The sequence below is a fragment of the Pseudoxanthomonas sp. X-1 genome (assembly GCF_020042665.1).
Classification (GTDB): domain Bacteria; phylum Pseudomonadota; class Gammaproteobacteria; order Xanthomonadales; family Xanthomonadaceae; genus Pseudoxanthomonas_A; species Pseudoxanthomonas_A spadix_A.
Genome location: NZ_CP083376.1, coordinates 2,451,820 through 2,563,556 on the forward strand (window position 1 = coordinate 2,451,820; position 111,737 = coordinate 2,563,556).

A 111,737-nucleotide genomic window follows, 5' to 3' on the forward strand; every position below is an offset into this window, starting at 1 on the left:
AGCACCTCGGTCATGCCCGACAGGCCGTTGAGCGGGGTGCGGAACTCGTGGCTCATGTTGGCCAGGAAGCGGCTCTTGGCCTCGCTGGCGCGGCGCGCATCGGCGCTGGCGCGGGTCAGCTTGCGCAGCAGGTTGGAGAAGTACAGCGGCACCGCGGCCAGGCCGCCGACCAGGCCGATCGCCAGCTTCAGATTCGCCAGCCAGTAGTCGGTCATCAGCACGGTCGTGGTGAAGCTGACCATCGCCATGGCCACGGCCAGGTACAGGTAGTTGTTGCCGTAGCGCATGCCGTTGCCGACGGTGACCCACATCACCACCACGTATACCCAGCTCAGCGGCTCGCCCATCTGGATCATGCCGGCGGCCATCAGCCCGTAGTCTGCCAGCATGCCGATGATCCGGCGCGTGTCCGAGCGCTCCGGGCGCAGCCACATCCACACCAGCAGCACGCAGCCCAGGCTCAGGCCGCTGAGCACGATGGCCAGCACGCCCTGGTACTGATGGACGGGCAGCTGTGCCCGCACCGGCGGCAGCAGCACGTACATCAGGATCAGGCTGATCAGCGCGATCCGGACCACCGCCTGGCCGTGCTCGTTGTCGCGGCGCACCGGCAGGCGCAGTTTGAACTGTTGCAGCAGGGCGGCCATGGGACTACTCCAATCCTGGGCGTGCTTGCAGCGTCGAATAGCGGTCGCAGATCTGGTCCAGCCGCTCGCGGCCGCGGAACAGCGCGTCCACGCAGGCCGGGTCGAACAGGCGCCCACGCTGCGCGTAGAGGTAGGCCAGCGCCGCATCGCGCGTCCAAGCCGGCTTGTAGGGACGCGCGGAGATCAGCGCGTCGAACACGTCGGCCACCGCCACGATGCGCGCCTCGATCGGGATCTGCTCACCACGCAGCCCGTCGGGATAGCCGCTGCCGTCGAAACGCTCGTGGTGGCGCAGGGCGATGATCGCGCCGGTCTGGATCAGCCGGTTCTGGCTGCCGCTGAGCAGTTCGTGGCCGATCTTCGGGTGCCGGCGCATGATCGCCAGCTCATCGGCATCCAGCGGGCCGGGCTTCATCAGCACCGCGTCGGGGATGGCGATCTTGCCCATGTCGTGCAGCGGCGCGGCCAGCTCGATGGCGCGCACGTCCTCCTCGCCCATGCCCAGCTGCTCGGCCACCAGGGCGGCGATGCGCGCCATGCGCTCCAGGAAGGCGCTGGTGCCGCTGTCGCGGTACTCGATGGCGCGGGCCAGGCGCGAGAGCGTCTCGCGCTCGCGCTCCTCGACCTCGTGCATGCTCGACAGCAGGCGCTGCTCCAGCGACAGGGCACGCTGTTTGACGTTCTCCGACTGCTGGCGCAGCTGCAGCAGGTTGCGGCAGCGGGCGCGCAGTTCGCGCGGGCGCACCGGCTTGACCAGAAAATCGATGACCCCGGCCTCCAGCGCGGCCTGGCGGATCGGTTCGTCGCCGACCACGGTGATCAGGATCACCGGGATGTCGCGGTGCATCGGCAGGCGGCGGAAGCGTCGGGCGAACTCCAGCCCGTCCATGCCCGGCATGCGGTAGTCCAGCAGCAGCAGGTCGGTGCGGTGCTGGCTGCACCACTCCAGCGCCACCTGCGGGTCGCCGAAGTCGTGCACCGCCAGTTCGGTGGCGATGTCCTCGATCACGTGGCGCAGCATGGTGCGCGCGGACGCCTGGTCGTCGATGATGACGATGTTCAATTCGCTACCTGCGCCATTGGGCCAGCGCTGCTGGTCCGTCGGGGAGGACACCGCTGTGAAGACGCGGCTCGGGGTCAGCATGAAACACCACCTCTCGGGGGATACGAGGCTGCCAGGATGTGAAGGGAACCCGCCGCATCGGGTTCCCCCGCCCCTGACGCCGACGTGTTTCCACGGGTCGAAGGCTCTACCAAGCATGAAGCATGCCACCGAACCCGCCGTGAGCGTATCAGTGCGGCATGCCCCGTATCCCTTGGCGGAAACGTCCGACCCGTCCGCGAGCGGCCAGACGCGCCATTTCCGGCGTCAGCCGCCCGCGAGGCATTTTGTTTCTTTTGCAACCATCAAGGCGTCCAGGCGGCCGGCGTGCCCGGATGCGTCACTTTTCAACCCTGGGCCTCGGGCCGCATGTAGGGGAACAGCAGCACGTCGCGGATCGAGGAGGTGCCGGTCAGCAGCATGACCAGGCGGTCGATGCCGATGCCCAGGCCGCCGGTCGGGGCCAGGCCGTACTCCAGCGCGCGGATGTAGTCGGCGTCGAAATGCATGGCCTCGTCGTCGCCGCTGTCCTTGGCCTCGACCTGGGCACGGAAGCGCGCGGCCTGGTCTTCCGGGTCGTTGAGCTCGGAGAAGCCGTTGGCGATCTCCTTGCCGTTGATGAACAGCTCGAAGCGGTCGGTGTACCCCGGCTCGGTATCGCTGGAACGCGCCAGCGGCGAGACCTCGACCGGGTGATCGGTGATGAAGGTCGGCTGCACCAGGGTGTGCTCGACGGTGGCCTCGAAGATCTCCAGCAGCAGCTTGCCCCAGCCCCAGGACGGCTTGACCCGGATCCCCAGCCGCTCGGCGTGGCGCCGCAGCGCATCGCGGTCGGTGCAGTCGGCCGCGCTGATCTCCGGGTTGTGGTGGCGCACGGCCTCGTCCATGCGCCAGCGGCGGAACGCCGGGCCCAGGTCGATCCGCGCACCGTCCCACTCGACCTCGGTGGTGCCGAGCACGGTCTGCGCGGCATGGCGGATCACGCCCTCGGTCAGGTCCATCACCTCGTGGTACGTGGCGTAGGCCTCGTACAGTTCGAGCATGGTGAACTCGGGGTTGTGGCGCGTGGAGACGCCTTCGTTGCGGAAGTTGCGGTTGATCTCGTACACGCGCTCCAGGCCGCCGACGACCAGGCGCTTGAGATACAGCTCCGGCGCCACGCGCAGGTACAGCTGCAGGTCCAGCGCGTTGTGATGCGTGGTGAACGGCTTGGCCGTGGCGCCGCCGGGGATGTAATGCATCATCGGCGTCTCCACTTCCAGGAAGCGGCGCGCGTCGAGCCAGGCGCGGATGGCGCGGATGATCTTGCTGCGCTTGATGAACACCTCGCGCGACTCGGGCGTCACGATGAGATCGACGTAGCGCTGGCGATAGCGCTGCTCGACATCGCTCAGGCCGTGCCATTTGTCCGGCAGCGGGCGCAGCGACTTGGTCAGCAGGCGCAGCGCGGTGGCCTTGACCGACAGTTCGCCGGTCTTGGTCCGGGTCAGCGTGCCTTCCACCGCGATGATGTCGCCCACGTCCCAGCCCTTGAACGCGGCATAGGCCTCGCCCAGCGTATTGCCCTGCAGGAACAGTTGTATGCGACCGGACTCGTCCTGCACCTGCGCGAAGCTGGCCTTGCCCATCACCCGCTTGGCCATGAGCCGCCCGGCGAGCTTGACGTGGCGGTCCAGGCCCTCGAGCACCTCGGCGCTGAAGGTGTCCGCATCGGCGAACTCGGCCTGCAGGTCGCCGGCGTAGCTCTCACGCTTGAAGTCGTTGGGATAGGCGATGCCCTGCCCGCGCAGCGCGGTGAGCTTGCCGCGGCGCTCGGCGATGAGGCTGTTCTCGTCGGTGGGCGTGGTGGTGGGCTGGTCGGTCATGGGGGGAGGAGTGAGTGGAGAGGAGTGAGGAGTGGGCAAGAGCGGGAGGCGGCCAGCGTGGCGGCAGGAACGGCACGCCTCGACACGCTGCGCATTCCGCTGCGCTCACTCCCGTGCTTCAGGCATCGATGCGCTTGGCGCCCGCATCCAGGCCGGACTTCAGGCTCGCCTCGAGGAACTCGTCCAGGTCGCCGTCGAGCACCTTCTGCGTGTCCGAGCGCTCCACGCCGGTGCGCAGGTCCTTGATGCGGCTCTGGTCGAGCACGTAGTTGCGGATCTGGCTGCCCCAGCCGATGTCGGACTTGGTGGCCTCCAGCGCGTTCTTCTCGGCGTTGCGCTTCTGGATCTCGATCTCGTAGAGCTTGGCCTTGAGCATCTTCATGGCGCGGTCGCGGTTGGCGTGCTGGCTGCGCTCGGTCTGGCAGGCCACCACCACGCCGGACGGCACGTGGGTGATGCGCACGGCCGACTCGGTCTTGTTGACGTGCTGGCCGCCGGCGCCGGAGGAACGGTATACGTCGGTCTTCAGGTCGGCCGGGTTGATCTCGATGTCGATGTTGTCGTCGACTTCGGGCGAGACGAACACGCTGGTGAAGCTGGTATGGCGGCGGTTGTCCGAATCGAACGGCGACTTGCGCACCAGCCGGTGCACGCCGATCTCGGTCTTGAGCCAGCCGTAGGCATAGTCGCCCTCCACGCGGAAGGTCGCCGACTTGATGCCGGCCACTTCGCCGGCCGAGGCCTCCATCAGCTCGACCTTCCAGCCGCGGCCTTCGGCCCAGCGCAGGTACATGCGCAGCAGGATCTCGGCCCAGTCCTGGGCCTCGGTGCCGCCGGCGCCGGCCTGGATGTCGACGAAGGCGTTGGTGGCGTCCATCTCGCCGGAGAACATGCGCTGGAATTCCAGCTTGTCCACGTCGCGGGCGTAGCGCTCGACGTCGGCGACCACGGCGTTGGCGGTGTCCTCGTCGGACTCCATTTCGGCCAGCTCCAGCAGTTCGCTGGCGCCGTTGAGCCCCTCGGTCAGGTCGCGGATGCCGTTGACCGTGCGGTCCAGCTGCGCGCGCTCGCGGCCCAGGCCCTGGGCGCGCTCGGGATCGTTCCAGATATCGGGGTTTTCGAGCTCGCGCTCGACTTCTTCCAGACGCTCGCGCTTGGCGTCGTAGTCAAAGATACCCCCTGAGCGAACCCAGCCGCTCGGTCAGGTCGGCGATGCGCTGGCGGATGGGATTGAGTTCGATCATGGCAGCGATGCGATGCGTGGCAATGGATAGCCCGCCATTCTAGCAAGACTGCCCTGTGGGCCTCTTTTTCGACGTCCTGGGCGCTCATTGTCACGATCTCTGGCGCCTCGCCGTCGCATCGGCCCTTCCTTCCGATCTTGGCCGCGCGGAGCGAATGCGCTTCGGCTTCGGGGGGGCAGCGGTTCGGCGGGCCGTGGCCGCTTGTCCCTCGGTCAGGGCATCCTGCCCTGACTCGGGCGCTCGGCGTCCTGCCTCGCTCGTCGCGGCCAGGGCCCGCCGGCCCGCTGCCTCGCGCGTCACGTCAGAAGTCTTCGATTCAAAAGAAAGCGCTGCACCGAAGGATTCCCGATCCATCGGCCGCGGCGCCTCGACCCAGCCGGGTATGGCGGAGAGCGGGCCAGGGATGGCCCGCGGCGGCGAGTCCGCCATGGATGGCGGGCCGAGCCGAGGAGCCAGGCCCGGCCGGGTCGAGGCGGGTCGGCGAAGTACGCTCGTCGGCCTCGCCCGAGTTCCGGCCAACCGCTGCCGGAATCGCGCGCCGGCAGTGCTCGCTCAGACCGCCGCGCGCAGCGCCGGTTGGCCGGCGTCCGAGTCGGCCGGATGCGCCAGCAGCCGCGTGGCCAGGGTGCGTGCGGCGGCGCGCAGCTCGGGCACGGCGGTGATCTCCCACAGCTGGCCGCGCAGCAGCGGGCCCAGGCAGTACAGGCCGGGCACCGGGGCGCCCGAGCGGTCGCTCACCCGCAAGCGGTCGTCCACGGCCACACCCAGGCCCAGCGGGTCCGCGCCCAGCAGCCCCGCGTCGCGCAGCGTGGCCACCAGCGGGTGGCTGGTGCGCTCGATGTCCGTATCCAGTCCGGTGGCCCGGATCAGGACATCGAAGTGACCGACCCAGGCGCTGGTGGCGCCGCGCGGCCGCACCAGCGCCTCGACCTCTCGCGCGCCAAGCCGCGCGCGCAGCAGGCGCCCGGCCAGCACGCGCAGCTGGCCACCGTTCTGCAGGGCCTGCAGCTGCTCGGCGACCCGCGGCGCCACGCGATGCCGCATCGCCTCCCAGTGCGAGCGCAGATGGCGCAGGAAACGGGCGCGGTCGGCGGTGTCCAGTCCGCGCCAGAACGGTTGCAGATGCGGTCGCAGCGCATCGACGATGCGCCGCCAGTCGTCCACGACGGCGGAAAGCTGGCGCAGCGTGCGCACCAGCCCGCGCAGGTCGTGGTCGCGCAGGCTCTGCTGCACGCTGGGCGGCAGTTCCAGCGGCGCTCCGGGCGTGTCCAGGTGGGCCAGCGGCATCAGGCCGTGGCGCGAAAGCACGGTGATCGGCCCGCGGTGGTCGCGCTGGCGCAGGGTCACCACCACGTCGGCCATGGTCAGGCCGGTGCCGACGATCAGCAGCCGCGCGTGCGGCGGGAGGGCGTCGATCGCCCCGTCCTGCCACGGCCAGCCGATGTAACGCCGGTCCACCGCCAGGCGCGGGCCGACGCCGGCCAGGCGCTGCGGCGGCAGCGCGCCCACGCACAGCACCACGCGTTCGCTGAGGAAGTCCTCGCCATTGCCCAGCAGCACGCGGAAGCCGCCGGGCACGCGGTCCACCGCGATCACTTCCTCCTCGATCCGGGCGAAATTGCGCGCCTGCGCGGTGGCCTGGTGCAGCTGGTCCTGCAGATAGTCGCCGTACGCCAAGCGCGGCAGGAACCCCAGCCGCCCGCCCTCGCCCAGGGCCAGCGCGTCGGCGAACCCGGTCGGCGCGTCGGCGACCAGACCCAGGTCCTTGGCGCGCGCGTTGAGCAGGTGTTCGGGCCGCGCGGCGCCATAGGCCACGCCGCGGCCGAAGGTCTCCGGCTGGCCGACCAGCGCGATCCGGGTCTGCGGCCCGCCCTGGCGCAACAGTTCCGCTGCAAGTGCGCTCCCACAGAAGCCGGCCCCGATCAGGGTGATGTGCATGGCGATCCTTCCTGTCTCCCAGCGGAACGCCCATCTGACCGCAGCCCGATGCGCCCGGTGTAAAGGAGGAGTTAGAACGGTGGAAACGCTTTCTGCCGGCTCGCCATGAGCTCATGCCACCTCGTTATCACGCACATGCGTCTCGCGGTGCGGCGTCAGGCCGGCGGATCGGCTTCGCTGGCGGTGTCCAGACGCCGGCCCTCGCGACGCGGCGCGGTGAACGGCGTCGGCGTGGCGGGCGCGGTGTTGCCGATCAGCAGCGGAATGCCGGCGCGGACGTCGCCGGCGGCGACCTCCAGATCGAACCGCTCGGCGTCCAGGCGGCGCACCTCATCGGCGGTACGGGCGGCCTCGTCCTCGTCCACGCCCATGGCTTCCAGTGCGGCCTGGCCGAACCGCACCGCCGATTCGAACGTCTCGCGGATCTGGAAGTCCACCCCGGCCGCGACCAGCTTGAGCGAATGTTCGCGGTCGAAGGAGCGGGCCAGCACCTTGGCCTGGGTGAACTCCTCCTGCGCCAGTTCGACGATCAGGCTGGTGGTCTCCGGCCTGTCGGTACAGATGGCGATCAGGCGCGCGGTCGAGGCGCCCGAGGCATGCAGCACGTCCAAGCGCGTGCCGTCGCCGAAGAACACCTTGAAGCCGAACTCCTCGGCGCTGCGGATCATGTCGATGTCGCTGTCGATGATGGTCACATCGATGTCGCGCGCCAGCAGCGACTGGCTCATGACCTGGCCGAAGCGGCCGAAGCCGATGATCAGCACACTGCCGCTCTGGTCGTGCACCGCCTCGATGCCTTCCATCGAGGCAGCGGCCTTGGGCATGAAGCGGCGCGCCACCAGGACCACCAGCGGCGTGAGCACCATCGACAGCACCACCACCGCGGTCATCGTCGCGCTGACGGTCGGATCGATCAGGCCGGCGGCCAGGGCCGCGGCATAGAGCACGAAGGCGAACTCGCCGCCCTGCGCCATCAGCACCGCGCGGTCCAGCGCTTCGCCGTGGCTGCTGTGGGTCAGGCGCGCGACCACGTAGATGCACAGCGCCTTGGTCACCATCATCGCCACCACCAGCCCGGCGACCACCAGCGCGTTGCTGGCCACCACCGACAGATCCAGCGACATGCCGACCGAGAGGAAGAACAGGCCCAGCAGCAAGCCGCGGAAGGGTTCGATGTCCGCCTCGATCTGGTGGCGGAAGGTGGATTCGGACAGCAGCACGCCGGCCAGGAACGCGCCCATCGCCATCGACAGCCCGCCCAGCTGCATCAGCAGCGCCGCGCCCAGCACCACCAGCAGCGCCGCGGCGGTCATCACCTCGCGCGCCTTGGCGCGCGCCAGCAGCCGGAACAGCGGATTGAGCAGCCACAGGCCGGCGGCGATCAGTCCCGCCAGGCAGGCCACGCTGATGCCGATGGACATCCAGCGCGAGTGCGCCCCGGCCTCGGCCGGCAGCGGCGACAGAAAGGCCACCAGCGCCAGCAGCGGCACGATCAGCAGGTCCTCGAACAGCAGCACCGAGACGATCTTCTGCCCATGCGGCAACGCGATGTCCCCGCGTTCGCCCAGCAGTTGCATGACGATGGCGGTGGAGGTGAGCACGAAGCCGGCCGCGCCGACGAAGGCCACCGCGCCATGCAGCCCGAACAGCATGCCCACACCGGTCAGCGCCGCGGTGCACAGCGCGATCTGCAGCGACCCCAGGCCGAAGATCTGCCTGCGCAGGCCCCACAGATGCGAGGGGCGCATCTCCAGTCCGATCACGAACAGGAACAGCACCACGCCCAGTTCGGCCACGTGCAGGATGGCCTGCGGATCGTTGAACCAGCCCAGCCCGAACGGGCCGATGACCAGGCCCGCGGCCAGATAGCCCAGCACCGAGCCCAGGCCCAGTCGACGGAACAGCGGGACAGCGACCACCGCCGCGCCCAGCAGGGCGACCACGTTGACCAGTTGGCTGGATTCGGATTCGACGCTCATGCGCCGAGTCTAACGGCGCATGTCGGCGCTGCAATGTGCGCCGTCGCGAATCAGTGTGTACTGACCCGCTTGTCAGGCGCGCCGCCGCGCGCTGCGGTTTCCAGCGACGCCGTGACGATCAGCACCACCGTGGTCAGCGCGTTCAACCACAGCAGTCCCAACACCTGCGCCAGGCACGCCAGCGGCAGCAGCAACGCAAGGCCGATCAGATGCGAGAGCGGGAAGCGTCCATAGACCGCGCGCTTGTACAGCCCATTGCCCGCCAGGAACAGGCCAGGCCCCGCCAGCATCACCAGCACGAAGGCCAGCGTCATGTGGCCGTGCGGATGGGCGATCATCAGGTCGTTGCCGACCGCGGTGACGATGACGCTGCCGACGATGGCCACGTGCAGATAGTGGAACAGCGCGCCATAGCGGCCAGGATCGTCGGACTGGACGATGACCTCGGTCGCATCGCGCACGGCGATGTTGAAGTACAGCCACCACATCGCCAGGCTGCCGACGAACGCGGTGGCGAAGGCGATCATCTCCGCCGCGTCCCAGGCCGGCGCGTGGGCCAGCGTGGCACCGGTGATCAGGATCGATTCGCCCAGGGCCACGATCACGAACAGCGCGCAGCGCTCGACCAGGTGACCGCCCTCGATGGTCCATTCGCGCGCGCTGTCCGACCGCCCCAGGCCGGGAACGGGAAAGCCGAACATCGGCGAGATGTATTCGCACGCCACCGCCAGGCCCCACAGCAGCAGGCGCCAGCCCGGCTCGGCCAGCCCGCCGGCGATCCAGAAGACCGCACACAGGATGGCCCAGGCCAGGATGCGGCTGAAGTTCGGCCCCAGGGGGTGCGCGCCCAGCTGCAGGCGCAGGAACAGCGCCCGTCCCACCTGCATGACCGCATAGCAGCCGGCGAACAGGAGGCCGCGCTCGCCGAAGGCCTCCGGCAGCGCGGCGGCGAACAGCAGCCCCACGCCCATCAGCGCGAACAGCATGACCCGGATCGGCCGCGTCTCCGGGTCGAACCAGTTGGTCATCCAGCAGGTGTACTGCCAGCCCAGCCACACCGCGAACCACAGCAGCAGCGCCTGGGCCGCCCCCAGCACGGTCAGGTGCCCAAGCAGGAAGTGCGACACCTGGGTGACGGCGAACACATAGACCAGATCGAAGAACAGTTCGGCGTAGCTGACCTTGGCCTCGCTGCCATCGCGCACGCGCAGCAGCGGATGCGGCGTGGTCGCGGCCGGGACGTCGCGCACGGGTGCGTGCCCGTGGTTCATGGCGAGACGCCGCGACGCGGCAGCTTGAGCGCCAGCACCCAGGCCAGCACGACCGGCACCAGGAAGATCAACGCCTGGATCGGCGCCTCCTCTTCCAGCGTGTAGCCGTGCGCCAGACCGGTGCGCAGATTCCACAGCACCGCCAGCAGCCACAGCACGGTGAAGCCGATGGCGCCCTGGCGGCGCAGGCGCACCGGCATGCGCAGCACGATGCCGAGTGCGATCAGCAGCCCGGCCACGATCAGGATCAGGGTACGCATGGGGTGCGGCGCGTCTCTGGCAGGAGGATGGCCGGCACGTTAGCGCAAGGCAGGTGCACGTCGCACCTCTCCGCTGGCGACTTCAGGGTGCCGCGCCGCACACGGGGCAGTCGGGGTCCGGCGGCAGGGCCAGCTCGTGGAAGCGCATGCCCAGCGCGTCGAAGCCCAGCAGCCGCCCGGCCAGCGATTCGCCCAGGCCCAGCAGCAGCTTGATCGCCTCGGTCGCCTGCAGCAGGCCGATCACGCCGGGCAGCACGCCGAGCACGCCGGCCTGCGCGCAGTTGGGCGCCAGCGCGGGCGGCGGGGGCGTCGGAAAGAGGCAGCGGTAGCACGGCACCTGGCCACGCCGGCGTCCGGCGTCGAACACGCTCACCTGCCCTTCGAAGCGCTGCACCGCGCCATACACCAGTGGCTTGCCCAAACGCACGCAGGCGTCGTTGAGCAGGTAGCGCGTGGCGAAGTTGTCGGCGCCATCGATCACCACATCCACGCCATCGAGCAGCGCGTCGACATTGTCGGCCGCCACGCGCGCGGCCACCGCATCGATGGCGATGTCCGGGTTGAGGGCCTCGAGCGTCCGCGTCGCCGAGACCACCTTGGGCTGCCCGATGCGGTCCTCGCCATGCAGGATCTGGCGCTGCAGGTTGCTGCGCTCGACCACATCGTCATCGGCGATGCGCAGGGTGCCCACGCCGGCCGCCGCCAGATAGTAGGCGGCCGGCGATCCCAGCCCGCCTGCGCCGACGATCAGCACGCGCGCATCGCGCAGGCGCTCCTGCCCGGCTGCGCCGACTTCCGGCAGCAGCAGATGGCGCGAGTAGCGCTCGGCGAAGCGGGCCTGCCCGGCGTCGAACACCGGCACGACCACGGGCAGTCCCTCGGCGATCCAGCGTGCGGTGCCCCCTTCGACCGAAGCCACGCGCCCATAGCCACCGGCCGCCAGCGCCTGCGCGGCGGCGAGCGAACGCGCACCGCTCTGGCAGATCAGCAGGATGTCGCGCGAGCGATCGGGCAGATGCGCCTGCGGCGCAGCCTCCAGCGCGGCGCGTTCGATGCCGAGCGCGCCTTCGGCCTGGCCCTGCGCACGCTCGTGCACCTCGCGCACGTCGACGAGCACGGCGCCGGCGGCCTGGCGTGCGCGCGCCTGCGCGGGCGTGAGCAGTTCGATGTCCATCCTTGGGATTATCGTCCACGCCGCGTCATGCCGGCATCGCTGCGTCCCGCGCGTCGATCCGGCGCCCACTCAGCGCTCGCTGGGAGTCGCCATGGCGGCGATAAGGCCTGCCCGACACGGCTTCGGGTCGCAGGGGAAACCCGATCGTCGATCCTGCGGCGTGCTGGAACGCCGCGGCGCCTGCGCCAAAGCCAGCAGTCCCTAGGTTCCCGCTTTCGCGGGAACGACGGTTCGTGCGCCTTCTTGCCGCTGCAGACGCGGCGCCACCTGCCGCCCACGCCCCGCAGTCAGTAGGGCAACACCGTCACCGGCGTCCCCGCCGCGTAGTGCCGCTCGCCCGCCTCCAGCACGATCAGCGCATCGCTGTCCGCCGCGCCACGCAGCTGGTGCGAGGCGTCGGCCGGGTTCGGCTCGACCAGCAGCACGCCGGTCTCGCTGCTGCGCAACCGGCCGCGCAGGAACTCCAGCCGATCGTGCGTCTTGCGCCAGTCGCTGGACAGGCAGGCGGTGAAACGCGGGCGCGGCTCCGCCCTGCCCTGCACCGCATCGATCAGCGGCCGCCCCAGCGCCAGGAAGGTCGCCAGCACCGACACCGGATTGCCCGGCAGGCCGAGCATCAAGGCCCGCTCCAGCGCGCCGAACAGCACCGGCATGCCAGGCTTGATCCGCACCTTCCAGAAATGCACCTGCCCGTGCGCCTGCAGCAGCCCGGGCAGCAGATCGCGCTCGCCGGCCGAGACGCCGCCGGCGGTGATCACCAGGTCGAAGGCGCTGGCCGCATCGCGCAGCGCAGTCTCCACGCGCTGCGGATCGTCGGGCAGGCGCGGCCAGGCCACCGGCTCCAGGCCGAGCTGGCGCAGCAGGCCCATGAGCAGGTCGCGGTTGCTGTCGTAGATCTGTCCCGGCGCCAGCGGCATGCCCGGCTCGACCAGTTCATCGCCGGTGGAGAACACGGCCACGGTCGGCTTCGGGAACACCGCCAGGTCGGCATGGCCAAGCGCGGCGGCCAGCGACACGCGCGCCGGGGTCAGCACCTGACCTGCATCCAGCACCTGCGCGCCGGCCTGCACGTCCTCGCCCGCGCGACGGATGTCGTGGCCCGCCTGGAGGCCCGCGGGCACCGTGACGCGCGCGCCATCGACCTGGGCCCGCTCCTTCATGACCACCGCATCGGCGCCGCCGGGCAGCGGCGCGCCGGTGGTGATGCGCGCGCACTGGCCGGGCTGCAGCACCAGGCCGGCGTCCGGCCCGGCGAACTGCTCACCAGCCAGCGTCAGCGTCGTCGGCGCCTCGGGCGAAAGGTCGGCGCTGCGCACCGCGAAGCCGTCCATGCGGCTGTTGTCGAACGGCGGCAACGGCAACTCCGCGCTCACCGCCTGCGCCAGCACGCGGCCATCGACGCGCTGGATCGCCAGCCGCTGCGGCGGCGCGCGATGCCGCACCCCGATCCGCGCGACGATCTCCAGCGCCTCCAGGTAGTCGATGCGCGTGGGGAAGTCCATCGCTTACTTGCCACGCTTGACGTGGCGGATCAGGCGCTTCTTCTTGGCGATCTGGCGCTCGGTCAGCACGTTCTTCTTGCCTTCGTACGGATTGGCGCCCTCGCGGAACAGGAACCGCACCGGCGTCCCCACCAGCTTGAAGCGCTTGCGGAAGAAGTTCTCCAGGTAGCGCTTGTAGGACTCCGGCAGCACCTTCAGGCGCGTGCCGTGGACGATGAACGTCGGCGGATTCTCGCCACCTGGATGCACGTAGCGCAGCTTGGAGACATGGCCGCGGATGCTCGGCGGCGGGTTGGATTCGTAGGCGATCTCCAGCGCGGTGTTGACCTCGCTGGTGCTGAAGGTCTTGGTCGCCGAGGCATGCGCGCGGTGGATGGCGCGGAACAGTTCGCGCAGGCCAGAGCCGTGCTTGGCCGAGATGCGCACCGCCTCGGCCCATTCGACGAAGCCCAGCTTGCGCGAGAGCAGCTGCTCGGCCTGCTGGCGCTGGTAGTCGGTCAGGCCGTCCCATTTGTTGACCGCCACCACCAGCGCGCGGCCGGCATCGAGGATCGCGCCCAGCACGCTGGCGTCCTGGTCGGTCACGCCTTCGCTGGCGTCCAGCAGCAGCACCGCGACCTGGCACTGTTCGATGGCCTGCAGCGTCTTGACGATGGAGAACTTCTCCACCACCTCGTCCACGCGGCCCTTGCGGCGCAGGCCGGCGGTGTCGACAAGCCGGTACAGGCGGCCTTCGCGCTCCAGGTCCACCGCGATGGAGTCGCGCGTGGTGCCAGGCACCTCCGAGGCGATCATCCGCTCCTCGCCCAGCAGGCGGTTGACCAGCGTGGACTTGCCGACGTTGGGCCGGCCGACGAAGGCGATGCGCATGCGCCGGGGGTCTTCGTCCAGCAGTTCGCCCGCGCCCTCGGCCGGGACGCGTTCGAGCACTTCCTCGACCAGTTCGTCCACGCCCTGGCGATGCGCGGCCGACAGGGTCAGCACATCGGCGAAGCCGTAGCGGGCGAAGTCGGCGCGGGCCGCCTCTTCGTCCACGCCGTCGATCTTGTTGAGCACCAGCAGGGTCGGCCGCGCGGTCTTGCGCAGCCAGGCCAGGATCTCGTCATCCAGCGCCGATGCGCCCTCGCGCGCATCGACGATGAACAGCACCAGGTCGGCCTCGGCCGCGGCGGCGCGCGACTGCCGCGCGGTGGCGCCGGCCAGGCCCTCCTCGTCGCCGGCGATGCCGCCGGTGTCGACCAGCACGAACGGGGTCTCCGGCTGCAGCCGGCACACACCGTAGTTGCGGTCGCGGGTCACGCCGGGCTGGTCGTGCACCAGCGCGTCGCGGGTGCGCGTGAGCGCATTGAACAGCGTGGACTTGCCCACGTTGGGGCGGCCCACCAGGGCGACGAGAGGCAGCATTGGAAACCAGACCTGGAAGGCGAAGAACGAGCGGGGCCGGTGCCGGCGGCCCGCCGCGCGGACCCGGCGGCGCGGCCATGGACACGCGGCGAAGGCGGCACAGGATACGAAAACGGGGAGCCGGACGCATGTTCCGGCTCCCCGTGGGTCTTGCGTGGAAGGCTTACTTGATGCGGAACGCGGTCAGCTTGCCGTCGACGTTCTGGACCAGCAGCACGCCATCGGCGACCACCGGGGTGGCGCGGATCGGGTCGCCGCCGGCGCGTTCGCGCGCGGCCAGCTCGCCGTTGTCCAGGCGCAGCCAGTGCACGTAGCCGTCGTAGTCGCCGACCACCGCGTAGTCGCCCTGCACCGCCGGCGCGGTCAGCGCGCGGCGCAGCAGCTTCTGGTTGGACCACAGCGAACCGCCGCTGGTCTTGTCCAGCGCCCAGACCACGCCGCCCTTGTCCGAAAGCACGACGCTGGACGGGGCCAGGCCCAGGCCGGCGACGCCGCCCTTGTCGCGGCTCCACATCGGGCGCCCGCTCGGGCCGTCGATGGCCAGGGTCGCGTTCTTGTAGCTGGAGGCGAACAGCGTGGTGCCGTCGATCACCGGCGGCCCGTCCACGTCGGCCATACGGTCCAGCTCGGTGCGGCCCTCGGGCTGGCCCACGGTCTGATCCCACAGCGCATGGCCGTCATTGAGCGCCAGCGCGGTCATGGTGCCGTCGTCGTTGCCCACGAACACCAGGCCCGGGCCCAGCGTGACCGGGCCATTGCCGCGCACGGTCAGCGGGGGCTGCTCGCGGTTCCAGAACCAGCGGCGCACGCCGTCGGTCACCTGGAAGCACAGCACCTGGCCGTCGTTGGCGTGCACCAGCACGTTGCCCTGGCCGATGGTCGGCGGGGCGATGATCTCGTTGCTGGCCTTGGCGGTCCACTTCTCTTCGCCCGTGGCCGGGTCCAGCGCGAAGAGCTTGCCCGACAGCGTGCCGATCACGACGAGCCCATCGCCGGCGCCGACGGCCGAGACGCGCTCGTCCTTCATCTTGTGGTGCCACAGTTCCTTGCCGGTCTGAAGGTCCAGCGCCTTGACCCCACCCTCGATCGCCGCGGCGTAAACGTGGCCGTCGGCCACGGCCGGGCCCTGACGGACGCCGAGCAGCTTCTCGCCCTTGCCCACGCTGGCGGACCAGAGCTTGTCGACCTTGATGCTGGGCTCGAACTTCTCCAGCTTGACCGGCTCGGTGGCGGCCTTCTCGGCGGCCTTCTTGTCGTCGGTGAACCACCCCTTGACCGTGCTGCACCCGGCCAGGACCGACGCCAGCGCGACCACGACGGCCACGCGCTTCATGTTCACAACCACTTTCATCAGATCGACTCCGCGGACCCGGGCAGCGTGCCGCCGGCGTTGGTGAGCTTGATTTCAACCATCTGGCGCTGCGGCGAGGCCACATCCAGGCTGGTCAGCGCCTTGAGATAGGTGTCCCGGGCCTGGTCGCGCTTGCCCGCCAGGACCAGCGCATCCCCGCGCGCTTCCAGCGCCGAGGCGCTGTCGTAGGGGGCCAGCAGCTTGATCGCCTCGTCCTGCTTGCCGGTGGCATTGAGCAGGCGCGCGGCATGCAGGTCGGCGTAGGGCTTGACCGGCGAATCGGCCTTGACCGCCTTCAGCGTGGCCAGGGCGGCGTCGTTCTGCTTGGCCTTGACCTGGGCCTGGGCCAGCTGCAGCAGCGCCAGCTGCGTGTAGATCGCATCGCCGTCGCGCTTCTGCAGCGCGGCCACCTTGTCCTGCGCGGCCTTCAGATCGGCGCCGCCGATCGCCTTGACCGCGTCGGTGTAGCTGGCATACCCGGCCTGCGACTGCTGGGCGCGGTGCTGGCCATACCACTTCCATCCAAAGATCAGCGCCAGTCCCAGCGCGATGCCGCCAATAATCCCGGCGCCGTTGTTCTTCAGCCAGTTGCGGACGCGCTCACTCTGCTCGTGCTCGTCCAGCAGGTCATCGATTGCCATGCGTACTCTCGCCCCGCCATTGCGCGGGGTCATCTAATTGCGACAGGTGGACCCTCGCGGGTCAGTCCTGAACCGGCGCGAGTGATCCGTCGGAGGATACCGCAAAGCGTGCCACGTTGGCCCGCTGGAACGGCGCGAGGTCCACCGTACTCCCGCCTTGCTGAACCTGAACCGCGTTCGCATTGCCCAGTTTGATCCGGGCCACTTGCCCGGCCTGGAAGCTGCGCGTCTGGCCGGCCTTGAGCAGGCCGCGCTCCAGGCTCTGGCCATCGGGACCCTGCACGTCCACCCAGCTGTCGCCGCTGAAGGTCAGGGTCAGCGCGGCGCCGGCCGGTGGGGTCTCGCGGGTCAGGCGCGGGGCCATCGACGCGGTGATCGGCGCGCTGTCCGGTTCGGCCTGCGGCGCGGGCGCCGGGGTCGAGGCGGGCGCGGCGAGCGGAGCCTCGGAGGCGGCGATCGGCGCGGCGGCCTTGGGCATCTCGTCCAGCGAAGCGGTCTTCAGCGCGGGCTTGCCGGCATTGTTGGAGACCACCAGCCAGACCGGCACGGCGAAGAAGCACACCGTGATCACCACGTACACCGCGCGGCGCGCGGTGGATTCCAGCACGCGCTGGTAGCGCGGGGTATGGGTGCGGCTGACCAGTTCCACCGGGCGCACGGCCTGCAGCAGGGACTGGTCCAGATAGGCGCCGATGTCCACGCCCAGCGCGCGGGCGTAGCTGCGCACGTGGCCACGGACGAAGACCGGCGCGCCCAGCTGCTCCCATTGGCCGGATTCGAGGATTTCGACCACCCGGGCCGGCACCTTGAGCCGGGTGCCCGCCTGGGCGACGGTCATGCCCTGCTGCTCGCGCGCCTGGCGCAGCAGCGCGGCGATCTGCGCCTGCTGCCCCTCACCGGATGCGGATTGGGTCGTGTTGCGATCCATCATGGTCCTGCACTATCCCCGGGGACTTGCCGCAGCGGCTTGTGGGAACTCCGCCCGCAGACGCTGTCGATATCTCTCGGCGGCAGCCTTGTCGCCAAGCCTGTTCTCAATGTCGGCCGCAAGTTGTAACACGCTTGCGTCGACCGGTGCAGCCGCGATGCGCCGCTCGATGAAGGCGCGCGCCTCCATGTCGTGGCCGATCCGGTGCGCGTTGCGCGCCATCGACAGCAGCGCATAGGCATTGTTCGGGTCCAGCGCCAGGGCCTTGCGCAGGTCGCGCTCGACCCGCTCGTACTGGCCGGTCTGCAGCGCGCAGCCGCCGGCGTTGGCCAGCGCGGCGGCCGGGGTCGGGTAGCCCGGCGTGGCGATGGCGCGGTCGAACCACACCAGCGCCTCGGCCGGATAGCCGTTGGCGCACAGCCAAGCGCCGTAGTTGTTCATCATGCCGCCGTCCTGCGGCGCCAGCTCGGCCGCCTGGCGGTAGTGTTCGCCGGCGCCCTTGGTGTCGCCACGCGCGCCGTCGACGATGGCCAGCAGGGTGTGGGCGGCGGCCGACTTCGGATTGGCGCGCAGGACCTTGCTGGCCTCGCGCTCGGCGGTCTCCAGGTCGCCCACGCGCAGGCGCTGCTCGGCCATGCCCAGCGACTCGCTCTCCTCGATCCGCTTGCGCGTGGCCTTGTCGTCGCTGACGCGGTACTCGCTGGCGGGCGTTTCGACGGGCTTGACCCCGCCCTTGGGCCGTACGAAGGTCAGCCGTGAGCAGCCGGTCGCCGCCACCGCCAAGATCAGCCCGGCGAGCAGGACCTTATGCGGCCGCATCGCCCAGCCCCTGCTCGCGCAGCTGGCGGTTGAACTCGGCCTGGCGCCGGGTGCGGTCCATGACCTGGCCCTTGAGCTGGCCGCAGGCCGCGTCGATGTCGTCGCCACGGGTGCGGCGCACCATCGTCAGCACCTGCGCATCGAGCAGGATCTTCTGGAAGGCGCGGATCTGCGCGTCCTCCGAGCGCTCGTAGCGGGTACCCGGGAAGGGATTGAACGGGATCAGGTTGACCTTGCCGGCCTCGCGCGACTGCATCTGGTTGCCGAACTGGCGCATCAGCCGCGCCAGCGAGCGGGCGTGCTCGGGCTGGTCGTTGACGCCCTTCATCAGCGTGTACTCGAACGTGATCGAGTCGCGCTTGGGACTGGCCTTGAGATAGCGCGCGCAGGCGGCCATCAGCTGCTCGACCGGGTACTTCTTGTTGAGCGGCACCAGCTGGCTGCGCAGCTCGTCCTGCGCCGCATGCAGGGAGACCGCCAGCGACACGTCGCTCTCGGTGGAGAGGCGGTCGATCATCGGCACCATGCCGGCGGTGGACAGCGTCACGCGCTTGCTGGCCAGGCCGTAGCCCAGGTCGTCGCGCATGATGCTCATGGCGCGCACGACGTTGTCGAAATTGGCCAGCGGCTCGCCCATGCCCATCATCACCACGTTGGTGAGGCGACGGATCTGCGCCGGCACGTTGCCCAGGTGACGCGCGGCCACCCAGACTTGGCCGATGATCTCGGCCGTGGACAGGTTGCGGTTGAAGCCCTGGGTGGCGGTCGAGCAGAACTGGCAGTTCAGCGCGCAGCCGACCTGCGAGGACACGCACAGCGTGCCGCGGGTCTTGTCCGGGATGTAGACGGTCTCGATGGCGTTCTTGCCATCGGCGCCCATCGACAGCAGCCACTTGTGCGTGCCGTCGGCGGAGGGCTTGTCGAACACCACGTTCGGCACGACCACTTCGGCGTGCTGCTGCAGCTTGGCGCGCAGCGACTTGCCCAGGTCGGTCATGCCGTCGAAGTCGGTGACGTAGCGATGGTGGATCCACTTCATCACCTGGTGGGCGCGGTAGCGCTTCTCGCCGAGGGTCTCCTCGAAGAAGCGCTCCAGCCCCGCCCGGTCCAGGTCGAGCAGATTCTGCTTGCGCGACGGCGCACCGGCGAGCGGCTCGCCGGTGGTGGTCACGCTGGGAATCGGCGCGATCTGGCTCATCGAAGGCTCAGCGCGAGACCACTTCGGTGGCGGCGAACCAGTACGCCACTTCGATCGCCGCGTTCTCCAGCGAGTCCGAGCCGTGGGCGGCGTTGGCGTCGATCGAATCGGCGAAGTCGGCGCGGATGGTGCCCGGCGCGGCGTCCTTCGGATTGGTGGCGCCCAGCAGCTCGCGGTGCGCGGCCACGGCGTTCTCGCCTTCCAGCGCCTGGATCATCACCGGGCCGGAGATCATGAACTCGACCAGCGCGTTGAAGAACGGGCGGTCCTTGTGCACGGCGTAGAAGCCCTCGGCCTCGCGGCGCGACAGCTGCTTGTACTTGGCGGCCACGATCTTCAGGCCGGCCTTCTCGAAACGGGCGTAGATCTCGCCGATGACGTTCTTGGCGACGGCATCGGGCTTGATGATGGACAGGGTGCGCTCCAGCGCCATGGGAAGTTCTCCGAAGTTCGGGCCGGTTGAGGACCCAAGGGTTGCTAAGAAAAAACCCGCGTGGAAACGCGGGCTTGAATTTGATTTCTCCAGGGATTCTAACGGATTGCAGCGCCGCGTGCATCTGCCGGCCGCGCTTTTGGTGCGTTGCAACATGACAGGAGGAAGGGCTCGGCGCAGACTCAAACAAGCGTTTGATTCAAAGGCGTTCCGTACGCATGGCCACCGGCACCCAGTTCTCGACCAAGGACCGCATCCTCGGCGCCGCCGAGGAACTGTTCGCCCTGCACGGCTTCGCCGGCACGTCCCTGCGCCAGGTCACCACCCGGGCCGACGTCAACATCGCCGCGGTCAATTACCACTTCGGCTCCAAGGAAAACCTGGTCAACGAGGTGTTCCGCCGGCGGATGGACGTGATGACCGCCGCGCGCCTGGGCCAGCTGGAAGAGGCCCTCAAGCGCCCCGGCGAGCTCGAGCCGATCCTGGCCGCCTTCGTCGAACCGGCCCTGGCCATGGCCCAGGACGGCCAGGGCGGTGGCGCCTTCGTGCGTGTGATCGCCCGGGCCTACGCCGAGAAGAACGACAACCTGCGCAAGTTCCTGTCCGATCACTACGGGCACGTGCTGCGCGAGTTCGCCAAGGCCATCGCCGCCTGCCTGCCCGGCCTGAGCAAGCAGGAGCTGTACTGGCGACTGGATTTCCTCGCCGGCGCCCTGACCTACGCCATGGCCGACTTCGGCCTGATCAAGCGTCCCGCCGGTGTCACCGAAGCCACCCATCGTGAGTTGGCCGCCCGGGAACTCATCCGCTTTGCCGAAGCCGGCTTTCGCGCCGGCAGCGTCGAATCGTAATTTCAACCAAAACAAAGGTTTGTTGAATATGTCTGAGAAACTGCTTGTACGTCGCGCCGCCGTGCTCGGTGCCGGCGTGATGGGGGCGCAGATCGCCGCCCACCTGACCAATGCGGGCGTGGACACGATCCTGTTCGACCTGCCCGCCAAGGAAGGCCCAGCCAGCGGCATCGTGCTCAAGGCCATCGCCAACCTGGGCAAGCTCTCTCCGGCGCCGCTGGCCGCCAAGGGGCTAGCCGAGGCCATCACCCCGGCCAACTACGGCAGCGACCTGGAGCTGCTGCGCGGCTGCGACCTGATCATCGAGGCCATCGCCGAGCGCATGGACTGGAAGCAGGATCTCTACGCCAAGATCGCCCCGTACGTGAACGAACAGGCGGTGCTGGCCTCCAACACCTCGGGCCTGGGCATCAACAAGCTCGCCGAGGTGCTGCCCGAGCAGCTGCGCCACCGCTTCTGCGGCGTGCATTTCTTCAACCCGCCGCGCTACATGCACCTGGCCGAGCTGATTCCCGCCAAGGGCACCGACAAGGCGGTGCTCGAGGGCCTGGAGAGCTTCCTGGTCACCACGCTGGGCAAGGGCGTGGTCTACGCCAAGGACACGCCGAACTTCATCGGCAACCGCATCGGCGTGTTCTCGATCCTGTCCACCATCCACCACACCCAGGAGTTCGGCCTGGGCTTCGACGAGGTCGACGGCCTGACCGGCCCGCTGGTCGGCCGACCGAAGTCGGCCACCTACCGCACCTCCGACGTCGTCGGCCTGGACACCATGGCCCATGTCATCAAGACAATGGCCGACACCCTGCCCGACGACCCCTGGCACGCGTTCTTCAAGTCGCCGGCCTGGCTGGAGGCGCTGATCGCCAAGGGCGCCCTGGGCCAGAAGACCGGCGCGGGCATCTTCCGCAAGGTCGGCAAGGACATCGTGGTGCTGGACCTGGAGAAGCAGGACTACCGCACCGCCGACCGCGCCGCTGCGCCTGAAGTGGTCGAGATCCTGAAGATCAAGAATCCGGCCGAGAAGTTCGCCAAGCTGCGCGAGAGCCAGCACCCGCAGGCGCAGTTCCTGTGGGCGACCTTCCGCGACCTGTTCCACTACAGCGCCTACCACCTGGCCGACATCGCCGAGACCGCGCGCGACGTGGACCTGGCCATCCGCTGGGGCTACGGCTGGTCGCTGGGGCCGTTCGAGACCTGGCAGGCCGCCGGCTGGAAGCAGGTGGCGCAGTGGATCGCCGAGGACATCGCCGCCGGCAAGAGCATGAGCAGCGCGCCGCTGCCCAACTGGGTGTTCGACGGCCGCGACGGCGTGCACGGGGCCGAGGGCTCGTACAGCCCGGCCAAGGACGCCAAGCTGCCGCGCTCGGCGCTGCCGGTCTACAGGCGCCAGCGCTTCCCCGACCCGGTGCTGGGCGAGCAGTACCCGCAGGGCGAGACGGTCTACGAGAACGACGGCGTGCGCATGTGGCATGACGGCGACGAGGTCGCCGTGGTCAGCTTCAAGACCAAGATGCACACCGTCTCGGACCAGGTGCTGGACGGGCTGCAGGAAGCCGTCGGCCGCGCCGAGCGCGACTTCAAGGGCCTGGTGATCTGGCAGCCCAAGGAGCCCTTCTCCGCCGGCGCCGACCTGGCCGGTGCGCTGGGTCTGCTGCAGGCGGGCAAGGTTGCCGAGTTCGAGGCGATGGTCGCCAACTTCCAGGCCACCAGCCAGCGCATCAAGTATTCGCTGGTGCCGGTCGTGGCCGCCGTCCGCGGCCTGGCCCTGGGCGGTGGCTGCGAGTTCCAGATGCACAGCGCCAAGACCGTGGCCGGGCTGGAGAGCTACATCGGCCTGGTCGAGGCCGGCGTGGGCCTGCTGCCCGCCGGCGGCGGCCTGAAGGAACTGGCCGCGCGCGCCTCGGCAGCCGCCGGTCCCGGCGGCGACGTGTTCGCCGAGCTGAAGAAGACCTTCGAGACCATCGCCATGGCCAAGGTCTCCAACTCGGCGGTCAACGCCCAGGAGCTGGGCCTGCTGCGGCCGACCGACAAGATCGTGTTCAACGCCTACGAGTCGCTGTACATCGCCAAGCACGAGGCCGCGGCGCTGGCCGAGTCGGGCTATCGCCCGCCCCTGCCCGCGCGCCGCATCCAGGTCGCCGGCGATGTCGGCATCGCCACCTTCAAGATGATGCTGGTCAACATGCTGGAGGGCCGCTTCATCAGCGAATACGACTACGAGATCGCCACCCGCATCGCCACCGTGCTGTGCGGCGGCGAGGTCGATCGCGGCGCGGTGGTGGACGAGGAATGGCTGCTCAAGCTGGAACGACGCCATTTCGTCGAACTGGCCCAGCAGGAAAAGACCCAGGCGCGGATTGGGCACATGCTCAAGACCGGCAAGCCGCTCAGGAACTGAGAATCGGGAATGGGGAATCGGGAGTGGAAAGCGCTCCCGACTCCTCCTTCCCTCCTAATTTCTGCCGGAAATAGGACTGCTGCAGATCGCGCGAATCCGCCTCCCCGATTCCCGACTCCCCATTCCCCATTCCCGGCTTTCGGAGAAAGCCAAATGACCAAGCAAATCCAGGACGCCTACATCGTCGCCGCCACCCGCACGCCGGTCGGCAAGGCGCCCAAGGGCATGTTCCGCAACACCCGTCCCGACGACATGCTCGCTCACGTCCTCAAGGCCGTGGTCGCGCAGGCGCCGGGCATCGACCTGGGCCGCATCGACGATGCCATCATCGGCTGCGCCATGCCCGAGGGCGAGCAGGGCATGAACGTGGCGCGCATCGGCGTGCTGCTGGCCGGCCTGCCCAACACCGTGGCCGGCCAGACCATCAACCGCTTCTGCTCCTCCGGCCTGCAGGCCGTGGCGCTGGCGGCCGACCAGATCCGCCTGGGCAATGCCGACCTGATGCTGGCCGGCGGCACCGAGTCGATGTCGATGGTGCCGATGATGGGCAACAAGATCGCCCTGTCGCCGTCGGTGTTCAAGGACGACCACGTCGCCATCGCCTACGGCATGGGCATCACCGCCGAGAAGGTGGCCGAGGAATGGAAGGTCTCGCGCGAGGACCAGGACGCCTTCGCCCTAGCCTCGCACCAGAAGGCCATCGCCGCGATCCAGGCCGGCGAGTTCGCCGCGGAGATCACCCCGTACGAGATCCACTCCTATCAGCCCAGTCTGGCCGACGGCAACACCATCGCCCTGCGCAAGCTGCGGGTGGAGCACGACGAGGGCCCGCGCCCGGACAGCTCGCTGGAGGGCCTGGCCAAGCTGCGCCCGGTGTTCCGCAACGGCCAGTTCGGCGGCAGCGTCACGGCCGGCAACTCCTCGCAGATGAGCGACGGCGCCGGCGCGGTGCTGCTGGCCTCCGAGCAGGCGATCAAGGACTACGGGCTGACCCCGCTGGCGCGCTTCGTCAGTTTTTCCGTGGCCGGCGTGCGTCCGGAAGTGATGGGCATCGGCCCGATCGAGGCCATCCCGAAGGCGCTCAGGCAGGCCGGCCTGACCAAGGACCAGCTGGACTGGATCGAGCTCAACGAGGCCTTCGCCGCGCAGTCGCTGGCGGTGATCCGCGACAGCGAACTCGATCCGTCCAAGGTCAATCCGCTGGGCGGCGCCATTGCCCTGGGCCACCCGCTGGGCGCGACCGGTGCGATCCGCACCGCGACCATCGTCCACGGCCTGCGCCGTCGCCAGCAGAAGTACGGCATGGTGACCATGTGCATCGGCACCGGCATGGGCGCGGCGGGCATCTTCGAGGCGCTCTGAGACCCGGCGGGGGACCTCGCATCCGAGGTCTCCCCTGGGCGCTGGTGGCGAGGCTGCTCGGAAGATCGCAGCATCGGCGGGCCGGCGGCGATTGAACTTCCGAGTGGTCCTGGGAGCCGCCATGGTGGAGATGAGGCTTTCCCGGTAAAGCCCGATCGCCGCCATGGCGGCTCCCACCGCGTCAGTTCGCAGCGAGATCGCCGGTTCGAGCCTCGCTGGAGTCTTCCGGCTCCTGGAACGAAAAAGGCGGCCATAGGCCGCCTTTCTCGTGGTCGGAGCCAGCCCGCGGGGCCTGCTTAGTCCTCGCGCACGCCCAGCTCCTTGAGCGCCTCGCGCATGGCCTTAGCGGCCGCTTCGCCGATCTTCTCGCTGTGCAGCGCGTAGCTGATGGTCGCCTCGACCAGGCCGATGTGGGCGCCGCAGTCGAAGCGGGTGCCCTTGAAGCGATAGGCGTGCACGGGCTTGCGCTGCAGCAGCGTGGCGATCGCGTCGGTCAGCTGGATCTCTCCGCCCGCACCCGGCTTGGTGCGCTCCAGCAGCTGGAAGATGCTGCCGTCGAGCACGTAACGCCCCACCACGCCCAGATTGCTGGGCGCATCGGCCGGCTTGGGCTTTTCCACCATCGCGGTGATCTTGCCGCTGCGGTCGTTGAACGACTCGGTGGCGACGATGCCATAGCTGTCGGTCTTGTCCGGCGCGACGTCCTGCACCGCGATCTGGCTGGCACCGGTCGCCTCGTGGGCATCGGCCATCTGCTTGAGCGCGCCGTCGCCGTTGCGGTTGACGATCAGATCGTCGGGCAGCATCACCGCGAACGGCTCGTCGCCCACGATCGGCTTGGCGCACAGCACCGCGTGGCCCAGGCCCAGCGCCTCGGGCTGGGTGACGAAGATCGCGCGCACGCCGTCGGGCAGCGGCTTGCGCACCTTCTCGAGCAGTTCGTGCTTGCCCGACTGCTCCAGGCGGTGCTCGAGCTCGTAGGCCTTGTCGAAGTAATCGCCGATGGCGTGCTTGTAGCGGTTGGTGACGAAGATCAACGTGTCGCAGCCGGCCTCGACGGCCTCATCGACGGCGTACTGGATCAACGGCCGGTCGATGATCGGCAGCATCTCCTTCGGCACGGTCTTGGTGGCCGGCAGGAAGCGCGTGCCAAGTCCGGCGACGGGGAAGACTGCCTTGCGAATACGTTGGGTCATCGGTGGTTCCTGGCCTCTCGAGTGGGGAATTGGACGACGGTATTCATGGCCTCGTGCTCCGGCGCCGGGATGAACTCCGGAATCGCCGCATGCAGCACGCGGCGCATGGTCTCATCGTCGTAATCGGCGACAGCTTGACGCAGCTGCTGCAATGCCCGCGTGACAGCCTCGGGCGAGACGTCGCGGGCGCGGGCCTCGAGGATCTTCGAATGCGCGGTCGGCCGATACAGTTCCTCGGCATGGAACAGCGTCTCGTGCAGCTTCTCGCCGGGACGCAGGCCGGTATAGGTGATGGCGATGTCGCGGCCGGGCTGCTTGCCCGCCAGGCGGATCATCTGCTCGGCCAGGATGCGGATCGGGATCGGCTCGCCCATGTCCAGGGTGTAGATCGAGGCATGCGCGGCACTGGCGGCGGCCTGGACGATCAGCTGGCAGGCCTCGGGGATCGTCATGAAGTAGCGGGTCACGTCCGGATGGGTCACCGTGACCGGGCCGCCGGTGCGGATCTGCTCGCGGAACAGCGGGACCACCGAACCGGCCGAATCCAGCACGTTGCCGAAGCGCACCGTGGTGAAGCGCGTGCCGCCGCCCCGCTCGTCCAGGCTCTGGCAGGTCATCTCCGCCAGGCGCTTGCTGGCGCCCAGCACGTTGGCCGGGTCCACCGCCTTGTCGGTCGAGATGAAGACGAAGGTACCGACCTTGGCCTCGCGGCAGGCCCGCGCCATGGTCTCGGTCACCAGCACGTTGTTGCGGATCGCCTCGCGCAGCTGGCCTTCGAGCAGCGGCACGTGCTTGTAGGCGGCCGCGTGGAAGACCGCGTCGGGCTGGACGATGGCCAGCGCGCGGCGGATGGCCGCCGGATCGCCGCAGTTGCCCAGGAACGGGATCACTTCCAGGTCGGGGAAGGCCTTTGCCAGCGCCTGGTGCGAGCGGATCAGCGCCCACTCGCTGATTTCCATCAGCGCGATGCGCGCGGCGCCATGGCGCGCGCACTGGCGGCACAGCTCCGAACCGATCGAACCGCCGGCGCCGGTCACCAGCACCGTGCGCCCGCCCAGCCAGCCGCGAATCAGCTTCCAGTCCGGGGTCACCGGCTTGCGGCCGAGCAGGTCGTCGATCGCGACCTCCTTCAGCTCGCCCGGCATGGAGCGGCCTTCCAGGATGTCGACCAGGCGCGGGACCGTGCGGAACGGCAACCCGGCGTTCTCGCAGATGCCGACCACGCGCTGCATCTGCGAGGCATCTAGTGAGGGCATCGCGATGACCACCAGGCGCGCGGCGGTTTCGCGGGCGATGTTGGCGGCATCGTCCAGCTTGCCCAGCACCGGCACGCCGCGCAGCTTGGTGCCCTGCAGCTTCTCGTCGTCGTCCAGCAGGCCGACGGGCTCCCAGGCGCCACTACGGCGCAGGTCGCGCAGCAGCGCCTCGGCCGCGCGGCCCGCGCCCAGGATCAGCACGCGCTTGGCGCGCACATCGACCGCGTCGGCGACCTGGTGGTCCTTCCAGGCGCGATAGAGCAGCCGCGGCAGGCCGAGCAGGCCGACCAGGCCGAACGGATACAGCAGCAGCGCCGCGCGCGAGACCGCGTCGATGCGGTTGTAGATCACCAGGCAGATGGAGATGGCGAGCAGGCCGATCAGGCCCGCCTTGAAGATGTTGGCCAGGTCCGGGACGCTGGCGAAGCGCCACAGGCCGCGATACAGCCCCACCCGCCAGAACACGATGCCCTGCGCGATCAGGACGATGGCGCTTTCCGTGGACCACCACGGCAGCGAGGGCGCGCCCGGGACCATGGCATAGCGCAACCAGTGCAGCCCGTGCCAGCACAGCCAGACCATCAGCAGGTCGTGCCCCACGATCGCCGCGCGCGGCAGGGTCACCGAAAGGCGCGAACGCCAAGTCATCATGCAATCCTCATCCCTGGAGTCGGGTTCTGGCCTGCAGCCGCACCCAAGTCCATGAGGCGAAGGCGAAGCAAGTCGCTGCGATCACCAGCGGGAACCATCCCCGAAGGTGCCATGACAGAACCATCGCGATCGTAGCGGTGAGCGTGAAGATGGCACAAGCGGCGGTCACTCTGGTATGCCCCAGGCGACGGGCGGCGCGCTGGTAGGCGTGCGTGGTATGCGGCTGCCACCACGGCTCGCCAGACAGTACACGACGCGAAAGGGTGAAACCCGCGTCAACGCTAAACAGCGTCAGTGGCATGAGCGGCAAGATCGGCACGGTCGTGCGCGTGGCGGCGACCACTGTAAGCGCTGCCAGCACGTATCCCAGCGCACCGCTGCCGACATCTCCGAGGAAAATCCGCGCGCGTGGAAAGTTGAACGGCAGGAAACCGAGGCAGCCTCCGCAGAGTGCGATGGCGAGCAACGACCAGCCAGCGGGGAGCACCAGCGCTAGCCCGGCCGCGGCGATCGCGGCCTGGCTTGCCGCCAGGCCATTGATGCCGTCCATGAAGTTCCAGATGTTGATCAGGCTCGCGGCCAGGCAGAAGCCGGCCACTACAAGCCAAACGGCGTAACCCAGGCGCCACAGCGCGACAGCCAGCAGGCCGGCCGCGATCAGATGGATGGAAAACCGCAGCCGGGCCGAAAGCGGGCGATGGTCGTCCAGCCAGCCGATGCCGGCGACCAGGGCAAGGCCCACCGCGAACAGGACGACAGGCATGCCCTGCCCCGGCTCCGCGTTCCAGGCCTGCCAGACGCAGCCCAGCAGCACCGTTACCACGATCGCGATGCCGCCACCGCGCGGGGTGGCCACGCTGTGGCTGCGCCGCTCGCCGGGGGCATCCATCAGTCCACGCCGCAGCGCGTAGACGCGCGTCAGCCAGGTCAAGACCGCCGCGAGCGCGGCCAGCCCCACGCCATAGGCCAGTGCCGGCATCAGACGACGGCGTAGTTCAGCAGCGGCTTGACCGTGCCCCACTCCTTGCAGCTGGGGCATTGCCAGTGGTGCGTGCGCGCGCCGAAACCGCAGCGCGTGCAGCGGTAGCTGGGGTTGCGCACCAGCAGCTGGTCGGTGATGTGCTTGAGGTCGTGCAGCGTGGCGTCGGCGTCGGTGCCCTCGGACAGGGTCAGGTCGATCAGCGCCGCCTCGCCGCGCACCGAGGGCCGGTCCTTGAGCTGGCGCGCCAGATAGACGCGCGCCTGGTGCAGGCCATCGTGGCGCTCGACCAGCCGGGTCAGCGCCAACACCGGGGCGATGCCGCGGTAGTGCTCGCACATCTCCGACAGGAAGGCGCGCGCGCCCGGCACGTCGCCCACCTGCTCATAGCTGGCCAGCAGCCCGGGCAGGATCTCGGGCAGGTAGTCCGGATCGTGGCGCGCGGCGCGCTCGAAGGCGCGGATCGCGGCCTCGGGATGGCCGGCCTCGACCTCCAGGCGCCCCTCCAGGATGCCGGCGCGCACGCTCTTGGCATCGGCCTGGTAGGCGCGCGCCACGGCGGCGCGGGCGGCCTCGGCGTCGTTGGCGGTGCGGTAGCGCTCGGCCAGCTCGCACTGGAACATCGCCACCAGCTTGCCCATCGGCTCGCCGGTGACTTCCTCATAGCGGGTGGCGTTGTCGATCGCCTTCTCCCAGTCGCGTTCGGCCTGGTAGATGCTGATCAGGTGCCGCAGCGCCTGCGGCGCGCGTTGGTCGATGCGCGCCAGGTCGGTGAACACCGTCTCGGCGCGGTCGAGCAGGCCCGAGCGCATGTAGTCCTCGCCCAGGGCCAGCAGGGCCTGCACGCGCTGCGCGTCGGTCAGGTCGTTGCGCTGCACCAGCCCCTGGTGCAGACGGATGGCGCGATCGACCTCACCGCGGCGGCGGAACAGATGGCCCAGGGCGACCTGGGTTTCGAAGGTCTCCTTGTCCAGCTCGGCCACATGCAGGAACAGCTCGATGGCCTTGTCGTTCTGCTCGTTGAGCAGATAGTTCAGGCCGCGGAAGTAGGTGCTGGACAGGTGGCTGACCTGGGTGACGTTGTGGCGCTGTCCGCCACGACGGCCGATTACCCAGCCCACCAGTGCCGCCAGCGGCACGAACAGGATGAACCAGAACCACTGGTCGAGAAATTCCATCGGGCGTCAGACTCCCGGACCCGGCGGCACGGCGTCGGTGCGCGCGCCGGTGGTGGGTGCGGTCACGCGCCCGGCCTTGCGCAGGCGCGCGTACAGCGGCCAGGCCACGGTGGCCAGCACGATCAGCGCGCCGATGCACACGCCGGCCAGCAGCGAGACGATGATGGCCGCGCCCGAGCCGGTGGAGATCTGCGTGACCAGCAGGTTGAGCGTGATCGGCTGGGTATTGAGGATGCCGATGACGAGCCCGATGGCCAGACAGACCAGGGCAATGATCAGGCGAACGATATTCATGGGATCCCTCCGGGAGGCGAATGGCGCCTAGCTTAGCCGAGGCCGCCAGCTGGGGAAGGCAGGGCTGATGGCCCTGGTTGCGGAGCGGAGCGAGCGCGCGCGGCGCTAGTCGCTGCCGATTTCCTCGATCGGGGCCACGGTGCTGACGCGTTCGCGCAGCTCCTTGCCCGGCTTGAAATGGGGGACGTGCTTGGCCGGCAGGGCCACGGCATCGCCGGTCTTGGGGTTACGCCCCATGCGCGGCGGACGATAGTGCAGGGAAAAACTGCCGAAGCCACGGATCTCGATGCGCTCGCCGCGGGTCAGCGCACTTCCCATCATCTCCAGCAGCGACTTGACCGCCAGGTCGACGTCGTCCGGCTTCAGGTGCGGCTGTCGGCGGGTCAGAATCTCGATCAGTTCGGATTTCGTCATCGGCTGCGGGGTGCGCGTTGGGCATGACCATGGCCGGCCCGGACGAACCGGGCCGGCATGGCTTTCAAGCGTGTTGCGGGATTACTCGGACTTGCCGCCGTCCAGCTGCGCGCGCAGCAGCGCACCCAGGCTGGTGGTACCGGTGGCGGCCTCGGCAGCGGTCTTGTTGTACTCGGCCAGCGCCTCGGCGGTTTCCGCCTCGTCCTTGGCCTTGATCGACAGCTGCATCGTGCGGCCCTTGCGGTCCATGCCGATGAACTTGGCTTCGACCTTGTCGCCGACCTTCAGGTGCTGGCTGGCATCGTCCACGCGGTCGTGGCTGATGTCGCGGGCCGAGACATAGCCCTCGATGCCGTCGGCCAGCTCGATCGTGGCGCCCTTGGAATCAACTTCCTTGACGGTGCCTTCGACCTTGGAGCCCTTCGGATGCGAGGCCATGTACTGGCCGAACGGATCCTGCTCCAGCTGCTTGACGCCAAGGCTGATGCGCTCGCGCTCCGGATCGACGGCCAGCACCACGGCGTCCAGCGTGTCGCCCTTCTTGAAGTTGCGGGCGATGTCCTCGCCGGTCGAGTTCCAGCTGATGTCCGACAGGTGGATCAGGCCGTCGATGCCGCCGTCCAGGCCGATGAAGATGCCGAAGTCGGTGATCGACTTGATCTGACCGGACACCTTGTCGCCCTTCTTGTGGATGGCCGCGAAGGTCTCCCACGGATTGGCGGCGACCTGCTTCATGCCCAGCGAGATGCGGCGACGCTCTTCGTCCACGTCCAGGACCATGACTTCGACCTCGTCACCGACCTGCACGACCTTGGACGGGTTGACGTTCTTGTTGGTCCAGTCCATCTCGGACACGTGCACCAGGCCTTCCACGCCCGGCTCGATCTCGACGAACGCGCCGTAATCGGTGACGTTGGAGACCTTGCCGAACACGCGGCTGTTGGACGGATAGCGGCGGGCGATGTTGTCCCACGGATCCTCGCCCAGCTGCTTCAGGCCCAGGCTGACGCGGTTGCGCTCGCGGTCGTACTTGAGCACGCGCACTTCCAGCTCCTGGCCGACTTCCACCACCTCGGACGGATGGCGCACGCGCTTCCAGGCCATGTCGGTGATGTGCAGCAGGCCATCGATGCCGCCCAGGTCGACGAACGCGCCGTAGTCGGTGAGGTTCTTGACCACACCCTTCAGCACCACGCCTTCCTGCAGCTTGTCCATCAGGGCCTCGCGCTCCTCGGAGTGCTCGGACTCGACGACGGCGCGGCGGGAAACGACCACGTTGTTGCGCTTGCGGTCCAGCTTGATGAGCTTGAACTCCAGCTCCTTGCCTTCCAGGTAGCCGGGATCGCGCACCGGGCGCACATCGACCAGCGAGCCGGGCAGGAACGCGCGCACGTCCTTGATGTCGACGGTGAAGCCGCCCTTGACCTTGCCGCTGATGCGGCCGGTGATGGTCTCGTTCTTCTCCAGGGCTTCTTCCAGCTCGTCCCACACCATGGCGCGCTTGGCCTTCTCGCGCGACAGGACGGTTTCGCCGAAGCCGTTCTCGAGCGAGTCGAGCGCGACCTTCACCTGGTCGCCCACGCCCACGTCGATCTCGCCGGCGTCGTTACGGAACTGTTCGATCGGCACGATGCCTTCGGACTTCAGGCCGGCGTTGATCACCACCACGTCGTTGCGCACCTCGACCACGGTGCCGACGACGATGGCGCCCGGCTTCAGCTTGGCCAGATGGGTCTGGCTCTGCTCGAACAGTTCTGCAAATGATTCGGTCATTGTTGATTACTCAGTTGGACACACGGACAGGTGCTCACCGCCTGCGGCGGCCTTGGCCCCTGTCCACCCGTTGCGGCACCAATGGCGGCTGCCGTGTGTTGGTTGGTTGGATGACCACCCCGGCCGACATGGACGAGGTGGGGTTGATGTCTGCCGCGATCGACTCAGGCGGCGGGCGCCGGCACCAGGGCCAGCACCCGCGTGACGACGGCATCGATGTCCAGGCCCGTGGTGTCGATGAGGACGGCGTCTTGCGCCGGCCGCAGCGGCGCCACCGTGCGCTGGGCGTCGCGGGCGTCGCGCGCGAGGATCTCGCGCAGCAGACCGTCGATTGTGACCGAAACCCCCTTGTCTTTCAACTGCTTATAGCGGCGCTCGGCGCGCTCCTCGGCGCTGGCGGTCAGGAACACCTTGTAGGGAGCGTCCGGGAAGATGACCGTCCCCATGTCCCGGCCGTCGGCGACCAGGCCGGGCGCGGTGCGGAAGGCCCGCTGGCGCTCCTTCAGCGCCGAGCGCACCTCGGGGATCGCGGCGATCGCCGAGGCCACGGTGCCCGTGGTTTCCAGCCGCAGCTCGTCGGTGGCGTCCACGCCGTTGACCAGCACCCGCATCTCGGCGCCTTCCTGGTCGCGGAAGCTGACGTGGGTATCGAAGGTGCAACGCACCAGGGCGGCGGCGTCGGACAGGTCCAGGTCGGCCCAGCTGGCCGCCACCCCGACCGCCCGGTACAGCGCGCCCGAGTCCAGGTAGTGCCAGCCCAGCCGGGTCGCGGCCAGGCGGCTGACCGTGCCCTTGCCCGCCCCGGACGGACCATCGATGGTGAGGACGGGAACGGAGGCTGTCATGATGGCGGGCTCGGCATGGGGAAACGCCGCATTATCGCCGACCCGCGCGGCCCCTTGCCCCAGGCGTGATCCGGTAGCGAAGAAATTTCCGGCCAACTGCTTGAATCGACTCGGAAAGCCAGGCTAGAATGGCGGGCTTAGTAGGTTCCATCCCATTCCACGCCGAGGTTTTACGTCATGAAGGTCCTGTCCTCCCTGAAGTCGGCGAAGGCCCGTCACCGCGACTGCAAGGTGGTCCGCCGTCGTGGCAAGGTCTTCGTGATCTGCAAGTCCAATCCGCGCTTCAAGGCTCGCCAGCGCTGAGTTCCAGCGCCGTGCGATGCACCGGAAACCGCCCTTCGCCGGGCGGTTTTTTGTTGTGGCCGCTCTGCTATAAAGACCGCCTCACCTGGGGGAACCTCGTCATGAAGCCTCGCCTGCGCCTGCTGTCCCTGATCGCCCTGGCCGCGCTGACCGGCCCGTCCGGTGCCGAGACCCTGCTGGTCGACCGCGCACGCGATCCTGCCTCCAACCTGCCGGTGCGCGGGCTGACCACGCGTGAGGTGGAAGCCAGGTTCGGCGCGCCGCAGCAGCGCCTGGACCCGCGCGGCGGGCAGAAGCGCCAGTGGCCGACGATCAACCGCTGGGTCTACCCCAACTTCACCGTGTACTTCGAGAAGAACAAGGTGATCGACGTGGTGACCAACAAGGCCAGCCCCAACGAGATCGGCCCCAAGCCGCCGATCCGCTAAGGCGAGTTCACCTGCGGTCTGCGGCGCGCAGGCCGCCTCGCGGTCATCGCCCCGACGCGAGGACCGCATAATCAAGCAGGACCTGCCGGTGTGCGATCCCGGCGCAGCTGATGGAAAACCCGATGACCAATGTCCGTTTCCCCGCGGAGTGGGAACCCCAATCCGCGATCCTCATCGCGTGGCCGCATGCCGGCACCGACTGGGCCGCGCGCCTGGAATCGGTCGAAGAGACCTATATCGCCCTGGTGGCGGGCATCACCCGCTTCCAGCCGGTGGTGATCTGCGTGGCCGACGCGGACCTGCAGGTATACGCCGAGGCGCGCCTGCGCTCGGCGCGCGTGGACATGGAGCGCGTGCGCTTCGTCGAGGCGCCGTACGACGACACCTGGCTGCGCGATTCGGGCCCGATCAGCCTACGCGGCGCCGAAGGCTTCAAGCTGATGGACTTCCGCTTCACCGGCTGGGGCGGCAAGTACGAGGCCTCGCTGGACGACCTGCTGGTCGGCGCGCTGGCCGGCGCGGGCGTGTTCCGCGACGCCTATGTGCAGCGCGTGGACTTCGCGCTGGAAGGCGGCGGCATCGAGACCGATGGCGCCGGCACCCTGCTGACCACCTGGCGCTGCCTGCACGAGCGCCATCCGGATGCCTCGCGCGCGCAGATCACCGATACGCTGAAGACCTCGCTGCAGCAGCAGCGCGTGCTGTGGCTGGACCATGGCTATCTGGAAGGCGACGACACCGACGCCCACATCGATACCCTGGCCCGCTTCGCGCCGGGCGATGCCATCGTCTACCAGGCCTGCGACGACACCGGCGATGCGCACCACGCCGAGCTGACCGCGATGGGTGAGGAACTCGCTGCGCTGCGCACACCCGGTGGCGCGCCGTACACGCTGTATCCGCTGCCGTGGGCGCAGCCGATCCTGGACGACGGCCGTCGCCTGGCCGCCAGCTATGCCAATTACCTGATCCTCAACGGCGCGGTGCTGATGCCCGCCTACGGCGATCCGGCCGATGGCCCGGCCGCCGAAGTGCTGGCCAAGGCCTATCCGGGCCGGGAGATCGTGCAGATCCCCTGCCGTCCGCTGATCTGGCAGAACGGCAGCCTGCACTGCGTGACCATGCAGCTGCCCGAGGGCCTGCTGGCCGCGTGAACCCGCGCCGTGTGGCATCGCGCCCGGCCGCGTGAGCGGCCTTGCACGGACGCAGGGCGTCCCACACATCCGCGTTACCATTCCTTCTCCCCCTGCTGTCGCACCGCCGCCATGACCCGTCGCACCCTGCCCGTTGCCCTGATCCAGGAAAAGAACCACGGCGACGCCGATGCCAATCTGACGGTGATCGAGCAGCGCGTGGCCGAGGCCGCCAAGCGCGGCGCCAAACTGGTGCTGCTGCAGGAACTGCATAACGGCGCCTATTTCTGCCAGCACGAGTCGGTGCACGAGTTCGATCTGGCCGAGCCGATCCCGGGCCCGAGCACCGCGCGCCTGGCCGAACTGGCCAGGCAGCACAAGGTAGTGCTGGTGAGCTCGCTGTTCGAGCGCCGCGCCGCCGGGCTGTACCACAACACCGCGGTGGTGTTCGACGCCGACGGCAGCACGGCCGGCAAGTACCGCAAGATGCATATCCCGGACGACCCGGGCTTCTACGAGAAGTTCTACTTCACCCCGGGCGACCTGGGTTTCAAGCCGATCGACACCTCGGTCGGCCGCCTGGGCGTGCTGGTGTGCTGGGACCAGTGGTATCCGGAGGGCGCGCGCCTGATGGCGCTGGCCGGTGCCGACCTGCTGCTCTACCCCACCGCCATCGGCTGGGATCCGGACGATGCGCAGGACGAGAAGACCCGGCAGCGCGATGCCTGGGTGCTGAGCCATCGCGGCCACGCCGTGGCCAACGGCCTGCCGGTGCTCAGCTGCAACCGTGTCGGCCACGAGGCCTCGCCGCTGGGCGCCTCGGGGATCGACTTCTGGGGCAACAGCCATGTGCTGGGGCCGCAGGGCGAGTTCCTGGCCGAAGCCGGCGGCGAAGCGGAAATCCTCAGCGTCGAGGTCGACCTGCAGCGCAGCGAGCACGTGCGCCGCATCTGGCCATTCCTGCGCGACCGTCGCATCGATGCCTACGGCGACCTGACCCGCCGTTACATCGATTGATGGCCCCGCGCGCGCCGTCCGCATGAGCGCCGCGCTGCCGCGCATCCGGCCCGTGCGCGTCGAGGACATGCCGGCGATCACGGCGATCTACGCCGCGCAGGTCACCGGTGGCGTGGCCACCTACGAAGAAGACCCGCCGGACGTGAACGAAATGCGGCGTCGGATGCAGGCGCTGCTGGATCAGGGCTACCCGTATCTGGTCGCCGAGTGCGAGGGCCGCGTCGCCGGCTACGCCTACGCCGGCAGCTACCGCGCCCGCCGCGCCTACCGCTTCACCGTGGAGAACACGGTCTACGTGGACACGGCCTTCCACGGCCGCCGTATCGGCAGCGCGCTGCTGCAGGCGCTGATCGAGACCTGCATCGCGCGCGGCTTCCGCCAGATGATCGCGGTGATCGGCGATTCGGCCAACGCCGTATCGGTACGCTTGCACGAGCGCGCCGGCTTCCGCACCGTGGGCGTCTTCCAGGGCATCGGCCGCAAGCACGGCCGCTGGCTCGACCTGCTTCAGATGCAGCGCGCGCTGGGTGAAGGCGCTGCCGGCGCTCCTTTCGACGAGTAATCCATGACCGACACCGATTCCACCGCCCTGCCCGCCATGCTTCAGCGGGAGGAAGGCGCAGAACAGCCGCAGCGCGTGGTGCAGCGCGATGGCGTGCGCTACACGCTGCTGGGCACCGCACACGTGTCCAAGGCCAGCGTCGAGGCCGTGCAGCAGGCCATCGACAGCGGCGCCTACGACGCGGTGGCCGTCGAACTCGATGCCCAGCGCCTGCAGGCGCTGAGCGATCCGGATGCGCTGGCCAAGCTGGACCTGGTGCAGGTGATCCGCAAGGGCCGCGTGGCGCTGTTCGCGGCCAATCTGGCGCTGGCGGCCTACCAGCGTCGCCTGGCCGAACAGCTGGGCATCGAGCCCGGCGCCGAGCTCAAGCGCGCGGTGGACGTGGCGCGTGAGCGCGGGCTGGCCGTGCACCTGATCGACCGCGAGGTCGGCCTGACCTTCAAGCGCGCCTCGGCCAAGCTGGGCCTGTTCGGCAAGCTCAAGCTGGGCGCCGGCCTGCTTGGCGGCCTGTTCGCCTCCGACGAGGTGGGCGAGGCGGAAATCGAACAGCTCAAGCAGGGCGACATGCTGGAAGCCAGCTTCGGCGAGTTCGCCAAGGAGAGTCCGGCCCTGTACGAGGCGGTGATCGCCGAGCGCGACCGCTACATGGCCGCCAGCCTGCGCGAACAGGCCGGCAGCGCACGCGAGGTGCTGGCCGTGGTCGGCGCCGGCCATCTGCAGGGCCTGGCCCAGCACCTGGCCGAGGACCAGGCCGACCCGGCCGTGGTGCGCAGCGAACTGGAATTCGTCCAGCCCAAGCGCAAGCTGCCCTGGCTCATGATGCTGCTGAGCGTGCTGGTGCTGGGCGGCATCGTCTGGGGCTTCTACAGCGGCGGGCTGAAGGTCGGCAGCACGCTGCTGGTGCAGTGGCTGGTGCTGACCGGCGGCCTGGCCGGGCTGGGCTGCCTGGCCGCAGCCGGTCATCCGCTCAGCATCCTGGCGGCGATCGTCGCCGCGCCGCTCAAGCCGTTCCGCCCGGGCCTGCCGGCCGGCGCCTTCAGCGCGCTGGTCGAGGTGCACCTGCGCAAGCCGGCCTACGGCGACTTCCTGGCGCTGCGCGACGATGCGCAGACGCTCAAGGGCTGGTACCGCAATCGCGTCTGCCGCGTGGTGCTGACCTTCATGCTGACCAACCTGGGCAGCATGGCCGGCTTCTGGATCACCGGCGTGCTGGTGGCGCGCAAGCTGCTGGGCTGACGCCGGCCGGCACGGCGCTCAGGCCGTGCCGACCGCGACCTCCGGTGGCACGCCGCGGGCGCGGCGCACCAGCCGGCGCATGCCCGCGCTGAGGTCGTCCAGGATCGCGTAGATGGTCGGCAGGAACAGCAGGCTGACCACGGTCGAGAACGCCAGGCCGCCGGCGATGGCGCGGGCCATCGGGAAGTACGGCGGGCCGTCGCCGCCCATCTGCGTGCCGCCCATGGCAATGGGCACCATCGCCAGGATCGCCGTGCCCATGGTCATCATGATCGGGCGCAGGCGCTCGCGGCTGCCCTCCACCAGCGCGTCGGTGCGGCCCAGGCCGCCGCGGCGCAGCGTGTTGATGTGCTCGATCATCACGATGCCGTTGTTCACCACCACGCCCATCAGCACCAGGATGCCGATGAAGGACATCACGCCGAAGGCGGTGCCGGTGAGCCAGAACAGCCAGAACACGCCGAAAATCGAGAACACCACGCCGGACATGATCGCCGCCGGGAACAGCAGCGACTCGAACACCGCCGCCATCACCAGGTAGATCATCAGCAGCGCGATGACCATGTTGAACAGCATCTGCTGCATGGCCTCGCCGTCGTCCTGGTAGTCGCCGCCGTCGAAGGTGTAGTGGTAGCCGGCCGGGAAGGCCATCGCCTTGAGCACCGCCTCCATCGCCTCGCGGCCCTTGGCCGCGGTGACCTGCTCGGCCAGGTTGGCGGTGATGGCCAGCGTGGTCTGGCGGTTGCTGCGCGAGATCTGCGAGGCCGATGGCGCCATGTCGATGCTGACCATCGACAGCAGCGGCACGCTGCGCCCGTCCTTGGCGCGCACCATGAAGCCCTCCAGGTCGGCGATGGTCGACTGCTCGGCGCCGGCGAAGCGTACGGTGACCGGCACCTCGGTGTCGCCGCGGCGCAGCTCGCGCAGCTGGCCGCCGCGCAGGGCGATGTTGACGAAGCTCGCCACGTCCTGCGCCGAGAAGCCAAACGCCGCGACGCGCTCGCGGTCCACCCGCACCTTCAGCTCGCTGCTCTGGTCGCCGGCGTCGATGCGCACGTCGCGCAGTTCCGGGCGGCTGGCCAGCGCCGGCAGCACGTCGCGGGCGATTTCCTGCAACACCGCAGTCGAGTCGCCGGTCAGCTGCACCTGCACGCCGTTCTTGTTGCCGCCGCCGTTGCCATTGCCGCTGCCCATCACGATCTCGGCACGCGCCGACTTGGGCAGGCCCTTGCGCAGCAGCTCGACCCGGCGCTTGGTCTCGTCCGGATCGGTGGTGTCGAACTTCACCGAACTCGACGCGCCCTCGCTCTCGCTGAACCACGAATAGATCTGGGTGATGCCCAGCGCCTTGCGCTGGCTTTCCAGGTACTGCTCGGCGCGCGCGACCTCGGCCGACATCTGGTCGCGGGTGTAGGAGCCGCGGAACTGGTACAGCACCGAGGTCTCCCCCGCCTGCCCGCCGCCGAACATGTCCATCTCGGTCAGCTTCATCGGAACCAGGCTGGCGGCCACGATCAGCACGATGCCCAACACGCTCCAGCCGCGGTGCTCCAGCGTCCAACGCAGGAGGCGCGCATAGCGGCGCTGCAGCCACGGGATCAGGCCGCGCTCGGAACGCAGCAGCGGCGGCGTCTTCATCCGCGCCGACAGCATCGGGATCAGGCTGATGGCCACCAGCCAGGAAGCCAGCAGCGAGACCGAGATGGTCACCGCGATCTGCGCCATGAAGATGCTGATCTGGTTGGTCTCGCCGAACAGGTTGGGCACGAACACGATGCAATGGCAGAGCGTGCCGGCCGACAGGGCGATGGCGACATGCCTGGTCCCGAGCAAGGCGGCCTTGACCGGCTCGCCCGGCATCTTCTCGCGCTCCTGGAAGATGCTTTCCACCACGACCACGGCGTTGTCGACCAGCATGCCGACCGCCAGCAGCAGGCCCATCATCGTCAGGATGTTGAGCGTGACCCCGGCGAAGTACATGAAGCCCAGGGTCATCACGAAGCAGATCGGGATGGCCAGGGTCACCATCAGCGTGGATGGCCAGTGGCGCAGGAAGAAGAACAGCACGGCGATGGACAGCAGCAGGCCGATCGCGCCGGCCTCGGCCAGCTCGAGCAGCGAGGACGTGACGTTCTCGCCCTGGTTCTCCATCACCTTGACCTGCACATCGGCCAGTTCGGGCTGGGCGCGGATGGCCTCCACCTCGGCCATGGTGTCGCGCGAGACCTGCACCAGGTTGGCGCTGCGCTCCTTGTAGATGTCCATGCCCACGGCCGGCTTGCCGTCCAGGCGGCGGCCGTAGTCCATGCGCGAGGGCTTGAGCTGCACGCTGGCGATGTCGCCCAGGCGCAGGCCGCTGTCGGCGATCACCAGCTCGCGCAGCTGCTGCAGGTCGGCGACCTCGCCCATCGGCTGCACGCGCAGGCGCTGGCCGTGGTCGTCGATCTGGCCGGCGGAGATCGAGAAGTTCGCCGCCTGCAGGCGCGTGGTCAGGTCGTTGAGGTTGAGGCCGTGCGCGGTCAGGCGATCCGGCGCGATCGCCACCTCCACCTCGTTGGGCGCCGCGCCGGAGATCTCCACGCGCGCCACGCCGGGGATGCGCTCCAGCCGGCGTTTGAATTCACGCTCGATCATGTCGTACGAGGCAGTCATGTCGCGGTCGCCGGCCAGGCGCACGCGCAGGATCGGCTGGTCGCTGCTGGACCACTTGAACACCGAATAGCGCTTGAGATCGTCGGGCAGGTCACCGCGGATCGCATCGAGGCGTTCGCGCGCGTCGGACGCGGCGATGGCGATGTCGCGGTCCCAGTCGCTGAACTCGATGAAGATGCTGGCCGCATCGGCGGTCGCGGTGCCGCGCAGACGCTTGATGCCCGGCATGATCGCCAGCGCCTCCTCGGCCGGGCGCAGGATGTTGCGCTCGACCTCCTCCGGCGTGGAGCCCGGATACGGCAGCTGCACGAACAGGAACGGCGCGGAGATGTCCGGGAAGGCCTCCAGCGGCAGCCGCACCGCCGCGATCGCGCCGATCACCAGCAGCGAGACGAAGCACATCACCGTGGTGACGGGCCGGCGGATGCTGAGCGCGGCGATGCTCATCGCTTACCTCGCGCAGGCGCATGGTGCTCCCGCGTCGGGCGCATGGGCCCGGGCGGGAGGAGGAACTCGCGGCCGCCTGGCGTCATGGCTTGCATACCGCCACGCTCCGCGAGCGCTGGTCGATCATCAGCACGCTGTCCTTCAGTGCCAGTGCGCCGACCAGCAGCTCGGGGAAGCGTTCGGACACGCGCGCATCGACATCGCGCAGGACCAGCGCGCCGATCTGGACCGGCCCGTGGACGATGGCCTTGTCCAGCGCGATCGAGGTATGGCTCAGCTGACCCGCGCCGGCCTCGGCCAGCGGGCCGGCCTCGATCTGGTCGTAAAGCGTCCTGGGGAGCACCAGCGCCACGTTGGCGCCGGTATCCAGATTGCCCTCCAGTTCGCGCCCGCCGATCCGCACCGGCACGCGGAAGGCACGCGTGTAGGCCAGCACGCCGGGCTGGTCATGCGATAGCGACAACGCGCGGCTGAAGGACAGCGTTTTCGCCGGATAGTCGATGACCAGCAGGCCATCGGCGAAGAAGTCGCGCGCGAGGATGCCGTCGAAGGCCGCCTCGTCGCTCAGCTTGGCGCGGTAGTCGCGGGTGATCGCCTCGACGCCCTCGCGGCGCAGGCCATCGAGCTCGAGCGCGTCGATGCGAACGGTCTGCGCCACCTGGGTCTGCACGCCATCCGAATTTCCGGAGTGCCCCGCGAGCGGCAGGTTCAGCGCGCTGGTCAGACGCGCATCCGCCCGCGCCATCCCGCTGGCGCCGGTATCGACGGCGAACCGATGCTCGCCTCCTCCGTTGACCCTGGCGCGGACGTAGATGCGTCCCTCCACAGTCTCGAACGGGACATGGATCAAAAGCTCGCTGCGAGGGGCCGTAGCGAGCGACAGGCAGGGATCGCCTGTCCCCGCGGCCGCGCTCGCCCAGCCCGCGCCAGCGAGCATCATCACGCCGGCCAGCAGCGGAAGCCATCTGAAGCGGAGCCGATGGCGCGGCGATCGGGACACTTTGGACATGGGGTTGCTCCAAGCAATGAGGGGGCGGGATCAGGCGTGGTGAAGACCCGCCGGGAGGAAGAGATCAGGACGCCACCGTGGCGGCGTCCGCTGGCGCGCCCTCCGCCGCGCGCACGGCACCGCGACGATCCAGCAGGTCGTAGACCACCGGGATCACCAGCAGGGTCAGCAGCGTGGACACCAGCAGGCCGCCGATCACGGTGATGGCCATCGGCGCGCGCACCTCGGCGCCTTCGCCGGAGGCCAGCGCCAGCGGCAGGAAGCCCAGCAGCGTGCACAGCGTGGTCATCACGATAGGCCGCAGGCGCGAGCGCGCGCCTTCCACCAGCGCGCGCCGCTTGGCCATGCCGGCCGCGCGCAGCTGGTTGACCGAGTCGATCAGGATGATCGCGTTCTTGGTCACCAGGCCGACCAGCAGGATCAGGCCGATGAACACCACCACCGACACCGGCGAGCCGCTCAGCTTCAGCGCCAGCACCGCGCCCACCAGCGCCAGCGGGATGGTGAACAGGATCACGAAGGGATGCAGCAGCGACTCGAACTGCGAGGCCATCACCAGATACACCAGGAACACCGCCAACCCGAAGGCGAACAGCAGCGAGCGCACCGAATCGCCCAGTTCCTCGCCCTGGCCACCGATATGCATCGACACGCCGGCGCCCAGCGGGTGCTCGGCGGCCAGCGCCCGCACCTCGCGCACCGCGCCGCCCAGGTCGATGTCCTTCAGGCCGGCCGAGACGATCGCCACGCGGCCCTGGTCGGCGCGATGGATCTCGCTGGGGCCGGTGGTGGCGATCACGTCGGCCACCGAGTCGAGCGTGACCGGCCGGCTGCTGGAGGGGTTGACGATCAGCCGGCGCACGTCCTCGACCGAGGCGCGGTCCGAGGCCTGGGCGCGCACCAGCACGTCGATCTTGCGATCGCGGAAGCTGTAGCGCGTGGCCACCTCGCCGCGCACCTTCTGCACCACCGCGTCCGCCACCTGGCGCGTGGTCAGACCCAGCGCGCCGGCACGCTCCTGGTCGAAGCGGATCTGGATCTCGGGGAAGCCCTGCTCCACCGTCGAGCGCACATCGGTGTAGTGCGCATTGCCGCGCAGCAGCTGGGCCAGGCGTTGGCCGGCGACCTCCAGCGTGGCCAGGTCCTGGCCGCGCAGCTCCACTTCCAGCGGCGTGGACAGGCTGAACAACGCCGGCCGCGCGAAATCGACCTGCGCGCCGGGCCAGGCCTGCATCGAGGCACGCAGCGCCTGGGTCTCGCGCGCCTCGATCTGCGGATTGCCGCCATCGGCCATGACCACGGTCAGCTTGCCGATGTTCTCGCCGCTCTCGGTCGGGTTGGCGTCCAGCCGCGTGCCGCTGCCGCTGACGCCGAAGATGGCGGCCACGCCGGCATCCTTGACGTGCCGTTCCTGCAGCGTGCGCAGCACCGCATCGGTGTCGCGCAGCGGCGTGCCCGGCGGCAGCTTGACCGTCATCTCGAAACGGTCCTGCGCCAGCTGCGGAATCAGGTCGGTGCCCAGGGTCGGCACCAGCGCCGCGGTGCCGGCCAGCGCCAGCGCGGCCAGGCCCAGCACGCGCCACGGGCGGGCCAGTGCGGCCGGCAGCACGCGCAGGTAGCCGCGCTCCAGCCAACCGTAGGGCTTCATCGCCAGCGTGCTCAGCCTGCGCATCAGCGGGGCGATCAGGAACACCGCGCCCCGCCACAGCCTGACCACCAGCCAGGCCAGCCCGAACACCGCGCCGCGCACCGCCGCGCCGACGCCGCGCCCGCCCAGGGCGAATGGCTTCTGCCAGCGCGCGTCCGGCTGCCAGCGCGGATGCGGCGCTTCGGCGGCGAAGCCCAGCGGGGCGCGTCCGCGCAGCGAGCTCAGCATCGGGATCAGCGTCATCGCCACCACCAGCGAGATCGCGATGGCGATCGCCACGGTCAGCGCCTGGTCGCGGAACAACTGACCTGCGATGCCGTCGACGAACACCAGCGGCAGGAACACCGCGATCGTGGTCAGCGTCGAGGCGACCACCGCCATGCTCACCTCGCGCGTGCCAGCGATCGCCGCCTGCACGATCCCTAAGCCCCGCTCGCGCGCCTTGGCGATGCTCTCCAGCACCACGATCGAGTCGTCCACCACCAGGCCGGTGGCCAGCGCCAGGCCGCCCAGCGACATCACGTTGAGGCTCAGCCCCAGCCGGTCCATGAAGAAGAACGTGGCCACGATCGACACCGGCAGCGACAGGCCGATCACGAAGGTGCTCCAGCCGTCACGCAGGAACAGGAAGATCACCAGGATCGCCAGCACGCCGCCGATCACCGCGTCGCGCTTGACCTCGCCGATGGCGTGCTCGATGAAGCGCGACTGGTCGTCCAGCGTGTCCAGCGAGACGTCGGCCGGCAGCTGCGCGCGCAGGCGCTCCAGCCGCTGCGACAGCGCCTTGGCGGTGGCCACGGTGTTGGCGTCGCCCTCCTTGTAGATCGCCAGCTCCACCGCCTCACGCCCGGCCAGGCGGATCACCGCCTCGCGCTCCTTGTAGCCCTGGCGCACGACGGCCACGTCGCGCAGGCGCACCGGCATGCCGCCGGCGACGGTCGTGCCGCTGGACGAGGACGCGCTCTGCACCGAGGCGGCGGCCGCCAGCACCTCGGCCGAGCCGCTGGAGGCGGCGATCGCCGCCATCTGCGCCGCGGCGTTGGCTGCGGCATTGTCGCCGCCGCTGCGCGGGGTCAGCAGCAGGTTGCCGATGTCGTCCACGTCGCCGAACTGATTGACCGTGCGCACCAGGTAGCGCTGCGTGCCCTGCTCCAGGCGGCCGCCGGACAGGTTGACGTTCTCGGCCTTCAGCCGGTCGATCACCGTGGACAGCGGCATGTGCAGCTGGGCGAGCTTCTGCTGGTCGATGTCGACCTGCACCTCGTCCTCCAGGCCGCCGCCGACCTTGACCGCGGCCACGCCGCTGACCGGCTCCAGCTTCTTCTTCAAATCCTCGTCGGCGAAGCGGCGCAGCGCGACCAGCTGCCGCTGCGCGGCCAGCGCATCGTCGGCCGGCACCTTGGCCGACAGCGCCAGGCGCATGATCGGTTCGGTGGAGGGGTCGAAGCGCAGCAGCACCGGCGCCTTGGCTTCCAGCGGCAGCTGCAGCGCCTCCAGCTTGTCGCGGACTTCCAGCCCGGCCTGGTCCATGTTGGTACCCCAGGCGAACTGCAGCACCACATCGCTCTGGCCGGTGCGCGAGACCGAGGTCAGCCGGCGCAGGTTCTTGACCACGCCCACCGCTTCCTCGACCGGCTCGGACAGCAGCGTCTCGATCTCGGCCGGCGCCGCACCGGTGTATTCGGTGCGCACGGTCAGCGTCGGATAGCTCAGGTCCGGCAGCAGGTTGACCTTCAGGCTGTGCAGGGCGATGACGCCGAACAGCAGCAGCGTCACCGTCACCATCGCCACCGTCACCCGACGCCGGACCGCCAGGGCGACCAGGCCGCCGCCAGCGCCGGCGTCATCCTGCGCGTGCTCCCCATTCCCCGTGTGCATCGTGCTGGCCTCAGCGCTTGCCGGCCAGGGCGACCTGGGTCGCCGGCGCCGGCGGTGCCTCGATCACCGTCACCGCGCTGCCGTCGCGCAGGGCGACCTTGCCGGCGGTCACCACCGCATCGCCCACCTTGAGCCCCTTGCGGATCTCGACCCAGGCGCCATCGACATAGCCCGGTTCGACTGCGGTGCGCATCGCCTTGCCGGCCCGCACCAGGTAGACCGCCGGATCGCCATCGTCCAGCAGCGCCGCGCGCGGAATCACCAGCGCGTCGGCGCGGTGGTCGTACTCAATCCGCAGGCGGCCGAACATGCCGGCCTGCAGCTGGGTGCCCCCCTCGAACGCGCACACCACGCGGAAGGTGCCGCTACCGGCGTCCACCACCGGGGCGACGCGATCGACCCTGCCGGTGAACGCCTTGCCGGGCAGCGCATCGGCCTGCAGGGTCACCGGCTGGCCGGCGCGCAGCGTGGCCAGTTCGCGCTCGGGCACGTTGAGCGTGGCCTCCAGCCGCGAGCGATCGACCAGGCGGATGATCGGCGTGTTGATCTGCACGAAGTTGCCCGGCTTGATCGAGCGCGAGGCGACCACGCCGGAGATCGGCGCCACCACCGTGGTGTAGGACAGCTCCAGCCGCGCCAGGCGGTTCTGCGCGCGCATGTTCTCCAGGTCGTAGCGCAGCTGGTCGACGTCGTTGGCGCTGATCATCTGCTGGTCGACCAGCTTGAGGGCGCGCTGATAGTTGTTCTCCAGCTTGCGCATCTGCGCCTCGGTCTGGGCCACGCTCAGCTGCGCGCGGTCGGCGTCCAGGCGCACCAGCGGCTGGCCGGCCCGCACCTCCTGGCCCTCCTCGACCAGCACCGCCAGGGCCACGCCGGAGGTCTTGGCGATGACCTGCGACTCGGCGCGCGGCTCCAGCGTGGTGGTGCCGGCGTAGCTGGCGGCCACGGCGCGATGGGTCGCCTTGACCGCCTCCACCGGCACCGCGTCGGCGGCTTTTTCCTTGTCCTTGTCCTTGCCCTTGTCGGCCTTGGCGTCGGCGGCCTTGGGATCGGCGCCCTGCGCGCTGCCGCAGCCGGGCAAGGCGGTGATCAGCGCCAGCGCGAGGGCGGCGGCGCCCAGGACGGTGGCGGGACGGGCGTGGGCGGACTTAGACATGGCGATGCGTCGCTGTTGGTGTTGTAGGCAACTACACCACCAAAACAACAGCTCGCCATGCGCCGAAGGTCATGGTGACCTGTGTCTCCCACCGCCTACGCCACCGCGCCGCCGCCGGCTGGCCGACGCTTGGCCGATCGCGCGTAAGTTGTTGCGCTGCGGCATTTTTTCCGCCGTCGCGCGCTTGCCGGAGACGCTGAACGGCAGGCTATACTCGCCGCAAGCCAAGCGCCGCGGATGGGACGGGGCGCGCGCGAATCCCGGAACACGACATGACGCGATCGTTGTTGCTCGCCGCCTGTTTTGCCCTGCTGTACGCCGGCGTGGCCGGCACGGGCCAGGCCCGCCAGGACGCCCCGGCCCCGGCCGCTGCCCCGACTCCCGCACCCGCCGCCGTCGCCGCCCCGCGCGGCAACGCCGCCGCCGGCAAGCAGCTGTCCTACACCTGCCAGGGCTGCCATGGCGTCATCGGCTACAAGAACGCCTACCCCAACTATCACGTGCCGCGCATCGGCGGGCAGTCGGCCGAGTACCTGGCCCAGGCCCTGACCGAATACAAGGCGGGCAAGCGCAAGCATCCGACGATGCAGGCGCAGGCCCAGAGCTTCTCCGACCAGGACATCGCCGACCTGGCCGCCTACCTGTCCAGCCTGAAGTAAGCCGACCATGCGCACCGCCTTCGCTACGCGTCTGACCTTCGCCCTGGCCGCCGCCCTGGCGCTGGGCGCCTGTTCCAAGATCGAGTCCACCGACACCGCCGCATCCGATCCCGGCCACGCCAGCGGCGAGCACGGCAGCGCCTCCTCGGCCGGCCTGCCGCCGGGCAACATCGCCGCCGGCGAGAAGAAGGCGCAGGAGAAGGGCAAGGCCACCGGCCAGAGCTGCATCGACTGCCATGGCGCCGAAGGCGACAAGCCGATCGCGGCCACCTATCCGCACCTGGCCGGCCAGTACGCCGATTACCTGGCCCACGCCCTGCAGGCTTACCGCGCCGGCGATCGCCAGCACGCGCTGATGACCCCGCAGGCCAAGGACCTGAGCGACCAGGACATCGCCAACCTGGCCGCCTACTTCTCCTCGCGCAAGGGTGAGCTGCGGGATTTGCACGGGTTGGATTGAGAGCTCCGAGGGCGGCCCAGCCGGTTAAGCCGCTTCTCACTGAACGGTTGCCGTCAGCCCCGTCACGACGCGGCGTAAGCCGCTTTCGAATCGCTTGGCCTCTGGTCTAAACGCCGACCAACCTTCTACCGTCGTTCCCGCGAAGGCGGGAATCCAGTGGCTTTCGCGCCAAAGCACCGACCCCCTGTGACTCGCCTCGCGGGACACAGGCTTTGGGCCGGTCCGCTTCATCGGAAGCGAAAAGCAAGAAGCAACAGCATTCCTTCCCGGCCCTCCCTTTCGCCTGCGGCGAAAGGGAGGGGGCAGAAGCGCTTGGCTATTGAGTTCCACAGGCGAAGCCCTCGAGCCCGGAACTCCGCTCCGTGACAAACGGTGCGATCAACGCTCAGCCATCAGCCGCCATCGCTGCCCCCGAGAACATGGGAGCCAGCAGCTTCGAGCGACGAGATCTTTCGCGAGAGCGAGCGCCTTCAGGCTCCCGTCCCTCAACTCCCCACCGGAATCGGATTGCGCTTGACCGGGATGTCCGGCGGCGGCCGCGCCGTGGCCGGGTGGTCGTTGAGGTTGGGGTCGTAGACGCCGCAGGCGCCCCCGGCCTGCAGGATCGACACCACGCACTTGATGCGCTTGGACGTGCCCGGGATCGGGATCTCCAGGTCCTGGATGCCGGCGCGGACCCAGTCCTGCAGCAGGGTGCCGCCGGGCATCCAGTACTTGTCGAACATGGTCGGCTCGTAGCCGAACGCCGGACGGTCCAGCCAGGTGCCGGCGTTGTTCGCATCGATCTTGGCCTGCTGCCGCGAGCCCGGCGCGCCGGGGCGGTCAGAGCGCCCGCTGCCTGACGCATCCGGCACCTTGACGCTGCCGTCGGCGTTGAACAGCCCCTGCAACCCCTGCCCCGCGCTGCCCTGATTGCCGGCCTGCGCGCTGCGCGAGGCGCCCCAGTCGTCGGCGCGCTTCGGACCCGGCGTGCCCCACTCGTCCGCGGCGCGTGCGCCCGCGCCTGGGCTGCTGGCCTGGCTGCCGGCGGTCTGGCCGCCCTGCACCGGCGACGGCGGCGCGCCGCTGTTGGCCGCCGTGGTGGACGCTTGCTGGCCGGTTTCGGCCGCCGCCTGGCTGGCGCGCTCGGCCTGGCCCTGCTGGGCCTGCGGGCTGCCGGCATCGGTCGCGCTGGATGCGGCCTCCGCGACAGACTGGGCAGGCGCGGCCGGTGCGGGGGCCGCCGGCATCGGGATCTCGCGCACGCGGGCCTGGGCCGGAGCCGAGGCCGGCAACTGCACCGGCGCGGCCTCGGGGCTGCGCAGGGCCTGCAGCGCGGGCGCCTGCACCTGCGGCACCGGCTCGGGATTGGGGATCTCGCGCTGGCGCACCCGCGTGGGCGGCGCGGCCGGCGCCGGCAGGTCGACCGCGCGTGGGGCGACGTGCTGCACGGCCACCGGCTGCTGGGTCTGTACCGTTTCCACCTCGCGCACGCGCGCGGCCGGCGGCTGCCACTGCACCTGGGGCGCGGGCAACTGCACCTGCGGCGGCGTGGGCGGCGGCAGGACGAAGGTCTGGGTCGGCTGCGCCGTCTCGGTCACCTGCAACGGCTGTTCGACCGGCGGCGTCGGCGGCGCCGGCGTTTCGGGTTGCGGCGGGGTGGCCGGCTGCTCGGCCACCTGCGGCGGCGTGGGCGTGGGGGGAGACGGGGCCGCCTGCGCCGGCGCGGGCTGCGCGGGCGCCGGCGCAGCGGCCTCGGGCGTCGCCGCCGCACGCGCGGGCCGGCTCGCGCCACGCGGCGCGGCCGCGGCGGCTGCTGCTGCGCGCGGGTGTGGGCGGCTGCGGCCCGGAGCCACCGCCCTCGCCCGGCGTGCCGCGCCCGATGAAGGTCAGCTGCACGCGGCTGCCGTCTTCCTCGGTCGGCGGCGGCGGCAGCGCCATCAGGCTGACGAAGATCAGCAGCGCCAGGAACGCCAGGTGCAGCAGCAGGCTCCCCAGCCGCCCGACCCAGCGGATCCAGCGCTCCTCGCGCGGTGGCGCCTCGCCATGCTGCCAGTGCAGCGACCACGCGGCCTGCCAGCGGTTCATTGGCCGCACCCCTGGCGCCATGCGCGGGCGTGCGGCCGCCGCGGCCACCAGCGCCTCGACCGGCGCCCGACTCAGCTGTCCGGCCTGCGCCGGCCGGTTGCGCAGCCAGATGCCCCAGCCGTGCGGCAGGCCGGTGCGCTTTTCCAGAATGGGGGCCGGCCTGCGCTGCAGGAGGGCGGCGATGATCTCGGTGGCAGTCGTCACCGGATGCGGACGGATCAGGCCGCGTCGCGCGGCATGTACGGCGCCTGGCCGCTGTCGTGGTCGGTGGCGTCACGCACCGCGGTCACGCCCGGCACCCGCGTCAGCAGGGTTTTCTCGATGCCCTGCTTCAGGGTGACATCGGCCATGCCGCAGCCGTGGCAGCCGCCGCCGAAGCGCAGGAACACCACGCCCTCGCCCGTCACTTCCTCCACCGCCACGCGGCCGCCGTGCGAGGCCAGCTGCGGGTTGACCTCGTGCTCGACCACCCAGCGCACGCGCTCGACCAGCGAGGCGCCCTCGGCCGGCGCCTTGCCCTTGATGTGCGGGGCCTTGATCGTCAGCTGGCTGCCGGCGCCCTGGGTGACGAAGTCGATCTCGGCATCGTCCAGCCACGGCACGCTGGCCGCGTCCACGTACAGGGTGAAGCCTTCGCAGTCCACGGCCCATTCGTCGCCGGCCAGTTCGCGCGGTTCGGCGAACTCCAGCCGCGCATCGGCGCGCGGGGTGCCCGGATCGACCGCGCTGAGGCGCACGCCCAGGCCTGGCGAGGCCTCGCGCTCGATCAGCTTGCGGAAATGGTGCTGGGCGGTCTCGGAGATCTGGATCATGCGGCGTATTCTAGCGGCCTGCCCGCGCGCCGGTCAGGACGGAATGGTCACGCGCGGGAATGCTACGTTCCCCGCGCCACCTGCAGGAGCCCTTGATGTCCGACCTCGTCCCCCTGGCCGCCGCGCACTGCCTGCCGCGCAGCGGCAGCGAGCACCGCCTCAGCCAGGCGCGCATCGCCGAGCTGCTGCCGCAGCTGCCCGGCTGGGAACTGGCCGAACAGGGCAAGGCGCTAGTGCGCACCTTCCGCTTTCCCGACTATTACCGCACGCTGGCCTTCGTCAACGCGCTGGCCTACGTCGCCCACGCCGAGGATCACCATCCGGACCTGGGCGTGCACTACGACCGCGTGGTGGTGCGTTTCTCCACCCACGATGTGGGCGGCCTGAGCGAGAACGACTTCATCTGCGCCGCCAAGGCGCAGGCACTGGAACTCGACGCATGAACACCCACACCGTTTCCCGCCCGCTGCGCCTGCTGGCGCTGTCCTGTTTCGCGGTGCTGGCCGCTGCCTGCGGCGAACAGTCCGCCCCCGAGGCCGCCGCGCCGGCCGCCACCGAGCTGACCGCGCTGCAGACCCCCCCGCCGCAGTACCCGCTGGAGGCCGCGTGCAGTGGCCATGGCGGCGTTTCGACGCTGAAGGTCACCGTGGGCACGGCCGGCACGCCGACCGAGGTCGTGGTGGCCAAGGGCAGCGGCAATGCGGCGCTGGACGATGCGGCGGTGGCGGCGGTCAAGCAGTGGACCTTCAAGCCGGCCACGCGCGGCGGGCAGCCGGTGGCGCAGACGCTCAACGTGCCGGTGAACTTCCCCGCCCCGCAGGTGCGCCCGGACGCCTGTTTCTCGCTGGACGAGAAGAACAAGACTCCCGCGCAGTGAGTGGCGAGCGCCCGGCATCGCGTTCCGGGTGAATCGGGGTTGGCGCAACGTCGGCGCGAAATGCGCCGGGACGCGCGAGCGGGTTCGGCGCATTCGTGACGCGGCCGGCGCGGAGCCATCGACGAGGCCCGTCATTCCCGTACTCGCGGGCACGACGACTGAAGCTTGTCGGCGGCGATCAGCCGCCGCGGCCGCGCAGCGGCTCGACGCCGGTCATGTTGGCCCCGGCCAGGCGCATCAGTTCGATGAAGCGCTGCAGCTTGGCCGGCTGGTGCCGCGCCGGCGGATAGACCAGATGCACCGGCAACGGCGTGGCGCGCCAGTCCGGGGCCAGGTGCAGCAGGCGGCCGGCGGCGACGTCGTCGGCCACCAGCCAGGCCGAGGCGATGCAGGCACCCAGCCCCTCCAGCGCCGCCGCCCGCAGCGCGTGCAGGCTGTCGGTACTCAGCCGCGGGCGGATCGGGAAATGGCACTGCCGCCCGTCATGGCGATGGGTCAGGCTGATGTCGTCGCGGTAGAACAGGTTGATCGCCAGCCAGGGCAGCGCGCGCAGGGTCTCGATCGCGTCGGGTGCCTCCCGCCCTTCCAGCAACGCCGGCGCGCCGACGACGATGCGCGGCACCTCGGCGATCTGCACCGCCACCACCGAGGGGTCCATCACGGTGCCGACGTGGATGGCGCAGTCGATGTTGTCGGCGACGAAGTCCGGATCGCGCTCGTGCAGCAGCCAGTCGACCGAGACCTGGGGATAGCGGCGGAGATAGTCGGCCATCGGTGCCATCAGCTGGCCTTGGCCGAAGGCATGCGGTACCACCACGCGCAGCAGGCCCTGCGGGGCCTGGCCGGCGCCGCGCAGGTCGTCTTCCAGCGCCTGCCAGTCCTGCAGCAGGTCGCGGGCCTTGGCGTAGCAGCGCGCGCCGTCCTCGGTCAGGGTCATGGCATGGGTCGAGCGGCGCAGCAGCTTGAGTCCGAGCAGGCGCTCGAGCGCCTGCAGCCGTCGGCTGACGGTGGGCTGGCTGGCGCCGAGCTGCGCGGCGGCGGCCGACAGGCTGCCGGCCTCGACGATGCGGACGAAGGTCTGCATCAGTTCGAGGCGGTCGGTTCCGGTGGACAGCGGCTCTTGCATACGCCAGGCGCATAGGCATTGTGTCGGCGCGCAGGCTACCACGCGCGCGCAGCGGCCCGGAGAATACGCGCACCCCACCTTGCCAGGCGCGTGACGCCATGACTCCCATTCAGTATCCGCATGAAGCCCCCGGCCACACCGGCCTGCCGCGCCGGCTGGTCCTGCTGCTGGCCATCGGCGCCGGCATGAGCGTGGCCTCGCTCTACTACAGCCAGCCCATGCTCGGCGTGCTGGCCGGCGATCTGCACGCCAGCGCGCAGGCCGCCGGGCTGGTCCCCACGCTCAACCAGCTCGGCTATGCCCTGGGCATCCTGCTGTGCGCGCCGCTGGGCGATCGTTACGACCGCCGCCGGGTGATCCTGGCCAAGTGCGGGCTGCTGGCGCTGGCGCTGGCCGTCGGCGGCCTGGCGCCGGGCATGGTCACCCTGCTCTGCGCGAGCCTGGCGATCGGCCTGACGGCCACGGTGGCGCAGGATTTCGTGCCCGCCGCCGCGACGCTGGCGCGGATCGAACACCGCGGCCGCATCGTCGGCACGGTCATGACCGGCCTGCTGCTGGGCATCCTGCTTTCGCGCGTGGGCAGCGGCCTGATCGCCGGAGTCTGGGGCTGGCGCGCGGTCTACCTCATCGCCGCCCTGGGCATGGTCCTGGTCGGGCTGGCCTCGGCGCGCTGGGTGCCGCGCTTCGAGCCGACCACCACGGTGGGCTATGGCGCGCTGCTGGCCAGCCTGGCGGCGCTGTGGCGCTCACACCCGGCGCTGCGCCGCGCCACCTGGGCGCAGGCGATGCTGGCGGTCGGCTTCAGCGCGTTCTGGTCGACGCTGGTGGTGATGCTGCAGGGTGCGCCCTTCCACCTGGGCAGCGCGGCGGCCGGCGCGTTCGGCCTGGCCGGCGCGGCCGGCGCGCTGATGGCGCCCATCGCCGGCCGCATCGCCGACCGCCGCGGCCCGGGCCTGGTGACCCGCCTCGGCGCCGGGCTGGCGGCGGCCTCCTTCGCGCTGATGCTGGCCGCGCCGCTGCTGCCGATGCACGGCCAACTGGCCATGCTGGTGGTCGGCACGATCGGCTTCGACCTGGGCGTGCAGGCGACGCTGGTCTCCCACCAGACCATCGTCTACGGCATCGATCCCGGGGCGCGCAGCCGGCTCAACGCGGTGCTCTTCACCGGCATGTTCATCGGCATGGCCAGCGGCGCGGCGCTGGGCAGCGTGCTGCTGCAGCACCTGGGCTGGCCCGGCGTGCTCGGCCTGGCGGTACTGACCTCGCTGCTGGCACTGGCGATCCGGCTCGGCGCGCACCGCGACGTGCGTTGCGCGCGTGTCAACGCCACGCCGGAACTTCACCACGAGGCCTGAGCAGCACGCGCGGCAGTCTGGGGGCTCACCCTTCCGGAGACCGCCATGTCCACCTCACCGCAAGAACTCGAAGCCGCCTTCTGGAAAGCCCTCAAGTCCGACCGCACCGTGATGCTGGGCCTGGAAGGCATCGAGGACGGCCACACCCGGCCGATGACCGCGATGATCGAGGGCGACGAAGGCGGCCCGGTCTGGTTCTTCACCTCCACCGACAATGCGATGGTGCAGCAGGTGGGCGCGGGCCATCGCGCGATCGCCGCCTTCGCCGCCAAGGATCACGACCTGTTCGCCAGCGTGCGCGGCACGCTGGCGCTGGACACCGACCGGGCCGTGGTCGAACGCCTGTGGAATCCCTTCATCGCCGCCTGGTACGAAGGCGGCAAGGACGATCCCAAGCTGGCGCTGCTGCGGCTGGATCCGGACCAGGCCGAGATCTGGAAGAACGGCTCCAGCCTGCTGGCCGGGCTGAAGCTGCTGCTGGGGCGCGACCCCAAGCGCGATTACGCCGACAAGGTCGCCAAGGTCAATCTGGCCTGACGACACGGACGCGCCGGATGGTGCGTCGCGTCGTGACCGCTCCGCGGGCCGGGCGGATAGTCGGGCGAAGCAGGACCACGACGGTCCTGCTTCGCCAGCCGCCCGCCCCGGAGATCCGCATGAAAGCCGTGATCGCTCTGCTCGCCGCCGTCGTCCTGCTCGCCATTGGCATCCCGCTCTCGCGCGCCATCAGCAATGGCGAGGAGCACACCATCACCCGCACCCTGGACCCGGACGCGCCACGCGCCGCGCCCAAGGCCGCCAAGGCCCCGCCGGCCCAGGTCGCACGCGCCGCCAGCGCCCCGCAGCCGGCGGCCGCGCCGCGCTAGCCACGCCCGCCCTGTCGCAACGCGCAGCCAGGGGCGCCAGCCGCCGCGCATGCGCGTATCGCGCGCGACTGGGTAAACTGTGGCAATGCAACATCGCCGCCCGCCTCAGGGCGGCGTCTTTTTTTGCTTACAAATCAAATGTCTAGGATACGTTTCGCAAGGATCGGTCGAGGTCTGACCTGCGCGGATTGGAGCCCTTCCCCATGATTTTCGAAACCCTCGACACCTCCGGCCACGAACAGGTCGTGTTCTGCCACAACCCCGATGTCGGGCTGAAGGCGATCATCGCGATCCACAGCACGGTGCTGGGTCCGGCGCTGGGTGGCGTGCGCATGCGCCCCTACCCCGACACCGAGACCGCGCTCACCGACGCGCTGCGCCTGAGCCGGACGATGACCTACAAGAACGCCCTGGCCGGCCTGAACGTCGGCGGCGGCAAGGCGGTGATCATCGGCGACCCGAGCCAGGACAAGACCGAGGCGCTGTTCCGGATGTTCGGCCGCTATGTCGATTCGCTGGGCGGCCGCTACATCACCGCCGAGGACGTGGGCACCGACGTCAACGACATGGAGCATGTCTACCGCGAGACCGAGTACGTGGTGGGCGTGCACCAGGTGCACCGCGGTTCGGGCGACCCGGCGCCGTTCACCGCGTACGGCGCGCTGCAGGGGTTGATGGCCGCGCTCAACCGCCGCTTCGGCAACGAGGAGATCGGCAAGTACAGCTATGCCGTGCAAGGCCTGGGGCATATCGGCATGGAGTTCGTGAAGCTGCTCAAGGAGCGCGGCGCCAAGCTGTTCGTCACCGACCTCAACCCGGCGCTGGTCGAGCGTGCGGTGGAGGAATACGGCGCCGAGGCCGTGGCGCCCAACGAGATCTACGACATTCCCGCCGACGTGTTCTCGCCGTGCGCGCTGGAGGGGTCGATCAACCAGGAGACCCTGCCGCGCCTGCGCGCGAAGATCATCTGCGGCACGGCCAACAACCAGATGTCGCACGTGGTCGGCGAGGAGGCCATGCGCCGCGGGATCCTGTACGCCCCCGACTATGCGGTCAACGCCGGCGGGGTGATGAACGTTTCGCTGGAGATCGATGGCTACAACCGCGAGCGCGCCATGCGCCTGATGCGCAACATCTACCACAACGTCGGGCGCGTCTTCGACCTGGCCGAGAAGGAACGGATCGCGCCGCAGTACGCCGCCGACCGCATCGCCGAGGCGCGCATCGCCTCGATCGGCAAGCTCAAGCTGCCGCTGGGCCGCACCGCGCCACGCTACATGGGCCAGCTGCGCGGCGATCACTGAGCCGCGCACTTGGGCGGAATGAGAACGGGCGCCTGAAGGCGCCCGTTTCGTTTTTGCGCGACGCTTGAATGGACCAATGGCCCGTCGTTCCCGCTGCATGTCTGACCATCCAGCGCCTTTGGGCTTCCTCCAGGAAAACCGCCGGGTTCCCGCGTTCGCGGGAACGACAGTAGCGACCAGTCATCGGCTACGGGAGAGACTGATCGGCGAGGCCTAGAAACCGACGCTGTAGCGCATCGAACCCACCGCCTCGCTCCCGCGCGCGCCGAAGCGCTGGTCCAGGCCGAAGGACAGGCGCTGGTTGGCGCGCAGCGCGGCCTCCAGCGAGAAGCCGGCCCACCCGCCCGAAGCCGCCGCATCCCCGCCCGGGATCGCGCCCCATGCATCGATGCCGACGAAGCGCGCCTGGCGCGAGAAGCCGCTGGCCGAGAGCACCGACTGCCATTCCAGGTGGCCCGAGAACGACAGGTCCATCCCCGCCAGCGGCAGCGCCCGGTCGAAGCGCAGGCCGGCGATGGCCTGGGTGCGGCTGGCGTGGCTGGCCGCCGCGGCCAGGCCGAAGCCGGCCGCGCCCTGCTCGCTGAAGGCATCGCGCGACAGGCTGGCGTAGTCCGCGCCCAGGTACGGCGTCCACGTCCCCAGGCCGGTGCGCAGCGGCACGCCGGCCTCCACGCCGGCGAAGCGCATCGCACCGTCGTAGCGCGCGTCCACGCCGTAGGCCGCGTCGCCCAGATAGACCGCGCGGCGCAGGTCGCGGCGGAACTGGCCCACGCCGAACTGCGCCAGCGCGTAGCCGGCCTGTCCGCGATGGGACAGGTAGGCCTGCAGATGGGTCTGGCGGTCCTGGCCGGCATCGCCGAGCGCGTCGCGCACGCTGCTGGTGTCCATCTGGCCCACGGCCAGGCCCGAGGTCCAGCCCGGCGCCAGGGTCACGTCCTGGCCGGCGATCCAGCCCGACAGATTCAATCCGGCGGTCGCGCCCAGGCCGGAGGCCTGGCGACCGTCGAACGCCTGGTACCAGCCGTCCGCCGCCGCGCCGCCTTCGGCCACGTGCGCGGCCAGCGCGCGCCGCCGCAGGTCGAGCAGATCCAGCGTGACGCCGTCGGCCGCCGCATGCGCCCGCCCGGACAGGCTCTCGAGCGAACGCGCGGCCGCCGCACCCGATGAGATGCGCAGGAAATCCCCGGCCAGCGACGCCATCGCCCCGCCCTGGGCCTGCGGCTGCGCGTCGAGCTGGGTCAGCGCCGCATCCACCCGCTGGGCCGAGCCGACCGACGCGGCGCTCATGCCCATCGCGCTGGCGGTGGCGGTGATGTCCAGCCGGGTGATGTCCAGCCACGCCTGGGTGTCGCTGAAGCCCAGCGACGCCGTCAGGAACACGTTCGAGACCGAGGTCAGCCCGGAGAAGGTCCCGTTGATCGCGCGCGCATCGACCACCGTCTCGCGCGCGCTGCGCACGTAGCCGCTGGCCATGCCCGTCACCTTGACCATGCCGCCGAGGTTGGCCGTGCCATCGACCCGCAGCGTGGTGCCGATCTGGAACTCGAGCGTGGCGCCGGCGGACTGGGTGAAATCGCCTTCGATCAGCCGCGCGCCCGCCGCGCCGGTGAAGGCGAGCGTGCCATCGTTGCGCAGCGCGCCACCCACCCCGCCGCCGGTGCCCAGGCGCGCGCCCGCGGCCACGCTGGCGCTGCCGGGGATCCCGCCGCTGGACAGCAGCGTGCCCTGGTTGACCCGGGTCGCGCCCAGATAGCTGTTCTGCCCGCTCAGGTTGAGCGTGCCGCCGCCGGCCTTGGTGATGCCGCCGTTGCCGCTGATCGCGTTGGACCAGGTCGAGGTGCCATCGAAGGACGCCGTCACATCGCCCCAGTCCAGCTTCGCCGGCCCGTTGACCGCCTTGCCCACGTCCAGCAGGCCATAGCCGAACACCGGGTCGACGCCGGTCGCGCCCAGGTCGGTAGCCGTGCCCAGCAGCGTCTGCCGGACCAGGTCGTTGGAGAAGTACGGGAAGGCCTGCCACACCAGCGCCGCCGCGCCGGCGACCTGCGGCGTGGACAGCGAGGTGCCGGTCCAGTTCCAGTAGCTCGGCGCGGTCGGGCTGTCGTTGGTGCCGGTGGTGACCACCTTGCCCGGTGCGACCAGGCAGTAGCGCATCGCCACCCCGCAGGCGTTGGAGTAGGAGGCCAGCTGGGTCGGGCTGTCGGTGTCCAGTGCCGCCACCGCCAGCCAGCCCGCCTCCAGGTCGGCCGCGGGCAGCGTGTTGTTCGGACCGGCCTTGCTGGGCATGGCCGCGGTGTCGGTCGGCTGCGCCTTGCCATCGTTGCCGGTGGCGAACACCACGATGCCGCCGTTCTGCAGGACGAAGGGCCGGTACTCGGCGGCGATGGGTGCGGTGGCGTTCGGGTCGGTCCAGTAGACGCCCCCCCAGGAGTTGTTCATCACCTTGACCCCGCGCGCGATCAGGTCCTGGTGGACCTGCGCCAGGCCGAGCGCGCCGCTGGTGGAATTGCCGTTGCCCGACCCGTCGTCGGTCGGCTCCTTGTCCGAGATGATGCGCGCCGAGACGATGCTCGCCCCCGGCGCGATGCCGCCCGGCCAGGCGCCGAACGGTCTGCCGGCGGCGATCTGCGCCACCGCCGTGCCGTGGCCGACCACGTCGTCCTTGCTCAGGTCGTTGGACGAGGCGCTGACATAGGTCAGGTTGGCGGTGACCCGTGGCGACAGCGCCGGGTGGCTGCGGTTGACGCCGGTGTCCACGATGCCGATCACCACCCCGGCGCCGGTGAAGCCGGCGGCGTGCGCGGCATCGGCGTGGGTCAGGCTCAGATGCTGGGAGAAGGCCGGATCAGGCGTGCTCACCACCGGGGTGGTCGTGGTGGGCGGCGGGGTGACCGGGGGCGGCGTCGATTTGACGTTGCCGCCGCCCTTGCCTCCGCAGGCGGTCATGACCGCGCACGCCAACACGTTCATCACCAGCATCCGGCCCGACGGCCTGCCCGGCATCGCCCGATATCCCTGCATGTCCCCGCTCCCCGGATGGCGCACCCCTGCGCCTGTCGGTCGCAATCTAGCGCAACCGCGGGCGTCCCGGTGGCTTCAGCGCGCGGTTCCGGGCACGGGCCGGCTCGCCCGGCGGCAAGCGGCCGATGGTCGAGTTGTGGCGGTTCCGGCGGCGGCGGGATAATGGGGCACTCTTTCGTCTCGTCAGGACAGGCTCTCCATGAGCGACATCGTCATCGCCGCCGCCAAGCGCACCGCCATCGGTTCCTTCCTCGGCCAGTTCAACGGCACGCCCACGCCGCAGCTGGGCGCCAGCGTCATCGCCGCGGCGCTGGAACAGGCCGGCGTGCCCGCGCAGGACGTGGACGAAGTCATCATGGGCTGCGTGCTGCCGGCCAACCTGGGCCAGGCGCCGGCGCGCCAGGCGGCGCTGGCCGCCGGCATCCCGCAGTCCACCGGCGCGACCACCATCAACAAGGTGTGCGGCTCGGGCATGAAGGCGATCATGCTCGCCCACGACCTCATCAAGGCCGGCTCGGCGCGCGTGGTGGTCGCCGGCGGCATGGAGTCGATGAGCAACGCGCCGCACATGATTCCCAACTCGCGCACCGGCAACCGCTTCGGCGACTTCAAGGCGATCGACCACATGGCCTGGGACGGCCTGACCAATCCTTACGATGGCCAGGCGATGGGCGTGTTCGCCGAGGCCACGGTGGAGAAGTACGGCTTCAGCCGTGAGGCGCAGGACGCCTTCGCGATCGAGTCGGTCAAGCGCGCCCAGGCCGCGCAGGCCTCCGGCGCGTTCGAGGGCGAGATCGTGCCGTTCAAGGTCGCCACCCGCAAAGGCGAGGTCACGGTGACCACCGACGAGCAGCCGGGCAAGTCGGACATCGGCAAGATTCCCGCGCTCAAGCCGGCCTTCAAGAAGGATGGCACGGTCACCGCGGCCAGTTCGTCGAGCATCTCCGATGGCGCCGCCGCCACCGTGGTCCTGAGCGCCGAGGAAGCCGCCAACCGCGGCCTGCAGCCGCTGGCCCGCATCGTCGCCCACGCCACCTTCTCGCAGCAGCCGGAGTGGTTCACCACCGCGCCGGTCGGCGCGATCCGGAAGGTCCTGGAGAAGGCCGGCTGGTCGGTGGAGGACGTGGATCTGTTCGAGATCAACGAAGCCTTCGCCGTGGTGGCGATGGTGCCGATGAAGGAGCTGGGCATCGCCCACGACAGGCTCAACGTGCATGGCGGCGCCTGCGCGCTGGGCCATCCGATCGGCGCCTCGGGCGCTCGCCTCGTCGTCACGCTGCTCAACGCCCTGCGCGTGCAGGGTAAGCGCCGTGGCGTCGCCTCGCTTTGTATCGGCGGCGGCGAAGCCACCGCCATCGCGGTCGAACTGCTCTGAAGACGTTTTCCGGTTTTAACGCCAAGTTGACGAATCTGAGCCATACGCCCGCGAATGCTTGACAGTGGAAAACGGATTGTCATGATGTCGCCCGGCGCGCAACTGCGCGTTGCCAAACTAATCGACGAGGATTTACCAATGAGCATCAACAAGACGCTGATCGCGCTGGCAATGGGCCTGGCCCTGGCTGCTTGCTCGAAGCCGGAGCAGGCTTCCGACGCCGCCACCGACGCGCAGCAGGCTGCGACCGAGGCCCAGGCTGCCGCCGATACCGCCGCTTCGACCCCGACCGCCGACGCTGCCCAGGCTGCTGCCGACACCGCCGCGACCGCCGCCAACACCGCCGCTGACGCTGCCGCCAACGCTGGCGCCGCGACCACGGACAAGGCTGCCGACGCTGCTGCCGACGCCGCCGAGGCTGCCAAGGACACCGCGCAGGACGCCGCTGACGCTGCGAAGTCCGCCGGTCAGGACGCCGAGAAGAAGTAATCCGCGCTTTGCCGTTGGCGCACGCCATCGGCATTCGGATTCGGAAAGACCGCCGGGCAACCGGCGGTCTTTTTTGTAAGGATCGACCGCACGCGGCGTTGACATGCGCCTTCGTAGGCTCGCCGCGTCGTGACTGCCTGGCGTGGTGACACCCGCAGCGTTCGCGTCATTCCATCCACCCATCACCGTTGAGGGGAACGCCATGACCAACAAGTTCAACATCGTGCTGATCGCTTCCGTGCTGGCGCTGGGCGCCTGCTCGCAGCAGACCCAGGACCGCGCCGCCGCGACCGCCGACAGCGCCGCGGCCGATGCCTCCGCCGCCGCCGACAAGGCCGCTGCCGCCGCCGACAACGCGGCTGACAAGGCGGCCGCCGCCACCGACGCCGCCGCCGACAAGGCTGCCGCCGCGGCCGACAACGCCGCTGCCGCCGCCAGCAACGCCGCGGAGAAGGCCGAGAACGCGACGCAGGCCGCCACGGCCGATGCCGCCGCCGCGGTGTCCGAAGGCGCCAACGCCACCGCGGACAAGGCGGCCGAGGTCTCCCAGGACGCGCGCGAGGCTTCCAAGAAGTAAGCCATCTGCGCACGCCGCAGTACGCGAAGAGGCCCGCGCGAGCGGGCCTCTTTCTTTTGGTGCCTCGCGGCAGTGCCGAGCCGGTGAACGCCGCTTCGACGGGGCCATCCCCGGACCTGCGTCCGCGCTCCCACCCGGATCGGGGCCCTGGCGAATAGACCACGACTTCTTCCAACTCCAATGCATCGAGCAGCGCTCTGCCCCTCTCTTCCGCCGCAGGCGAAGGCGAGCTCGAAGTCGCGAACTAGCGACCTGAGGGGGTGGGTGCTGTCGCTCCTTCTTCTGAAGCTTCCGGGAAAGCCCCTCCCCGTCCCTCCCCTGCGCCGCGCGCAAGGGAGGGGGCCTCAAGTCGATACCCTCCCCCCACTGATCGCATTTGCGTAAGGAGGCTCGAGCGCCCCCAAGCCGAAACCTCGTGACTTGACGCGCGAGGCAGCGGTCCGGCGGGCGGTGGCCGCGCCTAGCGAGTCAGGACGCCGAGCGCCTTAAGGCAGGGCAGGAAGCCCTGATCGAGGGATAAGCGGCCACCGCCCGCCGGATCGCCGCCCAACCGAAGCCGCACACGCGACCGTCGCAATCCTCCAATCGAGAGAACAGCCTCTTCTCCGCGACGTCCCGGTGGGTTGCGTCGCCCTGAGAGACCTCACCCACGGTTTCCGCACGGCGGGTGCTTCACTCGCGAACCTGCTGCCGCCCTTCCATTTGCCCAGACACCCAGGACGTGCAACGCTCCGGCACGGCCGCCCGACGGGCGGATTGGTGAGACCAGTCACAGCGCCTGTGCGGCGCAAGCCGCGATAGTCGCGTTTCCCCCGACAGGAGACCTTGCGACATGTCCATGTGGAAAGATCCGCTGTCCAGCAAGAAGGATGCCCCGCCCGCCCCGGTCATCGAGCCGTCCCCGCCGCCGGTCGCCGAGCCCATCGCGCCCGCGCCGGTCGCCAGCGCCCCCGTCCCGGCCTCGACACCCGCCGCCAGCGCGGGCGGCCGCGAGCGCAAGGAGTCGCTGATCGCCTCGGACCTGACCATCGAGGGCAAGATCGAGGGCAGCGGCCACGTGCGGATCGCCGGCCGCTTCAAGGGCGACGTCAATGTCCAGGGCGACCTGACCATCGAGCACGGCGCCAAGCTGTCCGGCGGGGTCAAGGCCAGCAAGATCACCATCGCCGGCGAGCTGGAGGGCAACATCGACGCGGCCAAGCACGTCGAACTGCTGGCTTCCGGCGCCCTGACCGGCGACGTCAAGTGCGGCACGATGACCGTCGCCGCCGGCGCCCGCATGCGCGGCCAGGCCGACTTCGGCTGGGACGGCAGCGAGAAGCAGCACGACGCGGCGTGAGCACCCCGCGTCCCGGCACGGCAGGCGCGACCCGCGCCTGCCCGCACTGCAAGGCGATGATCCTGGAGACCGCCGCGGTCTGCCCGTCGTGCAAGCACCATCTGCGCTTCGACGACGCGGCCACCGTCGCCCGGCACGAGACCCAGCGCGTGGTGCCGCTGAAGGTCCAGGGCACGGTCAACCACCCGGCCGAGGCCGCCACCGCCTATGAGTACACCGCGGTGATGGTGATCAGCGACGAACAGGGACGCGAGATCGACCGCCACGTGGTCGGCGTCGGCGCCTTGAGGCCAGGTGAGCAGCGCACGTTCTCGCTGGCGGTGGAGATGTTCCCGCACAGCGGCGGCATGGCGCCGCGCGGCAAGCGTCGCCTGTCCTGACGTCCCCGCGGATGGCGGCGAAAGCGGCGCGCACATCGAGCGCGCCGCGCGGCTTTACTTGCGCACCGCCGGCTTCTGCGGCCCGCAGCTGCTGCAGCCGCCGCAGGCGGCATCGACCGCCCTGGCCGGCGGCGCCAGCGCCCTGCCGAGGCGCTGCAGCCACGGCGGACGCCCGGCCCGCAGCAGCGGCAGGGCCAGCGCGGTGCGCGCGCGGCGGGTGGCGTTGGGGAACTGCTTGTGCGCCACGACCCAGGCGCTGACCAGCACGGCCACCGCGATCACCAGGTACTGGAGCGCCAGCGCCATCAGCCCGCCCCCAGCAGGACCGCGACCTGGTAGGTCAGCAGCGAGGCGAGGTAGGCCAGCGCGAACAGGTAGCCGGCCGAGATCGCCATGCGCTTCCAGGAATTGGTCTCGCGCTTGATGGTCGCCAGCGTGGACAGGCACATCGGCGCGTAGATGTACCAGACCAGCAGCGACAGCGCGGTGGCCAGCGACCAGCCGTCCTGGATCAGCGGCGCCAGCGCCTGCGCCTTGGCATCATCGTCGCCGGCCGACAGCGCGTACACGGTGGCCAGCGAGGACACGGCGACCTCGCGCGCGGCCAGGCCCGGGATCAGCGCGATGCAGATCTGCCAGTTGAAGCCCAGCGGCGCGAACACGTAGCTCAGCGCGTGGCCGATGCGCCCGGCGAAGCTGTAGTCGATCGCCGGCAGCGTCGCATCGGCCGGCGCGCCGGGGAAGGACAGCAGGAACCACAGCAGCACCGTCAGCGCCAGGATGATGCCGCCCACGCGCTTGAGGAAGATCATCGCGCGCTCGTACAGGCCCAGGGCCAGGTCGCGCAGGTGCGGGATGCGGTAGGACGGCAGTTCCAGCAGCAGCGGGTGCTCGCTCTTGTCGCGGCGCCAGCGCTTCATCACCCAGGCCACCACCAGCGCGCTGACGATGGCCGCCACGTACAGCCCGAACAGCACCAGCCCCTGCAGGTTGAACACGCCCCCCACCTGCCGCTGCGGGATGAAGGCGCCGATCAGCAGCGCATACACCGGCAGACGCGCCGAGCAGGTCATCAGCGGCGCCACCAGGATGGTGGCCAGGCGGTCGCGCGGATCCTGGATCGAGCGCGTCGCCATGATCCCGGGGATGGCGCAGGCGAAGGAGGACAGCAGCGGAATGAACGAGCGCCCGGACAGGCCGGCCTTGGACATCAGCCGGTCCAGCAGGAAGGCCGCCCGCGGCAGGTAGCCTGACTCCTCCAGCGCCAGGATGAAGGCGAACAGGATCAGGATCTGCGGCAGGAACACGATCACCCCGCCCAGGCCGGCGATGATGCCGTCGGTGAGCAGGCTGTTGAGCGGGCCCTCCGGCAGCGCACCGCCGACCCACTCGCCCAGCCAGGCGGTGCCCGCGTCGATGGCGTCCATCAGCGGCGCGGCCCAGGCGTAGACCGCCTGGAAGATCAGGAACATCACCACCGCCAGCGCCAGCAACCCGAACACCGGATGCAGCAGCCAGCGGTCCAGCGTGTCGTCCACGCGCGCGGTGCGGGTGGGCATGCTGACCGCCAGCGACAGCAGGCGGCGCGTCTCGGCATGCAGGTCGGCGTCCTCGGGCAGGACATGGCTGGGCAGCTGCGGCTGCGCCGCCACCTGATCGATCCGCTCCAGCAGCGCCTGGGCGCCGTTGGACTTGACCGCCACGGTCTCCACCACCGGGATGCCCAGCTCGCGCTGCAGCACGTCCAGGTCGATGCGGATGCCGCGCCGGCGCGCGGCGTCGGCCATGTTGATCGCCAGGATCACCGGCAGGCCCAGGCGCAGGACCTCCAGCACGAAGCGCAGGTTGAGGCGCAGGTTGGTCGCATCGACCACGCACACCAGCGCGTCCGGGCGCGGTTCGCCGGGCAGGAAGCCGCGGCACAGGTCGCGGGTGATGGCCTCATCCAGACTGGCGGCGTTGAGGCTGTACGCGCCGGGCAGGTCCAGCAACGCGTAGGTCCTGCCGTTGGCGCCGGTGAACCGGCCTTCCTTGCGCTCGACGGTGACGCCGGCGTAGTTGGCCACCTTCTGCCGGCTGCCGGTCAGCAGGTTGAACAGCGCGGTCTTGCCGCAGTTGGGATTGCCGATCAGCGCCAGGCGCTGCGGCGCGGCGATGGCGCTCATGCCCCCGCCCCGTGGCCGATGCGCAGGCGCACGCGCGCGGCCTCGGTCCGGCGCAGGGCGAAGCGGGTGAAGCCCACCTGCACCAACAGCGGGTCGGCGCCGATGGGCCCCTGCGCGACGATCTCCACCTGCTCGCCGGCGACGAAGCCCAGCTCGCGCAGGCGCCGGGCGATGGTGTCGTTGGGGCCGTGGTCTTCGACCGAATCGACGATGGCCTGGGTGCGCTGGGGCAGATCGGACAACATCACGCGAGCGGGCTCAAATGAAAACGGTTCTCAATAGTACCACTGCGGCCACGGCGGGAAGCTGTCTGTCGGGTCACCGGACAGGACGCTGCGGGCCAGCCCGGCGTACGATGCGCACCCCTCAGCCAGCGCGTTCACCGCCGATGTCCGCACCGTTCCTGATCCGGCCCATCCAGCCCAGCGATGACGCGGCGATGGCGGCGATCATCCGCGCCGTCATGCCGGACTTCGGGGCCTGCGGGCCGGGGTTTGCGATCAACGATCCGGAGGTGGACTGGCTCAGCCGCGCCTATGCGCAGCCGCGCAGCGCCTACTTCGTGGTCGAGGTGGACGGCCGGGTACTGGGCGGCGGTGGCGTGGCGCCCCTGGAGGGCGGGCCGGCCGGGACCTGCGAGCTGCGCAAGATGTACTTCCTGCCGCAGGCGCGCGGGCTGGGCGCCGGGACGGCGATGATGCGCCAGTGCCTGGAGGCCGCGCGCGGCTTCGGCTTCAGCCAGTGCTACATCGAGACCCTGCGCAGCATGGAGGCGGCCATGCGCCTGTACGAGAAGAGCGGCTTCACGCCGCTGCCCGCCCCGCTGGGCGCCACCGGCCACGGCGGCTGCGACCGCTGGTACGCGCTTGCGCTTTGAAAGCCGCTGCGGCGGCGCGCAAGGGCGCGCCGCCGCATGCCATTAGACTTGTCGCCTTTACGCGTCCCGCAGGAGCCTTGCATGCAGTTGTCCGAATCCCGCGCCGTGATCACCGGCGGCGTGTCCGGCCTTGGCCTGGCCACCGCCCAGCGCCTGGTCGCCGCCGGCGGCAAGGTGGTCCTGCTGGACGTCAACGACGAGAAGGGCGAGGCGGCCGTGCAGGCGCTGGGCCGCGCCAACGCGCGCTATCTGCGCACCGACGTCACCGACGAGGGCGTGGTGTCGGCCGGCATCGCCGAGGCGCGCGCCTTCCTGGGCGGGCTGAACGTGGCGGTCAACTGCGCCGGCATCCTCGGCGCCGGCCGTGTGCTGGGCAAGGACGGGCCGATGGCGCTGGCCACCTTCCGCAACACGGTGCTGGTCAACCTGGTGGGCAGCTTCAACGTGGCCAAGGCGGCGGCCGAGGCGATGCAGGACAACGCCCCCGGCGAAGACGGCGAGCGCGGGGTGATCGTCAATACCGCCAGCGTGGCCGCCTACGAAGGCCAGATCGGCCAGGCGGCCTACGCCGCGTCCAAGGGCGGCGTGGTCGGCATGACCCTGCCGATGGCGCGCGAACTGGCGCGCTTCGGCGTGCGCGTGGTGACCATCGCGCCGGGCGTGTTCTGGACGCCGATGGTCGACGGCATGCCCGAGGCGGTGCAGCAGTCGCTGGCCGCGTCGATCCCCTTCCCTTCGCGCCTGGGCCAGCCATCCGAATACGCCGACACCGTCGCCTACATCCTGCAGGCGCGCTATCTCAACGGCGAGACCATCCGGCTGGATGGCGCCACGCGCCTGGCACCGAAGTAGCAGAACGAGGGGAGAGGGACGGGGAAAGCGTCGCCGCCGCGGCAACGCAGCTGTCGTGCTCCCGCCTTGTCCACTTGTTCCTCGCTCCTTTCCGCTCGCGCCTCGCTCAACCATTTCTTTCCACACAACCCGGTCATTGATCCATGAAAGCTGGTGACATCAAGAAGGGCAACGTCGTCGAATACAACAACGGCGTCTATCAAATCCGCGACATCGAGCGCTCCTCGCCGCAGGGCCGCGGCGGCAACGTGCGTTTCCGTTTCATCATGTACAGCGTGCCGGGCGGCAACAAGCTCGACGCCAGCTTCGATGCCGACGACAGCCTGACCGAGGTCGAACTGCTGCGCCGCCAGGCCACCTTCTCCTACAAGGACGGCGAGGCGTTCGTGTTCCTCGACGACGAGGACTACACCCCCTACACCCTGGACGCGGACGTGCTGGGCGACGACGCCGGCTACATCACCGACGGCCTGACCGGCTGCTACGTGCAGGTGATCGACGAGCAGCCGGTGGCCCTGCAGCTGCCGCAGCACGTCACGCTGGAGGTCGTCGAGACCCCGCCCGAGCTCAAGGGCGGCACCGCGACCAAGCGCCCCAAGCCGGCCAAGCTGTCCACCGGCATCGAGATCATGGTGCCCGAGTACATCACCACCGGCGAGCGCATCCTGATCAACACCACCACCGGCGAATTCGGCGGTCGCGCGGACTGAGCGTGCTCGCGCCGATGCTCGTGTGGGCATTGGCCGGCGGCGCAGGCGCGACTCCATCGCCCTGCGCCTTGCCGGACGCGACGCCGCTTTCGGCCGAACTGGAGGCGACGTACTGCCGCCTGCCCAAGGAGGTGCGCACGCTCGTGGAGCGCCAGTCCGCCTGCCTGTACTTCGGCGGCGAAGAACCCTACGACGCGCAACGACGCGCGGCGCTGGAACGCGCGCTGCGCGACAGCTGCCCCGGCAACGAAGCGCGCTTCGCCCGGTTGCGCAAGCGCTACGCGAACGATGCGCACGTGCGCGGGTGGCTGGAAGACTACGGCCGCGAAGCCGGATTCCTGCCCTCGCCCTGATCGGGCGACGGCGCAAGCGCGGGAACGCCCGCCTCACGGCCGAGCCTGCGCAGGCGCTCGCCCAGTGCGGCCAGATTGGCCTCGGTGCCGTCGATCTGCTCGCGCAGGTCCTGTGGCAACAGCGGGCGCGCGTCGTGTTCCAGCGTGTCGCGCGCGGCGTGCTGCGCGCCCAGCAGCGCGCTTGCTTTCGACTGCACGAAGTCGCGCTCGGCCTGCTGCGGCAGGCCGTAGCCGGGCTGGCCCTGCAGCAGCAGCGCGGGCTGGGCGAACAGCCCCTCGTGCTCCAGGAGGTCGCGCAGGCGCGTGCGACCGGCGTCCAGGTCGGCACCGCCGCGCCCGTGCAGGAAGCGACGCTTGAGCGCATCGCGCGCCAGCAGGTCCTGGCGGCGGCGCGCGGCCTGCTCCAGCACCAGCAGTGCGGCGCTGGCGCGCAGGTCCGCGCGTTCGATCCACGGCGCGCGCCGCTGCGGCGGCTGCGACAGCCAGTCCTCGACCGACTGCGCGGGCAATCCCAGGCGCGCCCGGGCAATGTCCAGCATCACCTGGTATTGCGCGCTGGCCGGTGCGAAGTAATAGCCCGCGCGGCCGGCCTGCTCCAGGTCAGCGAGGGCCTGGCCATCGACGACGCGCGCCCGCTCCAGGCGGCGCAACAGGCCGTTGGGCGTGATGCCGGACAGCCGCCCGCCCGCATCCAGCGCGGGCACACCGTCGCGCAGCAGCTTGTAGGTCTCGAACGCGCAGTTGTTGGAGGCGAAGCGGTAGCCGCCGTCGTAGCTCCAGTGCACCTGCGCGGCGCGCTGCAGCAGCGTGGCGATCTGCGCGCGCGTCAGCGTCAGCGGCAGCGAGCGCAGGCCGCGCAGCTGGCCCTGGGTGTAGTCGTCGATCACCTGCAGCATCGGCAGCAGGTACAGGCGCGAGGGATAGCGCCCGGTCAGGCCGCCCCAGCTCGAGATCTGCACGTCATCGATGAAGGCGCGGAACGAGAGCACGCGCTGGTACTGCAGGTCCAGCCGGCAGTCCGGCCCGCGCGGGCGGCCCGGCGCGCAGATCACCAGGCGCAGCATGCTGTGGCCCCAGCGACTCATCGGCGCGTCGTTGCCGTCGGCCAGCAGGTAGTCGACGGCATAGACGCGTTCGGGGTGCAGCGCCAGCAGCGGCGATGCCGGCCGGTCCTCGAAGAACGCGACGCCCGGTGCGCAGTCGCGGCCGGCCTGCGGCGTCTGGCCCAGGCGCCGGGCAAAGTACGCATCCAGCAGCGGGCGGCGACAGGCGTAGTCGGCATCGAGGACCCGATGCTCCAGATTGACCGCCACGTATTCCTGCGGCGAGAACAGCTCGTACGCGTCGGGCGTGCGGTCGCTGAACGCGTTGCGGCGCAGGCGCAGCTTCAGGCGCGGCCAGCTGCCGATCTGCCAGCCGGCCAGATCGAGCAGGCGCGGGTCGCGCGAGAAGCCGCCGGCCGCGCTGCGATCCAGCAGGTGCGCCAGTTCGTGGACCAGGGCGGCGCGCGCCGGTGCCCGCGCGGCCTCGTCGCCGGCCTGCATCCAGCCGCGCAGCAGGCTGCGCGGCAGCAGTACCTGGCCGGCGCCGGTGGCGCGCCCATGCACGGCCGCGGGCAGGTCGTCGCGCCATCGCACAGGCACCTCGCCCAGCGCCGCGCGCCACGCGGCCGGCAGGCGTGCCTGCACATCCCCGAACAGGGCCTGTGATGCCGCCCGCTCATGAGCATCCAGCGTAGGAGTGTCCAGCTGCAGATGCAGTGCGGCCTGCGCGATCTGCGGCAGGCCGCATCCGAGCAGACAGATCGCCAGCAGCCGAGCGCCCAGCCACCGCGAGCGCGGCGGCCGGCCAGGCGGGTTCACAGGGCCAGGATCGCCTGCGCCAGCTGCAGGTCGGAGGCCTGGCGCGCGGCGGCATCGCGTTCGCGCAGGCTGCGCAGGGCCGCCTCCAGGCGAGCGCCGCGGATCGCGCCGTCGCTGGCCACGAAGCTGGCCGCGTCCACCCGCGCATCGAGCACCAGCTTGTCGTTGTCCGAGGAACTGTCCGAGGACGCCGAAGAGCCGGCGCTGCCCGCGCTCGAGGTGCCGCCGGCGGCGCCGGCCGCCGAACTCATCGCCCAGGCCGGCGCGGCCATTCCCAGCAGCAGGCCCACTACGATCCACTGACGCATCGATCCACTCCACGCATTGAACGGGGCGCCGATGACGCCCGCGACGCGCAAGGCTACCGCAGCCGCGGCGGGGCGCACCACCGCCCCCAAGGCGCTAGGCGTCGAACAGCTTGCCCGGGTTCAGCAGGCCCTGCGGGTCGAGCGCCCTGCGGATGCCGCGCATCAGCGCGATCTCGGCCGGTCCGCGCGTGCTGTCCAGATAGGGCTTCTTGACCAGACCGATGCCGTGCTCGGCCGAGATGCTGCCGCCATGCGCCTTCAGGGCCTGCGCCAGCAGCTTGGTCACCTGCTCGCAGTCGCGCACGAAGTCGGCCTGCGCCATCGGCTCGGGCTTGAGCACGTTGATGTGCAGGTTGCCGTCGCCGATATGGCCGAACCACACCACCTCGAAATGCGGATAGGCCTGGCCCAGCAGCGCCTGGGTCTGCTCCAGGAAGGCCGGCATCTGCGAGATCCGCACCGACACGTCGTTCTTGTACGGCACATACGGCGCCAGCGACTCGGTGATCCCCTCGCGCAGGCGCCACAGCTGCTGGGCCTGCGCGTCGGACTGGCTGATGACGCCATCGGCGACCCAGCCGGATTCCATGCAGGCCTCGAAGGCCGCCATCGCCGCCGCCTCGCTGCCCTCGTCGCCCACGGCGAACTCGGTCACCACGTAGTACGGATAGACCTCGTCGAACGGCTTGACCGCGCCATGCGCCAGCACATGCCTGAGCGCGATGTCGGTGAAGAACTCGAAGGCCTCCAGCCGCAGCCGCTCGCGGAACGCGGCGAACACCTCCATCAGCCCCTCGAAGCTGGTCAGCGCCAGCAGCATCACATTGGTCGGCGGCGGCGGATCGGTCAGGCGCAGCGTCGCCTCGACCACGATGCCCAGCGTGCCCTCCGAGCCGATCATCAGCTGGCGCAGGTCGTAGCCGGAGGAGTTCTTGACCAGCGCGCGGTTGAGATCGAGCAGTTCGCCGTCGGCGGCGACCACCTTCAGCCCGGCGATCCATTCGCGCGTGTTGCCGTAGCGGATCACGCGGATGCCGCCGGCGTTGGTGGCGATGTTGCCGCCGATCGAGCACGAACCGCGTGCGGCGAAGTCCACCGGATACTCCAGGCCGTGCTCGCGCGCGGCGTTGTGCACGGCCTCCAGCGGCATGCCGGCCTGCACGGTCAGGGTGCGGTCGACACGGTCGAAGGCCAGCGCCTTGTTCATGCGCTCCAGGCTCAGGACCAGCTCGCCATCGGCCGCCACCGCGCCGCCGGACAGGCCGGTGCGGCCGCCCGAGGGCACCACCTTGACCTGGCGCTGCGAAGCCCAGCGCATCACCGCCTGCACTTCCTCGATGCTGCCCGGCAGGGCGATGGCCAGGGGGTTTGGCGTCCAGCGCCGGGTCCAGTCGCGGCCGTAGTGTTCCAGGTCGCCGGCGTCGGTCTTCAGGCGCAGGTCGGGCACCGCCGCGCGCAGCGAATCAAGCAGGGAATCGGTCATGACGGTTGCGCGCGAAACGGCTTGTTTTCAAGGGTGCGCCAGCGTGCCAGCCCTGCAACGCCACGTCCAGATGGCGCGACGGCGTGGCCCGGGCGCAATCTGGCATAGTGGCGCCCCGCTTCGCGCTCCCCCTTTGCTGCCCCCATGTCTAAGAAGACCTCGTTCCCGAAGGAAGACATCCGCGTGCTGTTGCTGGAGGGCGTCAGCCAGACCGCGGTGGAGACCTTCCAGGCGGCCGGCTACAGCCAGATCGAGCTCCATTCCAAGTCGCTGCCCGAGGACGAGCTGAAGGCCCGCATCGCCGAGGCCCACATCATCGGCATCCGCTCGCGCACCCAGCTGACCGCCGAGGTGCTCGCCCACGCGCGGCGCCTGATCGCGGTGGGCTGCTTCTGCATCGGCACCAACCAGGTCGACGTGGAAGCGGCCGAGCTGGCCGGCATCCCGGTCTTCAACGCACCCTATTCCAACACCCGCAGCGTGGCCGAGCTGGTGATCGCCCAGGCGATCATGCTGATGCGCGGCATCCCGCAGAAGTCGGCCGAATGCCATCGCGGCGGCTGGTCCAAGTCGGCCGCCGGCAGCCACGAGGTGCGCGGCAAGACGCTGGGCATCATCGGCTACGGCCATATCGGCACCCAGGTCGGCGTGCTGGCCGAGGCGATGGGCATGAAGGTCATCTTCCACGACATCGAGACCAAGCTCTCGCTGGGCAACGCCGCCCCGGCGCTGAGCCTGGAGGACCTGCTGGAACGCGCGGACGTGGTGACCCTGCACGTGCCGGAAACGCCGGCGACCAAGGACATGTTCGGCCCGGCGCAGATCGCCGCCATGAAGCGCGGCGCGCACCTGATCAACGCCTCGCGCGGCACGGTGGTGGACATCGACGCGCTGGCCGAGGCGCTGCGCGCCGGCCAGGTCGGCGGCGCGGCGGTGGACGTGTTCCCGGTCGAGCCCAAGGGCAATGGCGATGCCTTCGTCTCGCCGCTGGCGGGCCTGGACCAGGTGATCCTGACCCCGCACGTGGGCGGCAGCACCCTGGAGGCGCAGGACAACATCGGCATCGAGGTCGCCGCCAAGCTGGTGCGCTACAGCGACAACGGCAGCACCCTGTCGGCGGTGAACTTCCCCGAGGTCACCCTGCCCGGCCACGAAGGCAGCCGCCGCATCCTGCACATCCATCGCAACGTGCCGGGCGTGCTGTCGCAGATCAACGACGTGTTCCGCAACCAGGGCGTCAACATCGACGGCCAGTTCCTGCGCACCGACCCGCAGGTCGGCTATGTGGTGATCGATGTCACCGCCTCCGAGGAACAGGCGGCGGTGCTCAAGGACGCGATGGCCGCGATCGAGGGCACGCTGCGGGTGCGAGTGCTGTACTGATTCTTGTGGGAGCCGCCATGGCGGCTCCCTCAAAAAACAAAGCGCGGTCAGGCGGCGGCTGAGGCCAGCCACTTGCGGGCCATGCGGCTGAGCGAGGGGTCGGGATCGTTCGCGACCTCCGCGATCGGCCGCCAGGCCAGGGCCAGGGATTCCTCGTTGCCGACCAGGGCTTCGCTGCCCAGGGCGCGCACCACGTAGCGCACGTCGAAATGCCAGTGCCCCGGCACCTCCCCGCGCTCGGGAATCCAGTGGCGGTCCAGGTCGAAGATCGCCGCCTCGTCCACGGCCAGGCCGGTCAGGCCGGTCTCCTCCTGCGCCTCCTTCAGGGCGACCGCCGCCAGCGCCTCGTCGCCGTCGGCATGGCCACCGGGCTGCAGCCAGCGCCGCAGCTTGGCGTGGTGCATCAGCGCGGCGCGCGCGCCGTCGCCGCTGACCAGCCAGGCCGAGGCGGTGAAATGCCCCTCCAGCCGCGCGCGCACGAAGGCGTCGGGTTGCGACAGCAGCGCCACGAACGCGGCGACGCCGTCATGTTCAGCCGGCCAGCGTGCCTGGTAGGCCGTCAGTTGCGCCGTCAACGCGGCGCGGGAAGCGTCGGACATGGGACCTCGGTCGGCGCCCGGGCCGGCGCACCACGGGGTCCGGCAAGGGCGCAAGGTAACTTGTGCAACCGACAGTATGACGGGTAAGGTTCGGCGATCCCATCCGCGCGCCAAGGGGGCAAGCGGATCCCTTTCGCCTTTAACGACCCTGGGGAATTCCGCGATGCTGTTCTGGCGCGTCAAGCCGCTTGACAAGATTCTTGAGACCGCCGAGAAGAAGGCGCTCACGCGCCAGCTCGGCGCCTTCCAGCTGACCATGCTGGGCATCGGCGCGGTGATCGGCACCGGCATCTTCGTGCTGACCGCCGAGGCCGGCCAGAAGGCCGGCCCCGGCATGATGATCGCCTTCGTGATCGCCGCGGTGGTCTGCGGCCTGGCCGCGCTGGCCTATTCGGAACTGGCCTCGATGGTGCCGGTCTCCGGCTCGGCCTACACCTACACCTACGGCGTGCTGGGCGAGCTGATCGCCTGGATCGTGGGCTGGGCGCTGGGCCTGGAATACGGCATCGGCGCGGCGGTGGTGACCGTGGGCTGGTCGGGCTACATGAATGGCCTGCTTGCCAACACCACGCTGTTCGGCCTGGTGCAGCCCGGCGCGCTGGCGCTGCCCCCGGCGCTGCAGACCGGGCTGTTCGCCGGCGGCACCTTCAATGTCCTGGCCTTCGGCATCGCCCTGGTGGTGACCTGGCTGCTGGTGATCGGCACCTCCAAGAGCGCCAAGGTCAATGCGGTGCTGGTGGCGATCAAGATCATCGCCCTGACCCTGTTCATCGTCATGGCGCTGCCGGTGGCGACCTCCAACACCGCCAACTTCACCCCGTTCCTGCCCGGTGGCTGGGGCAGCCCGCTGGGCGGCATCGGCGTGCTCGGCGCGGCGGCCTCGATCTTCTTCGCCTACGTGGGCTTCGACGCGATCTCCACCGCGGCGGAGGAAACCAAGAACCCCAACCGCAACATCCCCATCGGCCTGATCGCCTCGCTGGCGGTGTGCACCGTCTTCTATCTGCTGGTGGGCTACGCGGCGGTCGGCGCGGTCGGCGCGCAGCCGATCATGGGCCCCGACGGCGTTCCGCTGGAGCCGGGCAGCCAGGCCTTCGCCGCGGCCTGCGTGGGCTCCGAGGCACTGGTCTGCAGCCATGAGCCGCTGGCCCACGTGCTGCGCCTGATCGGCTGGCCGAACCTGGGCAACTGGATCGGCGTGGCCGCCATCCTGGCCCTGCCCTCGGTGATCCTGATGATGATGTTCGGCCAGACCCGCATCTTCTTCACCATGTCGCGCGATGGCCTGCTGCCCGAGCGCCTCTCGCGGGTGCACCCGCGCTTCCACACCCCGCACGTGATCACCCTGGCGACCGGCCTGGTCGTGGCCTTCTGCGGTGCGCTGTTCCCGGTCGGCAAGCTGGCCGACACCTCCAACTCCGGCACCCTGCTGGCCTTCGCGATGGTCTCCATCGGCGTGCTGGTGCTGCGCAAGCAGCAGCCGAACCGCCCGCGCCCGTTCCGCACGCCGTTCGCCTGGATCGTGTGCCCGCTGGCGGTGGCCGGCTGTCTGCTGCTGTTCGTCAACCTGAGCATGGTCGCCAAGGGCGTGTTCGCCGCCTGGGCGGTGCTGGGCCTGATCATCTACGCGCTCTACAGCCGCAAGCGCAGCCACCTGGCGCCGGGCAACGAGCAGCACTGACGCCAGCCCGCGCCGCTTCAGACGACGCACTCCGACAACGGCCGCTAGACGGCCGTTGTTTCTTCCACCACCGCACCGGATCCCTTCATGAAGCAGCTGTTCCGCATCAAACATCCCGGCCAGCTCACCCAGGATGCGCAGGACCTGCAGCTGCATCGCACGCTGGGGCCGTGGGGCCTGACCGCGCTGGGCATCGGCGCGGTGATCGGCGGCGGCATCTTCGTCATCACCGGCCAGGCCGCCGCGCAGCACGCGGGGCCGGCGATCATGCTGTCCTTCGTGCTGGCCGCGCTGTGCTGCACCTTCTGCGCGCTGGCCTACGCCGAGTTCGCCGCGATGGTCCCGGTGTCCGGCTCGGCCTATACCTACACCTACGCCACGCTGGGCGAGGCGGCGGCGTGGTTCATCGGCTGGATGCTGGTGCTGGAGTACGGCGTGTCGGCCTCGGCGGTGGCGGTGAGCTGGACCGGCTACTTCCTCAGCCTGCTCGACCAGTTCGGCATCCATCTGCCGGCGGCGCTGGTCAGCGCACCGCTGGACGGCAAGCTGCAGCCCACCGGCGCCATCGCCAACCTGCCGGCCGCGGCGATCGTGCTGCTGCTGACCTGGCTTTGTTATGTCGGCATCCGCAAGTCCTCGGCCATGAACATGGCCATGGTGGTGCTGAAGACCTGTCTGATCCTGCTGGTCATCTTCGCCGGCTGGAAGTACGTCGATCCGGCCAACTGGCATCCCTTCATCCCCGAGGCGCAGGGCCCGGGCAAGTTCGGCTGGGACGGCGTGGTGCGCGGGGCGGCGATCGTGTTCTTCGCCTACATCGGCTTCGAGGCGGTGTCGGTGGCCGCGCAGGAATCGACCAAGCCGCAGCGCGACCTGCCGGTGGGCATGCTCGCCTCGCTGGTGATCTGCACCGTGCTCTACATCGCCATGGCCGCGGTCATGACCGGCCTGGTGCCCTATTCCATGCTCGGCACCGACGAGCCGGTGGTCACCGCCGTGGCCGCGCATCCCGAGCTGGGCTGGCTGCGCCTGGTGGTGGAGATCGGCGCGCTGATCGGCCTGTCCTCGGTGGTGCTGGTGATGATCATCGGCCAGCCGCGCATCTTCATGATCATGGCCCGCGACGGCCTGCTGCCGACGGTGTTCACCCGCATCCATCCCAAGTACCGCACTCCGCACATCAATACGGTGATCACCGGCATCGGCATCGCGGTGCTGGCGGCGGTGTTCCCGCTGGACGTGCTGGGCGAACTGACCTCGATGGGCACCCTGATCGCCTTCGCCTCGGTCTGCGCCGGCGTGCTGATCCTGCGCCGCACCCAGCCCCAGCTGCCACGCCCGTTCCGCATCCCCTTCGCCTGGCTGATCTGCCTGGCCGGCATCGGCAGCTGCCTGCTGCTGCTGTCGACCATGACGGCGCACAACTGGATGCTGATGGTCATCTGGACGGTGATCGGCTTCGTCATCTATGCCGCCTACGGCTTCCGCCACAGCCGGCTGCGCGGCCAGGGCTGACGTCGATCGGTCAGGCCGGCGCGGTAAAATGCTGGCATGAACAGCCTTCCCTACGATGCCGCACGCCTGGCCGTGCTGGCCGACGAGATCACCACCCACGTGGCCGAGCTGGCGCGCCTGGGCTGGACCCCGGCCACCAGCAGCAACTTCTCCGAGCGGCTGGACGATCGCCATGCCGCGATCACCGTCTCCGGCGCGGACAAGGGCCGCATGGGCCGCGAGCACATCATGGTGGTGGACTTCGACGGCCAGCCGGTAGCCACCGACAAGCGCCCCTCGGCCGAGACCCTGCTGCATACCCAGCTCTACCGGCGCTTCCCGGAGGTGGGCTGCGTGCTGCACACCCACTCGCTGGTGCAGACCATCGCCTCGCGCCTGTACGCCGGCGCCGGCCATGTCCGCCTGGAAGGTTACGAGCTGCTCAAGGCCTTCCACGGCAACAGCACCCACGAGATGGCCATCGAGGTGCCGGTGCTGCCCAACACCCAGGACATGACCGTGCTGGCCGCACAGGTGGACGCGCTGCTGGACCGGGGTCCGCTGTGGGGCTACCTGATCGACGGCCATGGCCTGTACGCCTGGGGCCGCAGCATGGCCGAGGCGCGCCGCCACCTGGAGGCCTTCGAGTTCCTGTTCCACTGCGAGCTGGAGCTGCGCAAGCTCGGCGCGCGCGGTTGAATCGCACTGCTGCGTTGCATGGCGGCGACACCGCCCCGCGCCGCCGCTGCTACCCTTTTCCGCCCGGCCTTCGCCCCACGCCAGGAGCCCGCCATGAGCCGTCTTCGCATCTTCGACCACGCCGATCCGTCCACGCCGCTGTTCGCCAGCTACGACCCGGATTTCATCGCCACCGAGCTTGAGAAGATCGGGGTGCTGTTCGAGCGCTGGCAGGCCTCCAAGCCGATCGAGCCCGGCGCCTCGCCCGAGGCGGTGATGGACGCCTATCGCGCCGACATCGACCGCCTGGTCGCCGAGCGCGGCTTCAAGTCGGTGGACGTGGTCAGCATCGCGCCCGATCACCCGGCGCGCGCCGAGATGCGCACCAAGTTCCTGGACGAGCACTTCCACAAGGAGGACGAGGTGCGCTTCTTCGTCGCCGGCTCGGGATTGTTCACCCTGCATGTGGACGACAAGGTCTACGAGATCGAGTGCGTCAAGGACGACCTGATCGCCGTGCCGGACGGGACCAAGCACTGGTTCGACATGGGCGAGTCGCCCAGCTTCGTGGCGATCCGCTTCTTCACCGAGCCGGATGGCTGGGTCGGCCACTTCACCGGCGAGACCATCGCCGCCAGCTTCCCGCGCTACACCCCGGAGAAGGCCTCCTGATGCCCGTCGTGCAGGCCATCCTCACCGATATCGAGGGCACGACCAGCAGCATCTCCTTCGTCAAGGACGTGCTGTTCCCGTACGCCCGCCGCGCGCTGCCGGGCTTCGTCGCCGCCAATGGCGACGATCCCGAGGTGCGGCGCTGGCTGGAGGCGGTCAGCGCGGACGAGCCGCAGGCGCGGGACGATGCCGCGCGCGTGGCGGTGCTGCAGGCCTGGATCGACGCCGATCGCAAGCACACCGCGCTCAAGGCGCTGCAGGGACTGGTCTGGGAGGCGGGCTTCCGCGAGGCGGATTTCACCGCGCACATGTACCCGGACGCGGCGCAGGCGCTGCAGGACTGGTATGGCGAGGGGCTGGCGCTGTACGTGTACTCGTCCGGCTCGGTGCCGGCGCAGAAGCTGTTCTTCGGCCACAGCGATGCCGGCGACCTGACGCCCCTGGTGTCGGGCTGGTTCGACACCGAGATCGGCGGCAAGCGCGAGCGCGACAGCTATGCGCGCATCGTCGAGCGCATCGGCGTGGCGCCGCGCGAGGTGCTGTTCCTGTCCGACGTGGTGGCCGAACTGGACGCCGCGCGCGAGGCGGGCCTGCAGACCGTGCTGGTGGACCGGCTGGAGGACTACCCGACCCCGCGCGATGCCGCCGCCTGCAACGGGCATCCGCGGGTGACCTCGTTCGCGCAGATCGAGCCGGCGGCCTGAGCGGCCCTCTTTTCAAGAACGATTCGCATTTCGCCAGCGACTTCGCGCGCTGGCTAGACTTGCCCCCGCGCCGTCAGCCCGCTTCCGCCAGCGACGACGCGCACCGGTCACCGCCCGCCCGCTTTCGCCAGCCAGCCGACCGCTCAGGACGCCCCGTTTGGGGCGTTTGGTGTTTTGGGGATTCGGGATTCGGGATTCGGGATTCGGGATTGGAGCGTAGCCGTGGGTTTGCTGCGGGGATTGAATTGAGCTCGCTGATCGGCGGTGACCGCGGGGAACCCTCTACCGTCATTCCCCCGAATGCGGGAATCCAGCGCATCTGGCGCTTTGTGCGAGCGTCATCGGGTTCGCGATCGCGGGACTGACGTGTCTGGGGCTTAGTCGCCTTTTTTGGTGCCGGGCGCGGACGTCGCGCGTTCTGCGTACCAGCGCGCGATGACCTCGCGCTCCTGCGGCGTCATCTGCGTGGTGTTGCCCATCGGCATGGCCTGGGTCTGGACCACCTGCTGATGGATCGCGGCGGCGGCACGTTCGACGTCGCCCATGTCGTCCAGGCTCAGGCCGTAGGCGGCCCAGGGCATGACCGTGGCGTGGTCGGAATGGCAGGCCTGGCAACGCGTCTGCACGATGGTCCACACCGCCTGTTCCTGCGGCGACAGCGGTCGGGCCACGGCCTGCGCCTGGGCGGCGCGTTGTTGCGCCACCCGCGTGGCCAGTGCCAGGCCCAGCGACGAGACCAGCACCAGCAGCGCGGCGATCAGCGGCAGGCCCCAGGTGCGGCGCCCGCGTCGCCAGCGCAGACCGAACCAGACCAGCAGCGCCGCCGCCAGCAGCCACACCGCCAGCACCATCCAGCGGACCAGGGGCGAGGCATCGTGCAGGCTGATCATCGTGCGGACCGGAAGCGAAACAGGCAGAGCGCCGTGCGCGGTGCCGGACGCGGGCGGCCAGTGTAGCCGCGCCGGGCCGCTCAGCTGCCGCGATAGGTCGAATAGCCGAACGGCGAGACCAGCAGCGGCACGTGGTAATGCCCCTGCCCGCCGATGCCGAAATCCAGCGGAATCACGTCCAGGAACGGTGGTTCCGGCAGCGCCACGCCGGCCGCGCGGAAGTACGCCGCGACCGCGAACACCAGCCGGTAGCGCCCTGCTTCCAGCGCCTGCTCGCGCAGCGCGGGGCAGCGCCCGTCGGTGTCGGTGACGCCCTGCCAGCGCAGCGCGCCGTCGGCGTCGAACAGCTGCACCGCCACGCCCGTGGCCGGGCCGCCGCGGCTGGTGTCCAGCACGTGGGTGGAGAGCGTGGTCATGCGGCGGACTCCTGCGGCAGCGGCCACTGGCCGGTGAATTCCTCCTCGTCGAAGGCCAAAAAGTCGCGCACCACCGCGGCGCGGTCGTCGACGAAGAGCTGATTGGCCACCGCCTGCGCCAAGCGCGGCAGCGCGTACTTCAGGCCCGACAGCGCGGCGGCCGACAGCCCCAGGTTGATCAGCGCCGAGTAGTTGAACGCGAACAGGCCATGCAGCCTGGCCGCGTCCTCGGCCGCGCGCGGCTGCAGTTCGAAGCCCGGACCCAGGTAGGGATGCGCGTCGAGCAGCGGGTTGGCGGCGCCGGCCGGCGGCACATACCGGTCGCGCCAGCGCGCGATCGCCGGTGCCAGCGCGGCCAGTTCGGGGCGCAGGTCCGGGTCGGTCACCAACCCCGTGGCGATGGCCAGGAAATCGAAGGCCTGCTCGCCCTGCGGCGTGGTCACCACCGCCTGGCCATCGCGCTCGGCCACCGACCGCCACGGCGCGCCCAGATGCAGGTGGAAGCCCGGCATGGCCACCGCGCGGGCGAAGGTGTCGTTGGTCGGCGGCTGGTTGCGCGCGAAGAAGCTGGCCATCAGCGCGTACTTGTCGGCATCGGGCAGCGCCGGGAAGCGCGCGATGATGCCGGCCTGCTCCATGTGCCGGATCGGATTGACCCGCGGCAGCTGCGCGCGACGCACGAACACATGCGCCTCGCGCACCCCGCGCTGCAGCGCGTACTGCGCGTTGTCGAACGCCGACGCGCCGCCGCCGAGGATGGCGATGCGCTTGCCGGCCAGCGCGGCGTAGTCCAGCGGCCCGGAGGTGTGCGCATAGCGCGTGGGCGGCAGGTGGTCGGAGACGAACTTGGGCACCACCCACTGGCCGCCGCCCTGGATGCCGGTGGCCAGGATCACCTTGCGCGCCAGCAGCGTGCCGCCGTCGTGCAGGTGCAGGCGATGCAGGCCCTGCTCCGGCAGGGGTTCGAGTTGGACCAGACGTGTGTCGTTGCGCACCGGCAGGCGCAGCACGCCGCGGTACCAGCGCAGGTAGGCCATCCAGTCCTCGCGCGGGATCTTGTCCAGCGCCTCCCAGCCGGCCGCGCCGTGCTGGGCCTCCCACCAGGCGCGGAAGGTCAGCGAGGGGATGCCGAGGTCGATCGAGGTGATCTGCTTGGGCGTGCGCAGCGTGACCATGCGCGCATAGCTGAGCCAGGGACCCTCGCGCCCTTCCGGGCACTCGTCGATCACCAGCAGGTTGGAGACCCGCTCGCGAAGCAGCGCGAAGGCCGCGCCCAGTCCGCTCTGCCCGCCGCCGACGATCACCACATCGAACACATGGCCCCGGTCGTGCGTGCGCGGCCGCGTCCAGTCCGGCTTGCCGTGGTCCAGGCAGGCCAGGTCGTGGGCCACGCGGGTTTCCAGATCGGCCAGGCTCACGCGTGCGTGCCCTCCAGCGAGACATGCGCCGCGACGACCTTCCAGCCGTCGGCGAAGCGCACCCAGCTCTGGCTCTGGCGGCCGCGCCGGGCCGCGCCCTCGCGGAAGAACTCGGCATTGGCCGTGGCGAAGTCGGCGCCGAAGGTCGCGATCTCCACCCGCCCCAGCCGGCGCTGCGGCGAGCCGCCGCGGCCGACGCGGAACGCGCGGATCTCCTCGATGCCGTACAGCACCTCGCCCACGCCGTAGCGCACGGTGCTGGGCGCGGCATGGAACAGGCGATCGAGCGTGGCGATGTCGTCGGCCATCAGCGCCCGTTCGTAGGCCTCGAAGGCCGCGCGCACCTCAGCCACCACGGCCGGGTCGTTGAGCCTCGGCTCGCCGCCTGCGCTCATGCTGTCACTTCCGCATTCCACGCGGCCAGCGCGGCGTCGATGGCGGCGCCGGGCGTGCAGGCGAAGCCCTGCAGGCGCAGCACGGTCTCCAGCGCACCCAGCGTGATCAGCACCTTGTGCTTGGCCGCGTTGTAGCCCATCGCGCCGATGCGCCAGACCTTGCCCTGCAGCGGGCCGAAGGCGGTGCCGATCTCGATCTCGAAGTCCTCGCGCATCGCCCGGCGCACCGCCTCGCCGTCAACCCCGGCGGGGATCACCAGGCCGGTGACGTTGCTCATGCGGTGGGCATCGTCGCCGAACACCTCCAGCCCCAGCGCGCGCGCGCCGGCCGTTACCGCGCGGCCGGCGGCGCGATGGCGCGCATAGCGCCGCGCCAGGCCTTCCTGCAGCGCGATGCGCGCGCATTCGCGGGCGCCGTAGAGCATGGTGGTGGCTTCGGTATGGTGGTTCAGGCGCTTGTCCGACCAGTAGTCCATGACCATGGCCAGGTCGAAGTAGTTGGAGCCGATGCGCGGACCGTCGCCATCGTCGATGTCCTCGCGCGCGATGCCGCGCTCGACATGGCGGCGGGCGAAGATGCGCTCGGCCGCCGCCTCGGAGACGGTGATCGGCGCCGAGCCCGACGGCCCGCCCAGGCACTTCTGCAGGCCCCCGGTGACGACATCCACCTCCCAGCGGTCGGCGGCCAGCTCCATGCCGCCGATGGTGGCCGTGGCATCCACGTACGACAGCGCGCCGTAGCGCCGGCACAGCGCGCCGAAGCCTTCCAGCGGCTGCGCCATGGTGGTGGAGGTGTCGCCGTGGATGGTCGCCACCAGCGTCGGGCGCACGCGCTTGAGCGCGTCCTCGATGGCGTCCAGCGGCACCACCTGGCCCCACGGGGCCTCGACGGTTTCGATCCTGGCGCCGATGCGGCCGAGGATCTCGGTCAGCAGCAGACCGAAGCGGCCGAAGTTGACCACCAGCACCGTCTCGCCCGGCGCCACCAGCGACACCAGCGCCGCCTCGATGCCGGCGCGCGCCGTGCCGTCGACCAGGAAGGTCCAGCGGTTGTCGGTGCCGAAGATCGGGCGATACAGCGCCATGACCTCGTTCATGTAGGCGGTCATTTCCGGGTCGAACTGCCCCAGCAGGTCGGCCGACATGGCGCGCAGCACGCGCGGATGCGCGTTGACCGGGCCCGGGCCCATCAGCAGGCGCTGCGGCGGATCGATCTCGCCAAAGACTTCAGTTGCCACGTGTTGCTCCCAAGCGTTCGATGAAATCCAGCATGGCCGCCACGGCCAGGCCGGCGTCGGCCGCGCTGGCGCGCTCGGCCGGGTTGTGCGAGATGCCGCCGTCGCAGCGCACGAACAGCATCGCCGTCGGGCACAGCGCGCGCATCACCATCGCATCGTGGCCGGCGCCGGAGACCAGCCGGCGCGGCGCGATGTCCTGCGCTTCCACGGCTTGGGCCAGCAGTTCGACCAGATGCGTGTCGCACGGGCTGGCGGCCAGGTCCTGCACCTGCACGGCCTCGATTTGCACCTCGCGCGCGGCGGCGATGGCCTCGAAGCGGCGCAGGGTCTGGGCCGCGCTGGCGTCGCGCCGCGCGTTGTCGCCGGCGCGCACGTCCAGCGAGAAGCTCACCCGGCCGGGAATCACATTGGTCGCGCCCGGCAGCACCTGCATGCGGCCCACGGTGGCGACCAGGTCGCTCGCCGCCTCGCGGGCGACGGCCTCGACCGCCAGCACGCACTCGGCCGCCGCGGTGAGCGCATCGGCGCGCAAGGGCATCGGGCTTGTGCCGGCGTGGCCGGCACGCCCGTGCACGCTGACCTCGAAGCGCAGCTGCGCGGCGATGCCGGTGACCACGCCCAGCGCCAGGCCTTCGGCTTCCAGCACGGGTCCTTGTTCGATATGCGCTTCGAGGTAGCCGATGACCTCGTCGGGGCGGCGTGCGGCCTGATGGAAGTGCGCCGCCGCCAGGCCCCAGCCGGCCAGCGCCTGCGCCACCGACACGCCGGCCGCATCGACCACGCCGTCGAGGGCGCCGGGCGCCAGCGTGCCGGCCACCGCGCGGCTGGTGAACATCGAAGCGGGAAAGCGCGAGCCTTCCTCGTCGCCGAAGGCGATCACCTCGATGGCGAACGGCATGCGCTCGCCGCGCGCATGCAGCGCGGCGACGCATTCGATACCGAGCATGATGCCCAGCGGGCCGTCGTAGCGGCCGGCGTCGCGCACGCTGTCCAGATGGCTGCCGATCAGCAGTGCCGGCGCGTCGCGGTGCTCGCCTTCGTAGCGGCCGATCAGATTGCTGGCCGCGTCCAGGCGCGTGGCCATGCCGGCCAGGCCCATCCAGTCGGCGACGGCGCCCTGCGCGGCGCGATGCGCGGGGGTGAGCCAGGCGCGATACAGGCCGCTGTCCGCATCGCTGTACGGCGCCACGCCCAGCGCATCGCAGCGGGCGATGGCGCGCTCGCCGGCGGCGCGATGCAGCGCCGGGGCATTCACGGCTGCACCTGCGCGGCCTTGGCCGCCGGCGCCAACGCCGCGGCCACCAGCGCCAGCACGCGCGCCTTGTCCACGTCCAGGCAGGCGCTGGCATTGGGCGCGCCCTGCCCTTCGCGGGTCATGCCGTCGTCGTCCACGGTGATGTGCAGCGGCACCGGCGTGCACACCGCCGGGTCCAGCACGCGCGCCACGGGCACCACGTCGAACAGCGTCGGCGTCGTGCCCCAGGGGCTGCGCGCGGCCCACAGCGCATAGAGTTTGGACAGCGGCCCGGCGTAGGGCGTGGGCGCGGCGAAGATGCGCGCCTGCAGGTCGGCCGGCAGCGCGATCTCGGTCGAATCCAGCGGCTGCACCTCCACCGGCACGCCGCTGGCCAACAGGTCGCGCAGCGCCTGCGGGGCCAGCTTGATGTTGTATTCGGCGCTGGGGGTGTCGCTGTTGGTGCCGGCCACCGGCCCATAGCCGCGCCGCAGCGAGCCGCCCATCAGCACCACGCGCTTGAGCCGGGCGAACGCCACCGGATCGCGCTTGAGCGCGGCCTGCACCGTGGTCAGCGGTCCCAGCGCCAGCAGCGTCACCTGCCCGGCCGGCCGCTGGCGCAGCACGCGCAGCATCGCCTCGACGCCATCGGCGCGCACCGGCCGGTGCGCATCGCGCAGCCAGCCGGCCTGACCGATCTCGCCCTCGCGCGTGCCGACCGCGGGTCCGGCGGCAACCGGCACCCGGCTGTGGCCGGTGTCCTGCAGCAGCTGCGCCACCAGCTGCGCGCGCAGCCGGGTGTCGCCATAGGTCGTGGTCACCAGCAGCGGCCGCAGGCGCGGCGAGGCCAGCACCAGCGACAGGGCGAAGCCGTCGTCGATATCTGTGCCGAAGTCGTTGTCCACGATCACCGGAATCGGCGCTTCCTGCGCGTGCGGCTCGGCCGCTTGCGCGGCCGGCACCATCAGGCAGGCGAGCACGGCGAGAGCGCAGCGCGCGCGCAGCAGGGCACTCACCATCCGGCGACCACGCCGTCGCTGCGCGGATCGACCGCACCGCTCAGGATCCCGTCGGCCTCGCGCACCAGCGCGCCGGCATGGCCCATCACCGAGGTGTAGGCCGGCAGCCGTTCGACCACATGCCCGGCCGCGCGCAGCGCGTCGATCAACGCCGGGTCGAACCGGTCCTCCAGCTTCAGCGAGGTGCTGTCCTCGCCCCAGGTGCGGCCCAGCAGCCAGCGCGGTGCGCTGACCGCCTGCTGCAGCGGCATGCCGAAGCGCGCATAGCGGCTGAACACCGCCGCCTGGGTCTGTGGCTGGCCTTCGCCGCCCATGGTGCCGTAGCTCATGATTCTGCCATCGTCGAACACCGCCAGCGCGGGATTGAGGGTGTGGAAGGGCTTGCGCCCGGGCTGGAGCGCGTTCCAGCCATCGCTGGCCAGGCGGAAGCTGCAGCCGCGGTTCTGCCAGGTGATGCCGCTGCCCGGCAGCACGACGCCTGAGCCGAACTCGAAATAGGTCGACTGGATGCAGCTGACCGCCTGGCCGCGCGCATCGAGCGCGCCGAACCAGCAGGTGTCCCCGGCCTGCGAAGGCTGCGGCCAGGGCAGCGCCCGGGCCGGATCGATGCGCGCGGCCATCGCCTCGAGCGCGTCCGCATCGTCCAGCAGCGCCTGCGCGTCCAGCGTCATCCAGTCCGGGTCGCCGACGTGCGCATCGCGCACCAGGAAGGCCTGCTTGGTCGCCTCCACCAGCCCGTGCAGGTGAGCGAAGCTCTCGCCCTGCGTGGCTTCCAGCCGGTCGAACAGCGCCAGGATCAGCAGCGAAGCCAGCCCCTGCGTCGGCGGGGCATGGTTGTAGAGCGTGGCGTCGCGCAGGCGCACGTGCAGCGGCGTGCTGGCCTGCGCGCGATGTGCCTGCAGGTCGGCCAGCGCCAGCGGGCTGCCCAGCGCGGCCAGGTCCGAGGCGATGCTGTTCGCCAGTTCGCCGCGGTAGTAGTCGTCCAGGCCGGCGTCGGCCAGGCGTTGCAGGGTCGCGGCCAGCGCGGGCTGGCGCAGCAGTTCGCCTTCGCGCAGCGGCACGCCGTCGGGTTCGAACGTGGCAGCCCAGGCGCCGGGCTGGACGCGCAGCTCCGCGCCCTTGCCCGCCGCGATCTGCGCGCCGCCTGCGGTGACCGGCGCACCGGCCCGGGCATGGTGGATCGCGTCCTCGAGCAGGCGCGCCAGCGGCAGGCGATTGCCCTCGCCCGTCAGCGCCTGCGCCCAGCCCGAGACGGTGCCGGCCACGGTATTGGCAGCGCCAGGCCCGCGCCACGGGATGGCCGACAGGCCCGCGTAGAACTCCAGCGTCGCGGCCTGCGCGCTGCGGCCGCAGGCATCGATGGCATGCACGCGGCCGTCGGGTTCGCGGATCAGCCAGAAGCCGTCGCCGCCGATCCCGGTCATGTGCGGATACACCACGGCCAGCGTCGCGGCGATGGCCACGCAGGCCTCCACCGCGGTGCCGCCGTCGCGCAGCACATCGCGACCGGCCTGCGCGGCCAGATGATGCGGGGCCACGGCCAGGCCGCGGCGGGCGCGCAACGTATGCAGCATCAGGGCTGCGCTCCGGCGGGTGCGTGCGCACCGGTCAGGCCGCTGGCTTCCAGCGCGCGCGCCACGGCGAACAGCCGGTCCTCGCGCCCCGGCGCGGCGATCAGCTGCACGCCCAGTGGCAGCTGGCCCGGCCGCCACAGCGGCGCCGCCAGCACCGGGCAACCGGCCAGACCCAGCGGTTGGGTGAACAGCCCCAGGTTGGCGCGCGCCGACACCGGCGCGCCATCGATCTCGATGGTGGCCTGGTCGATGCGCGGCGCCACGCAGGGCACGGCCGGCGCGATCAGGACATCGACCGTGCTCCACAGCCGCGCCATCGCCTGGCCGAACCACGCCGCGAAGCGCTGCACGTCCAGCAGCGCCTGCGCCGGTTGTCGCTGTCCGGCCAGCAGGCGATCGCGCACGGCCGGATCGAAGGCATCGGGCCGCGCCTGCAGCGCCTGGCGATGCAGGTACGCGCCCTCGATGGCGGTCATGACGAAGGCCGCCATGCGCGAGGTCCGTGCCTGCGGCAGCTCGACCGTCGCGCCCGCCCCCAGGGCGGCGCCGATCGCCTCGAGGCCTGCGCGCAGCTCGGGATCGAGATTGGCGTCGAACCAGCCTCCCAGCCGCGCGATGCGCAGGAAGCGAAGATCCACCGGCGCCAGCGCCGCGTCGGCCATCACCTCGTGCACCGTCTGCAGCACATCGAGCGAACGCGCGAACGGCCCGGCCACGTCCAGCGCCTCCACGAACGGGAACACGCCGTCCAGCGGCACCTGCCCGTGCGTGCTGCGCAGTCCATAGATGCCGCACAGCGCGGCCGGCACGCGGATCGAGCCATTGGTATCCGAGCCCAGCGCGAATGGCACCAGCCCCGCCGCCACCGCCGCCGCCGAACCGCCGGACGAACCGCCCGCCAGCCGGTCCAGGTCGTGCGGATTGCGCGTGGTGCCGAAGTGCGCGTTGACCGTGGCGAAGCCGTAGGCGAACTCGTCCATGTTGGTCGTGCCCACCAGCACCGCGCCGGCGCGCTTGAGCCGGCGCACCACCCGTGCATCGCGCGCCGCCGGCGGCGCGTCCACGCGCATGGCCGCACCGGCGGTGGTGGGCAGGCCGCGCACGTCGAACAGGTCCTTGACCGCGAACGGCATGCCCGCCAGCGGCGTGTCGGTGACCGCATGGCCGGTCAGGCCCGCGTCGAAGATGCGGGTGAAGGCGGCCAGCGCCGGGTTGCGCGCGCGAAGCGTCGCCAGCAGCTCCGACACGGCCACCGGCAGATCGGCATCGTCGCTCGCTTCGGCAGGAGCGCGCGCCGGCGGCGCGAACGCGGCCAGTGCCGCGGCATAGCCGCCGAGCAGCTCGAGGTTCTGCTGCACGCCTGGGCGCGTGGAAGGGTCCATCGGGGTCACGGTCACAGCGCCAATGTAAGCCGAGGGCTGCGGCTGCGCGAGCAGCACAGGGTGACCTGGCGGTTGCTGGCCTTCTCCGCCTCGCTCTGCACGGTATCGCGATGATCGGGAATGCCTTCGACCACATCGGTCAGGCAGGCGCCGCACAGGCCCATCTCGCACGACAGGCTGACCGCCACGCCGGCCTCGGCCAGCACCGCGGCGATGGTGCGCTCGGGCGCGACGGTGAACACCTGCCCGCTCGAGGCCAGCGCCACCTCGAACGCCGTGTCCGCGCCGGCCTCGGCCGAGGCCAGCGGCGCGACCGGCGTGAAGGCCTCGCTGTGGATGCGCGCCGCGTTCCAGCCGCGCGCCAGTGCGGCCTCGCGCAGATGCGCCATGAAGGCGCCCGGCCCGCACAGATAGAGCTGGTGATCCTCGCCCGCCGCGTCCAGCGCCGCGGGCAACACCTGCCGCGCGTCGCGGCCTTCCTCGGCGCTGTGCAGATGCGCGCGCGCGCCGAACTCGCCCTGCAGCTGGCGCAGGAAGGCGATCTCCCCGCGGCTGCGCACGTAGTAATGCAGCTCGAACGAGGCGCCGCCCGCCTGCAACTGGTGCGCCATCGCCAGCAGCGGCGTGATGCCGATCCCGCCGGCCACCAGCACATGGTGACTGCCCGCGCGCAGCGCGAACAGATTGCGCGGCGCGGAGATGGTCAGCGCCTGGCCCACGCGCAGGCGCTCGTGCACGCTGGCCGAGCCGCCGCGCGAGGCGGCCTCGCGACGCACGCACAGCACATAGCGCGAGGTGTCGGCCGGCGTGCTGGCGATCGAGTATTGGCGCACCAGCCCGCCGGGCAGGTGCACGTCCACATGCGCGCCAGCCTCGAACGCCGGCAGCGCCTGGCCATCGGCGCGCACCAGTTCGACGGCCAGATTGCCGGCGCCCTGCCGGCTCATCGCGTCGATGACGACCTCGATCATGTCCATCAGGCCAGGAAAAACTCGCCGAAGCCCATCTTCTTCAGGCCGCGACGGTAGGCGATGGAACTGCGGTCGGCCGGGATGTGCGCCTCCAGCGTCATGTCCAGCGGCAGGCGCTCGGGCTTCTGCAGCTCGACCATGGCCCGATCCTCCTCGAACACACGCAGGTTGAAGGCGTGCACCTCCTCCACCGGCTGGTCCAGGTTGAAGTTGCGCGCGATCGGCACGAACAGCCGCGTCCTGCGCGCCGACACCGGCGAGGCGCAGTTGAAGATGACCAGCCGCTCATCGCCCGGAAAATGGATGGTCAGCGAGGCGCAGAACGGCAGATGCACCTCGAAGTGGCGCAGCCACGGATAGTCCGGCGGCGCCAGGTGGTGGAAGCCCACGCCGTAATTGCTGACGTTGCTGACGTAGTCCACGGTGAAGCCGGTCGGCGTCTCCACCGGCACGTAGTCCGGCACCAGCTGGTTGGCCGGGTCGGCGAAGGTGCCGGTGTGGATCCAGGCGAAATGCGCGACGTCCAGGAAGCCCTCCACCTGCCGCCCGGCGAAGCCGTTGATGTCGAACGGCGGACAGTTGATCTGCTGGAAGCCCGCCTGGTCCCAGTGCGGCATCACCGGCAGCGGCGCCGGGTTGTCCGCATCCGGCGCCAGGCACACCCAGACCAGGCCGTAGCGCTCGACCGTGGGATACGTCGCCAGGTGCAGCTTGGCCGGGATGGCCTGGCCGGGGCTGGAGGGAATGCGGTTGCATCGCCCGCCCGCGCCGAAGCGCAGGCCGTGGTACGGGCAGACCACGCCCTCGCCGTCGTGGCTGCCCATGCTCAGCGGCACGCCGCGATGCGGGCAGACATCGCGCGCCACCACCACCTCGCCATGCACGCGATAGACCACCAGCGCCTCGTCCAGCAGCACCGCCTGCAGCGGCGCGCCGGTGACCTCGCTGCTGTCGGCCACCGGGTGCCACTGGCGTGCCAGCAGCCGCCAGTCATGCTCGGTGAAGGTGCTGCCCGGCGGCAGCGGGCTGTAGGGATTGGCCGGATGGGCGGGCGCGATGGCGGACATGTGGCGGGCGACCTGGCGGAGCGGTTGCGGGGTGCGTCCCTACCTTGCGGCCGCGCACGTGTTGCAGTCCATCCAAGATTTTTCAATCATGCGTTGCAAAAAACAGAACAGGTGCGCCCGGTGCTGCCCTTCTCCCGCTTCGCCAGCTACTTCATCGAGGTCGCCGCCCAGGGCAACCTGCGCAAGGCCGCCGAGGTGCTGCACGTCTCGCCTTCGGCCATCCACCGCCAGATCCAGGGCGCCGAGCAGCAGCTGGAGACCGAGCTGTTCGAACGCCTGCCCACCGGCATGAAGCTCACCGCCGCCGGCGAGCTGCTGCTGGGCGATCTCAAGCGCTGGCGCAAGGAGCACACCCGCACCCTCGAGCGGGTCGGCGACCTGCGCGGCCTGCGCCGCGGCCACGTCAGCATCGCGCTGATCGACGCACTGAGCGAAGGCTTCGTGCCGCAGCTGCTGGCCGAACTGACCCGCGAATACCCCGGCTTCTCCTTCGACCTGCGCGTGATGGGCAACCGCGTGGCCAGCGAACTGGTGGCCGCGGCGGAAGTGGATTTCGGCGTGCTGCTGGACCCGGTCGAACACGGCAACCTGGAGGTGCGCACCGCCATCGACATCCCCGTCGGCGCCGTGCTGCCGCCCGGCCACGCCCTGGCCGATGAAAAGAGCCTGGCGATGAGCCGGCTGCTGGACGAACGCCTGCTGGTGCCCGCCGCACCGCTGGTGATCGAGGAACGCACCCGCAGCCTGTATGTGCGCCACGGCGTGGATCCGCGCCGGGTCACCACCTGTAACGACACCCGCCTGATCCGCTCGCTGATCCGCGACGGCGGCGGCGTGGGCGTGCTCAGCCTGATCGACGTGGCCGCCGACCTGGAACGCGGCACCCTGGCCTTCGTCCCCCTGCACGGCTGGCAGGCCCGCCCCCTGCAACTGGCCGTCTGCACCGCCCCCCGCCGCCAGCCCAGCCGCGCCGCACAGCTGGTGCTGGCGCGGGCGGTGAGCGCGGTGCAGGGATTGCCGGCGCGGTTGGTGGGGAGGCCGCAGAAAGGGTCTAAGCGGAAGTCGGCCAGTTCGAGCACGTGAACCCCTGACGCTCGGGTCGAACAAGCGCCCTCTGACTCCTCGCGCCCCCAGCGCAGCACGTCGTATCGGCTAACGCGGTGTAACGAACCGATCCTTCTCGATGCACTCGCCCGCCCCCAACCTTGTACAGGGCCATAGCTGCATGGGCACGGTGTCGGTGAGGATGAAGCGATTGCCGGCCCAGCGCAGGAATCCACCATGGACCAGATATCCGTCCTGAAGCGTGCGGGAATCTTCCGGCAGCCCCCTGTCTGGATCTGCTTCAGCAAGCCAGCGCAAGACGGGCGTACGTCCAAGCAGCGCGGTTTCGGCGTAGAGCTCGCTGGCGCCAGCAGCTTGATACTTGGCCATGGCTGCCGGGCTTATCAGGACATGTTTGCTGGTGATGCTGGAGGTTACGTCGACAGGCTTCCCGCCACGCGTGACCATGTACGCACGCATGCCCGAGGTGGTTACCGGGCACCCGTTAAGTTGCACCAGATAGCCGGTGAGGCCGTCCGTGCCAGAGAACGAACGGATCCAGTAGCGGTACTTCGTCCCGGTGGTGTCAGACGCCAGATACTCCCCGGTTGGCCGACCGGATCGGTCCAGGACAGGCTCGACAACGGCCTGGCGCCCGATGCTGGAGCATCCCAGATCCGCAAGCAACGCACGGGCAGGTGCCGGTAATTCACCCAGGCTCCCATTGATGCTGCTGCCGGAAGCATCCGGAATACCCGGCAGTGCCTGGGCGAGAGGAGGCTGAGGCCGTCTCGATCCGGAGGCGGCGGTTGAGCAGGCGCTCGCTATCGCAAGTGCGAGCATGAAGACAGCAATGCCTGGACGGCTGATCATGGATTAGCGTCCTCCGATGGCAGGCGCATCGGGCTGGGGTGCCTGCTGGACTGGTGCAGGCGGCCAAGCAGGATGCTCGCGGCTTTGCTGCTGCAGCTGTTGCAGGCTCGTTTCGACCGGTGTGTCGGTAACGGCCGCAGCATTGACGCCAACCCGCAGCGCGGCTGGATCACCTGGACGACCCTGCAGCATAAAGAGCGTTTCCCCAGCGGCGCGGCCACCAACGGCATTGCTAGCGACCAGCTGATCCACGCGGGTCATGCCGGCGGCCTTTGCCTCGTAGAGCATTTGCAGGCTGTAGTCATCGGAGCGATGCGCGTACTGTCCGCCCATAGCCTGCAGGCGCGTGCTGATCTGCTGCTGCAGCCCGTGATCTGGATGTCCGGGCTGTCGAGGGTCGTCGTGACCTTCCACCGGCTGCCTGCCACCCATGTCCTGGACATGGTCTGGCGAAACTGAAGACAACACGTACTGCCAGCGGTTCTGGTCCGGATTTCCACGCACGGTTTGGACGAAAGTGTCGTACTCGTTACCACCGATCGTCTGACAGCCTGCAGAATCGGTATTTAACCTGCTACCACGATGGATCTTGAAGGTGTCGTTCAGATCCTGGACGCCATGGGTATCCCGGGCATCAAACCATCCATCGCCATTGCTGTCCCGCTCCACCCGATTTGCGCCCGCAGCGATCGCTTCCGCCGAAGGGCGCATCGCCCATTCGGTGGCTTTTCGATACGGGTGTTGGGCCGGCATCATTTCCGTGGTGCCTTCCGCCAGACGGCCCATGTCCGCAATACGGTCGCCATTGACGTCAGCGCCTTCCGTCTTCGCTCTCGTGAGCACATCCTCGAACCCCTGACTGCGTGGATTCGTCTTGGCATGGCCATCGTACTGCGCGGTGGGGTCGGTGGTGACCGTGTTGAATTCGCGCGCATGTCGACCTCCCTGTTGGTCATTCCAGAGCACGACGATGCGATCGTTGTAGTCGCCCTGACCACGTCGCACCGTCGTCCTGTCTTCCTGACGCAACCCAAGGATGACCCGCTCGTGATTGGCCAACGCGTCGGTCGCCGCTGGCTCGCCGCGCGTGGCCACGATGCTTGCGTAGACGTCGAACTGCTGAGCCTGGGGCAAGTCCCTGGTCTCTTCAACGGAGGGCATGCGCGGAGGTCGCGCGGCTTCGTTCAAGCGCCGCAACATCGGCTGCACCACCTCGCTGTCCACTGCCCGCACGCCGCCGGGCTGGCGGAGTGCGGCCAATTCAGCGGCACCGCGTACCGACACATAGCGATCAAGGGATTCCTGCACGACTGGCGCCTGGTCGCTCCGAAGCGCTTCGAGCCTGGCGGCGGCCTGCCTGGCCTGCTGCTGTTGAAGCAGCGCGACGACTTCATTGGCTGAAACGTCGATATCAATCTCGGGCATGGCTCGATCCTTGAGAGCACCGGAAAGTACATGCCGAGTCTACGTCGATTCGAAAAGCAGCGTACACATCGCAATCAGGGTGAATCGTCCGGACATTCGTATGGTTGTCTCGCGCGTTACACCGTGCGGGTGCGGCACAGCCCTGCAGGAGGATTGTGCGCCGCACCAACCCCGGCTAAGTTCATCGCTCACCCCCCATCGAGCTCAGCGATATCCCGCGCCCTGCCCTCGCCTTCGCCGATCGATGCCGTGCCGCCGGCGGGGCCGCTGTGGCTGCTGGCGATCCAGCATGTGCTGGTGATGTATGCCGGGGCGGTGGCGGTGCCGTTGATCGTGGCCGGGGGGCTGCATCTGTCGCGCGAGGACACGGCCTTCCTGGTCAGTGCGGACCTGTTCTGCTGCGGGCTGGCGACGCTGGTGCAGTCGCTGGGGCTCGGCGGCTTCGGCATCCGTCTGCCGGTAGTGATGGCGGCCACCTTCGCCAGCGTGGGGCCGATGATCGCCATCGGCGGCAATCCGGCGCTGGGCCTGCCCTATGTCTTCGGCGCCAATCTGGTCGCCGGCGTGGTCGGCATCCTGGCCGCGCCACTGATCGGGCGGCTGCTGCGGCTGTTCCCGCCGGTGGTCACCGGCACGGTCATCACGGTGATCGGGCTGACCCTGGTCGGGGTGGCGGTGAACTGGGCCGCCGGCGGCGTGGGCGCGGCCGACTACGGCGCGCCGATCAATCTGGGTCTGGCCGCGGTGGTGCTGCTGGGCGTGCTGGCGCTGCTGCGGCATGGGCGCGGCTTTATCGCCAACATCGGCGTGCTGCTGGGGCTGGCCGGCGGCATGGTCGTCGCTGCCCTGGCCGGGCACGTGGATGTGAGCGGCCTGCGCGAGGCGGCGTGGCTGGCGCCAGTGCTGCCTTTCCACTTCGGCGCACCGAAGTTCGAACTATGGTCCAGCGTGACGATGTGCGTGGTGCTGTTCATCGTGTTCGTCGAATCCACCGGCATGTTCCTGGCGCTGGGCGACATCGTGCAGCGCCCGGTGGATCGCCCGGCGCTGGTGCGCGGGCTGCGCGTGGACGGGCTAGCCACCCTGCTGGGCGGGGTGTTCAACGCCTTCCCCGATACCTCGTACTCGCAGAACATCGGGCTCGTCGCGCTGACCGGCGTGCGCAGCCGCTGGGTGTGCGTGCTGGCCGGCACGATCCTGATCGTGCTGGGGCTGGTGCCCAAGCTGGCGGTGCTGGTCGCCGCTGTGCCGCCGGCCGTGCTGGGCGGCGCGGGGCTGGTGATGTTCGGCATGGTCACCGCCAACGGCATCCGCGTGCTGGGGCTGGTGGACTTCCAGCGCCAGCGGCACAACCTGCTGATCGTCGCGGTCGGCGTGGGCCTGGCGATGGCGCCGGTGGCCGCGCCGGCCGTATTCGATCAACTGCCCAAGGCGCTGGCGCCGCTGCTGCACAGTGGCATCGCCCTGGCCACGCTGGCCTGCGTGGCGCTGAACCTGTGGTTCAACGGCCTGGGCGGCGCGCGCCCCTCCGAACCGCTGTCGCCCGAGTCGCCGCACGCCTGATGCCCGCACCTGCGATCCGCCCCTGGCAGCCGGCCGACCGCGATGCGGTGGGCGCACTGATCGTCGACATCCAGCGCGGCGAGTTCGGCCTGGACATCGACCTGGCCGCGCAGCCGGACCTGATCGATGTGGAAGGCTTCTACGGCCAGGGCCAAGGCGGCTTCTGGGTCGCCGAGGACGCGGGCCGGATCGTGGGCAGCATCGGCCTGCGCGATATCGGCGAGGGCGAGGCCGCGCTGCGCAAGATGTTCGTGGCGGCCAGCCATCGCGGCCACGCGCACGGCGTGGCGCCACGCCTACTGGCCACGCTGCTGGCGCATGCGCAGGCCCGCGAACTGCGCGCGATCTACCTGGGCACCACCGACCGCTTCCTCGCCGCGCACCGCTTCTACGAGAAGCATGGCTTTGCGCCGATCGCGCGCGAGGCGCTGCCGCCGCGCTTCCCGCTGATGGCGGTGGACTCGCGCTTTTACGTGCGCCGTCTGGCCCCCCATGAGCCAGCGCTTCAATTCGGCGCCGCACCTTCCTAGAGTGGGCCATCCCCAGGAGAACCCCCGCGATGCCCGATCCGAGCCTGCCCTACCCCCGCGACCTGATCGGTTACGGACGCCATGCGCCGCATGCCGACTGGCCCGGCGGTGCGCGGATCGCGGTGCAGTTCGTGCTCAATTACGAGGAAGGCGGCGAGAACAACGTCCTGCATGGCGACGCCGGGTCGGAGCAGTTCCTCAGCGAGATCGTCGGCGCGGCCTCGTATCCGGCGCGGCACATGAGCATGGAGTCGATCTACGAGTACGGTTCGCGCGTGGGCGTGTGGCGGATCCTGCGCGAATTCGAACGGCGCGGCCTGCCGCTGACGGTGTTCGGCGTGGCCATGGCGATGGCGCGCCACCCCGAGGCCACCGCAGCCTTCGTCGAGCTCGGCCATGAAGTGGCCAGCCACGGCTGGCGCTGGATCCACTACCAGGACATGGACCCGGCCACCGAGCGCGGACACCTGCAGCGTGCGGTCGAGCTGCACACGCGGCTGACCGGCAGTGCGCCGCTGGGCTGGTACACCGGGCGCGACAGTCCCAACACGCGGCGGCTGGTGGTCGAGCACGGCGGCTTCGCCTACGACGCGGACTACTACGGCGACGATCTGCCGTTCTGGACCCAGGTCGAGACCGCCGACGGCGCGCGCAAGCCGCATCTGGTGGTGCCCTACACGCTGGACGCCAACGACATGCGCTTCGCCACCCCACAGGGCTTCAACACCGCCACCCAGTTCTTCGACTACCTGCGCGACAGCTTCGACGTGCTCTACGCCGAGGGCGAGGACGCGCCGAAGATGCTCTCGGTGGGCATGCACTGCCGGCTGCTGGGGCGGCCGGGGCGCTTGGTCGCGCTGCAGCGCTTTCTGGACCACATCGCCAAGCACGACAAGGTGTGGGTGTGCCGGCGCATCGACATCGCGCGCCACTGGCAGCAGCGGCATCCGTTCGTGGTGGCCGCATGATCGCCCTGGCCGAACTCAACGCCTTGCCGCGCGATGCCTTCATCGGCGCGCTGGCGGGCATCTTCGAACACTCGCCCTGGGTGCCGGCCGGCGTCGCGGCCACGCGGCCCTATCCCTCGCGCGAGGCGCTGCATGCGGCCATGTGCCAGGTGGTGCGCGAGGCCGGCGTCGAGGCGCAGCTCGGCCTGATCCGCGCCCACCCCGAGCTGGCCGGCAAGGCGGCCATCGCCGGCGAGCTCACCGCGCATTCGGCCAGCGAGCAGCGTGGCGCCGGCCTGGACCAGTGCACGCCCGCCGAGTACGCCGACCTGGTGGAGCTCAACCGCCGCTATCGCGAACGGCACGGCTTTCCCTTCATCCTGGCCGTGCGCGGCCACACGCGCGCCAGCATCATCGCCGCGCTGCGCCAGCGCGTGGAGCAGCCGACCGAGGTGGAGATCGCCACCTGTCTGGAACAGATCGAGAAGATCGCCAGGCTGCGCCTGGACGATCTGGTCGCAGATTGATGGCTTGAAGCGATGCTTGTTCCCTGTGGGAGCCGCCATGGCGGCTCCCACAGGGCGACTGGAACAAAGGGCCGCCTTCCCTGGCAGCCAGCCCCACTCAGAAACCCAGATCGGTCAGGAAGCGCTTGGTGTAGGCCAGCACGCCCGGGCCCGTGTAGGAATTGCAGATCGGCGAGGCATAGTCCGACGGCGCCGCGCACGGCGTGTCGCGATCCAGCGACCAGTGGTGGACGCCGGCCAGGCCGTTCTGCGCGGCATACAACGCCACGGTGTCGACGTCGGCCAGGGTGAAGATCTCATCGGCCGTATCGTTGCGACCCAGCATCGGCGTCACCTCGATGTGCTGCGGCGCGATGCCGTAGGTGTGACGCAGGTTCTCCACGGCCTTGATGGTCGAGGCTCCCATGTCGCACAGCCCGCCGCTCTTGAGCACGCAGTTGGAGGCCTGGGCGCGGCCGAAGTCCATCACCATCAGGTTGATCGTGTAGTGCTGCAGGCCGGAGGCCAGCACCGCTTGGATCACCTGGTTGCCGAGCGCGTTGACGCCGCCGTAGCTGCCGTCCGACGCGGCCAGCGTGGCCAGGGTGAAGGAGAAGCGGATGCCGGGATACTGGCTCTCGACCACCTTGGCCGCGGCCACCAGCGCATCGGTCTGGGCCTGGGTCTGGCCGCCTTCGATGTCGAAGTCCACGCCGATCATGTGCGGGGTGTAGTAGCGGGCGATGAAGTTGGCCAGGCCTGTCGCGCTGCCGCAGGTGAAGGTGCCCGAGGCGCCGCCGGTGGAGACGATGTAGTTGACGCCGGCGTTGTTGAGTACCGGGATGTTGGCGTTCTTGAAGGCATCGGCCGATACGCCGCCCCAGGTCTCGCTGCCGCAGGTGCCGGTCGCGAAGGCCAGCGTCACCGCCTGCAGGTTCGGTACCTGGGTGGAGATCAAGCTGCCCGCGCCCGCCACCGGCAACGCGGTGCCGGTGACCTTGGACTGCATGACATTGGTGTTCCAGTTGAGGTTGATCGTGACGTCCTTGTAGGGACTGAACACGAAGCTGGGATAGGTCGGGTTGGTCGGCGTTCCGCCGCCACCGCCACCGCCACCACCACCGCCTCCTCCGCCCCCGCCGCCGGAGGACGAACAGGCCCCCTGCGAGGTCCAGGGCTGGCCCGACCCGGCGCCGCCGTTGTGCGTGGCCGGGTCATCGCCCTGGGTCCACCAGTTGGCCACGTAGTTGATGCCGCTCTTGCTGGCGGTATTGCCGCCGGTATAGACGGACGAGGCGCTCCATGCCGCCGCGCATGCGGTCTGGGCCTGCGCCGACTGCATCGGGACGAAGGTGACGACGGCCGCCGAAGCCAGCGATCCGAGGATGCCGGTGGTGGCGCTTGCGCTGATCAACGACCACAACATCGATTTGCGGGTGGACTTCATGTCTCTCTCCAGTGGATGGCGCGTTGCGTTGCGAGAACTCCGCCTGGGCGTTGTCGACCGGCCTTCCCCCAACGGCGGGCGCCAGGCTGCGAGCGCGGCATCTGTCGTTCTTGACATGTGCCGCAAACCGAACGTGCTTTGCAGAAGACAACGTTGTCAACGCATGATGTGCGGTTCTGTGGGCTTAGTCCCAATGGCTGCGGATGGCCCTGGAAAAGCTGGAATTTGACTTCTGCGTGACCGTTTGACGTCCGCACGAGGCCATTCGACGGCGACGCGTCGGTCCTGGGCAGTGGCGGCGTGCGATGCGCGAAGACGCCTTGCGGGGCCGCGGCGGCCTCACGCGTGCGTGCGCCAGGGCACCAGCAGCATGGCATCCGTCGTTGTCGGACTTCGACGCGCTGCCGGGCCTCGCGGTAGACGCCGGTCCTTCGGCCGGCATGCACGACCCCACTTGGCGGTCGCCCATGTCCGCTGCGGACATCCAGCGATGTCGCGCGACGTTGTCCGATCCAGGACAAGCGCCGGTGGCGCTGGCACCGTTTTCTCGATGCGCCTTGGCCGGCTTTAGGCGCTGGCCTGCTGCACTGCGTCGTGCGCGAAGGCCGGCGCTAGCCGGCGTGGCGCTGCTTCAGCACCGCGACCGCGTCGGCCAGGGACAGCCCACGGGCGCGCAACAGGACGGTGAGGTGGTAGAGCAGATCGGCGCTTTCGCCGAGCAGTTCGGCATCGCCCTGGGCGACGCCGGCCAGCGCGGTTTCCACGCCCTCCTCGCCCACCTTCTGCGCGATGCGGCGCGTTCCGCCCTCGAACAGGCGCGTGGTGTAGCTGCCTTCCGGTCGCCGCGCGTGGCGCTGCGCGATCAGCGCGTCGAGCTCCCCCAGGAACCCGATGTCCGTTGGAGCCGCCCTTGTGGCCTCTTGGCCAACGGCGGCGCTGGGGCTTGCCCGGGGAGGCTCCTTCGCCGCCGTGGCGGCTCCCACGCCCGCCAAACCCGGCGCCTCGGCAAAGCAGCTGGGCCGCTGCAGGTGGCAGGTGTGCCCGTGCGGGCGCGCCAGCACCAGCAGCGTGTCGTTGTCGCAGTCGGCCTGGATGTCCACCACGTCCAGGAAGTGCCCGGAGGTCTCGCCCTTGGTCCACAGGCGCTGCTTGCTGCGGCTGTAGAAGGTGACGTGGCCGCGCTCACGCGTGACCCGCAGGGCTTCTTCGTTCATGTAGCCCAGCATCAGCACGCGCAGCGTGTCGGCGTCCTGCACCACGGCAGGCAGCAGGCCCTCGCCCTTGGCCCAGTCCAGTGTGTCGGTCGTATCCATCGGTTCGGAATCCATGGGAAGGCCGCTCACGCGGCCGGGCGCACGGCGATGCCGGCATCGGCCAGCGTGCGCTTGAGGTCGGGGATGGCGATGGCGCCGCTGTGGAACACGCTGGCGGCCAGCGCCGCGTCCACGTCGGCGTCCTGGAAGGCGCTGACGAAATGCTCCGGCGCGCCGGCACCGCCCGAGGCGACCAGCGGCACATGGCACAGCGCGCGCGCGGCCTGGAGCTGCTCGATGTCGTAGCCGCGGCGCACGCCGTCGCTGTCCATGCAGTTGAGCACGATCTCGCCCGCGCCCAGCTCCTGGGCCTGCACGATCCAGTCCAGCGTGCGCAGGCCCTCGGCGCGGGTCTTGCTCGGGTCGCCGGTATAGCTGCGCACGCGCCACTGCCCGTCCGCCTCGCGCACCGAATCGATGCCCACCACCACGCACTGCACGCCGAAGGCCGTGGCCAGCTCGCCGATCAGCGCCGGCCGTTCCAGCGCCGGGGTGTTGATCGAGACCTTGTCCGCGCCGGCATGCAGCACCGCGCGCGCGGTCTCCACGCTGCGGATGCCACCGGCCACGCAGAACGGGATGTCGAGCAGGCGCGAGACCTTCTCCACCCAGCCGTAGTCCACCGAGCGGCCTTCCGGGCTGGCGCCGATGTCGTAGAACACCAGTTCGTCGGCCCCGGCGTCGCGATAGCGCAGCGCCAGTTCGGCGATGTCGCCCATGTCGACGTGGTCGCGGAATTTCACGCCCTTGACCACGCGCCCGCCGCGCACGTCCAGGCAGGGCACGATGCGCCGGCTCAGCATGCGGCGGCCTCCGCGAAGGCCTGTTCCAGCGTGAAGCGGCCTTCCAGCAGCGCGCGGCCCAGCACGATGCCGCCGCAGCCGGCGCGCTTGGCCTCGCGCACGTCGCCGACCGCATGCACGCCGCCGGAGGCCTGCACCTGCACCCCGGGCAGCAGCGCGACCAGGTGCCGGTAGAGGGCGAAGTTGGGGCCGCTCAGCATGCCGTCGCGGGCGATGTCGGTGCACAGCAGCTGCTGCAGACCGGCATCGGCATAGCGCACGGCGAGTTCGTCCAGGGCCACGCCCGAACCCTCGGTCCAGCCGTGGATCGGCAGCTGCCACACGCCCGCCGCGTCCTGGCGCGCGTCCAGCGCCACGGTGATGCGCTCGGGGCCGAACTCGGCCAGCCAGCTCAGCACCTCAAGCGGTGCGCGCACCGCCAGCGAGCCGATCACCACGCGCGTCGCGCCCGCCTCCAGCAGTGCGAGCACATCGCTGCGCCCGCGCACGCCGCCGCCGGTCTGCACCTGCAGGCCGGTGGTCTGGCGCAACGCGCGCAGCAGCGGTGCCAGGGTGTAGCCGCCGGCGCGCGCCGCATCCAGATCCACCAGGTGCAGCCAGCGCGCGCCCTGGTCGGCATAGCCTCTTGCGGCGGCCAGCGGATCGTCGCCGTAGGTCGTTTCGCGTTCGTAGTCGCCCTGGGCCAGGCGCACCACGCGCCCGCCGCGCACGTCGATGGCGGGATAGAGCTGGAAGGAGGATTCGGAAGTCATGGGCGAAGGTGCGGGCGCAGGCATCAGGCCAGGCCGTATTCGATGAAGTTGCGCAGCAGGCGCGCGCCGGTGGCGGCCGAGCGCTCGGGGTGGAACTGCGCGCCGGCCACGCGGCCGCGCTGCACCACCGCCGCGAAGGCCTGGCCGTGCGTGGTCGTGCTCAGGCAGTCCTCGCCGACCGGCGCGGCGTAGCTGTGCACGAAGTAGGCCTGGTCCTGCGCGCTGATGCCGGCGGTCAGCGAGGCCGCGCGCGTCTGGGTGAGCGTGTTCCAGCCCATGTGCGGCACGCGGATGCCGGCGGCCACGGGCAGCTTGCCGACGCGGCCGGCCAGCAGGCCCAGGCACGGGGTGTCGTCCTCTTCGGAATGTTCGAACAGCACCTGCATGCCCACGCACACGCCCAGCAGCGGCGCCTCCAGCGAGCGGAGGGTGTCGATCAGGTCCAGTTCGCGCAGCCGCGCCATCACCTGCGCCGCCGCGCCGACGCCGGGCAGGATCACCCGCTGCGCGCCGCGGATCACCTGCGCATCGGTGGTCAGCTGCGCCTCCACGCCCAGCCGGCCCAGCGCATAGCACACCGAGCCGATGTTGGCGCCGCCGGCGTCGATCAGGGCCAGCGCGGTCACAGCGCCCCCTTGGTCGAGGGCAGCTCGGAGCCTTCGCGCCGGATCGCCTGGCGCAGCGCGCGCGCCAGCGCCTTGAAGCAGCCCTCGACCTGGTGGTGGTCGTTGTCGCCGCGCACCTGCAGGTTGAGATTGAGCCCGGCCGCATCGCACAGCGAGCGGAAGAAATGCGGCACCAGCTCGGTCGGCATGTCGCCCACGCGCTCGCGCTTGAACGCACCGTCGAACACCAGGTACGGCCGCCCGGAGAAGTCCAGCGCCGCGCTGACCAGGCACTCGTCCATGGGCAGGGTGAAGCCGTAGCGGCCGATGCCGCGCTTATCGCCCAGCGCCTGCTTCAGGGCCTCGCCCAGCGCCAGCGCGGTGTCCTCGATGGTGTGGTGCTCGTCGATGTGCAGATCGCCGGTGGTCTGGATCTGCAGCGCGAAGCCGCCGTGCTTGCCGATCTGTTCGAGCATGTGGTCGAAGAACGACAGGCCGGTGTGGATCTTGGGCTCGGCCACCTTGTCCAGGTCCAGTTCGACCAGGATGTCGGTCTCCTTGGTCTTGCGCCGCACCCGCGCCGTGCGCGGCTTGTCGGCCAGCGCATGGGCGATGCCGGCCCAGTCCCACTCCCCGCCGAACTGCGCAGTCTTGAGCTGGAAGCCATGGATGCCCAGGTTCTCGGCGAAGCGGATGTCGGTCTCGCGATCACCGACCATGGCCGAGCCGTCCAGGTCGATGCCGCGGTCGCGCAGGTAGTGCATCACCAGGCCCAGGCCCGGCTTGCGCGTGGGCGCGTTGTCGGCCGGCCAGCTGCAGTCCACCAACACCTCGCGGAAGGTGATGCCCTGGCTTTCGAAGATCTGCAGCATCAGGTCGTTGGGCCCGTCGAAACGTTCGCGCGGATAGGCTTCGCTGCCCAGCCCGTCCTGGTTGGTGACGATGACGAACTGGAAGCCGGCATCGCGCAGCTTCAGCAGCGCCGGGATCACGCCCTTGACGAAGCGCAGCTTCTCGTAGGCGTCGATCTGGAAGTCGTCCGGCTCCTCGATCAGGGTGCCGTCGCGGTCGACGAACAGGATCTTCTGGCTCATGCGGCCACCGCCTGCGCATTGAGCGCGGCCAGCACGCGGGCGTTCTGCTCGGGCGCGCCGATGGTGATGCGCAGCGCATCACCCAGCTGCGGCGCGGCGCGCTGGTCGCGCACCACGATGCCGGCAGCCAGCAGCGCGCCAAACGCGCCTTCGGCATCGTCGAAGCGCACCAGCAGGAAGTTGGCGTCCGAGGCGTACACGCGTCGCACCCCGGGCAGGACCGACAGGGCCGCGGCCAGCCGCGCGCGCTCCTCGATCACCGTGGCGATGCGCGCGCGCGTGGCCGCCAGGGCGGCCGGCGACAGCCCGGCCACGGCCAGCTCCGCGCACGGCGTGGGCACCGGATACGGCGCCTGGCAGGCGCGCAGCACGGCCACCAGGCGCGCATCGGCGATCACCACGCCCACGCGCGCGGCGGCCAGGGCGTGGGCCTTGGACAGCGTGCGCAGCACGGCCACTTCCGGATAGCGCGCGCGCAGCGTCAGCGCCGAGGGCACTTCCGAGAATTCGCCGTAGGCCTCATCGACCACCACCAGGGCGCGGCCCTGCAGGCGCTGCAGCAGCGCCTCGATCTGGGCCAGCGGGATCGACGCGCCGGTCGGGTTGGCCGGCGAGCACAGGAACACGAGCTTGGCGCCCTGCTCCAGCACCGCGTGTGCGATCGCGTCGAAATCCGGCGCGAAGCCGTCCGGCCCGTCGACCAGCGGCGCCTCGATCAGCCGCGCATCCTGCAGGCGCGCGCTGACCGCGTACATGCCGAACACCGGCGGGGTGACGACCACCGCATCGCGCCCGGCCACGCACAGCGTGCGCACCAGCAGATCGATGGCCTCGTCGCTGCCGCGGCCGATCAGCAGGTCCTCCGGCGCGCAGCCGTACAGGCCGGACAGCGCGGACTTCAGCGCGGCCGGCTGTGGATCGGGGTAGCGGCGCGAGGTCGCGCTGGCGTCGGCCGGATTGCTCCAGGCGCTCTCGTTGGCGTTGAGCCAGACATCGCCGCGCAGGGCTTCGGTGCGGGCGGACTTGTAGCCGCCGAATCCGCGCAGGTCCGGGCGGACCAGGTCGAGCGGATCGCGGGGCATCGGATCGGGCGCGCTCATCGGGCCGCCTCCGCCAGGCGCAGGCGCACGGCGTTGGCGTGCGCCTCCAGGCTCTCGGCCTCGGCAAGGGTCACCGCGGAGGGCCCGATCGCCAGGATGCCGGCGGCACTGGCCGACTGCACGCTGACGAAGTTCTGGAAGCTGGCGACCGACACGCCGCTGTAGGCGCGCGCCGCGCCGCTGGTGGGCAGCACGTGGTTGGTGCCGCTGCAGTAGTCGCCCAGCGCCTCGGGCGTGTAGTCGCCCAGGAACACCGAACCGGCCGCCTCGACCCTGGGCAGCCACACGCGCGGTTCGCGCAGGGCCAGGATCAGGTGCTCGGGCGCATAGCGGTTGCTGATGGCGAAGGCCTCCTCCAGGGTCCGTACCTGCACCAGGCGCGAGGCCGACAGCGCGCGGCGCGCGATGTCCGCCCGCGGCAGCGCGGCCAGCTGCGTGGCCAGCGCGGCCTCGACGCGATCCAGCAGGCCGGCGTCGTCGGACAGCAGCAGCACCTGCGAATCCGGGCCGTGCTCGGCCTGCGACAGCAGGTCGGCGGCGACGAAGTCGGCATTGGCGCCGGCATCGGCGATCACCAGCACCTCCGACGGGCCGGCCGGCATGTCGATGGCGGCCGCACCGCGCTGCGCGACCTGTTGCTTGGCCTCGGTGACGTAGCTATTGCCCGGGCCGAACAGCTTGTCGCAGGCCGGCACCGGCCCGGCGCCGTAGGCCATCGCGGCGATGGCCTGGGCGCCGCCGAGCACGAACACCCGGTTCACGCCGGTCAGGCGCGCGGCGACCAGCACGGCCGGATCGGCGGTGCCGTCCTTGCGCGGCGGCGTGCACAGCACCACCTCGCGGCAGCCGGCCAGCTGGGCGGGCACGCCGAGCATCAGCGCCGTCGAGGGCAGCGGCGCGCTGCCGGCCGGCACATACAGGCCGACCCGGCCGATCGGGCGGATCACGCGTTCGCAGACCACGCCCGGCGCGGTCTCCACCGCATACGGCTGCGCCATGCCGGCCTTGTGGAAGGCGGTGATGCGCGCGGCGGCTTCGACCATGGCCTGCTTCAGCGCCGGGTCGATGGCCGCTTCGGCAGCGGCGAACTGGTCCTCGCCGACCTCGAAGGAGGCCGGCGCGGCGCCGTCGAAGCGCTGGGTGATCGCACGCAGCGCTTCGAGCCCGCCGCTGCGCACCTCGTCGATCAGCGCGGCGACGGTGCGGCGGGTCTGCTCGGCCACGGTCTGCGCCGGGCGCTCCAGGGTCTGCGCCCGGGCCTGGGCATCCAGCGCGTCCCAGACGATGCGCTGTGCGTTGGGGGATGCGGGGCGAAGGTTCGCGTTCATGCCAGCGAGCGCTCCACCGACAGCACCATCAGGCCGCGCGCGCCGGCGCGTTCGAGTTCCTCCAGCTGCTGCCAGCTGATGGCCGTGTGGCACATGGTCTGCAGCGAGATGCCTTCGGCGTGGTCGCCGGGCAGCTGCACCAGCGGCTCGGCATCGGCCAGCAGGCGGCTCAGCGCGGGCACGGTGTCGGGCGCGGCGCGGAACATCAGCAGCTTGCTGTCCTTGAGCTTGAGCACGCCGTCCATGCGCCGCAGCAGCATCGCCGACAGGTCGGCGCGCGCATCGTTGAAGCCGCGCACCGGCCCGGCCAGCACGGCCTCGCTCTCCAGCAGGGTCTCCACCGGCTTGAGCTGGTTGGCCTTCAGCGTCGCGCCGCTGGAGACCAGGTCGCAGATCAGGTCGGCGGTATCGAGCTTGGGCGCGATCTCGACCGAGCCGGACAGTTCGACCACCGCGGCCTCAACGCCGCGCGCGGACAGCCACTGGCGCAGGATCGCCGGATAGCTGGTGGCGATGCGCAGGCCCTGCAGCTGCTGCGCGCCCTGCCACTCCCAGCTCTCGGGGATGGCCAGCATCAGCCGGCAGCCGCCGAAGCCCAGCGGACGCACCTCGCGATACGCGGGCGACAGGCCGATCTCCAGGCGCGCATTGGCCTGCTCGTCCAGCTCGTTGCGGCCGACGATGCCGTAGTCGCATACCCCATCGGCGATCAGGCCGGGGATGTCGTCATCGCGCACCAGCAGCAGGTCCACGGGCAGGGATTCGCCGTAGCAGAACAGCTTGTCGCGGCTCTCGCGCCAGCTCAGGCCGCAGGCGGCCAGCAGGCTGCGCGCCGGGTCGGCCAGGCGGCCGGATTTCTGGATGGCGATGCGCAGACGGTCGCGCGTCGCGTTGGCAACGATGGGAGGCATGGCAGAGAACTTCAGTGAGAGGCGATGGTGCGCGACTGCTGGCGGCGCAGGGCGGCGGCATAGCCGCCGGTGCCGGTTTCCAGCGTGCGCGCCACGCGCCCGATGGTGGTGACGCTGACCTCGGTCAGCTCGTGGATCTCGCGGTAGGGCACGCCCTTGAGCAGCAGCGGCACCACGCGCCAGCGATCGGCCATGGCTTCCAGCTCGGCGGGCGTGCACAGATCGACCAGGAACGCGCGCACTTCCTCCGGCTTGGTCAGGCCCGCCAGCGCGCGCGCCAGCGACTGCTGGGCCAGGCTGGTGGTCTTCTCGTCGGTCTCGGTGCGGCGCTTCATGGCTGTCTCAACGTATTAACGCGCTATCACATTAGCACGACGCGGCATCTCGCGGCAACCGTCTCCGAGGCACCGGATGAACCGCAAGGCGGACATTGCTAGGATCCGGCCAGGAACCCGCAGGGTCCGGACCACCCACGAAAAGGAATCGTCGTGTCGCGCACTTTCTGCCGCTCCGTTCTGGCGGGCATGCTGGGCATCGCCCTGTTCAGCTCTGGCGTCACACCCGGCCTTGCCGATTCACCGGATGCCTCCGACTCATCATCCCAAGCCGCGGCCGGTCATACCGTTCCGCGACCTCCGCTGCGCTCCCGCGCCGAACTCGATGCCTGGCTCAAGGCCAATGCGGGCAAGCCGACGCCGTTCGACGCCTTCTCGGCCGGCGGGCGCGAACGCGTCCTTGCCGGCCTGGAGTTCTCGAGCGATGGACTCGGCAGCATTCCCTTCGATGAACTGCGTTGGCAGCTCGACAGATCACAGGCCGAGCAACTGCTGGAACTGTTCGGCCGGGAAGCCTGGGCCGGCATGCTCGACTACCACCAGATCCCGGCGCGCTGGAAAGGTAGCGCGACCAAGACAAGCGACATGGACCACCGCTACCAGGCTTCGCTCGCGGACGACGCGGCGACCTACGATGCGGATGAATTCCAGTACCAGCGCAACGTCAGTGCGTCCTATCGAAAGCACTTCCCGTCGGCGCTTTTTGCACGGGCCGACGGGCTTTCAGATCCCGACCTGCTGCTGCTCGCACGGGCGACGGCATCGGCGGTCCGTTTCACAAGTGCGCAGCCCGAGACGGACGACCTGCTGGTGCTCTTACCGGTGCTGCGACAGCGGGGCCTGGACATCACCCCACTGGCCAAGGTGGCCCAGCAAAGTCTGATGGCGACCGCCCAACTGGAGCGGGCCCGTGCCCTGGCCAGCCGGTATCCATCGGTCCGCTTCGACGCGATTCCCCTCGTCACGACCGCGCCGGAGCGCCTGCCCGCAGGACCGAAATGGTGGCGCCTGTCTCCCGATGGAACCTCGATGGAGGCGCAGTCGGCGGACCTTTCCGGCACGCACCTGTTCGTCATGGCAGGCTGCCACTTCTCCATCGATGCGGCCGAGGACATCGGCAACGACGCCGAGCTGAAACCCGTCTTCGCCACCCAGGCGCGGTGGCTGGGCGAACCGCCCGGGCGGGAGGACATCGCGAACTGGAGAGACTGGAACGACAGGTTCCCCGGGATGCCGATGCACCTGCTGACCCGGCGCCAGGACTGGCCGATGTTCCCCACCTGGTCCATGCCCAACTACGTCGTCGTACGCGACGGCAAGGTCATCGATCAGACCAGAGGCTCCTGGCGCGGCATGCCTGAGAACCGCATCGCCCTGATCGAGATGCTGCGCCGCCATGGGCTGATGCCGCCGGCGGGGGCGAAGCACTGATCGCGCACGATGCGCTTGCGGGAGCCACCATGGCGGCTCCCACCGAGCGCTCCTCGCCAAAGAACTCGCCAAAGAAAAAGGGCGCCGATGGCGCCCTTCTCTTGCTTCCGCTTCAGCCCAAGCCGGCAGCAACACGCGCCGGCCCGGTCACCGGGGTCGCGATCATCGCCCCGCCAGCGCGCTCACCTGCGCCAGTTCCACGCGCAGCGTGGTGGCCAGTTCCTCGCGCGGCACCTCGAACTGCAGCTCGCGCACGAGATCCTTCACGGTGACCACGCCGCGGGCCAGTTCGTCCTCGCCGGCCAGGGCGACGAAGCGGATGCCGGCGCGCGAGGCGTACTGGAACTGCTTGCCGAGTTTCTTCGGCTCCATCTGCACTTCGGTGTTGATGCCGCCGGCGCGCAGGCGCTGGGCGATGTCCAGCGAATCGGGCAGCTGCGCCTCGTCCATCAGCGCCACCAGCGCCTGCACGCTGCTGACGTCGGCTTCCTGGATCAGGCCGGCCTCGCGCAGCTGCCAGAACAGGCGCGTCAGCCCGATCGAGATGCCCACGCCGGGCAGCTTGGACTTGCTGTAATGGCTGGCCAGGTTCTCGTAGCGGCCGCCCGAGCAGATCGAGCCGATCTGCGGATACGCATCCAGCTGGGTCTCGTAGACCGTCCCGGTGTAGTAGTCCAGGCCGCGGGCGATGGAGAAGTTCAGGCAGTACGCGCTTTCGGGCACGCCGAGCGCCTTGACCAGGCTCAGCACCTCGCGCAGCTCGGCGATGCCCGCGTTGAACACCGCGCTGCCCTGCCCCAGGCGGTCCAGCTGCGCCAGCGCATCGTCGTGGCCGGTGGAGCGCACGGCGACGAAGGCCAGGATCTGTTCGACCACCTCACTCGACAGGCCGAAGCCTTCGCCGGTCAGCGTCTCGCGCACGTAGTCGGCGCCACGCTTGTCCAGCTTGTCGACCTCGCGCAGCACCAGCATCTGCGCCTGGCCGTCGGCCACGCCCAGGTTCTCGAAGAAGCCGCGCATCAGCTTGCGGTTGTTGAGCTGCACGGTGAACGCGCCGATCTGCAGCTCGGAGAAGACCGCGTGGATCACCGCCAACACCTCGGCATCGAAGCGGATGCTCAGCTCGTCCTTGCCGATGACGTCGATGTCGCACTGGTAGAACTCGCGGAACCGGCCGCGCTGGGCGCGCTCGCCGCGGTAGACGCGCTGCATCTGGTAGCGACGGAACGGAAAGGCCAGCTCGTGCTCGTGCTCGGCCACATAGCGCGCCAGCGGCACGGTCAGGTCGAAGCGCAGCGCCAGCTCGGGCAGGCCCTCGTTGGCCTGGGCCAGCGCGCCGGTGGACTGGGCGAAATACACCTGCCGCTCGGTCTCGCCGCCGGACTTGGTCAGCAGCACCTCGGACAGCTCGAACACCGGCGTCTCCACCGGCAGGAAGCCGAAGCGCTCGTAGTTGCGGCGGATCGTGTCCAGCATGCGCTGGAAGGCGATCTGGTCACGGGGCAGCAGCTCCATGACGCCAGGCGGCGTGCGCGGCTTGATCAAGCGGGTGACTCCGGCGGAACGTGGGGCCGCATATTCTATGCGCCGGCGCGGCCTGCGGCAGCGCCGGCCACGCGCGGGACGCCGTCGATGCGGATCGGTGCACTTCCCCCCTTGCCGACCCGCCCGCCTTTGCCTAGAATGCGCGGCTCCTTCGGGGTGTAGCTCAGTCTGGTAGAGCGCTACGTTCGGGACGTAGAGGTCGCAGGTTCGAATCCTGTCTCCCCGACCAGTCAAAGGTCGCAGAAAGCCTGGAAAACACGCGTTTTCCGGGCTTTTTTGTGCCTGTCGCCGACGCTGGCGCGGTTTTCGGCCGCCGAGCAGCGGCTTGCCTGCCGCCGCCGTCGCTACCCGGGCCTGTCCCATCGCGTCTGCGGCGAGGCCCACCGTCGACCGGCTGGGCAGCGGAAGCGTCCGGGAGTCCAGGCTTGGGAAGGGCGTCGGCGACGCGCCTCACGCCGGCTTCGCCATATCGCCGACGCAAGCCGAAGCGACGACGGCGCGCGCATCGATGCGGGTCCCGGAGCGCCCAGCCCCACCGTCTCAAGCGCTGCGACCCGGAGCGCGCAGGCTGGTCGATCTTTTCCGCTGCCCCGTTCGCATCTCGCCAGGCCGCCCCGTGCGCGCCTGACGCCATGGACGATGCGACGCCAGGTTCCGGAATCCCTGCAGGAGCAATGCATGACGACCTTCGTGTTTCGCAGTCTGGGGCTGCCCACCCGCGATTCATTGGTCATGCGGGTCATCACGGCGTTGACCGAGCTGGAGATCGACGGCGCGGGCATCGAACTGCTTGCCCGTGGCATCCGCGCGACGTCGGATGACGACGGCGGCCTGGTCATCGCCGACGTATCCGGCCCGCCGGGCTGGCAGACGCGTGCCGGTGCGCTGCTGGCGCGTCACGGCCTGCGGTGCCTGCCGTACGCCGCGTGAGGCCTAGCTTTGGGATTCGATCGCGTTGGGCACGGGACATACCAGCGCCGACGTGGTCGGCTGGCCCTGCAGCAGGGAGCGCTCCAGCTGCTGCAGGAAGTGCGAGAAGCCGCCGCTCGCCTTGGCCTGGCGCCGGGCGCTGGTGCGCACCACCGGATACGGCGACCAGGCGATGCGCGCGTCGCAGGACTGCAGCGCCCTGACCAGGGCGACGTCCTCGCTACAGGCGACGTCGGGAAAGCCGCCGCAGCGCAGGTAGCAGGCGGCGCTCACACCCATGTTGGCGCCGTGGATGCGGCCGTGGTCCACGCCCACCGGCTCGGAAGCCTCGAAGGCGCAGGCGGTGCCGGGGGCGTAGTCCAGCCAGTCGCCGACCTCGACGACCCCGCAGAAGGCGTCGGCGTCGAGCGCGCGCTGCTGGAACAGCCAGTCACTGGGCACCTCGGAGTCGGCATCGGTGATGGCAAGCCAGTCGGCGCCAAGCTCGATGGCGCGCGCCGCGGCGGTCGCGCGCGCCAGCCCGACGCCGCCGGGCGTCGGCACATCGACCACGCACGCGCCGAAGGACCGCGCGATCTGCGCGGTGGCGTCGGTGCATCGATCCAGCGCCACGATCACGGTGACCGGCTCATCGAGCCCAGGGTGATCCGCCGCGCGGCGGACCGACGCCAGGCAGCGTCCGATCACCTCGGCCTCGT

The 111,737-nt window shown here is 70.2% G+C and carries 103 protein-coding genes, 1 tRNA gene and 1 pseudogene (2 of these 105 only partly in view); 40 read left to right on the top strand and 65 right to left on the bottom strand.

What is annotated here, in order from left to right; all coding sequences use genetic code 11:
* The 17 genes from LAJ50_RS10825 to ndk form a co-directional block, all read right to left on the bottom strand.
* A protein-coding gene (locus tag LAJ50_RS10825; RefSeq protein WP_138650997.1) for an ATP-binding protein crosses the window boundary here: on the bottom strand, positions 1–647 show its 5' end (the start). 1,573 nt of this gene lie to the left of the window's left edge; 647 of the gene's 2,220 nt are visible here — the first part of the coding sequence; it begins with the start codon at positions 645–647; its stop codon lies beyond the left edge, outside the window.
* A gap of 4 nt (positions 648–651) precedes the next feature.
* Positions 652–1,791 carry a two-component system response regulator gene (locus LAJ50_RS10830; protein WP_130552442.1) on the bottom strand — a complete coding sequence of 380 codons (1,140 nt, stop codon included), beginning with the start codon at positions 1,789–1,791 and terminating at the stop codon, positions 652–654.
* A 305-nt stretch (positions 1,792–2,096) separates the two neighbouring features.
* Entirely contained in the window at positions 2,097–3,614 is a 1,518-nt protein-coding gene (gene lysS / locus LAJ50_RS10835) for a lysine--tRNA ligase (RefSeq protein ID WP_138650996.1), read from the bottom strand.
* A 118-nt stretch (positions 3,615–3,732) separates the two neighbouring features.
* A protein-coding gene (gene prfB, locus LAJ50_RS10840) for a peptide chain release factor 2 (protein WP_130552444.1) occupies positions 3,733–4,858 on the bottom strand; the annotation gives its coding sequence in 2 pieces (ribosomal slippage) (positions 3,733–4,782 and positions 4,784–4,858; 1,125 coding nt in all).
* Positions 4,859–5,410: 552 nt separating this feature from the next.
* Entirely contained in the window at positions 5,411–6,796 is a 1,386-nt protein-coding gene (locus LAJ50_RS10845) for an FAD/NAD(P)-binding protein (protein WP_138650995.1), read from the bottom strand.
* Positions 6,797–6,951: 155 nt separating this feature from the next.
* Positions 6,952–8,775: a monovalent cation:proton antiporter-2 (CPA2) family protein gene (locus LAJ50_RS10850; protein ID WP_138650994.1), complete on the bottom strand. Its 1,824-nt coding sequence runs from the start codon at positions 8,773–8,775 to the stop codon at positions 6,952–6,954.
* 50 nt (positions 8,776–8,825) lie between these two features.
* Positions 8,826–10,046, bottom strand: a complete 1,221-nt coding sequence (locus tag LAJ50_RS10855) for a low temperature requirement protein A (RefSeq protein WP_138650993.1) — start codon at positions 10,044–10,046, stop codon at positions 8,826–8,828.
* Positions 10,043–10,306 carry a hypothetical protein gene (locus LAJ50_RS10860; protein WP_130552448.1) on the bottom strand — a complete coding sequence of 88 codons (264 nt, stop codon included), beginning with the start codon at positions 10,304–10,306 and terminating at the stop codon, positions 10,043–10,045. The genes LAJ50_RS10855 and LAJ50_RS10860 overlap by 4 nt, the downstream gene beginning before the upstream one ends.
* Before the next feature lie 82 nt (positions 10,307–10,388).
* Entirely contained in the window at positions 10,389–11,480 is a 1,092-nt protein-coding gene (gene moeB / locus LAJ50_RS10865; RefSeq protein ID WP_138650992.1) for a molybdopterin-synthase adenylyltransferase MoeB, read from the bottom strand.
* Positions 11,481–11,767: 287 nt separating this feature from the next.
* A complete protein-coding gene (gene glp, locus LAJ50_RS10870) occupies positions 11,768–12,982 on the bottom strand; it encodes a gephyrin-like molybdotransferase Glp (RefSeq protein WP_138650991.1) in 1,215 nt (404 codons plus the stop codon).
* 3 nt (positions 12,983–12,985) lie between these two features.
* A complete protein-coding gene (der, locus tag LAJ50_RS10875) occupies positions 12,986–14,386 on the bottom strand; it encodes a ribosome biogenesis GTPase Der (RefSeq protein WP_138650990.1) in 1,401 nt (466 codons plus the stop codon).
* A gap of 163 nt (positions 14,387–14,549) precedes the next feature.
* Positions 14,550–15,737: an outer membrane protein assembly factor BamB gene (gene bamB, locus LAJ50_RS10880; RefSeq protein ID WP_138650989.1), complete on the bottom strand. Its 1,188-nt coding sequence runs from the start codon at positions 15,735–15,737 to the stop codon at positions 14,550–14,552.
* Positions 15,737–16,378, bottom strand: coding sequence for a tetratricopeptide repeat protein (locus tag LAJ50_RS10885; protein ID WP_138650988.1), 642 nt, complete (start codon positions 16,376–16,378; stop codon positions 15,737–15,739). The genes bamB and LAJ50_RS10885 overlap by 1 nt, the downstream gene beginning before the upstream one ends.
* A 61-nt stretch (positions 16,379–16,439) precedes the next feature.
* A complete protein-coding gene (locus tag LAJ50_RS10890; protein ID WP_138650987.1) occupies positions 16,440–17,309 on the bottom strand; it encodes a helix-turn-helix domain-containing protein in 870 nt (289 codons plus the stop codon).
* 9 nt (positions 17,310–17,318) lie between these two features.
* Positions 17,319–18,125, bottom strand: coding sequence for a type IV pilus biogenesis/stability protein PilW (gene pilW, locus LAJ50_RS10895; protein ID WP_138650986.1), 807 nt, complete (start codon positions 18,123–18,125; stop codon positions 17,319–17,321).
* Positions 18,112–19,323 carry a 23S rRNA (adenine(2503)-C(2))-methyltransferase RlmN gene (gene rlmN, locus LAJ50_RS10900; RefSeq protein ID WP_138650985.1) on the bottom strand — a complete coding sequence of 404 codons (1,212 nt, stop codon included), beginning with the start codon at positions 19,321–19,323 and terminating at the stop codon, positions 18,112–18,114. Before rlmN ends, pilW begins: the two co-directional genes overlap by 14 nt.
* A 7-nt stretch (positions 19,324–19,330) precedes the next feature.
* Positions 19,331–19,756, bottom strand: a complete 426-nt coding sequence (gene ndk / locus LAJ50_RS10905) for a nucleoside-diphosphate kinase (RefSeq protein WP_130518656.1) — start codon at positions 19,754–19,756, stop codon at positions 19,331–19,333.
* Between the two features lie 218 nt (positions 19,757–19,974).
* On the opposite strand from ndk, the gene LAJ50_RS10910 reads away from it, so the two are divergent.
* The 3 genes from LAJ50_RS10910 to LAJ50_RS10920 all read left to right on the top strand — a co-directional run bounded on the left by LAJ50_RS10910 (position 19,975) and on the right by LAJ50_RS10920 (position 24,370).
* Positions 19,975–20,607: a TetR family transcriptional regulator gene (locus LAJ50_RS10910; protein ID WP_130552457.1), complete on the top strand. Its 633-nt coding sequence runs from the start codon at positions 19,975–19,977 to the stop codon at positions 20,605–20,607.
* A 28-nt stretch (positions 20,608–20,635) separates the two neighbouring features.
* On the top strand, positions 20,636–23,008 hold the full coding sequence (locus LAJ50_RS10915; RefSeq protein WP_138650984.1) for a 3-hydroxyacyl-CoA dehydrogenase/enoyl-CoA hydratase family protein: 2,373 nt from the start codon (positions 20,636–20,638) through the stop codon (positions 23,006–23,008).
* Between the two features lie 153 nt (positions 23,009–23,161).
* The gene (locus LAJ50_RS10920; RefSeq protein WP_138650983.1) at positions 23,162–24,370 is read left to right on the top strand and encodes an acetyl-CoA C-acyltransferase; all 1,209 of its coding nucleotides are present in this window, start codon (positions 23,162–23,164) and stop codon (positions 24,368–24,370) included.
* 296 nt (positions 24,371–24,666) lie between these two features.
* On the opposite strand, the gene galU is transcribed toward LAJ50_RS10920, so the two are convergent.
* The 8 genes from galU to cmk all read right to left on the bottom strand — a co-directional run bounded on the left by galU (position 24,667) and on the right by cmk (position 32,956).
* Positions 24,667–25,566: a UTP--glucose-1-phosphate uridylyltransferase GalU gene (galU, locus tag LAJ50_RS10925; protein WP_138650982.1), complete on the bottom strand. Its 900-nt coding sequence runs from the start codon at positions 25,564–25,566 to the stop codon at positions 24,667–24,669.
* Positions 25,563–27,473, bottom strand: a complete 1,911-nt coding sequence (locus LAJ50_RS10930) for a nucleoside-diphosphate sugar epimerase/dehydratase (RefSeq protein WP_138650981.1) — start codon at positions 27,471–27,473, stop codon at positions 25,563–25,565. Before LAJ50_RS10930 ends, galU begins: the two co-directional genes overlap by 4 nt.
* A gap of 7 nt (positions 27,474–27,480) precedes the next feature.
* On the bottom strand, positions 27,481–28,452 hold the full coding sequence (locus tag LAJ50_RS10935; RefSeq protein ID WP_138650980.1) for a glycosyltransferase family 4 protein: 972 nt from the start codon (positions 28,450–28,452) through the stop codon (positions 27,481–27,483).
* A complete protein-coding gene (gene lapB, locus LAJ50_RS10940; protein ID WP_130552463.1) occupies positions 28,452–29,630 on the bottom strand; it encodes a lipopolysaccharide assembly protein LapB in 1,179 nt (392 codons plus the stop codon). Before lapB ends, LAJ50_RS10935 begins: the two co-directional genes overlap by 1 nt.
* Positions 29,631–29,636: 6 nt before the next feature.
* On the bottom strand, positions 29,637–29,924 hold the full coding sequence (locus LAJ50_RS10945) for a LapA family protein (RefSeq protein ID WP_130552464.1): 288 nt from the start codon (positions 29,922–29,924) through the stop codon (positions 29,637–29,639).
* 105 nt (positions 29,925–30,029) lie between these two features.
* Positions 30,030–30,338 (bottom strand): integration host factor subunit beta, encoded by a 309-nt coding sequence (locus LAJ50_RS10950; protein ID WP_130518672.1) that lies wholly within the window; start codon positions 30,336–30,338, stop codon positions 30,030–30,032.
* A gap of 81 nt (positions 30,339–30,419) precedes the next feature.
* The gene (gene rpsA, locus LAJ50_RS10955) at positions 30,420–32,111 is read right to left on the bottom strand and encodes a 30S ribosomal protein S1 (RefSeq protein WP_130552465.1); all 1,692 of its coding nucleotides are present in this window, start codon (positions 32,109–32,111) and stop codon (positions 30,420–30,422) included.
* A gap of 164 nt (positions 32,112–32,275) precedes the next feature.
* On the bottom strand, positions 32,276–32,956 hold the full coding sequence (gene cmk / locus LAJ50_RS10960) for a (d)CMP kinase (RefSeq protein WP_130552466.1): 681 nt from the start codon (positions 32,954–32,956) through the stop codon (positions 32,276–32,278).
* A gap of 177 nt (positions 32,957–33,133) precedes the next feature.
* Between cmk and ykgO the strand changes: the two genes are divergently transcribed.
* The 6 genes from ykgO (at position 33,134) to LAJ50_RS10990 (ending at position 37,635) form a co-directional block, all read left to right on the top strand.
* Complete coding sequence (gene ykgO, locus LAJ50_RS10965; RefSeq protein ID WP_010342887.1) at positions 33,134–33,259, top strand: type B 50S ribosomal protein L36; 126 nt, start codon at positions 33,134–33,136, stop codon at positions 33,257–33,259.
* Between the two features lie 101 nt (positions 33,260–33,360).
* Positions 33,361–33,687 (top strand): hypothetical protein, encoded by a 327-nt coding sequence (locus LAJ50_RS10970; RefSeq protein ID WP_130552467.1) that lies wholly within the window; start codon positions 33,361–33,363, stop codon positions 33,685–33,687.
* A 122-nt stretch (positions 33,688–33,809) separates the two neighbouring features.
* On the top strand, positions 33,810–34,841 hold the full coding sequence (locus tag LAJ50_RS10975) for an agmatine deiminase family protein (protein WP_130552468.1): 1,032 nt from the start codon (positions 33,810–33,812) through the stop codon (positions 34,839–34,841).
* A 111-nt stretch (positions 34,842–34,952) separates the two neighbouring features.
* Positions 34,953–35,837: a carbon-nitrogen hydrolase gene (locus tag LAJ50_RS10980; protein WP_130552469.1), complete on the top strand. Its 885-nt coding sequence runs from the start codon at positions 34,953–34,955 to the stop codon at positions 35,835–35,837.
* Between the two features lie 22 nt (positions 35,838–35,859).
* Entirely contained in the window at positions 35,860–36,399 is a 540-nt protein-coding gene (locus tag LAJ50_RS10985; protein WP_130552470.1) for a GNAT family N-acetyltransferase, read from the top strand.
* Between the two features lie 3 nt (positions 36,400–36,402).
* Entirely contained in the window at positions 36,403–37,635 is a 1,233-nt protein-coding gene (locus LAJ50_RS10990; protein WP_138650979.1) for a TraB/GumN family protein, read from the top strand.
* Positions 37,636–37,653: 18 nt separating this feature from the next.
* Here the strand turns inward: LAJ50_RS10990 and LAJ50_RS10995 are convergent, their stop codons facing one another.
* From LAJ50_RS10995 to LAJ50_RS11010, 4 genes and pseudogenes are all read right to left on the bottom strand, one after another.
* Positions 37,654–40,734 carry an efflux RND transporter permease subunit gene (locus tag LAJ50_RS10995; RefSeq protein WP_138650978.1) on the bottom strand — a complete coding sequence of 1,027 codons (3,081 nt, stop codon included), beginning with the start codon at positions 40,732–40,734 and terminating at the stop codon, positions 37,654–37,656.
* 82 nt (positions 40,735–40,816) lie between these two features.
* A complete protein-coding gene (locus LAJ50_RS11000; RefSeq protein WP_205957703.1) occupies positions 40,817–41,584 on the bottom strand; it encodes an aspartyl protease family protein in 768 nt (255 codons plus the stop codon).
* A gap of 280 nt (positions 41,585–41,864) precedes the next feature.
* Positions 41,865–45,269, bottom strand: a pseudogene (locus tag LAJ50_RS11005) (efflux RND transporter permease subunit); the annotation flags it as partial.
* A 10-nt stretch (positions 45,270–45,279) separates the two neighbouring features.
* Complete coding sequence (locus tag LAJ50_RS11010; protein WP_138650976.1) at positions 45,280–46,425, bottom strand: efflux RND transporter periplasmic adaptor subunit; 1,146 nt, start codon at positions 46,423–46,425, stop codon at positions 45,280–45,282.
* Positions 46,426–46,697: 272 nt separating this feature from the next.
* Here LAJ50_RS11010 and LAJ50_RS11015 point away from each other — a divergent pair, with 272 nt between their 5' ends.
* Positions 46,698–47,084, top strand: coding sequence for a cytochrome c (locus LAJ50_RS11015; RefSeq protein WP_138650975.1), 387 nt, complete (start codon positions 46,698–46,700; stop codon positions 47,082–47,084).
* 7 nt (positions 47,085–47,091) lie between these two features.
* Positions 47,092–47,544, top strand: coding sequence for a cytochrome c (locus LAJ50_RS11020; protein WP_130552476.1), 453 nt, complete (start codon positions 47,092–47,094; stop codon positions 47,542–47,544).
* A gap of 485 nt (positions 47,545–48,029) precedes the next feature.
* Here LAJ50_RS11020 and LAJ50_RS11025 read toward each other — a convergent pair whose 3' ends face one another.
* Both LAJ50_RS11025 and LAJ50_RS11030 read right to left on the bottom strand, forming a co-directional pair.
* Positions 48,030–49,202, bottom strand: coding sequence for a hypothetical protein (locus LAJ50_RS11025; protein ID WP_224096299.1), 1,173 nt, complete (start codon positions 49,200–49,202; stop codon positions 48,030–48,032).
* A gap of 627 nt (positions 49,203–49,829) precedes the next feature.
* On the bottom strand, positions 49,830–50,423 hold the full coding sequence (locus LAJ50_RS11030) for an NfuA family Fe-S biogenesis protein (protein ID WP_130518698.1): 594 nt from the start codon (positions 50,421–50,423) through the stop codon (positions 49,830–49,832).
* Positions 50,424–50,518: 95 nt separating this feature from the next.
* Between LAJ50_RS11030 and LAJ50_RS11035 the strand changes: the two genes are divergently transcribed.
* On the top strand, positions 50,519–50,866 hold the full coding sequence (locus LAJ50_RS11035) for a 4a-hydroxytetrahydrobiopterin dehydratase (RefSeq protein ID WP_138655465.1): 348 nt from the start codon (positions 50,519–50,521) through the stop codon (positions 50,864–50,866).
* On the top strand, positions 50,863–51,300 hold the full coding sequence (locus LAJ50_RS11040; RefSeq protein ID WP_138655463.1) for an energy transducer TonB: 438 nt from the start codon (positions 50,863–50,865) through the stop codon (positions 51,298–51,300). The genes LAJ50_RS11035 and LAJ50_RS11040 overlap by 4 nt, the downstream gene beginning before the upstream one ends.
* 178 nt (positions 51,301–51,478) lie before the next feature.
* Here the strand turns inward: LAJ50_RS11040 and LAJ50_RS11045 are convergent, their stop codons facing one another.
* Complete coding sequence (locus tag LAJ50_RS11045; protein WP_130552480.1) at positions 51,479–52,426, bottom strand: LysR substrate-binding domain-containing protein; 948 nt, start codon at positions 52,424–52,426, stop codon at positions 51,479–51,481.
* A 98-nt stretch (positions 52,427–52,524) separates the two neighbouring features.
* On the opposite strand from LAJ50_RS11045, the gene LAJ50_RS11050 reads away from it, so the two are divergent.
* The 4 genes from LAJ50_RS11050 to LAJ50_RS11065 all read left to right on the top strand — a co-directional run bounded on the left by LAJ50_RS11050 (position 52,525) and on the right by LAJ50_RS11065 (position 55,951).
* Positions 52,525–53,781 (top strand): MFS transporter, encoded by a 1,257-nt coding sequence (locus LAJ50_RS11050; protein ID WP_224096300.1) that lies wholly within the window; start codon positions 52,525–52,527, stop codon positions 53,779–53,781.
* 45 nt (positions 53,782–53,826) lie between these two features.
* Positions 53,827–54,318 (top strand): pyridoxamine 5'-phosphate oxidase family protein, encoded by a 492-nt coding sequence (locus LAJ50_RS11055; RefSeq protein WP_138655495.1) that lies wholly within the window; start codon positions 53,827–53,829, stop codon positions 54,316–54,318.
* A 119-nt stretch (positions 54,319–54,437) separates the two neighbouring features.
* The gene (locus LAJ50_RS11060) at positions 54,438–54,647 is read left to right on the top strand and encodes a hypothetical protein (RefSeq protein WP_224096301.1); all 210 of its coding nucleotides are present in this window, start codon (positions 54,438–54,440) and stop codon (positions 54,645–54,647) included.
* Between the two features lie 203 nt (positions 54,648–54,850).
* The gene (locus tag LAJ50_RS11065; RefSeq protein WP_130552484.1) at positions 54,851–55,951 is read left to right on the top strand and encodes a Glu/Leu/Phe/Val dehydrogenase dimerization domain-containing protein; all 1,101 of its coding nucleotides are present in this window, start codon (positions 54,851–54,853) and stop codon (positions 55,949–55,951) included.
* Between the two features lie 213 nt (positions 55,952–56,164).
* On the opposite strand, the gene LAJ50_RS11070 is transcribed toward LAJ50_RS11065, so the two are convergent.
* Complete coding sequence (locus LAJ50_RS11070; protein ID WP_224096302.1) at positions 56,165–58,921, bottom strand: autotransporter serine protease; 2,757 nt, start codon at positions 58,919–58,921, stop codon at positions 56,165–56,167.
* A 250-nt stretch (positions 58,922–59,171) separates the two neighbouring features.
* Here LAJ50_RS11070 and LAJ50_RS11075 point away from each other — a divergent pair, with 250 nt between their 5' ends.
* From LAJ50_RS11075 to LAJ50_RS11095, 5 genes are all read left to right on the top strand, one after another.
* Entirely contained in the window at positions 59,172–60,347 is a 1,176-nt protein-coding gene (locus tag LAJ50_RS11075; RefSeq protein ID WP_130552486.1) for a thiolase family protein, read from the top strand.
* A 138-nt stretch (positions 60,348–60,485) separates the two neighbouring features.
* Positions 60,486–60,836: a hypothetical protein gene (locus tag LAJ50_RS11080; RefSeq protein WP_130552487.1), complete on the top strand. Its 351-nt coding sequence runs from the start codon at positions 60,486–60,488 to the stop codon at positions 60,834–60,836.
* Positions 60,837–61,038: 202 nt separating this feature from the next.
* On the top strand, positions 61,039–61,413 hold the full coding sequence (locus tag LAJ50_RS11085) for a hypothetical protein (protein ID WP_130552488.1): 375 nt from the start codon (positions 61,039–61,041) through the stop codon (positions 61,411–61,413).
* 832 nt (positions 61,414–62,245) lie between these two features.
* Positions 62,246–62,752, top strand: a complete 507-nt coding sequence (locus tag LAJ50_RS11090; protein ID WP_138653048.1) for a polymer-forming cytoskeletal protein — start codon at positions 62,246–62,248, stop codon at positions 62,750–62,752.
* On the top strand, positions 62,749–63,132 hold the full coding sequence (locus LAJ50_RS11095; protein ID WP_130552490.1) for a hypothetical protein: 384 nt from the start codon (positions 62,749–62,751) through the stop codon (positions 63,130–63,132). Before LAJ50_RS11090 ends, LAJ50_RS11095 begins: the two co-directional genes overlap by 4 nt.
* A gap of 54 nt (positions 63,133–63,186) precedes the next feature.
* Here LAJ50_RS11095 and LAJ50_RS11100 read toward each other — a convergent pair whose 3' ends face one another.
* From LAJ50_RS11100 to LAJ50_RS11110, 3 genes are read right to left on the bottom strand one after another with little or no spacing between them, the layout of a single operon-like run.
* Positions 63,187–63,438: a DUF6587 family protein gene (locus LAJ50_RS11100; protein ID WP_130552491.1), complete on the bottom strand. Its 252-nt coding sequence runs from the start codon at positions 63,436–63,438 to the stop codon at positions 63,187–63,189.
* The gene (gene feoB, locus LAJ50_RS11105) at positions 63,438–65,297 is read right to left on the bottom strand and encodes a ferrous iron transport protein B (RefSeq protein ID WP_138653050.1); all 1,860 of its coding nucleotides are present in this window, start codon (positions 65,295–65,297) and stop codon (positions 63,438–63,440) included. Before feoB ends, LAJ50_RS11100 begins: the two co-directional genes overlap by 1 nt.
* Positions 65,294–65,545: a FeoA family protein gene (locus LAJ50_RS11110; RefSeq protein WP_130552493.1), complete on the bottom strand. Its 252-nt coding sequence runs from the start codon at positions 65,543–65,545 to the stop codon at positions 65,294–65,296. Before LAJ50_RS11110 ends, feoB begins: the two co-directional genes overlap by 4 nt.
* Before the next feature lie 140 nt (positions 65,546–65,685).
* Between LAJ50_RS11110 and LAJ50_RS11115 the strand changes: the two genes are divergently transcribed.
* The 4 genes from LAJ50_RS11115 (at position 65,686) to LAJ50_RS11130 (ending at position 68,089) form a co-directional block, all read left to right on the top strand.
* A complete protein-coding gene (locus LAJ50_RS11115) occupies positions 65,686–66,174 on the top strand; it encodes a GNAT family N-acetyltransferase (RefSeq protein ID WP_138653052.1) in 489 nt (162 codons plus the stop codon).
* 81 nt (positions 66,175–66,255) lie between these two features.
* Complete coding sequence (locus LAJ50_RS11120) at positions 66,256–67,026, top strand: SDR family NAD(P)-dependent oxidoreductase (RefSeq protein ID WP_138653054.1); 771 nt, start codon at positions 66,256–66,258, stop codon at positions 67,024–67,026.
* Positions 67,027–67,169: 143 nt separating this feature from the next.
* Positions 67,170–67,736: an elongation factor P-like protein YeiP gene (gene yeiP / locus LAJ50_RS11125; protein ID WP_130552496.1), complete on the top strand. Its 567-nt coding sequence runs from the start codon at positions 67,170–67,172 to the stop codon at positions 67,734–67,736.
* A gap of 2 nt (positions 67,737–67,738) precedes the next feature.
* The gene (locus LAJ50_RS11130) at positions 67,739–68,089 is read left to right on the top strand and encodes a hypothetical protein (protein ID WP_138653056.1); all 351 of its coding nucleotides are present in this window, start codon (positions 67,739–67,741) and stop codon (positions 68,087–68,089) included.
* Here the strand turns inward: LAJ50_RS11130 and LAJ50_RS11135 are convergent.
* The 3 genes from LAJ50_RS11135 to LAJ50_RS11145 all read right to left on the bottom strand — a co-directional run bounded on the left by LAJ50_RS11135 (position 68,053) and on the right by LAJ50_RS11145 (position 71,742).
* Positions 68,053–69,951, bottom strand: coding sequence for a DUF4105 domain-containing protein (locus tag LAJ50_RS11135; RefSeq protein ID WP_224096303.1), 1,899 nt, complete (start codon positions 69,949–69,951; stop codon positions 68,053–68,055). The genes LAJ50_RS11130 and LAJ50_RS11135 overlap by 37 nt on opposite strands.
* Entirely contained in the window at positions 69,948–70,259 is a 312-nt protein-coding gene (locus tag LAJ50_RS11140) for a DUF2388 domain-containing protein (RefSeq protein ID WP_130552499.1), read from the bottom strand. The genes LAJ50_RS11135 and LAJ50_RS11140 overlap by 4 nt, the downstream gene beginning before the upstream one ends.
* A 94-nt stretch (positions 70,260–70,353) precedes the next feature.
* On the bottom strand, positions 70,354–71,742 hold the full coding sequence (locus LAJ50_RS11145; RefSeq protein WP_138653058.1) for an FAD-binding oxidoreductase: 1,389 nt from the start codon (positions 71,740–71,742) through the stop codon (positions 70,354–70,356).
* A gap of 144 nt (positions 71,743–71,886) precedes the next feature.
* Between LAJ50_RS11145 and serA the strand changes: the two genes are divergently transcribed.
* On the top strand, positions 71,887–73,125 hold the full coding sequence (serA, locus tag LAJ50_RS11150; RefSeq protein ID WP_138653060.1) for a phosphoglycerate dehydrogenase: 1,239 nt from the start codon (positions 71,887–71,889) through the stop codon (positions 73,123–73,125).
* A gap of 47 nt (positions 73,126–73,172) precedes the next feature.
* Here serA and LAJ50_RS11155 read toward each other — a convergent pair whose 3' ends face one another.
* Positions 73,173–73,724, bottom strand: a complete 552-nt coding sequence (locus LAJ50_RS11155; protein WP_130552502.1) for an NUDIX hydrolase — start codon at positions 73,722–73,724, stop codon at positions 73,173–73,175.
* Positions 73,725–73,887: 163 nt separating this feature from the next.
* On the opposite strand from LAJ50_RS11155, the gene LAJ50_RS11160 reads away from it, so the two are divergent.
* From LAJ50_RS11160 to mtnC, 5 genes are all read left to right on the top strand, one after another.
* On the top strand, positions 73,888–75,405 hold the full coding sequence (locus LAJ50_RS11160) for an amino acid permease (RefSeq protein ID WP_130552503.1): 1,518 nt from the start codon (positions 73,888–73,890) through the stop codon (positions 75,403–75,405).
* Positions 75,406–75,492: 87 nt separating this feature from the next.
* Positions 75,493–76,920, top strand: coding sequence for an amino acid permease (locus tag LAJ50_RS11165; RefSeq protein ID WP_130552504.1), 1,428 nt, complete (start codon positions 75,493–75,495; stop codon positions 76,918–76,920).
* A gap of 36 nt (positions 76,921–76,956) precedes the next feature.
* A complete protein-coding gene (locus tag LAJ50_RS11170) occupies positions 76,957–77,598 on the top strand; it encodes a methylthioribulose 1-phosphate dehydratase (RefSeq protein WP_138653062.1) in 642 nt (213 codons plus the stop codon).
* 93 nt (positions 77,599–77,691) lie between these two features.
* On the top strand, positions 77,692–78,249 hold the full coding sequence (locus LAJ50_RS11175) for an acireductone dioxygenase (RefSeq protein ID WP_138653064.1): 558 nt from the start codon (positions 77,692–77,694) through the stop codon (positions 78,247–78,249).
* Positions 78,249–78,953 carry an acireductone synthase gene (gene mtnC, locus LAJ50_RS11180; protein WP_130552507.1) on the top strand — a complete coding sequence of 235 codons (705 nt, stop codon included), beginning with the start codon at positions 78,249–78,251 and terminating at the stop codon, positions 78,951–78,953. The genes LAJ50_RS11175 and mtnC overlap by 1 nt, the downstream gene beginning before the upstream one ends.
* A gap of 377 nt (positions 78,954–79,330) precedes the next feature.
* Here the strand turns inward: mtnC and LAJ50_RS11185 are convergent, their stop codons facing one another.
* The 11 genes from LAJ50_RS11185 to LAJ50_RS11235 all read right to left on the bottom strand — a co-directional run bounded on the left by LAJ50_RS11185 (position 79,331) and on the right by LAJ50_RS11235 (position 90,557).
* A complete protein-coding gene (locus LAJ50_RS11185; RefSeq protein ID WP_138653066.1) occupies positions 79,331–79,843 on the bottom strand; it encodes a hypothetical protein in 513 nt (170 codons plus the stop codon).
* An 80-nt stretch (positions 79,844–79,923) separates the two neighbouring features.
* Complete coding sequence (uraH, locus tag LAJ50_RS11190) at positions 79,924–80,259, bottom strand: hydroxyisourate hydrolase (RefSeq protein WP_138653068.1); 336 nt, start codon at positions 80,257–80,259, stop codon at positions 79,924–79,926.
* Positions 80,256–81,677, bottom strand: coding sequence for an NAD(P)/FAD-dependent oxidoreductase (locus tag LAJ50_RS11195; RefSeq protein ID WP_138653070.1), 1,422 nt, complete (start codon positions 81,675–81,677; stop codon positions 80,256–80,258). The genes uraH and LAJ50_RS11195 overlap by 4 nt, the downstream gene beginning before the upstream one ends.
* Complete coding sequence (hpxZ, locus tag LAJ50_RS11200; RefSeq protein ID WP_138653072.1) at positions 81,674–82,072, bottom strand: oxalurate catabolism protein HpxZ; 399 nt, start codon at positions 82,070–82,072, stop codon at positions 81,674–81,676. Before hpxZ ends, LAJ50_RS11195 begins: the two co-directional genes overlap by 4 nt.
* On the bottom strand, positions 82,069–83,262 hold the full coding sequence (locus tag LAJ50_RS11205) for an alanine--glyoxylate aminotransferase family protein (protein ID WP_224096572.1): 1,194 nt from the start codon (positions 83,260–83,262) through the stop codon (positions 82,069–82,071). Before LAJ50_RS11205 ends, hpxZ begins: the two co-directional genes overlap by 4 nt.
* Before the next feature lie 37 nt (positions 83,263–83,299).
* A complete protein-coding gene (locus LAJ50_RS11210; protein WP_240792500.1) occupies positions 83,300–84,523 on the bottom strand; it encodes an allantoate amidohydrolase in 1,224 nt (407 codons plus the stop codon).
* Positions 84,524–84,561: 38 nt separating this feature from the next.
* Complete coding sequence (locus LAJ50_RS11215; RefSeq protein WP_171044591.1) at positions 84,562–85,560, bottom strand: nucleoside hydrolase; 999 nt, start codon at positions 85,558–85,560, stop codon at positions 84,562–84,564.
* Entirely contained in the window at positions 85,557–87,137 is a 1,581-nt protein-coding gene (locus LAJ50_RS11220; protein ID WP_138653080.1) for a gamma-glutamyltransferase family protein, read from the bottom strand. Before LAJ50_RS11220 ends, LAJ50_RS11215 begins: the two co-directional genes overlap by 4 nt.
* Positions 87,137–88,519 (bottom strand): AtzE family amidohydrolase, encoded by a 1,383-nt coding sequence (locus tag LAJ50_RS11225; protein ID WP_138653082.1) that lies wholly within the window; start codon positions 88,517–88,519, stop codon positions 87,137–87,139. The genes LAJ50_RS11220 and LAJ50_RS11225 overlap by 1 nt, the downstream gene beginning before the upstream one ends.
* A gap of 11 nt (positions 88,520–88,530) precedes the next feature.
* Complete coding sequence (locus tag LAJ50_RS11230; RefSeq protein ID WP_224096304.1) at positions 88,531–89,490, bottom strand: PDR/VanB family oxidoreductase; 960 nt, start codon at positions 89,488–89,490, stop codon at positions 88,531–88,533.
* 5 nt (positions 89,491–89,495) lie between these two features.
* Entirely contained in the window at positions 89,496–90,557 is a 1,062-nt protein-coding gene (locus tag LAJ50_RS11235) for an aromatic ring-hydroxylating dioxygenase subunit alpha (RefSeq protein ID WP_138653086.1), read from the bottom strand.
* Between the two features lie 120 nt (positions 90,558–90,677).
* On the opposite strand from LAJ50_RS11235, the gene LAJ50_RS11240 reads away from it, so the two are divergent.
* Positions 90,678–91,640 (top strand): LysR family transcriptional regulator, encoded by a 963-nt coding sequence (locus tag LAJ50_RS11240; RefSeq protein ID WP_138653088.1) that lies wholly within the window; start codon positions 90,678–90,680, stop codon positions 91,638–91,640.
* A gap of 69 nt (positions 91,641–91,709) precedes the next feature.
* On the opposite strand, the gene LAJ50_RS11245 is transcribed toward LAJ50_RS11240, so the two are convergent.
* Both LAJ50_RS11245 and LAJ50_RS11250 read right to left on the bottom strand, forming a co-directional pair.
* Positions 91,710–92,474 carry a hypothetical protein gene (locus LAJ50_RS11245; protein ID WP_138653090.1) on the bottom strand — a complete coding sequence of 255 codons (765 nt, stop codon included), beginning with the start codon at positions 92,472–92,474 and terminating at the stop codon, positions 91,710–91,712.
* Between the two features lie 3 nt (positions 92,475–92,477).
* Entirely contained in the window at positions 92,478–93,899 is a 1,422-nt protein-coding gene (locus tag LAJ50_RS11250; protein WP_138653092.1) for an XVIPCD domain-containing protein, read from the bottom strand.
* A gap of 249 nt (positions 93,900–94,148) precedes the next feature.
* Here LAJ50_RS11250 and LAJ50_RS11255 point away from each other — a divergent pair, with 249 nt between their 5' ends.
* Genes LAJ50_RS11255 through uraD form a run of 4 tightly spaced genes read left to right on the top strand, consistent with a single transcriptional unit; the run spans position 94,149 to position 97,466 of the window.
* The gene (locus LAJ50_RS11255; protein WP_224096305.1) at positions 94,149–95,462 is read left to right on the top strand and encodes a nucleobase:cation symporter-2 family protein; all 1,314 of its coding nucleotides are present in this window, start codon (positions 94,149–94,151) and stop codon (positions 95,460–95,462) included.
* Positions 95,462–95,992, top strand: a complete 531-nt coding sequence (locus LAJ50_RS11260; protein WP_130552521.1) for a GNAT family N-acetyltransferase — start codon at positions 95,462–95,464, stop codon at positions 95,990–95,992. Before LAJ50_RS11255 ends, LAJ50_RS11260 begins: the two co-directional genes overlap by 1 nt.
* A gap of 29 nt (positions 95,993–96,021) precedes the next feature.
* Positions 96,022–96,960 (top strand): allantoinase PuuE, encoded by a 939-nt coding sequence (puuE, locus tag LAJ50_RS11265; RefSeq protein WP_130552522.1) that lies wholly within the window; start codon positions 96,022–96,024, stop codon positions 96,958–96,960.
* Positions 96,957–97,466, top strand: a complete 510-nt coding sequence (gene uraD / locus LAJ50_RS11270; protein WP_130552523.1) for a 2-oxo-4-hydroxy-4-carboxy-5-ureidoimidazoline decarboxylase — start codon at positions 96,957–96,959, stop codon at positions 97,464–97,466. Before puuE ends, uraD begins: the two co-directional genes overlap by 4 nt.
* Before the next feature lie 97 nt (positions 97,467–97,563).
* Here the strand turns inward: uraD and LAJ50_RS11275 are convergent, their stop codons facing one another.
* The 10 genes from LAJ50_RS11275 to LAJ50_RS11320 form a co-directional block, all read right to left on the bottom strand.
* On the bottom strand, positions 97,564–98,892 hold the full coding sequence (locus tag LAJ50_RS11275; protein WP_171044592.1) for a carbohydrate-binding protein: 1,329 nt from the start codon (positions 98,890–98,892) through the stop codon (positions 97,564–97,566).
* Between the two features lie 611 nt (positions 98,893–99,503).
* Positions 99,504–100,205 carry a bifunctional phosphoribosyl-AMP cyclohydrolase/phosphoribosyl-ATP diphosphatase HisIE gene (hisIE, locus tag LAJ50_RS11280; RefSeq protein ID WP_171044593.1) on the bottom strand — a complete coding sequence of 234 codons (702 nt, stop codon included), beginning with the start codon at positions 100,203–100,205 and terminating at the stop codon, positions 99,504–99,506.
* Between the two features lie 26 nt (positions 100,206–100,231).
* Entirely contained in the window at positions 100,232–101,008 is a 777-nt protein-coding gene (gene hisF / locus LAJ50_RS11285; protein WP_130552525.1) for an imidazole glycerol phosphate synthase subunit HisF, read from the bottom strand.
* On the bottom strand, positions 101,002–101,760 hold the full coding sequence (gene hisA / locus LAJ50_RS11290) for a 1-(5-phosphoribosyl)-5-[(5-phosphoribosylamino)methylideneamino]imidazole-4-carboxamide isomerase (protein ID WP_138653096.1): 759 nt from the start codon (positions 101,758–101,760) through the stop codon (positions 101,002–101,004). Before hisA ends, hisF begins: the two co-directional genes overlap by 7 nt.
* A gap of 23 nt (positions 101,761–101,783) precedes the next feature.
* On the bottom strand, positions 101,784–102,386 hold the full coding sequence (gene hisH / locus LAJ50_RS11295) for an imidazole glycerol phosphate synthase subunit HisH (RefSeq protein WP_138653098.1): 603 nt from the start codon (positions 102,384–102,386) through the stop codon (positions 101,784–101,786).
* Positions 102,383–103,459, bottom strand: a complete 1,077-nt coding sequence (hisB, locus tag LAJ50_RS11300) for a bifunctional histidinol-phosphatase/imidazoleglycerol-phosphate dehydratase HisB (protein ID WP_138653100.1) — start codon at positions 103,457–103,459, stop codon at positions 102,383–102,385. The genes hisH and hisB overlap by 4 nt, the downstream gene beginning before the upstream one ends.
* A complete protein-coding gene (gene hisC, locus LAJ50_RS11305) occupies positions 103,456–104,559 on the bottom strand; it encodes a histidinol-phosphate transaminase (RefSeq protein ID WP_165424191.1) in 1,104 nt (367 codons plus the stop codon). The genes hisB and hisC overlap by 4 nt, the downstream gene beginning before the upstream one ends.
* A complete protein-coding gene (hisD, locus tag LAJ50_RS11310) occupies positions 104,556–105,887 on the bottom strand; it encodes a histidinol dehydrogenase (protein WP_138653102.1) in 1,332 nt (443 codons plus the stop codon). Before hisD ends, hisC begins: the two co-directional genes overlap by 4 nt.
* On the bottom strand, positions 105,884–106,798 hold the full coding sequence (hisG, locus tag LAJ50_RS11315) for an ATP phosphoribosyltransferase (protein ID WP_130552530.1): 915 nt from the start codon (positions 106,796–106,798) through the stop codon (positions 105,884–105,886). The genes hisD and hisG overlap by 4 nt, the downstream gene beginning before the upstream one ends.
* 11 nt (positions 106,799–106,809) lie before the next feature.
* Positions 106,810–107,133: a YerC/YecD family TrpR-related protein gene (locus LAJ50_RS11320; protein ID WP_130552531.1), complete on the bottom strand. Its 324-nt coding sequence runs from the start codon at positions 107,131–107,133 to the stop codon at positions 106,810–106,812.
* Between the two features lie 153 nt (positions 107,134–107,286).
* Between LAJ50_RS11320 and LAJ50_RS11325 the strand changes: the two genes are divergently transcribed.
* On the top strand, positions 107,287–108,564 hold the full coding sequence (locus tag LAJ50_RS11325; RefSeq protein WP_138653104.1) for a hypothetical protein: 1,278 nt from the start codon (positions 107,287–107,289) through the stop codon (positions 108,562–108,564).
* Between the two features lie 162 nt (positions 108,565–108,726).
* On the opposite strand, the gene hisS is transcribed toward LAJ50_RS11325, so the two are convergent.
* The gene (gene hisS, locus LAJ50_RS11330; protein WP_138653106.1) at positions 108,727–110,109 is read right to left on the bottom strand and encodes a histidine--tRNA ligase; all 1,383 of its coding nucleotides are present in this window, start codon (positions 110,107–110,109) and stop codon (positions 108,727–108,729) included.
* 152 nt (positions 110,110–110,261) lie between these two features.
* Between hisS and LAJ50_RS11335 the strand changes: the two genes are divergently transcribed.
* Together LAJ50_RS11335 and LAJ50_RS11340 are read left to right on the top strand one after the other, a co-directional pair.
* Positions 110,262–110,338, top strand: a tRNA-Pro gene (locus tag LAJ50_RS11335).
* Positions 110,339–110,787: 449 nt separating this feature from the next.
* Positions 110,788–111,039, top strand: a complete 252-nt coding sequence (locus LAJ50_RS11340; RefSeq protein ID WP_138653108.1) for a hypothetical protein — start codon at positions 110,788–110,790, stop codon at positions 111,037–111,039.
* A 3-nt stretch (positions 111,040–111,042) separates the two neighbouring features.
* On the opposite strand, the gene LAJ50_RS11345 is transcribed toward LAJ50_RS11340, so the two are convergent.
* On the bottom strand, positions 111,043–111,737 hold the 3' portion of the coding sequence (locus LAJ50_RS11345) for a glycosyltransferase (RefSeq protein WP_138653110.1). 28 nt of this gene lie beyond the right edge of the window; the window shows 695 of its 723 coding nt (coding positions 29–723); its start codon lies off the right edge, out of view; it ends in the stop codon at positions 111,043–111,045.

What these genes read in the sequence shown, in the direction of transcription:
- LAJ50_RS10830 (WP_130552442.1), bottom strand. Translation starts at nt 1,791, where the DNA reads ATGCTGACCCCGAGCCGCGTCTTCACAGCGGTGTCCTCCCCGACGGAC.
- lysS (WP_138650996.1), bottom strand. Translation starts at nt 3,614, where the DNA reads ATGACCGACCAGCCCACCACCACGCCCACCGACGAGAACAGCCTCATC.
- LAJ50_RS10845 (WP_138650995.1), bottom strand. Translation starts at nt 6,796, where the DNA reads ATGCACATCACCCTGATCGGGGCCGGCTTCTGTGGGAGCGCACTTGCA.
- LAJ50_RS10850 (WP_138650994.1), bottom strand. Translation starts at nt 8,775, where the DNA reads ATGAGCGTCGAATCCGAATCCAGCCAACTGGTCAACGTGGTCGCCCTG.
- LAJ50_RS10855 (WP_138650993.1), bottom strand. Translation starts at nt 10,046, where the DNA reads ATGAACCACGGGCACGCACCCGTGCGCGACGTCCCGGCCGCGACCACG.
- LAJ50_RS10860 (WP_130552448.1), bottom strand. Translation starts at nt 10,306, where the DNA reads ATGCGTACCCTGATCCTGATCGTGGCCGGGCTGCTGATCGCACTCGGC.
- moeB (WP_138650992.1), bottom strand. Translation starts at nt 11,480, where the DNA reads ATGGACATCGAACTGCTCACGCCCGCGCAGGCGCGCGCACGCCAGGCC.
- glp (WP_138650991.1), bottom strand. Translation starts at nt 12,982, where the DNA reads ATGGACTTCCCCACGCGCATCGACTACCTGGAGGCGCTGGAGATCGTC.
- der (WP_138650990.1), bottom strand. Translation starts at nt 14,386, where the DNA reads ATGCTGCCTCTCGTCGCCCTGGTGGGCCGCCCCAACGTGGGCAAGTCC.
- bamB (WP_138650989.1), bottom strand. Translation starts at nt 15,737, where the DNA reads ATGAAAGTGGTTGTGAACATGAAGCGCGTGGCCGTCGTGGTCGCGCTG.
- LAJ50_RS10885 (WP_138650988.1), bottom strand. Translation starts at nt 16,378, where the DNA reads ATGGCAATCGATGACCTGCTGGACGAGCACGAGCAGAGTGAGCGCGTC.
- LAJ50_RS10890 (WP_138650987.1), bottom strand. Translation starts at nt 17,309, where the DNA reads ATGATGGATCGCAACACGACCCAATCCGCATCCGGTGAGGGGCAGCAG.
- pilW (WP_138650986.1), bottom strand. Translation starts at nt 18,125, where the DNA reads ATGCGGCCGCATAAGGTCCTGCTCGCCGGGCTGATCTTGGCGGTGGCG.
- rlmN (WP_138650985.1), bottom strand. Translation starts at nt 19,323, where the DNA reads ATGAGCCAGATCGCGCCGATTCCCAGCGTGACCACCACCGGCGAGCCG.
- ndk (WP_130518656.1), bottom strand. Translation starts at nt 19,756, where the DNA reads ATGGCGCTGGAGCGCACCCTGTCCATCATCAAGCCCGATGCCGTCGCC.
- LAJ50_RS10910 (WP_130552457.1), top strand. Translation starts at nt 19,975, where the DNA reads ATGGCCACCGGCACCCAGTTCTCGACCAAGGACCGCATCCTCGGCGCC.
- LAJ50_RS10915 (WP_138650984.1), top strand. Translation starts at nt 20,636, where the DNA reads ATGTCTGAGAAACTGCTTGTACGTCGCGCCGCCGTGCTCGGTGCCGGC.
- LAJ50_RS10920 (WP_138650983.1), top strand. Translation starts at nt 23,162, where the DNA reads ATGACCAAGCAAATCCAGGACGCCTACATCGTCGCCGCCACCCGCACG.
- galU (WP_138650982.1), bottom strand. Translation starts at nt 25,566, where the DNA reads ATGACCCAACGTATTCGCAAGGCAGTCTTCCCCGTCGCCGGACTTGGC.
- LAJ50_RS10930 (WP_138650981.1), bottom strand. Translation starts at nt 27,473, where the DNA reads ATGATGACTTGGCGTTCGCGCCTTTCGGTGACCCTGCCGCGCGCGGCG.
- LAJ50_RS10935 (WP_138650980.1), bottom strand. Translation starts at nt 28,452, where the DNA reads ATGCCGGCACTGGCCTATGGCGTGGGGCTGGCCGCGCTCGCGGCGGTC.
- lapB (WP_130552463.1), bottom strand. Translation starts at nt 29,630, where the DNA reads ATGGAATTTCTCGACCAGTGGTTCTGGTTCATCCTGTTCGTGCCGCTG.
- LAJ50_RS10945 (WP_130552464.1), bottom strand. Translation starts at nt 29,924, where the DNA reads ATGAATATCGTTCGCCTGATCATTGCCCTGGTCTGTCTGGCCATCGGG.
- LAJ50_RS10950 (WP_130518672.1), bottom strand. Translation starts at nt 30,338, where the DNA reads ATGACGAAATCCGAACTGATCGAGATTCTGACCCGCCGACAGCCGCAC.
- rpsA (WP_130552465.1), bottom strand. Translation starts at nt 32,111, where the DNA reads ATGACCGAATCATTTGCAGAACTGTTCGAGCAGAGCCAGACCCATCTG.
- cmk (WP_130552466.1), bottom strand. Translation starts at nt 32,956, where the DNA reads ATGACAGCCTCCGTTCCCGTCCTCACCATCGATGGTCCGTCCGGGGCG.
- ykgO (WP_010342887.1), top strand. Translation starts at nt 33,134, where the DNA reads ATGAAGGTCCTGTCCTCCCTGAAGTCGGCGAAGGCCCGTCACCGCGAC.
- LAJ50_RS10970 (WP_130552467.1), top strand. Translation starts at nt 33,361, where the DNA reads ATGAAGCCTCGCCTGCGCCTGCTGTCCCTGATCGCCCTGGCCGCGCTG.
- LAJ50_RS10975 (WP_130552468.1), top strand. Translation starts at nt 33,810, where the DNA reads ATGACCAATGTCCGTTTCCCCGCGGAGTGGGAACCCCAATCCGCGATC.
- LAJ50_RS10980 (WP_130552469.1), top strand. Translation starts at nt 34,953, where the DNA reads ATGACCCGTCGCACCCTGCCCGTTGCCCTGATCCAGGAAAAGAACCAC.
- LAJ50_RS10985 (WP_130552470.1), top strand. Translation starts at nt 35,860, where the DNA reads ATGAGCGCCGCGCTGCCGCGCATCCGGCCCGTGCGCGTCGAGGACATG.
- LAJ50_RS10990 (WP_138650979.1), top strand. Translation starts at nt 36,403, where the DNA reads ATGACCGACACCGATTCCACCGCCCTGCCCGCCATGCTTCAGCGGGAG.
- LAJ50_RS10995 (WP_138650978.1), bottom strand. Translation starts at nt 40,734, where the DNA reads ATGAGCATCGCCGCGCTCAGCATCCGCCGGCCCGTCACCACGGTGATG.
- LAJ50_RS11010 (WP_138650976.1), bottom strand. Translation starts at nt 46,425, where the DNA reads ATGTCTAAGTCCGCCCACGCCCGTCCCGCCACCGTCCTGGGCGCCGCC.
- LAJ50_RS11015 (WP_138650975.1), top strand. Translation starts at nt 46,698, where the DNA reads ATGACGCGATCGTTGTTGCTCGCCGCCTGTTTTGCCCTGCTGTACGCC.
- LAJ50_RS11020 (WP_130552476.1), top strand. Translation starts at nt 47,092, where the DNA reads ATGCGCACCGCCTTCGCTACGCGTCTGACCTTCGCCCTGGCCGCCGCC.
- LAJ50_RS11030 (WP_130518698.1), bottom strand. Translation starts at nt 50,423, where the DNA reads ATGATCCAGATCTCCGAGACCGCCCAGCACCATTTCCGCAAGCTGATC.
- LAJ50_RS11035 (WP_138655465.1), top strand. Translation starts at nt 50,519, where the DNA reads ATGTCCGACCTCGTCCCCCTGGCCGCCGCGCACTGCCTGCCGCGCAGC.
- LAJ50_RS11040 (WP_138655463.1), top strand. Translation starts at nt 50,863, where the DNA reads ATGAACACCCACACCGTTTCCCGCCCGCTGCGCCTGCTGGCGCTGTCC.
- LAJ50_RS11045 (WP_130552480.1), bottom strand. Translation starts at nt 52,426, where the DNA reads ATGCAAGAGCCGCTGTCCACCGGAACCGACCGCCTCGAACTGATGCAG.
- LAJ50_RS11050 (WP_224096300.1), top strand. Translation starts at nt 52,525, where the DNA reads ATGACTCCCATTCAGTATCCGCATGAAGCCCCCGGCCACACCGGCCTG.
- LAJ50_RS11055 (WP_138655495.1), top strand. Translation starts at nt 53,827, where the DNA reads ATGTCCACCTCACCGCAAGAACTCGAAGCCGCCTTCTGGAAAGCCCTC.
- LAJ50_RS11060 (WP_224096301.1), top strand. Translation starts at nt 54,438, where the DNA reads ATGAAAGCCGTGATCGCTCTGCTCGCCGCCGTCGTCCTGCTCGCCATT.
- LAJ50_RS11065 (WP_130552484.1), top strand. Translation starts at nt 54,851, where the DNA reads ATGATTTTCGAAACCCTCGACACCTCCGGCCACGAACAGGTCGTGTTC.
- LAJ50_RS11070 (WP_224096302.1), bottom strand. Translation starts at nt 58,921, where the DNA reads ATGAACGTGTTGGCGTGCGCGGTCATGACCGCCTGCGGAGGCAAGGGC.
- LAJ50_RS11075 (WP_130552486.1), top strand. Translation starts at nt 59,172, where the DNA reads ATGAGCGACATCGTCATCGCCGCCGCCAAGCGCACCGCCATCGGTTCC.
- LAJ50_RS11080 (WP_130552487.1), top strand. Translation starts at nt 60,486, where the DNA reads ATGAGCATCAACAAGACGCTGATCGCGCTGGCAATGGGCCTGGCCCTG.
- LAJ50_RS11085 (WP_130552488.1), top strand. Translation starts at nt 61,039, where the DNA reads ATGACCAACAAGTTCAACATCGTGCTGATCGCTTCCGTGCTGGCGCTG.
- LAJ50_RS11090 (WP_138653048.1), top strand. Translation starts at nt 62,246, where the DNA reads ATGTCCATGTGGAAAGATCCGCTGTCCAGCAAGAAGGATGCCCCGCCC.
- LAJ50_RS11100 (WP_130552491.1), bottom strand. Translation starts at nt 63,438, where the DNA reads ATGGCGCTGGCGCTCCAGTACCTGGTGATCGCGGTGGCCGTGCTGGTC.
- feoB (WP_138653050.1), bottom strand. Translation starts at nt 65,297, where the DNA reads ATGAGCGCCATCGCCGCGCCGCAGCGCCTGGCGCTGATCGGCAATCCC.
- LAJ50_RS11115 (WP_138653052.1), top strand. Translation starts at nt 65,686, where the DNA reads ATGTCCGCACCGTTCCTGATCCGGCCCATCCAGCCCAGCGATGACGCG.
- LAJ50_RS11120 (WP_138653054.1), top strand. Translation starts at nt 66,256, where the DNA reads ATGCAGTTGTCCGAATCCCGCGCCGTGATCACCGGCGGCGTGTCCGGC.
- yeiP (WP_130552496.1), top strand. Translation starts at nt 67,170, where the DNA reads ATGAAAGCTGGTGACATCAAGAAGGGCAACGTCGTCGAATACAACAAC.
- LAJ50_RS11140 (WP_130552499.1), bottom strand. Translation starts at nt 70,259, where the DNA reads ATGCGTCAGTGGATCGTAGTGGGCCTGCTGCTGGGAATGGCCGCGCCG.
- LAJ50_RS11145 (WP_138653058.1), bottom strand. Translation starts at nt 71,742, where the DNA reads ATGACCGATTCCCTGCTTGATTCGCTGCGCGCGGCGGTGCCCGACCTG.
- serA (WP_138653060.1), top strand. Translation starts at nt 71,887, where the DNA reads ATGTCTAAGAAGACCTCGTTCCCGAAGGAAGACATCCGCGTGCTGTTG.
- LAJ50_RS11155 (WP_130552502.1), bottom strand. Translation starts at nt 73,724, where the DNA reads ATGTCCGACGCTTCCCGCGCCGCGTTGACGGCGCAACTGACGGCCTAC.
- LAJ50_RS11160 (WP_130552503.1), top strand. Translation starts at nt 73,888, where the DNA reads ATGCTGTTCTGGCGCGTCAAGCCGCTTGACAAGATTCTTGAGACCGCC.
- LAJ50_RS11165 (WP_130552504.1), top strand. Translation starts at nt 75,493, where the DNA reads ATGAAGCAGCTGTTCCGCATCAAACATCCCGGCCAGCTCACCCAGGAT.
- LAJ50_RS11170 (WP_138653062.1), top strand. Translation starts at nt 76,957, where the DNA reads ATGAACAGCCTTCCCTACGATGCCGCACGCCTGGCCGTGCTGGCCGAC.
- LAJ50_RS11175 (WP_138653064.1), top strand. Translation starts at nt 77,692, where the DNA reads ATGAGCCGTCTTCGCATCTTCGACCACGCCGATCCGTCCACGCCGCTG.
- mtnC (WP_130552507.1), top strand. Translation starts at nt 78,249, where the DNA reads ATGCCCGTCGTGCAGGCCATCCTCACCGATATCGAGGGCACGACCAGC.
- LAJ50_RS11185 (WP_138653066.1), bottom strand. Translation starts at nt 79,843, where the DNA reads ATGATCAGCCTGCACGATGCCTCGCCCCTGGTCCGCTGGATGGTGCTG.
- uraH (WP_138653068.1), bottom strand. Translation starts at nt 80,259, where the DNA reads ATGACCACGCTCTCCACCCACGTGCTGGACACCAGCCGCGGCGGCCCG.
- hpxZ (WP_138653072.1), bottom strand. Translation starts at nt 82,072, where the DNA reads ATGAGCGCAGGCGGCGAGCCGAGGCTCAACGACCCGGCCGTGGTGGCT.
- LAJ50_RS11205 (WP_224096572.1), bottom strand. Translation starts at nt 83,262, where the DNA reads ATGGGCCCGGGCCCGGTCAACGCGCATCCGCGCGTGCTGCGCGCCATG.
- LAJ50_RS11220 (WP_138653080.1), bottom strand. Translation starts at nt 87,137, where the DNA reads ATGCTGCATACGTTGCGCGCCCGCCGCGGCCTGGCCGTGGCCCCGCAT.
- LAJ50_RS11225 (WP_138653082.1), bottom strand. Translation starts at nt 88,519, where the DNA reads ATGGACCCTTCCACGCGCCCAGGCGTGCAGCAGAACCTCGAGCTGCTC.
- LAJ50_RS11230 (WP_224096304.1), bottom strand. Translation starts at nt 89,490, where the DNA reads ATGATCGAGGTCGTCATCGACGCGATGAGCCGGCAGGGCGCCGGCAAT.
- LAJ50_RS11235 (WP_138653086.1), bottom strand. Translation starts at nt 90,557, where the DNA reads ATGTCCGCCATCGCGCCCGCCCATCCGGCCAATCCCTACAGCCCGCTG.
- LAJ50_RS11245 (WP_138653090.1), bottom strand. Translation starts at nt 92,474, where the DNA reads ATGATCAGCCGTCCAGGCATTGCTGTCTTCATGCTCGCACTTGCGATA.
- LAJ50_RS11250 (WP_138653092.1), bottom strand. Translation starts at nt 93,899, where the DNA reads ATGCCCGAGATTGATATCGACGTTTCAGCCAATGAAGTCGTCGCGCTG.
- LAJ50_RS11260 (WP_130552521.1), top strand. Translation starts at nt 95,462, where the DNA reads ATGCCCGCACCTGCGATCCGCCCCTGGCAGCCGGCCGACCGCGATGCG.
- puuE (WP_130552522.1), top strand. Translation starts at nt 96,022, where the DNA reads ATGCCCGATCCGAGCCTGCCCTACCCCCGCGACCTGATCGGTTACGGA.
- uraD (WP_130552523.1), top strand. Translation starts at nt 96,957, where the DNA reads ATGATCGCCCTGGCCGAACTCAACGCCTTGCCGCGCGATGCCTTCATC.
- LAJ50_RS11275 (WP_171044592.1), bottom strand. Translation starts at nt 98,892, where the DNA reads ATGAAGTCCACCCGCAAATCGATGTTGTGGTCGTTGATCAGCGCAAGC.
- hisIE (WP_171044593.1), bottom strand. Translation starts at nt 100,205, where the DNA reads ATGGATACGACCGACACACTGGACTGGGCCAAGGGCGAGGGCCTGCTG.
- hisF (WP_130552525.1), bottom strand. Translation starts at nt 101,008, where the DNA reads ATGCTGAGCCGGCGCATCGTGCCCTGCCTGGACGTGCGCGGCGGGCGC.
- hisA (WP_138653096.1), bottom strand. Translation starts at nt 101,760, where the DNA reads ATGACTTCCGAATCCTCCTTCCAGCTCTATCCCGCCATCGACGTGCGC.
- hisB (WP_138653100.1), bottom strand. Translation starts at nt 103,459, where the DNA reads ATGAGCCAGAAGATCCTGTTCGTCGACCGCGACGGCACCCTGATCGAG.
- hisC (WP_165424191.1), bottom strand. Translation starts at nt 104,559, where the DNA reads ATGAGCGCGCCCGATCCGATGCCCCGCGATCCGCTCGACCTGGTCCGC.
- hisD (WP_138653102.1), bottom strand. Translation starts at nt 105,887, where the DNA reads ATGAACGCGAACCTTCGCCCCGCATCCCCCAACGCACAGCGCATCGTC.
- hisG (WP_130552530.1), bottom strand. Translation starts at nt 106,798, where the DNA reads ATGCCTCCCATCGTTGCCAACGCGACGCGCGACCGTCTGCGCATCGCC.
- LAJ50_RS11320 (WP_130552531.1), bottom strand. Translation starts at nt 107,133, where the DNA reads ATGAAGCGCCGCACCGAGACCGACGAGAAGACCACCAGCCTGGCCCAG.
- LAJ50_RS11340 (WP_138653108.1), top strand. Translation starts at nt 110,788, where the DNA reads ATGACGACCTTCGTGTTTCGCAGTCTGGGGCTGCCCACCCGCGATTCA.